Annotated in this window: 92 protein-coding genes and 1 pseudogene; 53 read left to right on the top strand and 40 right to left on the bottom strand. The window is 66.7% G+C overall.

The window, feature by feature from the left end; all coding sequences use genetic code 11:
- The 4 genes from A5791_RS14450 to A5791_RS14435 all read right to left on the bottom strand — a co-directional run.
- The coding region (locus A5791_RS14450) for a DEAD/DEAH box helicase (RefSeq protein WP_231995904.1) at positions 1 to 2,141 on the bottom strand (2,141 nt) is incomplete at its 3' end.
- A 61-nt stretch (positions 2,142 to 2,202) separates the two neighbouring features.
- Positions 2,203 to 2,877 (bottom strand): TetR/AcrR family transcriptional regulator, encoded by a 675-nt coding sequence (locus A5791_RS14445; RefSeq protein ID WP_067237648.1) that lies wholly within the window; start codon positions 2,875 to 2,877, stop codon positions 2,203 to 2,205.
- Positions 2,878 to 2,926: 49 nt separating this feature from the next.
- Positions 2,927 to 4,456 carry an aldehyde dehydrogenase family protein gene (locus tag A5791_RS14440; RefSeq protein WP_067237645.1) on the bottom strand — a complete coding sequence of 510 codons (1,530 nt, stop codon included), beginning with the start codon at positions 4,454 to 4,456 and terminating at the stop codon, positions 2,927 to 2,929.
- A complete protein-coding gene (locus A5791_RS14435) occupies positions 4,453 to 5,679 on the bottom strand; it encodes a VOC family protein (RefSeq protein ID WP_067237640.1) in 1,227 nt (408 codons plus the stop codon). Before A5791_RS14435 ends, A5791_RS14440 begins: the two co-directional genes overlap by 4 nt.
- A gap of 42 nt (positions 5,680 to 5,721) precedes the next feature.
- On the opposite strand from A5791_RS14435, the gene A5791_RS14430 reads away from it, so the two are divergent.
- From A5791_RS14430 to A5791_RS14400, 7 genes are all read left to right on the top strand, one after another.
- Positions 5,722 to 6,174, top strand: coding sequence for an Lrp/AsnC family transcriptional regulator (locus tag A5791_RS14430; protein ID WP_067237636.1), 453 nt, complete (start codon positions 5,722 to 5,724; stop codon positions 6,172 to 6,174).
- Between the two features lie 45 nt (positions 6,175 to 6,219).
- The gene (lat, locus tag A5791_RS14425; protein ID WP_067237633.1) at positions 6,220 to 7,569 is read left to right on the top strand and encodes an L-lysine 6-transaminase; all 1,350 of its coding nucleotides are present in this window, start codon (positions 6,220 to 6,222) and stop codon (positions 7,567 to 7,569) included.
- A 173-nt stretch (positions 7,570 to 7,742) separates the two neighbouring features.
- Positions 7,743 to 8,126 carry a hypothetical protein gene (locus A5791_RS14420; RefSeq protein ID WP_067237762.1) on the top strand — a complete coding sequence of 128 codons (384 nt, stop codon included), beginning with the start codon at positions 7,743 to 7,745 and terminating at the stop codon, positions 8,124 to 8,126.
- A 146-nt stretch (positions 8,127 to 8,272) separates the two neighbouring features.
- Positions 8,273 to 8,653 (top strand): hypothetical protein, encoded by a 381-nt coding sequence (locus A5791_RS14415; protein ID WP_067237629.1) that lies wholly within the window; start codon positions 8,273 to 8,275, stop codon positions 8,651 to 8,653.
- A 199-nt stretch (positions 8,654 to 8,852) separates the two neighbouring features.
- On the top strand, positions 8,853 to 9,170 hold the full coding sequence (usfY, locus tag A5791_RS14410) for a protein UsfY (protein WP_067237626.1): 318 nt from the start codon (positions 8,853 to 8,855) through the stop codon (positions 9,168 to 9,170).
- 459 nt (positions 9,171 to 9,629) lie between these two features.
- Complete coding sequence (locus A5791_RS14405) at positions 9,630 to 10,067, top strand: anti-sigma factor (RefSeq protein ID WP_067237624.1); 438 nt, start codon at positions 9,630 to 9,632, stop codon at positions 10,065 to 10,067.
- A gap of 7 nt (positions 10,068 to 10,074) precedes the next feature.
- Positions 10,075 to 10,863 (top strand): RNA polymerase sigma factor SigF, encoded by a 789-nt coding sequence (locus A5791_RS14400; protein ID WP_067237621.1) that lies wholly within the window; start codon positions 10,075 to 10,077, stop codon positions 10,861 to 10,863.
- Here the strand turns inward: A5791_RS14400 and A5791_RS14395 are convergent.
- The 7 genes from A5791_RS14395 to A5791_RS14365 form a co-directional block, all read right to left on the bottom strand.
- Positions 10,834 to 11,247 (bottom strand): STAS domain-containing protein, encoded by a 414-nt coding sequence (locus A5791_RS14395; protein WP_067237618.1) that lies wholly within the window; start codon positions 11,245 to 11,247, stop codon positions 10,834 to 10,836. The genes A5791_RS14400 and A5791_RS14395 overlap by 30 nt on opposite strands.
- Positions 11,248 to 11,486: 239 nt before the next feature.
- Positions 11,487 to 13,292, bottom strand: coding sequence for an acetyl/propionyl/methylcrotonyl-CoA carboxylase subunit alpha (locus A5791_RS14390; RefSeq protein ID WP_067237614.1), 1,806 nt, complete (start codon positions 13,290 to 13,292; stop codon positions 11,487 to 11,489).
- Positions 13,293 to 13,402: 110 nt separating this feature from the next.
- On the bottom strand, positions 13,403 to 13,831 hold the full coding sequence (locus A5791_RS14385) for a SufE family protein (protein ID WP_067237611.1): 429 nt from the start codon (positions 13,829 to 13,831) through the stop codon (positions 13,403 to 13,405).
- Complete coding sequence (locus tag A5791_RS14380; RefSeq protein WP_067237608.1) at positions 13,828 to 14,733, bottom strand: sulfurtransferase; 906 nt, start codon at positions 14,731 to 14,733, stop codon at positions 13,828 to 13,830. Before A5791_RS14380 ends, A5791_RS14385 begins: the two co-directional genes overlap by 4 nt.
- A gap of 192 nt (positions 14,734 to 14,925) precedes the next feature.
- The gene (locus tag A5791_RS14375) at positions 14,926 to 15,564 is read right to left on the bottom strand and encodes a nucleoside triphosphate pyrophosphatase (RefSeq protein ID WP_067237606.1); all 639 of its coding nucleotides are present in this window, start codon (positions 15,562 to 15,564) and stop codon (positions 14,926 to 14,928) included.
- Positions 15,561 to 15,800, bottom strand: coding sequence for an acyl-CoA carboxylase subunit epsilon (locus A5791_RS14370; RefSeq protein WP_067237759.1), 240 nt, complete (start codon positions 15,798 to 15,800; stop codon positions 15,561 to 15,563). The genes A5791_RS14375 and A5791_RS14370 overlap by 4 nt, the downstream gene beginning before the upstream one ends.
- A 32-nt stretch (positions 15,801 to 15,832) precedes the next feature.
- Complete coding sequence (locus A5791_RS14365; protein ID WP_067237603.1) at positions 15,833 to 17,482, bottom strand: acyl-CoA carboxylase subunit beta; 1,650 nt, start codon at positions 17,480 to 17,482, stop codon at positions 15,833 to 15,835.
- A gap of 49 nt (positions 17,483 to 17,531) precedes the next feature.
- Here A5791_RS14365 and A5791_RS14360 point away from each other — a divergent pair, with 49 nt between their 5' ends.
- Together A5791_RS14360 and A5791_RS14355 are read left to right on the top strand one after the other, a co-directional pair.
- Positions 17,532 to 18,353, top strand: coding sequence for a biotin--[acetyl-CoA-carboxylase] ligase (locus tag A5791_RS14360; protein ID WP_067237600.1), 822 nt, complete (start codon positions 17,532 to 17,534; stop codon positions 18,351 to 18,353).
- A 9-nt stretch (positions 18,354 to 18,362) separates the two neighbouring features.
- The gene (locus A5791_RS14355) at positions 18,363 to 18,878 is read left to right on the top strand and encodes a PH domain-containing protein (protein ID WP_067237598.1); all 516 of its coding nucleotides are present in this window, start codon (positions 18,363 to 18,365) and stop codon (positions 18,876 to 18,878) included.
- On the opposite strand, the gene A5791_RS14350 is transcribed toward A5791_RS14355, so the two are convergent.
- Positions 18,836 to 19,507: a GtrA family protein gene (locus A5791_RS14350; protein WP_067237756.1), complete on the bottom strand. Its 672-nt coding sequence runs from the start codon at positions 19,505 to 19,507 to the stop codon at positions 18,836 to 18,838. The two genes, A5791_RS14355 and A5791_RS14350, sit on opposite strands and share 43 nt — an antisense overlap.
- 98 nt (positions 19,508 to 19,605) lie before the next feature.
- Here A5791_RS14350 and A5791_RS14345 point away from each other — a divergent pair, with 98 nt between their 5' ends.
- From A5791_RS14345 to A5791_RS14310, 8 genes are all read left to right on the top strand, one after another.
- On the top strand, positions 19,606 to 20,823 hold the full coding sequence (locus tag A5791_RS14345) for a 5-(carboxyamino)imidazole ribonucleotide synthase (RefSeq protein ID WP_082966926.1): 1,218 nt from the start codon (positions 19,606 to 19,608) through the stop codon (positions 20,821 to 20,823).
- Positions 20,820 to 21,335 (top strand): 5-(carboxyamino)imidazole ribonucleotide mutase, encoded by a 516-nt coding sequence (gene purE, locus A5791_RS14340; protein ID WP_067237594.1) that lies wholly within the window; start codon positions 20,820 to 20,822, stop codon positions 21,333 to 21,335. Before A5791_RS14345 ends, purE begins: the two co-directional genes overlap by 4 nt.
- A 13-nt stretch (positions 21,336 to 21,348) precedes the next feature.
- Positions 21,349 to 22,518, top strand: coding sequence for an acyl-CoA dehydrogenase (locus A5791_RS14335; protein ID WP_067237591.1), 1,170 nt, complete (start codon positions 21,349 to 21,351; stop codon positions 22,516 to 22,518).
- Positions 22,519 to 22,604: 86 nt separating this feature from the next.
- Entirely contained in the window at positions 22,605 to 22,847 is a 243-nt protein-coding gene (locus A5791_RS14330) for a CopG family transcriptional regulator (RefSeq protein WP_067237588.1), read from the top strand.
- Positions 22,844 to 23,275: a TA system VapC family ribonuclease toxin gene (locus A5791_RS14325; RefSeq protein ID WP_067237585.1), complete on the top strand. Its 432-nt coding sequence runs from the start codon at positions 22,844 to 22,846 to the stop codon at positions 23,273 to 23,275. The genes A5791_RS14330 and A5791_RS14325 overlap by 4 nt, the downstream gene beginning before the upstream one ends.
- Positions 23,276 to 23,519: 244 nt before the next feature.
- Positions 23,520 to 24,734, top strand: coding sequence for a PP2C family protein-serine/threonine phosphatase (locus A5791_RS14320; protein WP_067237749.1), 1,215 nt, complete (start codon positions 23,520 to 23,522; stop codon positions 24,732 to 24,734).
- 68 nt (positions 24,735 to 24,802) lie between these two features.
- Positions 24,803 to 26,368, top strand: a complete 1,566-nt coding sequence (locus A5791_RS14315; protein WP_082966929.1) for an ATP-binding protein — start codon at positions 24,803 to 24,805, stop codon at positions 26,366 to 26,368.
- The gene (locus A5791_RS14310) at positions 26,365 to 26,805 is read left to right on the top strand and encodes a response regulator (protein ID WP_067237578.1); all 441 of its coding nucleotides are present in this window, start codon (positions 26,365 to 26,367) and stop codon (positions 26,803 to 26,805) included. Before A5791_RS14315 ends, A5791_RS14310 begins: the two co-directional genes overlap by 4 nt.
- A gap of 1 nt (position 26,806) precedes the next feature.
- On the opposite strand, the gene A5791_RS14305 is transcribed toward A5791_RS14310, so the two are convergent.
- From A5791_RS14305 to A5791_RS14295, 3 genes are all read right to left on the bottom strand, one after another.
- On the bottom strand, positions 26,807 to 29,086 hold the full coding sequence (locus A5791_RS14305) for a bifunctional SulP family inorganic anion transporter/carbonic anhydrase (RefSeq protein ID WP_067237574.1): 2,280 nt from the start codon (positions 29,084 to 29,086) through the stop codon (positions 26,807 to 26,809).
- 207 nt (positions 29,087 to 29,293) lie between these two features.
- On the bottom strand, positions 29,294 to 30,487 hold the full coding sequence (locus A5791_RS14300) for a CoA transferase (RefSeq protein WP_067237569.1): 1,194 nt from the start codon (positions 30,485 to 30,487) through the stop codon (positions 29,294 to 29,296).
- Positions 30,488 to 30,497: 10 nt separating this feature from the next.
- Positions 30,498 to 31,415, bottom strand: coding sequence for a class I SAM-dependent methyltransferase (locus A5791_RS14295; protein WP_067237746.1), 918 nt, complete (start codon positions 31,413 to 31,415; stop codon positions 30,498 to 30,500).
- A gap of 125 nt (positions 31,416 to 31,540) precedes the next feature.
- Here A5791_RS14295 and A5791_RS14290 point away from each other — a divergent pair, with 125 nt between their 5' ends.
- On the top strand, positions 31,541 to 32,227 hold the full coding sequence (locus A5791_RS14290) for a cation transporter (RefSeq protein WP_369828073.1): 687 nt from the start codon (positions 31,541 to 31,543) through the stop codon (positions 32,225 to 32,227).
- A 92-nt stretch (positions 32,228 to 32,319) separates the two neighbouring features.
- Here the strand turns inward: A5791_RS14290 and ctpC are convergent, their stop codons facing one another.
- The 4 genes from ctpC to A5791_RS14270 form a co-directional block, all read right to left on the bottom strand.
- Positions 32,320 to 34,494 (bottom strand): manganese-exporting P-type ATPase CtpC, encoded by a 2,175-nt coding sequence (gene ctpC / locus A5791_RS14285; RefSeq protein WP_067237562.1) that lies wholly within the window; start codon positions 34,492 to 34,494, stop codon positions 32,320 to 32,322.
- Positions 34,495 to 34,504: 10 nt separating this feature from the next.
- Positions 34,505 to 34,786: a DUF1490 family protein gene (locus A5791_RS14280; RefSeq protein ID WP_067237558.1), complete on the bottom strand. Its 282-nt coding sequence runs from the start codon at positions 34,784 to 34,786 to the stop codon at positions 34,505 to 34,507.
- A gap of 101 nt (positions 34,787 to 34,887) precedes the next feature.
- Complete coding sequence (locus tag A5791_RS14275; RefSeq protein WP_067237554.1) at positions 34,888 to 35,613, bottom strand: TIGR03089 family protein; 726 nt, start codon at positions 35,611 to 35,613, stop codon at positions 34,888 to 34,890.
- Positions 35,601 to 37,064, bottom strand: coding sequence for an LCP family protein (locus A5791_RS14270; RefSeq protein ID WP_369828071.1), 1,464 nt, complete (start codon positions 37,062 to 37,064; stop codon positions 35,601 to 35,603). The genes A5791_RS14275 and A5791_RS14270 overlap by 13 nt, the downstream gene beginning before the upstream one ends.
- Before the next feature lie 87 nt (positions 37,065 to 37,151).
- On the opposite strand from A5791_RS14270, the gene rfbD reads away from it, so the two are divergent.
- The 4 genes from rfbD to A5791_RS14250 all read left to right on the top strand — a co-directional run bounded on the left by rfbD (position 37,152) and on the right by A5791_RS14250 (position 40,984).
- The gene (gene rfbD / locus A5791_RS14265; RefSeq protein WP_067237547.1) at positions 37,152 to 38,057 is read left to right on the top strand and encodes a dTDP-4-dehydrorhamnose reductase; all 906 of its coding nucleotides are present in this window, start codon (positions 37,152 to 37,154) and stop codon (positions 38,055 to 38,057) included.
- Positions 38,050 to 38,934 carry a glycosyltransferase family 2 protein gene (locus A5791_RS14260; protein WP_067237543.1) on the top strand — a complete coding sequence of 295 codons (885 nt, stop codon included), beginning with the start codon at positions 38,050 to 38,052 and terminating at the stop codon, positions 38,932 to 38,934. Before rfbD ends, A5791_RS14260 begins: the two co-directional genes overlap by 8 nt.
- 1 nt (position 38,935) lies before the next feature.
- On the top strand, positions 38,936 to 40,009 hold the full coding sequence (locus A5791_RS14255) for a sugar phosphate nucleotidyltransferase (protein WP_067237540.1): 1,074 nt from the start codon (positions 38,936 to 38,938) through the stop codon (positions 40,007 to 40,009).
- A 213-nt stretch (positions 40,010 to 40,222) separates the two neighbouring features.
- Positions 40,223 to 40,984 carry a hypothetical protein gene (locus tag A5791_RS14250; protein WP_231995903.1) on the top strand — a complete coding sequence of 254 codons (762 nt, stop codon included), beginning with the start codon at positions 40,223 to 40,225 and terminating at the stop codon, positions 40,982 to 40,984.
- Here the strand turns inward: A5791_RS14250 and A5791_RS14245 are convergent.
- The 4 genes from A5791_RS14245 to cofD are packed head-to-tail and all read right to left on the bottom strand — an operon-like array spanning position 40,950 to position 45,496.
- A complete protein-coding gene (locus A5791_RS14245) occupies positions 40,950 to 41,552 on the bottom strand; it encodes an NUDIX hydrolase (protein ID WP_197504690.1) in 603 nt (200 codons plus the stop codon). The genes A5791_RS14250 and A5791_RS14245 overlap by 35 nt on opposite strands.
- The gene (locus A5791_RS14240) at positions 41,549 to 43,126 is read right to left on the bottom strand and encodes a class I SAM-dependent methyltransferase (protein WP_067237533.1); all 1,578 of its coding nucleotides are present in this window, start codon (positions 43,124 to 43,126) and stop codon (positions 41,549 to 41,551) included. Before A5791_RS14240 ends, A5791_RS14245 begins: the two co-directional genes overlap by 4 nt.
- Positions 43,127 to 43,142: 16 nt before the next feature.
- Complete coding sequence (locus A5791_RS14235; protein ID WP_067237529.1) at positions 43,143 to 44,501, bottom strand: coenzyme F420-0:L-glutamate ligase; 1,359 nt, start codon at positions 44,499 to 44,501, stop codon at positions 43,143 to 43,145.
- Positions 44,498 to 45,496: a 2-phospho-L-lactate transferase gene (cofD, locus tag A5791_RS14230; protein WP_067237526.1), complete on the bottom strand. Its 999-nt coding sequence runs from the start codon at positions 45,494 to 45,496 to the stop codon at positions 44,498 to 44,500. Before cofD ends, A5791_RS14235 begins: the two co-directional genes overlap by 4 nt.
- A 397-nt stretch (positions 45,497 to 45,893) precedes the next feature.
- On the opposite strand from cofD, the gene A5791_RS14225 reads away from it, so the two are divergent.
- Positions 45,894 to 46,256, top strand: a complete 363-nt coding sequence (locus tag A5791_RS14225) for a WhiB family transcriptional regulator (protein ID WP_369828070.1) — start codon at positions 45,894 to 45,896, stop codon at positions 46,254 to 46,256.
- Between the two features lie 11 nt (positions 46,257 to 46,267).
- Here the strand turns inward: A5791_RS14225 and A5791_RS14220 are convergent, their stop codons facing one another.
- Positions 46,268 to 46,690: a metallopeptidase family protein gene (locus A5791_RS14220; RefSeq protein WP_067237740.1), complete on the bottom strand. Its 423-nt coding sequence runs from the start codon at positions 46,688 to 46,690 to the stop codon at positions 46,268 to 46,270.
- A 160-nt stretch (positions 46,691 to 46,850) separates the two neighbouring features.
- Here A5791_RS14220 and A5791_RS14215 point away from each other — a divergent pair, with 160 nt between their 5' ends.
- From A5791_RS14215 to manA, 4 genes are all read left to right on the top strand, one after another.
- The gene (locus tag A5791_RS14215) at positions 46,851 to 47,312 is read left to right on the top strand and encodes a DUF3499 domain-containing protein (RefSeq protein ID WP_067237523.1); all 462 of its coding nucleotides are present in this window, start codon (positions 46,851 to 46,853) and stop codon (positions 47,310 to 47,312) included.
- A 194-nt stretch (positions 47,313 to 47,506) separates the two neighbouring features.
- Complete coding sequence (locus tag A5791_RS14210) at positions 47,507 to 48,904, top strand: phosphomannomutase/phosphoglucomutase (protein ID WP_067237519.1); 1,398 nt, start codon at positions 47,507 to 47,509, stop codon at positions 48,902 to 48,904.
- On the top strand, positions 48,901 to 49,983 hold the full coding sequence (locus A5791_RS14205; protein WP_067237516.1) for a TobH protein: 1,083 nt from the start codon (positions 48,901 to 48,903) through the stop codon (positions 49,981 to 49,983). Before A5791_RS14210 ends, A5791_RS14205 begins: the two co-directional genes overlap by 4 nt.
- Before the next feature lie 8 nt (positions 49,984 to 49,991).
- A complete protein-coding gene (gene manA, locus A5791_RS14200) occupies positions 49,992 to 51,218 on the top strand; it encodes a mannose-6-phosphate isomerase, class I (protein ID WP_067237512.1) in 1,227 nt (408 codons plus the stop codon).
- Here the strand turns inward: manA and A5791_RS14195 are convergent.
- A complete protein-coding gene (locus A5791_RS14195; protein ID WP_156661285.1) occupies positions 51,196 to 52,578 on the bottom strand; it encodes an NAD(P)/FAD-dependent oxidoreductase in 1,383 nt (460 codons plus the stop codon). The genes manA and A5791_RS14195 overlap by 23 nt on opposite strands.
- 78 nt (positions 52,579 to 52,656) lie before the next feature.
- Here A5791_RS14195 and A5791_RS14190 point away from each other — a divergent pair, with 78 nt between their 5' ends.
- The 14 genes from A5791_RS14190 to secA all read left to right on the top strand — a co-directional run bounded on the left by A5791_RS14190 (position 52,657) and on the right by secA (position 69,067).
- On the top strand, positions 52,657 to 54,168 hold the full coding sequence (locus A5791_RS14190) for an amino acid permease (protein WP_067237509.1): 1,512 nt from the start codon (positions 52,657 to 52,659) through the stop codon (positions 54,166 to 54,168).
- 332 nt (positions 54,169 to 54,500) lie between these two features.
- Positions 54,501 to 55,781 carry an alkane 1-monooxygenase gene (locus A5791_RS14185; protein WP_067237506.1) on the top strand — a complete coding sequence of 427 codons (1,281 nt, stop codon included), beginning with the start codon at positions 54,501 to 54,503 and terminating at the stop codon, positions 55,779 to 55,781.
- On the top strand, positions 55,781 to 55,942 hold the full coding sequence (locus A5791_RS14180; RefSeq protein ID WP_067237728.1) for a rubredoxin: 162 nt from the start codon (positions 55,781 to 55,783) through the stop codon (positions 55,940 to 55,942). Before A5791_RS14185 ends, A5791_RS14180 begins: the two co-directional genes overlap by 1 nt.
- Before the next feature lie 13 nt (positions 55,943 to 55,955).
- Entirely contained in the window at positions 55,956 to 56,138 is a 183-nt protein-coding gene (locus A5791_RS14175) for a rubredoxin (RefSeq protein WP_067237503.1), read from the top strand.
- A 71-nt stretch (positions 56,139 to 56,209) separates the two neighbouring features.
- Positions 56,210 to 56,815, top strand: a complete 606-nt coding sequence (locus tag A5791_RS14170) for a TetR family transcriptional regulator (protein ID WP_067237733.1) — start codon at positions 56,210 to 56,212, stop codon at positions 56,813 to 56,815.
- 92 nt (positions 56,816 to 56,907) lie between these two features.
- Positions 56,908 to 58,386 (top strand): adenosylhomocysteinase, encoded by a 1,479-nt coding sequence (ahcY, locus tag A5791_RS14165; protein ID WP_067237499.1) that lies wholly within the window; start codon positions 56,908 to 56,910, stop codon positions 58,384 to 58,386.
- Between the two features lie 11 nt (positions 58,387 to 58,397).
- Positions 58,398 to 59,039, top strand: a complete 642-nt coding sequence (locus A5791_RS14160; protein ID WP_067237496.1) for a dTMP kinase — start codon at positions 58,398 to 58,400, stop codon at positions 59,037 to 59,039.
- 103 nt (positions 59,040 to 59,142) lie between these two features.
- A complete protein-coding gene (gene mtrA, locus A5791_RS14155; RefSeq protein WP_067237492.1) occupies positions 59,143 to 59,829 on the top strand; it encodes a two-component system response regulator MtrA in 687 nt (228 codons plus the stop codon).
- Between the two features lie 76 nt (positions 59,830 to 59,905).
- Positions 59,906 to 61,588, top strand: coding sequence for an MtrAB system histidine kinase MtrB (gene mtrB / locus A5791_RS14150; protein WP_067237489.1), 1,683 nt, complete (start codon positions 59,906 to 59,908; stop codon positions 61,586 to 61,588).
- Positions 61,589 to 61,602: 14 nt separating this feature from the next.
- Positions 61,603 to 63,354: an MtrAB system accessory lipoprotein LpqB gene (gene lpqB, locus A5791_RS14145; protein WP_197504693.1), complete on the top strand. Its 1,752-nt coding sequence runs from the start codon at positions 61,603 to 61,605 to the stop codon at positions 63,352 to 63,354.
- 93 nt (positions 63,355 to 63,447) lie between these two features.
- Positions 63,448 to 64,278 carry a hypothetical protein gene (locus A5791_RS14140; RefSeq protein WP_067237482.1) on the top strand — a complete coding sequence of 277 codons (831 nt, stop codon included), beginning with the start codon at positions 63,448 to 63,450 and terminating at the stop codon, positions 64,276 to 64,278.
- Between the two features lie 116 nt (positions 64,279 to 64,394).
- Positions 64,395 to 65,027: a ComF family protein gene (locus A5791_RS14135; RefSeq protein ID WP_067237479.1), complete on the top strand. Its 633-nt coding sequence runs from the start codon at positions 64,395 to 64,397 to the stop codon at positions 65,025 to 65,027.
- A gap of 315 nt (positions 65,028 to 65,342) precedes the next feature.
- A complete protein-coding gene (gene hpf / locus A5791_RS14130; protein WP_082966923.1) occupies positions 65,343 to 66,053 on the top strand; it encodes a ribosome hibernation-promoting factor, HPF/YfiA family in 711 nt (236 codons plus the stop codon).
- 167 nt (positions 66,054 to 66,220) lie between these two features.
- Complete coding sequence (gene secA / locus A5791_RS14125; protein WP_067237472.1) at positions 66,221 to 69,067, top strand: preprotein translocase subunit SecA; 2,847 nt, start codon at positions 66,221 to 66,223, stop codon at positions 69,065 to 69,067.
- Positions 69,068 to 69,798: 731 nt separating this feature from the next.
- On the opposite strand, the gene A5791_RS14120 is transcribed toward secA, so the two are convergent.
- Positions 69,799 to 70,218: an Hsp20/alpha crystallin family protein gene (locus A5791_RS14120; RefSeq protein WP_067237468.1), complete on the bottom strand. Its 420-nt coding sequence runs from the start codon at positions 70,216 to 70,218 to the stop codon at positions 69,799 to 69,801.
- Between the two features lie 173 nt (positions 70,219 to 70,391).
- Between A5791_RS14120 and mddA the strand changes: the two genes are divergently transcribed.
- Complete coding sequence (gene mddA / locus A5791_RS14115; RefSeq protein WP_067237465.1) at positions 70,392 to 71,168, top strand: methanethiol S-methyltransferase; 777 nt, start codon at positions 70,392 to 70,394, stop codon at positions 71,166 to 71,168.
- Here the strand turns inward: mddA and A5791_RS14110 are convergent.
- On the bottom strand, positions 71,165 to 71,629 hold the full coding sequence (locus A5791_RS14110; protein WP_067237461.1) for an SRPBCC family protein: 465 nt from the start codon (positions 71,627 to 71,629) through the stop codon (positions 71,165 to 71,167). The two genes, mddA and A5791_RS14110, sit on opposite strands and share 4 nt — an antisense overlap.
- Before the next feature lie 82 nt (positions 71,630 to 71,711).
- Here A5791_RS14110 and A5791_RS14105 point away from each other — a divergent pair, with 82 nt between their 5' ends.
- Positions 71,712 to 72,194, top strand: coding sequence for a cation:proton antiporter regulatory subunit (locus A5791_RS14105; RefSeq protein WP_067237458.1), 483 nt, complete (start codon positions 71,712 to 71,714; stop codon positions 72,192 to 72,194).
- Positions 72,195 to 72,198: 4 nt separating this feature from the next.
- The gene (locus tag A5791_RS14100) at positions 72,199 to 73,356 is read left to right on the top strand and encodes a cation:proton antiporter (RefSeq protein ID WP_067237454.1); all 1,158 of its coding nucleotides are present in this window, start codon (positions 72,199 to 72,201) and stop codon (positions 73,354 to 73,356) included.
- 166 nt (positions 73,357 to 73,522) lie between these two features.
- Here the strand turns inward: A5791_RS14100 and A5791_RS14095 are convergent, their stop codons facing one another.
- On the bottom strand, positions 73,523 to 74,047 hold the full coding sequence (locus A5791_RS14095) for an Rv3235 family protein (RefSeq protein ID WP_156661273.1): 525 nt from the start codon (positions 74,045 to 74,047) through the stop codon (positions 73,523 to 73,525).
- Positions 74,048 to 74,267: 220 nt separating this feature from the next.
- Between A5791_RS14095 and A5791_RS14090 the strand changes: the two genes are divergently transcribed.
- The 5 genes from A5791_RS14090 (at position 74,268) to A5791_RS14070 (ending at position 79,875) form a co-directional block, all read left to right on the top strand.
- Positions 74,268 to 75,686, top strand: a complete 1,419-nt coding sequence (locus tag A5791_RS14090; RefSeq protein WP_067237448.1) for a wax ester/triacylglycerol synthase family O-acyltransferase — start codon at positions 74,268 to 74,270, stop codon at positions 75,684 to 75,686.
- Positions 75,687 to 75,730: 44 nt separating this feature from the next.
- Positions 75,731 to 76,594, top strand: a complete 864-nt coding sequence (gene ppk2 / locus A5791_RS14085) for a polyphosphate kinase 2 (RefSeq protein ID WP_067237445.1) — start codon at positions 75,731 to 75,733, stop codon at positions 76,592 to 76,594.
- Entirely contained in the window at positions 76,591 to 77,112 is a 522-nt protein-coding gene (locus A5791_RS14080) for a hypothetical protein (protein WP_156661282.1), read from the top strand. The genes ppk2 and A5791_RS14080 overlap by 4 nt, the downstream gene beginning before the upstream one ends.
- Before the next feature lie 253 nt (positions 77,113 to 77,365).
- Complete coding sequence (locus A5791_RS14075) at positions 77,366 to 78,508, top strand: ferredoxin reductase (protein ID WP_067237440.1); 1,143 nt, start codon at positions 77,366 to 77,368, stop codon at positions 78,506 to 78,508.
- Between the two features lie 80 nt (positions 78,509 to 78,588).
- On the top strand, positions 78,589 to 79,875 hold the full coding sequence (locus A5791_RS14070) for a fatty acid desaturase (protein ID WP_067237436.1): 1,287 nt from the start codon (positions 78,589 to 78,591) through the stop codon (positions 79,873 to 79,875).
- Positions 79,876 to 79,955: 80 nt separating this feature from the next.
- On the opposite strand, the gene A5791_RS14065 is transcribed toward A5791_RS14070, so the two are convergent.
- The 6 genes and pseudogenes from A5791_RS14065 to A5791_RS14045 all read right to left on the bottom strand — a co-directional run bounded on the left by A5791_RS14065 (position 79,956) and on the right by A5791_RS14045 (position 84,808).
- Positions 79,956 to 80,732: a VIT family protein gene (locus A5791_RS14065; protein WP_082966922.1), complete on the bottom strand. Its 777-nt coding sequence runs from the start codon at positions 80,730 to 80,732 to the stop codon at positions 79,956 to 79,958.
- 123 nt (positions 80,733 to 80,855) lie between these two features.
- Complete coding sequence (locus tag A5791_RS14060; protein ID WP_082966921.1) at positions 80,856 to 81,377, bottom strand: DUF302 domain-containing protein; 522 nt, start codon at positions 81,375 to 81,377, stop codon at positions 80,856 to 80,858.
- A complete protein-coding gene (locus A5791_RS14055) occupies positions 81,355 to 82,332 on the bottom strand; it encodes a nitrilase-related carbon-nitrogen hydrolase (protein ID WP_067237433.1) in 978 nt (325 codons plus the stop codon). The genes A5791_RS14060 and A5791_RS14055 overlap by 23 nt, the downstream gene beginning before the upstream one ends.
- Positions 82,333 to 82,346: 14 nt before the next feature.
- Positions 82,347 to 82,483: pseudogene (locus A5791_RS27720) on the bottom strand (steroid 3-ketoacyl-CoA thiolase); the annotation flags it as partial.
- A 38-nt stretch (positions 82,484 to 82,521) separates the two neighbouring features.
- Positions 82,522 to 83,610 (bottom strand): NmrA family NAD(P)-binding protein, encoded by a 1,089-nt coding sequence (locus A5791_RS14050; RefSeq protein WP_067237430.1) that lies wholly within the window; start codon positions 83,608 to 83,610, stop codon positions 82,522 to 82,524.
- A 25-nt stretch (positions 83,611 to 83,635) separates the two neighbouring features.
- Entirely contained in the window at positions 83,636 to 84,808 is a 1,173-nt protein-coding gene (locus tag A5791_RS14045; protein ID WP_067237426.1) for an acetyl-CoA C-acyltransferase, read from the bottom strand.
- An 88-nt stretch (positions 84,809 to 84,896) separates the two neighbouring features.
- Between A5791_RS14045 and A5791_RS14040 the strand changes: the two genes are divergently transcribed.
- Entirely contained in the window at positions 84,897 to 85,364 is a 468-nt protein-coding gene (locus tag A5791_RS14040; RefSeq protein ID WP_067237715.1) for a helix-turn-helix domain-containing protein, read from the top strand.
- A 70-nt stretch (positions 85,365 to 85,434) separates the two neighbouring features.
- Here the strand turns inward: A5791_RS14040 and rsgA are convergent, their stop codons facing one another.
- Positions 85,435 to 86,427, bottom strand: coding sequence for a ribosome small subunit-dependent GTPase A (rsgA, locus tag A5791_RS14035; RefSeq protein ID WP_067237423.1), 993 nt, complete (start codon positions 86,425 to 86,427; stop codon positions 85,435 to 85,437).
- Complete coding sequence (aroA, locus tag A5791_RS14030; RefSeq protein ID WP_067237420.1) at positions 86,424 to 87,791, bottom strand: 3-phosphoshikimate 1-carboxyvinyltransferase; 1,368 nt, start codon at positions 87,789 to 87,791, stop codon at positions 86,424 to 86,426. Before aroA ends, rsgA begins: the two co-directional genes overlap by 4 nt.
- A gap of 44 nt (positions 87,792 to 87,835) precedes the next feature.
- Here aroA and A5791_RS14025 point away from each other — a divergent pair, with 44 nt between their 5' ends.
- Both A5791_RS14025 and A5791_RS14020 read left to right on the top strand, forming a co-directional pair.
- Entirely contained in the window at positions 87,836 to 88,600 is a 765-nt protein-coding gene (locus A5791_RS14025) for an SOS response-associated peptidase (RefSeq protein ID WP_067237710.1), read from the top strand.
- A gap of 185 nt (positions 88,601 to 88,785) precedes the next feature.
- The gene (locus A5791_RS14020) at positions 88,786 to 89,652 is read left to right on the top strand and encodes a 3-hydroxyacyl-CoA dehydrogenase family protein (RefSeq protein ID WP_067237416.1); all 867 of its coding nucleotides are present in this window, start codon (positions 88,786 to 88,788) and stop codon (positions 89,650 to 89,652) included.
- A 15-nt stretch (positions 89,653 to 89,667) separates the two neighbouring features.
- On the opposite strand, the gene A5791_RS14015 is transcribed toward A5791_RS14020, so the two are convergent.
- Together A5791_RS14015 and A5791_RS14010 are read right to left on the bottom strand one after the other, a co-directional pair.
- Positions 89,668 to 89,922, bottom strand: a complete 255-nt coding sequence (locus A5791_RS14015) for a hypothetical protein (RefSeq protein WP_067237707.1) — start codon at positions 89,920 to 89,922, stop codon at positions 89,668 to 89,670.
- 152 nt (positions 89,923 to 90,074) lie between these two features.
- On the bottom strand, positions 90,075 to 90,845 hold the full coding sequence (locus A5791_RS14010; RefSeq protein ID WP_067237704.1) for an SDR family NAD(P)-dependent oxidoreductase: 771 nt from the start codon (positions 90,843 to 90,845) through the stop codon (positions 90,075 to 90,077).
- A 237-nt stretch (positions 90,846 to 91,082) separates the two neighbouring features.
- Between A5791_RS14010 and A5791_RS14005 the strand changes: the two genes are divergently transcribed.
- Complete coding sequence (locus tag A5791_RS14005) at positions 91,083 to 91,832, top strand: SDR family NAD(P)-dependent oxidoreductase (RefSeq protein ID WP_067237413.1); 750 nt, start codon at positions 91,083 to 91,085, stop codon at positions 91,830 to 91,832.
- A gap of 262 nt (positions 91,833 to 92,094) precedes the next feature.
- Here the strand turns inward: A5791_RS14005 and A5791_RS14000 are convergent, their stop codons facing one another.
- Both A5791_RS14000 and A5791_RS13995 read right to left on the bottom strand, forming a co-directional pair.
- A complete protein-coding gene (locus tag A5791_RS14000) occupies positions 92,095 to 93,516 on the bottom strand; it encodes an NAD(P)/FAD-dependent oxidoreductase (protein WP_067237410.1) in 1,422 nt (473 codons plus the stop codon).
- Positions 93,513 to 95,315 (bottom strand): DUF3556 domain-containing protein, encoded by a 1,803-nt coding sequence (locus A5791_RS13995; RefSeq protein ID WP_067237407.1) that lies wholly within the window; start codon positions 95,313 to 95,315, stop codon positions 93,513 to 93,515. The genes A5791_RS14000 and A5791_RS13995 overlap by 4 nt, the downstream gene beginning before the upstream one ends.
- Positions 95,316 to 95,403 lie beyond the last annotated feature (88 nt).

Below are 95,403 nucleotides of genomic sequence, written 5' to 3'. Positions count from 1 at the left end.
GTGGGCTTCTCGTCGATGTCGTATCGTTCGCGCAGCCGCCTGCTCACCGCCAGCGCCAGCGGTCCGTGCACCCGCAGCCCGTACGGCGAGTGCAGGATCACCCGCCAGTCACCCAGTTCGTCGCGGAACCGTTCGACCAGCAATGTGGTGTCGGTGGGGATCGCCCCGGTGGCGGTCCGCTGATCGTCCAGCAACACCCAGAGGTTGTCCGTCGCGTAGTCGTCGAAACCCAGACCTGCACAGCGTTTCCCGAATGCCTCGCGGTCCAGGCCGGCCAGCTCGCCGGTGAACGCGCCGAGCGCGGCACCGAGTTCGGCCGGGCGGCCGACGTCGTCGCCGCGCCAGAACGGCAGCCGGGCCGGCTGGCCTGGCGCCGGTATCACCAGCACCCGGTCGTGGGTGATCTCGGTGATCCGCCAGCTGGTGGCGCCCAGCGAGATGACGTCGCCGGGCCGCGACTCGTAGACCATCTCCTCGTCCAGTTCGCCCACCCGGGAAGGCTTTTCCGATTCAACAGAAGAAGCGAGGTACACGGTGAACAGCCCGCGGTCGGGGATGGCGCCGCCGGAGGTGACGGCCAGCCGCTGCGCGCCGGGCCGCGCGGTCAGGGTGCCGGTATCGCGGTCGTAGACCAGCCGTGGTCGCAGCTCGGCGAACTCGGTGGACGGGTATTTGCCGGACAGCAGGTCCAGGGTGGCCTCGAACACGCTGCGCGGCAACGTCGCGAAGGGCGCGCTGCGGCGCACCGTGTCGAACCAGCGGTCGGCGTCCAGGGGCTCCAGCGCGGCCGCCGCCACGGTGTGCTGCGCGAGGATGTCCAGCGGGTTGGCGGGCACTCGCATGGTCTCGATCTGGCCGGTGAGCATCCGCTGCACGCTGACCGCGCAGCCGATCAGGTCGGTGCGGTGCTTGGGGAATAGCACGCCACGCGAGATCTCGCCGACCTGGTGCCCGGCCCGGCCGATGCGCTGCAGCCCGCTGGCCACCGACGGCGGAGCCTCGACCTGGATCACCAGGTCCACCGCGCCCATGTCGATGCCCAGCTCCAGGCTCGACGTCGCAACCACGGCCTTGAGCTGCCCGCGTTTGAGGTCTTCTTCGACGACGGCGCGCTGTTCCTTGCTGACTGATCCGTGGTGGGCCCGAGCCAGCACCGGCGGCGCGCCGAAGGTCTGGCCACTGGCCATCACATACGCCGGCGCCCCGCCGGCAACCTGCGGGTTACCGCCGTCGGACAGTGCGATCCCGGAGCGTTCGGCATGGATCTCGTTGAGCCGCGCGGTCAGTCGCTCCGCCAGCCGCCGTGAATTGGCGAACACGATCGTCGAGTTGTGCGCCTCGATCAGGTCCACCAGCCGGGCCTCGACGTCGGGCCATATGGTGTTGTTCGTCAAGTTGGCCATGTCGGGCACCGGCACCTGCACGGACAGCTCGACGGTCTTGGCCGACGGGGGAGCCACCACGGTCGTCTGGGCGGCCGGGGAACAGCCTGACAAGAACCGCGCGAGCTCTTCGGGGGGACGCACGGTCGCCGAGAGCCCGATCCGCTGCGCCGGCCGGCCGTCGGCCAGGTCGTCGAGCCGCTCGAGCGACAGCGCCAGGTGCGCGCCGCGCTTGCCGGCGGCGATCGCGTGGATCTCGTCGACGATGATCGTCTGCACGCCGGTCAGGGTTTCGCGTGCCGCCGACGTCAGCATCAAAAACAGTGACTCCGGCGTGGTGATCAGCACGTCGGGCGGACGGGTGATGAGTTCGCGCCGGCGTGCTGGCGGTGTGTCGCCTGAACGGACCCCGACGCTGATCTCAGGTGGTTTCAGACCGCGCTGCTCGGCGAGCCGGGTGAGCCCCGCCAGCGGCGTGCGAAGGTTGCGCTCGACGTCGACCGCCAGCGCCTTGAGCGGAGACACGTACAGCACGCGGGTCCCCGGCCGGCGGTCGGATGCAGCAGCCAGGCGGGCGAGGTTGTCCAACGCCCAAAGGAAGGCCGCCAACGTCTTGCCCGACCCAGTCGGCGCGATGACCAGCGTGTTCTTGCCGTCCGCAATGGCTTCCCACGCGCCGGCCTGCGCGGCGGTGGGCGCGGCGAAGGTGCTGGTGAACCAGTCGCGGGTGATCGCGCTGAATCGGTCTAACGAGGTCACCCAGCCATCGTGCCAACGGGCACCGACAAATAACCACCGTGACCGAAGCAGACGAGCCGGATTACTCCTGCGGGACCTGCCGCGCGGTCGCCATCGCATGCGCGAGTTCGGGCGGAATGTCCGGCACCCGGGCGATCGCGTCGAGCAGCGCATGTGCGCAGGCGTCGGCCAGGCGTTCCGCGTTGGTGGTGGGGTCGATGATCCGCTGCCGGCAGATCTCAAAAGTGAATGACAGCCACCCGTTGAGGATCACCCGCAGGTCCCGCTCGACGTCCGGCCCCAGCTTCGCGTCCGGAATGCCACCGACCACCACACCTATGCGCTCCATGATGTGCTCCAGCTGGCGATTCTTGGCTTCGTCGTCGATACCCAGCAAAACCGGATCGGTCCGGCCCAGGCCGACATACGCGGCCCACGCGGCCTGCGGATGCTGCTCGTGGTAGGCCATGTACCCCAAGACCCCGATCCGGATTTCCTCGAACATCGTCAGCCCGGTGGGCGGCAGGTTTTGGGTGGCCTCGTGGAGGCGGTCCGCCTCGTCCTTGACGACCGCGGCGAAGAACGCGCGCTTGTCCGGAAAGTAGTGGTACATCAGGGCCCGGGACACCCCGGCCCGCTCGGCGATCTCGTCGATGCGGACCTCGTCGTAGGGCCGCTTCCCGAAGACCTCGGCCCCCAGAGCAAGCAACTCGGCTCGGCGGTCTTCCGGGGATAACCGCCTCCGAGCTGCTGCCATGGGTCTAGATACTACCCATGGGGACTGTGTGCTCCGCCACTAAAGATGTTCAGCCGAACCGCACTCCCTGCGCCAGCGGCAGTTCGCTCGAGTAGTTGACCGTGTTGGTGGCGCGCCGCATGTAGGCCTTCCACGCGTCCGAACCGGACTCCCGGCCGCCACCTGTCTGCTTCTCGCCACCGAACGCGCCGCCGATCTCGGCGCCCGACGTGCCGATGTTGACGTTGGCGATGCCGCAGTCCGAGCCGTCCAGGAAACGTTCGGCCTCGCGCAGGTCGGTGGTGAAAATCGCCGACGAAAGACCCTGTGGCACCGCGTTGTTGAGCGCGATTGCCTGGTCGAGGTCGTCATAGGTCAGCACGTAGAGGATCGGGGCGAAGGTTTCGGTCGCCACGATGGCGGTCTGGGCCGGCATCCGGACGACGGCGGGTGCGACGTAATACGCGCACGGCGGGTCGATCTGTTGACGTTCTCCACCGATCACCTCACCGCCGTCCGCGCGCGCCTGTTCCAGCGCTCCCACCATGTCGCGGTAGGCGGTCTCGTGGATGAGCGGGCCGACGAGCGTGCCCGGAGCCGACGGGTCTCCGATGGGCAGCTGCCGGAAAGCGCCCGCCACCCCCTTCACCACCGAGTCGGCCACCGAGCGGTGCACGATCAGCCGGCGCAGGCTGGTGCAGCGCTGCCCGGCGGTGCCGGCCGCGGCGAACACGATGCCGCGCACCGCGAGGTCAAGATCGGCTGACGGGGTCACGATCGCCGCGTTGTTGCCGCCCAGCTCCAGCAGCACCCGGCCGAAGCGACCCGCGACGCGCGGACCGACCTGCGCACCCATCCGCACCGAGCCGGTCGCCGACAGCAGCGCGATCCGCGAGTCGTCGACCAGCCGCTCACCCAGTTCACGGTCGCCCAGGACGAGCCCGCTCAGTCCCGACGGCGCACCGACGTCGGCGGCAGCCCGCGCAATCAGCGCCTGGCAGGCCAGCGCGGTCAACGGCGTGAGCTCCGAGGGCTTCCACACCACCGGGTCTCCGCACACCAGTGCCACCGCCGCGTTCCACGCCCAGACAGCGACGGGGAAGTTGAACGCGGTGATCACGCCCGCCACGCCCAGCGGATGCCAGGTTTCCAGGAGCCGGTGCCCGGGGCGCTCCGAGGCAATGGTTCGGCCGTAGAGCTGGCGGGAAAGGCCGACTGCGAAATCGCAGATGTCGATCATTTCCTGGACCTCGCCCAGCGCCTCGGAGGTGATTTTGCCGACCTCGATCGTCACCAGCGCCGCGAGGTCGTCGCGGTGTGCGCTCAGCAGCTCGCCGAGCCGGGCCACGAGTCGGCCGCGCACCGGTGCCGGCGTTGCCCGCCACGCCGAAAACGCCTCGGCAGCATCGGCGATCACTTGGTCGGCCTGCTCGGGCGTGGTCTGCGCGACGGTGAACAGCACCTCACCGGTGATCGGGGTACCGGCGGGCAGGCCGGCGGCACCACCGCTCGGGTCGCTTGGGTCGCCCAATTCGGTGGTGACGCCGATCGCGGCGAACACTTCGAGTACCCGGGCCGGCAACGCGCTGTGCTGGTTCATGCCGAGGCCTCCTCGTAGAGCGTGTAGGGGTCGTGAATGTCGCGGCCGATGGCCCCGGCCAGCCACGGCTGGTCGTAGCTCGAATGGTCCGCGACGTCGTGAGCTATGCCGTCGCGGTCCAGGTTGGAACGGAAGATGCCCGCCGCCGACGCCGGGAGGAAGTCTTCGTAGACGACCGGCGCCGACGGGTCGCCGCCGCGATAGTAGGCCAGTCCTTGGGCGGCCATCTCCGCATCGGTGGCCGGGAAGTGGTCGTCCCATACGCGGGGGGGATCTGGGTGAGCCATCGCGGCGTCGTAACGGGCGCGGCCCTTGGGCGTCAGCGCCACGCCGCGCGACTCGACTTCCCCGAAGCGCACCCGCAGGCTGCCCCGGCGGACGACACCCGTCCCGTCGCGAAACAGGCATGGTTCGGCCAGGGCGCGAAACGACGTCTGGCGCAACAGCACCGCGGGTCCTTGCGTGCGGGGAGGTCCCTGGATGGTATCGATCATGGTGATGCCGCACCGGTTCATCCGCGCGTACAGGTCGTCGATGTCGAGCACTCGCGGCGTCAGGTGGTTGATGTGGGTGGAGCCGACGCCGGCGATGTCGGCGGCCACCGCAGACACCCGCGACAACTCGTGGTACCAGGCTTTGTCGATGGGCTCGCGGGACAGCGCGAACGCCATCACCGCGGCCGCGACGAAATCGCGCGCCTGTTCGGCGTCGCAGCCGCCGTCGGCGGTGATCGCGCGAGCCCGAGCGAGCAACGCCGGGTCGAACAGCCGGCGCCGCGCAAGGAACGACTCCACCCGCCCCCGCAGCCCGGCATCGAAGAATCTGCGGTCCCCGGTCGTGAGCATCGAGGTGAAGACCCGGAACGGATTGCGCGCCAGCTCGGCGGTGTCGACGGGACGAAAAGCGGTGCACACCACCGGAATCGCCGACTCGGCGCAGCGCAGGTCGTAATAGCCCACCGGCAGCATCCCGAACGCGGCGAACAGGTCGGCGACCGCGGTCAGCTCGGCCGGGCTACCGACGCGGATGGCGCCGTGGCGCTCGGCGGTGACTCGCTGCAGCGACCCGAGTCGCTCGGCGTCGGGATGGCGCGTCGCGTAGTCGCGGTTGACCTCTTCGCTGACCCGCACCAGCGTGCCGTAGGCGGGCACTTCGCCGGCGTACATCGACGACAGGCCCGCGGCGAACGCGGCGCGCAGCTGCCAGGCTGGCAGCCTGCTCATGGAGCGCCTCGGGGTGGAAGCGCGCTGCGATACTCTCCGGCCATGGGTGAGACGTTCGACGACATCGACCGGATTCTGATGCGTGAGCTGGTCGCCAACGGACGCGCCACCCTTTCGGAGCTGGCCGCCAGTGCCGGCCTGTCGGTGTCGGCCGTCCAGTCGCGGGTGCGCCGGCTGGAGTCCCGCGGCGTGGTCTCGGGATACTCGGCGCGGATCAACCCGGAGGCCGTCGGGCACCTGCTGTCAGCGTTCGTTGCCATTACTCCTCTCGATCCGTCTCAACCCGATGATGCGCCGGCCCGCCTGCAGCACATCGGGGAAATCGAGTCGTGTCACTCCGTGGCCGGCGAAGAAAGCTACATATTGCTGGTTCGCGTCGAGTCCGCGCGGGTGCTCGAAGACCTGTTGCGACGGATTCGGGCGACCGCGAACGTACAGACTCGGAGCACCATCATTCTGAATACTTTTTACAGCGACAGACAGTACATACCATAAAATCTCCGGTTTATTAGCAGGGTTTCCGGAAAATTCCCAGCTATCATGAGCGGCATGACGAGTGCCCTCAAGATCACTCAAGCGGCGATCGGGCCCGACGAGGTCCGTGAGGTGCTGGCGCGCAGCGTCCTGGTCGACGGCTTCGACATGGTGCTCGACCTGCAGCGGTCCGCCGGTTCCTATCTGGTCGACGCCCGAGATGGGCGGCGGTATCTGGACATGTTCACGTTCGTCGCGTCCTCGGCGCTGGGCATGAACCATCCGGCGCTGGCCGGCGATGACGAATTTCGCGCCGAACTGCTGCAGGCGGCGCTGAACAAGCCCAGCAATTCCGACGTCTGCTCGGTGGCAATGGCCCGGTTCGTCGAAACGTTCGTCCGCGTGCTGGGCGACCCGGAGCTGCCGCATCTGTTCTTCGTCGAAGGTGGGGCACTGGCCGTGGAGAACGCGCTGAAGGTCGCCTACGACTGGAAAAGCAGGCACAACGAGAAGCACGGCATCGACCCCCCGCTCGGCACCCGGGTGCTGCACTTGCGTGGGGCTTTTCACGGCCGCAGCGGGTACACCCTCTCGCTCACCAACACCAAACCGGTCACCGTGGACCGATTCCCCAAGTTCGACTGGCCGCGCATCGACGCGCCTTACATTCAGCCGGGCCTGGATGCCCGCGCCATGGAGGCCCGGGAAGCCGAGTCGCTCCGCCAGGCCCGCGCAGCGTTCGGGGTGTATCCGCACGACATCGCGTGTTTCATCGCCGAACCAATCCAGGGCGAAGGTGGCGACCGCCACTTCCGGCCCGAGTTCTTCGCGAAGATGCGCGAGTTGTGCGACGAACACGACGCGCTGCTGATTGTCGACGAGGTGCAGACCGGCTGCGGGTTGACCGGAAGCGCCTGGGCCTACCAGCAATTGGGCGTCCTGCCTGACGTCGTGGCTTTCGGGAAGAAAACTCAGGTGTGCGGGGTGATGGCGGGCCGCCGGGTCGACGAGATAGCCGACAACGTCTTCGCGGTCGCCTCCCGGCTCAATTCGACGTGGGGCGGCAGCCTGGCGGACATGGTGCGTGCGCGTCGCATCCTCGAGGTGATCGAGGCCGACGGGTTGTTCCAGCGAGCCGCCGAACTGGGCGGCTACCTGCGCGCCCGGCTCGACGAACTGGCCCATGACTTCCCCGGCCTGGTCCTCGACCCGCGCGGGCGCGGCCTGATGTGTGCGTTCAGCCTGCCCGGCACCGCAGAGCGCGACGAATTGATCCGCAAACTTTGGCAGCGTGCGGTGATCGTGCTGCCCACCGGCGCGCGTGGGGTGCGATTCCGTCCAGCACTGACAGTCTGTCGCGCCGACATCGACGCGGCGATCGCCGCCGTGCACAGCGCTCTGACGTCGATGAAGTAGGGATTGAGGACGATTACGTCGGCGGTAATCGGGTATTCAGGGTGAGTCAGTCCCACAACCAGCAGCACGCGATCGGCAATACGATTACCAGCTGATAGCACTGAAACGAATCCGGCATAGCGAACGAAACACCTTAAGACGTCAGAGCCGATCGCTGAAATATGAGGTTCACAATGCAGAGAGCGCGTGAGCGGTCACCCGGTGATCGTTTGGGCCAGGAGGACAGCGAGGTCCACGCCGCTATCCGCTTTGCACTTCTTGCCGCGGGCGCGGGCGTCGGCTTCGTCATTCTGGCCGCATTGTGGGTGAGCACCTGCCCGGGAGTCAGCGTGGACACCGCGGCGTGCGGCCCGCCCGAGCGGACTCTTCTGGGGCTCGGCGGCCCCTTGATCCTGTTCGTGGGCGGCCTCTGGGCCTTCGTGCGCACTTATCGCGTGTGGCGCAGAGAGGGCACGTGGTGGGGATGGCACGGCGCGGGCTGGTTTTTGTTCACGTTGATGGTGTTGACGCTGTCGATGGTCGTTCCGCCCATCGTCGGGCCGGTAATGGCTTTGTGAGTCCGTCTGCCGTCAGCGGAGCATGACCAATTATTGACATCCCAATTTCGGGCAATTCCCTCTTCAGACGGCGCTGGTGAGATAGGCATTTTGCGCAGTTAGCGCGCTTCTTCACAGCCATGCTCCCACGACCTACGCTTATTGCCATGAGGCAAATCTTGCTGCGGACAGTTGTGCTTCTGGGATGCTGGGCGGTCGGACTTCTGGTGGCGGCGTGGGTTGTTCCCCGAGTTTCGTTGTCGGTGTCAGGGTTCATCGTCGCCGTGGTGGTGTTCGCGGTAGCGCAGGGGATCCTGTCGTTTGTGATCTTGAAGTTGCCCCATAGTTATGCGTCGCTGCTCCTCGGCGGCGCCGGTCTGGCATTGACCGTCATCGCACTAGGTGTTGCCTCGGAATTGACCGACGGGCTCACCATTCGAGGAGGCGCATCCTGGGTGGCCACCACGGTTGTGGCGTGGCTCGTGACGACCATTGGGGCAATTTCACTGCCGGACCTGTTCGCCCGCGAGAACGCTGACTCAATCTGACCAAATCACGCACCTCAGGCCGGTGTATTCGCGAGGCCGTTGAATTCGGCCTTTTGAAGGCCCTTGCAGGTCCTTTGCAGCGTCTTTGCAGCATTCCGTGACTTTCTCGGCTCCCGCCGGCCCGCCAAAATCGGCATTTCGCCGGGTCTGCCGAATGGGTAGCATTTCAGTATCTCGTCCGACGAGGGAGGGAGGCGTGATGGGAGACACGCATCACGATCCGACGGATTACTCCCGGACCACGCAACCGCACGCCGGCATCGTCATGAAGGACAACTTTTTCTGGCCCGGGTTGATCCTGCTGGTTGTGGCCGTGTCCGGGATGATCAGCACGGCGGTAGCTGCCAGCTACCGACATTACGAGTGGCTTGCCACGACGATCCTGATTGCCGTCCTCGGATTGATCGCCGGGGCGATCTGGTTCGTCGTGGAGAATCGCCGGGTGAGCCGCATCGAAGAGCAGTGGTACGCCGAGCATGCGGACAATCTGCCGCGACAGCACACGGCCCAAAGTTGAAACGTCAACGTCAAGACCCCAAAGTCAAGACAAAGGGGGAAATCCGCATCTCCGCGGTGGGTTAGAGTAGTCCGCCGGCGGCCCTGCAGCCACACCCGCAGTTTCGCGCCACGGCACCCACGTGAATTCGCGCGGTTACCGGCTGCGTCGAGCGGGTATCAGGTCTAGACCATGATGAGTACCGGCGGTATTGCGATAGCGTGGCTAACCCGTCATGGGGCGCAGAATCATTGAAACCACCGACGAACATCCTTACCGCAACCAAGATCAATATGACCAGCATGATCCCGCGTGCCGCCCAGGCCCCTGCCTGGCCGGTTCGATGGCGCGGTTGTCGCATGCTGGTCCTGTCAGACTCGCCCCGGTCGGGTCGGATATCCGGGGAAAACTATGGCTAACCAGCTTGAAGGCAGGACCCAAGGTGGGACTAGGGTCGACCACATATTGCCGGGAGACTTTATGAGCGATGCGGAATCGCGCAGCAACAAGCGCCAACGCGGTGAGCGCGCTGTGGAACTGCAAGTTGCCGCGCGCCTGGAGAACTTGGCGATGCTGCGCACCCTGGTTGGTGCCATCGGCACCTTCGAGGACCTGGACTTTGATGCCGTTGCGGACCTGCGACTGGCGGTGGACGAGGTGTGCACCCGGTTGATCCGCTCGGCCACCCCGAATGCAATGCTCACCGTCGTCGTCGACCCGCGCGACGACGAACTGGTGGTGGAAGCTTCCGCGGCCTGCGACACCCACGACGTAGTCGCACCCGGTAGCTTCAGTTGGCATGTACTGACCTCGCTGGCCGACGACGTCCAGACCTTCCATGACGGACGTGAGCCCGATGAGTCCGGCAGTGTTTTCGGCATCACGCTGACGGCGCCACGGGCGGCCACTAGCAAGTGAGAGCCAGGTGACAGCGCGAGCTGCCGGCGGTTCTGTGTCGCGCCCTAACGAATACGCCGATGTTCCGGAGATGTTCCGTGAGTTGGCGACACTGACCGAAGACCCGTCGGAATTTCAGCGCCGGCGCGACGAGATCGTGCAGCGGTGCCTGCCGCTGGCCGATCACATCGCCCGGCGGTTCGAGGGCCGGGGCGAACCGCGCGACGACCTGGTTCAGGTCGCCCGGGTCGGATTGGTCAACGCGGTGGTCCGCTTCGACGTAGAGACCGGTTCAGACTTCGTGTCGTTCGCGGTGCCCACGATCATGGGTGAGGTCCGGCGTCACTTCCGCGACAACAGCTGGTCGGTGAAGGTCCCGCGGCGGTTGAAGGAATTGCACCTGCGGCTCGGCACAGCGACTGCCGACCTTTCCCAACGGCTCGGCCGGGCGCCCACCGCAACGGAACTGGCCGACGAACTCGGGATGGACCGCGAGGAGGTCGTCGAGGGCCTGGTGGCCGGCAGCTCCTACAACACCTTGTCCATCGACAGTGCCGGCGGCAGCGACGAGGACGACGCCCGCGCCATCGCCGATACGCTGGGCGACGTCGACAACAGTCTGGACCGGATCGAAGACCAGGAGGCACTTCGCCCGCTGCTCGAGGCGCTACCCGAGCGGGAGCGAATGGTTTTGGTACTCAGGTTTTTCGAATCGATGACGCAAACGCAGATCGCCGAACGGATCGGCATCTCGCAGATGCACGTGTCGCGGCTGCTGGCGAAATCGCTAGCGCGGCTGCGGGACCAGTTGCAGTAGGCCCGATCTGGAGGCCGCGTTCACGTCGCCGCTGACCGCCTCGGCCAGCGAGGTTGCGGTCGGCAGCGTCGCGTCGGGATCGCAGATGCGTAACAAGTGGTTGACCGCCCTGCCGGGTATCAGCGCCCATTGCGCGCCGACGGATGAGCACACCACGTTGATTCGGTGCAGGGCCGAAAAACCGGCAGTACCAATGAAATCCACGCTGCGTAGGTCCAGGACCATTCGCTTGGATCCGCGCAGAGCGCGTTGGACGTAGTCGGTGAGCTGGTTGGCGTTCGCGGCGTCGATTTCACCGTGTGCGGTGACCACGGTGGCGAACTTGTCGCGGCATGTGGTGAATTCCGCGGGGCGGCACTCTTGCCACGATTGGGTCACAGACATTGCTGACTCCGATCAGCTGCTTGTGCTGTGGATCGCGCCGGCGGATCTGATATCGCTAGCAGGCAAGGGGTGCGCCTCCCGAGCGTCAGTGGTCCTGGTGGTGGCGACCGGCTGCGCGCGGCTGTGCCGCGCTCGCGATCACCAATGGCGTGATTCCGGGCGGCTGTGAACTCAACCTTCTCGCACCCTACCCAAGGTGCGCCCGGCCGACAACGACGCAGGCCAGGCGAGTCTGATTGCTACTTGATCTCGGCGAGCACGGTGCCCTGAGTGATGGCCGCGCCGGCCTCGACCGCCAGACCGGTGATGGTGCCGTCCTTGTGCGCGGTGACGGGGTTCTCCATTTTCATCGCCTCGAGCACCACGACCAGGTCGCCGACGGCGACCTCTTGTCCCTCCTCGACCGCGACTTTGACCACCGTGCCCTGCATGGGCGCGGTGACCGCGTCACCGGAAGCCACCGCTCCTGAGTGGCCGCCGCGCTTGCGCGGCTTGGGCTTTTTGCGGATGACACCGGCCGGGTCGGCCGAGCCGTTGCTCAACGCCAGATCGCCGGGCAGCGACACCTCGAGGCGCCGGCCGTCGACCTCGACGACCACCTTCTGCCGCGGGCGGGTTTCCGCTTCATCGTAGAGGGGTTCCGCGCCGGTGAACGGCTCGACGGTGTTGTTCCACTCGGTCTCGATCCACCGAGTGTGCACCGAGAAGCCGTTCTCGTCGCCGATGAACGCCGGGTCGGACACCACGGCGCGGTGGAAGGGGATGACGGTGGCAAGGCCTTCGACCTGGAATTCGTCCAGCGCCCGCCGCGCCCGGGCCAGCGCCTCGGAGCGGTCCGCGCCGTACACGATCAGCTTGGCCAGCATCGAGTCGAACTGGCCACCGATCACCGAGCCGGTTTCGACACCGGAATCCAGCCGCACACCCGGGCCGCTGGGTGGGTGGAATTTGCTCACCGGCCCGGGGGCGGGCAGGAAGTTGCGGCCCGCGTCCTCGCCGTTGATCCGGAATTCGATGGCATGCCCGCGCGGGGTGGGGTCCTCGGTGATGTCGAGCTTTTCGCCGTTGGCGATCTTGAATTGCTGCAGGACCAGGTCGATGCCTGCGGTTTCCTCGGTGACCGGGTGCTCGACCTGAAGCCGGGTGTTGACCTCCAGGAAGGAGATCAGTCCGTCCTGGCCGACCAGGTATTCGACCGTGCCCGCGCCGTAGTAGTGGGCCTCTTTGCAGATCCGCTTCGCCGACTCGTGGATCTCCTTGCGCTGCGCGTCGGTGAGGAACGGCGCCGGCGCCTCTTCGACCAGCTTCTGGAAGCGGCGCTGCAGCGAGCAGTCCCGGGTGCCGGCGACGACGACGTTGCCGTGCTGGTCGGCGATCACCTGCGCCTCGACGTGGCGGGGCTTGTCCAGGTACCGCTCGACGAAGCATTCGCCGCGCCCGAATGCGGACACCGCCTCGCGGACGGCCGATTCGTACAGCTCGGGGATCTCCTCCAGGGTGCGGGCCACCTTCATGCCCTTGCCGCCGCCTCCGAACGCGGCCTTGATTGCGATCGGCACGCCGTACTCCTTGGCGAACGCGACCACCTCGTCAGCGTCCTTGACCGGGTCCGGGGTGCCCGGGACCAGGGGGGCCTGCGCGCGTGCGGCGATGTGGCGGGCGGTGACCTTGTCGCCGAGGTCGCGGATCGACTGCGGGCTGGGCCCGATCCAGATCAGGCCGGCGTCGATGACCGCCTGGGCGAAGTCGGCGTTCTCCGACAGGAAGCCGTAGCCGGGATGGATCGCGTTTGCGCCGGACTTGGCCGCCGCGTCGAGGATCTTGGCGAAGTCCAGGTAGGACTCGGCCGAGGTTTGCCCGCCCAGGGCATAGGCTTCGTCGGCCAGGCTCACGTGTGGAGCCTCGGCGTCGGGTTCGGCATAGACCGCCACGCTGGGCAGGCCGGCGTCCCGCGCCGCCCGGATCACCCGGACCGCGATCTCGCCGCGATTTGCGACCAGAACCTTCGAGATCCCAGGGATCCTCGAGCTGGCATGACTAGCCACTGCGCCTCCTGTTGGCATATCTGCAAACCTTGGATGTCTAAGAGAGTTTCTTACAACTCGTGGGAAGTCTAAGCGCCGCGCCGGATGCCCGGCCAGGCGGTGCCGGGAATTCAGGATTCCGGTGAGGTCTCGCGTAATCGCCGCTTGATCCTGGCAAGCATCGCCGACATCCCGCGCAGCCTAAGCGGGCTGATCAAGGCGGCCAAACCCAGGTCGGTGTAGAAATCTTCGGGCACCGCGAGGATGTCGGCGGCGGGTTGTTCGTCGAGGCCCGCGGCCAGGATGGAGGCGAACCCACGGGTGGTCGGCGCTTCGGCCGGCGCGCTGAAATACAGTCGGACCCGGCTCGGGTCGTCTGCGTCGACATGCAGAAACAGCGGGGATTGGCACTCGGGCACCGGCTCCATCGCCGCCTCTTCCAGGTCGGACGGCAGCGCGGGAAGTTCATTGGCGAATTCCAAGAGCAGCTGCAGCTTGTCCTGGCCCTGGACTTCGGCGAAGTCGGACACCACCTCTGCGAGCGGGGCGGGCAGGGTCATGGTGCCGATAGGGCTCCGGGGACGCGTCCCGGTTCTGCGCCCGCGACGATAGGCACCCGCACGGTGTTGCCCCACTCGGTCCACGAGCCGTCGTAGTTGCGTACTCCCGGCTTACCCAGCAGGTGGGTGAGGACGAACCAGGTGTGGCTGGACCGCTCGCCGATGCGGCAATAGACGACGGTTCTGTCGTCCGGCGTGATGAAGTTGTAAAGCTCTTCCAGCTCTTCGCGGCTGCGGAAGCGGCCGCTCTCGTCCACCGCCTTACCCCACGGGATTGATCTGGCGGTGGGGATGTGGCCGGCGCGCAGCGCGCCTTCCTCGGGGTAGTCGGGCATATGGGTGCGCTTGCCGGTGTATTCCTCCGGTGAGCGCACGTCGATCAGCGGTTGGTTGCCGATGACGGCCAGCACCTCCTCTTTGAACGCGCGGATGGGCGCGTCGTTGCGCTCCACCACGGGATAGCCCGTCGACGTGTTGGTCGGCACGTCCAGCGTGGTGTCGCGGCGCTCGGCCAGCCACAGGTCGCGACCGCCGTTGAGCAGCCGCACGTCGGGATGGCCGAACAGGGTGAAGACCCACAGCGCGTAGGCCGCCCACCAGTTGCTCTTGTCGCCGTAGATGACCACGGTGTCGTCGCGGGATATGCCCTTGCGGTTCATCAGGTCGGCGAACTGCTCGCCATTGATGTAGTCACGGACCCGCGGGTCGTTGAGGTCGGTGTGCCAGTCGACTTTCACCGCGCCCGGAATGTGACCGACGTCGTAGAGCAGCACGTCCTCGTCGGACTCGACGATTACCAGGCCGGATGCACCCAGGTTGGCGGACAGCCAGTCGGTGGTGACCAGTCGTTCGGGGTGGGCGTAGGCCGACAGTGTGGGACTCGGATCTGGGGGTAGCGGCACGCATTCGAGCCTACCGCTGGCGCGCGGGCCGGCAGGTGTCAGTGCTGGCTGTGCATCTGCGGCGTCGGCTGTGCATCTGCGGCGTCGGCTGTGAATCTATGGCGTCGGCTGTGCATCCTGGGCGAAAAATCGCGCGGATCGGCGCCCTGGTTTCACACCGAAAGCCTTGTGTTCACACGCAAAGCCGTGGCTTCACACTGGATTGGCGGCCCAGAGCGCGGCGATCGACAGCCCCATCCCGCGCAGCAGTGACCGAAGCAGCGGCAGGCTCAGGCCGACGACATTCGACGGATCGCCGTCCACGCCGTCGATGAACCATCCGCCCAGTCCGTCGAGAGTGAAGCCGCCGGCGACTCGCAACGGCTCGCCGCTGGTCAGGTAGGCCCGCAGGTCGTCGGCCGACGGCGTACCGAAACGCACTGTGGTGATTGATGTTTCGGTCTCCTGGTGGACGACTCGGTGGTCCACCAGGCGGATGACGCAATGACCGGTGAGAAGCTGGCCGGCGCGCCCTGCCATCGATTGCCACTGCTCGCGCGCGTCGGCCGGCGATTGCGGTTTGCCGCATAGCCGGTCGCCGAAATAGAGCATCGAGTCACAGCCGACGACAACGCAATCCGCGCCGATGGACTCGTCGAGCCTGGCCGCGACCTCTTCGGCCTTCGCGCGGGCGAGCGCGCACACGACCTGATCAGGCGATTCCGGCGACCCCAGATTTGCGGTGACGCGATCCTCGTCGACGCCGGAGACGACGACCAGCGGGTCGATGCCGGCCTGGCGCAGCACCTTGAGCCGGCCCGGCGAGGCCGACCCGAGTACCAGGCGGGTCAATGTCTCATGTGCGTCATCTGCTGAAGGGTGAGCCGCTGGTAGTTGGACATCGCAAAACGGAGCCGGTCGACCGGGAGCCCCCAACGGGTGCGCTCGGGCTGTGTTGGCTCGGCGGAAGCGGCGCCGACGCAGCCCAGGACGGCGATCAGCGCGGCCAGCTCCGCATCGGAAGGGTGGCCCTTTTCGATGTGGATGTGCGGCTCGTGGGCGTGGACCGTCTCATCCCCGTAGCTCAGGGCTTGATGGTTCGTCTCGTTCCCGTCGTGACTCACAGCGGTATGTTCCCGTGCTTCTTGGGGGGCAGGTGGGAGATCTTGCGTTCCAGCAGTCGCAGCGTCGTGCCGATGTAGCCCCGGGTGTGCGACGGCGGGATCACCGCGTCCACGTACCCACGCTCGGCCGCGACGTAGGGATTGACCAGCGTGTCCTCATACTCCTGCTGCAGCTGCAGGCGCAGCGCATCGACATCCTGGCCGGCGTCGGCTGCTTCCTTCAGCTGTTTGCGGTAGACGAAGCCGACGGCGCCGGAGGCGCCCATCACCGCGATCTGCGCGGTCGGCCAGGCGATGTTGACGTCGCAGCCCATGTCCTTGGAGCCCATGACGCAGTACGCGCCGCCGTAGGCCTTGCGGGTGATGACGGTGATCTTGGGGACGGTGGCCTCGCCGTAGGCGAACAGCAGCTTGGCGCCGCGCCGGATGATGCCGTTGTACTCCTGGCCGGTACCCGGCAGGAAGCCCGGGACGTCGACCAGCATGACGATCGGGATGTTGAAGCAGTCGCAGGTCCGCACGAACCGGGCCGCCTTCTCCGACGCGTTGATGTCCAGGCAGCCGGCGAAGTGGGTGGGCTGGTTGGCCACGATCCCGACCGGGCGGCCGTCGATGCGGCCGAACCCGACGACGATGTTCTGGGCGTAGCCCGCCTGGATCTCGAGGAACTCGTCCTCGTCGAGGATGCGGGTGATCACCTCGTGCATGTCGTAGGGCTGGTTGGGCGAGTCCGGGATCAGCGTGTCCAGCTCGATGTCTTCCTCGGTGAGGTTGTCCTCGATCGCCCCCTCGGGCACCGGCTCGGCGTAGCGCGGGGGATCGGTGAAGTTGTTGGGCGGCAGATAGCTCAGCAGGTCGCGCACCCAGTCGAAGGCGTCCTGCTCACCGGATGCGACGTAGTGCAACGTGCCCGACTTGGCCATGTGGGTGTGGGCGCCGCCGAGCTCCTCCATGGTGACGTCCTCGCCGGTGACGGTCTTGATGACGTCGGGTCCGGTAATGAACATCTGGCTGGTCTGGTCGACCATCACGACGAAGTCGGTGAGGGCGGGGGAGTACACGTGGCCGCCGGCCGCGGCGCCCATGATCAGCGAGATCTGCGGGACGACGCCGGAAGCGAGGATGTTGTTGCGGAAGATCCGGCTGTACAGGCCCAGCGAGACCACGCCTTCCTGGATGCGTGCGCCGGCGCCGTCGTTGATGCCGATGAGCGGACGGCCGGTCTTGATCGCCAATTCCTGGACCTTGACGATCTTCTCGCCGTACACCTCGCCGAGGCTGCCGCCGAACACCGTGGCGTCCTGGCTGAAGATGCACACGTCGCGGCCGTCGATGGTGCCGTAGCCGGTGACCACCCCGTCGCCGAGCGGGCGGTTGGCCTCCAGCCCGAAATTGGTGCTGCGATGCTTGGCCAGCGCGTCGAGTTCGACGAACGAGTCCTCGTCCAACAGGGCGTAGATGCGCTCACGGGCGGTCAGCTTGCCCTTGGCGTGTACCTTCTCGACGGCGGCCTCACCGACGGGGTGCAGCGACTCCTCGCGTCGCCTGTGCAGCTCGGCCAACTTGCCCGCGGTGGTGTGGATGTCGATCTTGTGCTCTGCGGCGGGCTCGGCGGTATGAGCCGAGTGGTCGGTAACGCTTGTCATGGGAGTCGATGTTATCGGCAGTCGTCGCGGCCAGTCGTAGGCTGGCCCCGTGAACGAGCGCGACCGGCTCAGGCAGCCGCTCGATGCCGACGCGTTGCGCGCCCGGGTGACCGATGCCGGTTGGCAGCAATTCGACGTCGTCGCGCAGACCGGATCCACCAATGCTGACCTGTTGGCGCGTGCCGCCTCGGGCGCCGACATCGACGGGGCGGTGCTGGTCGCCGAACACCAGACCGCCGGGCGGGGACGGCAGGGCCGGGGCTGGTCGGCTACGCCCCGAGCCCAGATCACCATGTCGGTGGGCGTGGCAGTGGTGGACGTTCCGGTGCGCGCGTGGGGCTGGCTGACGCTGGCCACCGGGGTCGCAGTGCTGGACGCCCTGGACGTGGACGCCCCCCAGCTAGCAGCGACCGGCGTGCAGACGGGCCTGAAGTGGCCCAACGACGTGCTCGCCGGTGGGGGCAAGCTCGCCGGGATCCTGGCCGAAGTGGCGCGACCGTATGTGGTGATCGGGCTGGGGCTCAACGTCACGCAGGGCCCTGAGGAGGTCGACGGCCCCGGGGCGACCTCACTGCTGGACCTGGGTGTGGCGGCACCCGACCGGGGCGCGCTGGTGGTCACGCTGTTGGACAAGCTGGCGGCGCGCATTGCGGCCTGGCGGGCCGCCCACGGTGCCGATCCGCGGTTGGCGGCCGACTACCGGGCCCGCTGCCTCACCCTCGGTAATCGAGTGCGAGCGGAGCTTCCCGGCGGCGGCCAGGTCGTCGGAACCGCACGCGACATAGACGACCAGGGCCGGCTGTGCATTCGAACCGACGACACCCAAACCGACACCGTCGTCTCGGCCGGCGACGTCGTCCACCTGCGTTAACCTTCCCAGGTGGGCTATCCGGAGAATGTCCTGGCCAAAGGCGAACACGTCGTCCTGCACCACCATCCGCACTGGAAGCGGCTGATCGGGCCGGCTCTGGTGCTGATCTTCGGGACAGGGCTGGCCGTGTTCGGGGTTGCTGTCGTCAACTCGACGCAGTGGCCCCAAATCACCAAGAACGTGATCTACGGCGTCGTCGGGGCGATCTGGCTGGTGCTCGTCGGCTGGCTGACGCTGTGGCCGTTCCTGCGCTGGCTGACCACGAATTTCGTCGTGACCAACCGCCGGGTGATGTATCGGCACGGAGTGCTGACCCGAAGCGGGATCGACATCCCGCTGGCACGGATCAACAGTGTGGAGTTCCGGGACAGGATTCTGGAGCGGATGTTTCGTACCGGGACGCTGATTATCGAGTCGGCTTCACAGGATCCGTTGGAGTTTCACGACATTCCGCGCCTGCGCGAGGTACACGCGCTGCTGTATCACGAAGTTTTCGACACCGGGCCGTCCGGCTCGCCGAACTGAGCGAACCGGTTGGCCCTGCGGTTGCGCCAGGCGCGCAGCAGCGTGACGTTGCCATCTTTCAAGCCGACGTCGTAGGCGTCCTCGAAGACCTCGGCAATGCCGCCCGCGGTGAGGGCGGATTCCAGCGCCTTCTCCGGGTTGCGGGCGAACTGGTCGGGGAACACCCAGCGCCGGAACGCCCAGAAGCGGAACGCCATCTGCAGCAGGTTGCCGATGATGTAGGCCGAGACGAAGTCGGCGATGTTCTCCACCGTCAGCGACACCGTCGGCACCCGCAGCTGCAGGATGTAGCTCGAGATCCACAGCGGCGCCATGCTCAGCAGCACCCCGACACCGCTGAACGCGAAGAACAACAGCGCCTCGTGATGGCGCTCGCGGCCACCGCGGTCACGGAAGCTCCACTCCCGGTTCAGGATGTAAGACGCGATGACGGCGACGATTCCGGCAATCACCTTGGCGGTCACCGGCTTGGGCTCGAGAATCGTGAGTTTCAGCGTGTAGAAAATCGCCGAGTCAATGATGAAAGTGGTGCCGCCGACAATGGCGAATTTGATCAGCTCGTGGTGGCGCATCGCAAAAGGTTGAAGCACCTGGGGAAGACGCGCGATCGTGGCATCGGCAAAGGACACAGCACGCCAGTCTACGGAGTAACGCAAAAGGGGCGCAAAATCGTACATAACGATTTGGTCGCGCAGCCGCTAACACGCCGGTCAGGCCCCATGACACCATGATGGCCGTGCCGAGTACACGAACGCCGTTGGTCGCGATGGTGGGCGGCGGCCAACTTGCCCGGATGACTCACCAGGCAGCAATCGCGTTGGGACAGACCTTGCGGGTGCTGGCGCTCAACGCCGATGAACCCGCCGCTCAGGTCAGCCCCGACGTGGTGATCGGCTTGCACACCGACCTTGCGGCGCTGCGTCAGGTTGCCGACGGAGCCGACGTGCTGACCTTCGACCATGAGCTGGTGCCGACCGAGCTGCTGGAGAAGCTGGTCGCCGAGGGCATCGCCGTGGCGCCGTCGCCGCAGGCGCTGGTGCACGCCCAGGACAAGCTGGTGATGCGGCAGCGGCTGGAGGCGCTGGGCGCGCCGGTGCCCCGTTATGCCGAGATCCGAAGCGTCGACGAACTCGATGCCTTCGCGCGGGACATAGCCGGCCCCGTGGTCGTCAAGGCGGTCCGCGGCGGCTACGACGGGCGTGGGGTGCGGATGGCGCGCGACCCGTCGCACGCCCGCGAGATCGCGGCCAGCTTCCTGGCCGACGGGGTGCCGGTGATGGCCGAGGAGCAGGTGAATCTGCGGCGGGAACTGTCGGCGCTGGTGGCGCGCTCCCCGTTCGGCCAGGGCGCGGCCTGGCCGGTCGTCGAGACGGTGCAACGAGATGGCATCTGCGTGCAGGTGATCGCCCCGGCGCCGGACTTGCCCGAGGACTCCGCCGCGGGCGCGCAGCGCCTGGCCCTGCGGTTGGCGGACGAGCTCGGCGTGGCCGGTGTTCTCGCCGTCGAGCTGTTCGAAACCACCAACGGCGCACTGCTGGTCAACGAGCTCGCGATGCGGCCGCACAACTCTGGTCACTGGACCATGGACGGATCGCGTACCAGCCAGTTCGAACAGCATCTGCGCGCCGTGCTCGACTACCCGCTTGGGGACACGGCTGCCATTGCACCGGTGACGGTGATGGCCAATGTGCTGGGCGCGGAGCAGCAGCCGGCGATGACCGTCGACGAGCGGTTGCACCACCTGTTCGCCCGCATGCCCGACGCCCGCGTCCACCTGTACGGCAAGGCCGAACGTCCCGGTCGGAAGGTCGGGCACGTCAATTTTGTGGGCGCGGATCCAGGCAAGCTGCGTGAACGCGCCGAGCTGGCGGCACACTGGTTGTCACACGCCGAGTGGGCCGATGGATGGGACGCGCATCGCGCCGAGGAGGAGCGGCTTAGATGAACCAGCAAGCCCGCGTCGCGGTCATCATGGGCAGCGACAGCGATTGGTCGGTGATGTCCGACGCCGCCGACGCCTTGGCCGAGTTCGGCATCCCCACCGAGGTTCGGGTGGTCTCGGCGCACCGCACCCCAGCGGACATGCTCGACTACGCGCGCAGCGCGGCCGGCCGCGGCATCGAGGTGATCATCGCCGGCGCCGGCGGTGCCGCCCACCTGCCCGGGATGGTTGCCGCCGCGACGCCGTTGCCGGTGATCGGGGTGCCGGTGCCGCTGGCCCGCCTGGACGGCCTGGACTCGTTGCTGTCGATCGTGCAGATGCCCGCCGGAGTTCCGGTGGCCACGGTGTCCATCGGTGGGGCCCGCAACGCCGGTTTGCTGGCGGTGCGGATCCTGGGATCGGCCGACCCGCGGCTGCGCGCCCGGATCGTCGCGTTCCAGGACCAGTTGGCCGAGACCGTACGGGCCAAGGATGCGGCGCTGCAGGAGCTGCACGATAAAGTTACCGGCGAGTAGCGAGGAGGCTGACATGGCTGGATGGGCCGGAAACCCCGACTTTGATGTGTACAAACTGCCCGAGGAGCATGACGAACTGCGGGCCGCGATCCGCGCGCTGGCGGAACGGGAGATCGCTCCCTGCGCCAAAGACGTGGACGAAAAATCCCGGTTCCCCGAAGAGGCGCTGGCGGCGCTGAATGCGTCCGGTTTCAACGCGGTGCACATTCCCGAGCAGTACGGCGGTCAGGGCGCGGATTCGGTGGCGGCCTGCATCGTGATCGAAGAAGTGGCGCGCGTCGACGCGTCCGCCTCGTTGATCCCGGCGGTGAACAAGCTGGGCACCATGGGCCTGATCCTGCAGGGTTCCGAAGAGCTGAAGAAGCAGGTGCTGCCGTCGATCGCCAACGAAGGGGCCATGGCGTCCTACGCGCTGAGCGAGCGCGAGGCCGGCAGCGATGCCGCGTCGATGCGAACCCGGGCCAAGGCCGACGGTGACGACTGGATTCTCAACGGCACCAAGTGCTGGATCACCAACGGCGGCATGTCGACCTGGTACACCGTGATGGCGGTGACCGATCCGGACCGCGGCGCCAACGGCATCTCGGCGTTCATGGTGCACAAGGACGACGAGGGATTCAGCGTCGGGCCGAAGGAAAAGAAACTGGGCATCAAGGGCTCGCCGACCACCGAGCTGTACTTCGAGAACTGCCGCATCCCCGGCGATCGGATCATCGGCGAGCCGGGCACCGGGTTCAAGACCGCGCTGCAGACCCTCGACCACACCCGCCCCACCGTGGGGGCGCAGGCCGTGGGCCTCGCGCAGGGCGCGCTGGACGCGACGGTGGCATATACCAAGGAGCGCAAGCAGTTCGGCAAGTCGATCTCGGAGTTCCAGGGCGTGCAGTTCGAGCTGGCCGACATGGCGATGAAAGTGGAAGCCGCCCGCTTGATGGTGTACACCGCCGCTGCCCGCGCCGAACGCGGCGAGCCCAACCTCGGATTCATCTCGGCGGCGGCGAAGTGCTTCGCCTCCGACACCGCCATGGACGTCACGGAGTCGGCCGTACAGCTGTTCGGCGGCGCCGGCTACACCACCGACTTCCCGGTCGAACGGATGATGCGCGACGCCAAGATCACTCAGATCTACGAGGGCACCAACCAGATTCAGCGGGTGGTGATGTCGCGCGCCTTGCTGCGCTGACGAGCAGCGCCCCGCGGCCGACGCCGCATGTTCGGCCTGTGCTGCTCGGCCGGCGTCCACCCAGTTGATGCATTAACATCAGATGCATGCGCACCACGCTGTCGTTGGACGATGACGTATTGCTCGCGGTGAAGGAACGCGCGCGCCGTGAGAACCGGACCGCGGGCCAGGTACTGTCGGATCTCGCCCGGCAGGCGTTGACGCAACAGCAAAGCGCCGATCCGCGCACAGGGCCAACGAGCTTCTATGGTTTCGAGCCCTTTGAGCATCGGGGCCCGGCGGTGTCCAACGCTTTCGTCGACCGGCTGCGTGACGAAGAAGCGGTGTGACGCGCGCGCTGCTGGACGTCAATGTCCTCGTCGCACTGCTTGACAGCGATCACGTCGACCACCAGCGCGTTCGCCGATGGGTCGGCGCCGAGATCGGTCACGGCTGGGCGTCGTGTGCGATAACTCAGAACGGCTTCGTTCGCCTCATCAGCCAGCCTCGATATCCCAGCCCGGTGCCACCTGCTCAGGCGATCAGGAAGTTGGCAAATGCCGCTGCGACGGAATATCACGAGTACTGGACGTGTTCGGTCAGCCTGCTGGACGACGAGCTCATCGACTATTCACGATTGCACGGACATCGCCAGGTGACCGACGCATATCTACTCGCGCTCGCCACCGCCAACGGCGGCCGGTTCGCGACGCTGGATCAATCGATTCCCATTGACGCGGTTCGGCACGCAAGCACGCGTAACCTGGCGCTGATCTGATGTCGCCGGTATTGCCGCGCTGACGAGGAAAGCCCCGACACATAGGGGAACGAGGACAAAAGCTCGGCTTCACCGCATACCATCCACTGAGGCTTTAGGACCAAGGCCGCGTAATGGCAACCACCAGTCGGGCTGGCGAGACACGTGAACGGCCACAGGTACCGGCCTTTTCGGCATACCCGCCGGCGTCCAACCTGTGTCCGAGAGGGTATGAGGTGAAGCACCCGTGCGCGGCCGGGACTTGATGCAATCGCGAGCTCCAGTTGCCCAGGTGGCCAATTGGCGGTCGCTGTCGTTGCTGCTGGTCGAGGATGACCGAGCCGACGCGGTACTTGTGGAAGAGCTGATCGCCGACACGGTCGCCGATATTCGCGTGGTGTGGGCCGAGTCGATGGCACACGCGGAGCGTGAGCTGGCCGCCGCCCGGCCCGACTGCGTACTCCTGGACCTGCATTTGCCGGATGCCCATGGCATCGAGGCGCTGGAGCGCATCGCCAAGCATGACGCCACCGTCCCCATCGTCGTGCTGACCGGGCTGAACGACGAGTACTTCGGGGCTTCGGCGGTGGCCGCCGGTGCGCAGGACTACCTGGTCAAGGGCCGCGTCGAACCCGATGTGCTGCGGCGTGCGGTGTTCTACGCCATCGAACGCAAACGCGCCGAGCTGATCGCGGCCGATCTGCGCGCAAGCCAACTCCGGGCTCGCGAGAACGCTTTGCTGGAGCGCGGCCTGCTGCCGTCCCCGTTGCTGCACGAGAACTCGGGTGTCGAGATCGTGACCCGGTATCGGCCGAGCCGCGAGGACGCGTTGCTGTGCGGGGACTTCTACGACGTTGTGCAGACACCCGACCAGACGGTCCACGTCGTGATCGGTGACGTCGCCGGCCACGGACCCAACGAGGCCGCGTTGGGCGCGGCACTGCGGATCGCCTGGCGTGCACTCACCCTCGCCGGTGTGCACGGCGCTGCGCTGATGGCACAGCTGGAGCGGGTACTGCATGCCGAGCGGGCAGGCAGAGGAATCTTCGCGACGGTGCTCAACCTGACCATTCCGGGAGGCACCGGCCGCGGCGACGGCCAACCCATCACGGCCATCCGGGCCGGTCATCCGGGGATGTTGCTGCACGGCTCCGGCGGTCCCGGCACGGTCGAATGGATCGTGCCGCCGGGTGGTCCGGCCCTGGGCCTTCGGGCCGACGACTGGCCGCATCACGAGTTGATGTTGCCGGCGAATCACGGGCTGGTGCTGCTCACCGACGGACTCTTCGAGGGCTACTCGGGACGGGGCAACGAACGGCTCGGCGAAGACGGCCTGCTGGCCCTGGCCCGAACGCATGCGGACTTGCCGGGACCGGCGTTCGTCGACGCGCTGATCGACGGGGCACAGGAACTGGCGCAACCGCTGGGCGGGCTCAGCGACGACATAGCCGTGCTGCGCGTGGAGCGGACCGCCGAGTGAGCCTCAAGTTCAACCTGCGGGAGCTGCAGCTCACCGTGCGTGAATGGCAATTCCTGGTGTTGTTCAGCATGGGTGTGCTGGTGCTCGCGGGTGCTGCGGTGGGGACGGTGTTGCTGCATCGCGCCGACGACGTGTCGCACGGGCTGACCGACGGCATCTCGCCGGCGAGGATAGCCGCGGGCCAGCTGCAGTCGGCGTTGCGCGACCAGGAGACCGGCACCCGTGGTTACCTGATCTCTGCCGATCGGCAGTTCCTCGCCCCGTACTACGACGGGCAGCAAGCCGAACAGGTTGCGGCTCAAGCCATTCGGCAGCGACTGGGCGAGCGCGCCGACCTGATCGCCGACCTGGATGCGATCGAGACGACCGCGCGGGAGTGGCGGAAAAACTACGCCGAGCCCGTCATCGCCGCTGTGACGCCGACGGCACCCAATCTGGTGAGCCGCACGGCGGCGGAGCTCGACAAGGCCGAATTCGACCATCTGCGTGCGCTTTTCGAAACCCAGAACGCGCACCTCGCCTGGGCGCAGCAACAGGCCATCGACCAGGCCCGCAAAATCGCCGACTGGCGCGACAGCGTGCTGGGCGCAATGGTACTGCTGTTCTGCCTCACGGCGACCCTGCTGGGGGTGTTGACCCGGCGCGCGGTCACCCTTCCGCTGGCTGACCTGGCTTCGGCCTGCCGACGGATCACCGAGGGCAACTTCGGGGAACGCATCTCGCCGCCGCAGCGACCGAAAGACATCCGGGATATGGCGATCGACGTGGAGAACATGCGACAGCGCATCGTCGAAGCGCTCGAGGTATCACGTTCGGCGACAGCGCAATTGGACGAGCAGACGGCCGAATTGCGGCGTTCGAACGCCGAGCTCGAACAGTTCGCCTATGTGGCGTCGCACGATCTGCAGGAACCGCTGCGAAAGGTCACCTCGTTCTGTCAGCTGCTGGAGAAGCGGTACGGCGACAAGCTCGACGACCGCGCCTCCGAATACATCGGCTACGCGGTCGACGGGGCCAAACGCATGCAGGTACTGATCAACGACCTGCTCAGCTTCTCCCGGGTCGGCCGGCTGGGGACGACGAGCGCCGAGGTGGACCTTGACGACGCGCTGGATGCCGCGCTGGCCAACCTGGCCACCGCGATAGAGGAATCCGACGCCCAGATCGTGCGCCCGGAGCACGGGCTGCCGCAGATCACCGGCGACCCGATGCTGCTGACCATGTTGTGGCAGAACCTGATTGGCAACGCGGTCAAGTTTCGCCGGGAAGATCGTGCACCCCGCGTCGTCATCGACTGCCAACAGCGCACCGACGACATCGTGGTCACCGTCACTGACAACGGTATCGGCATCGCACCAGAGTTCACCGACAAGGTCTTTTTGATTTTCCAGCGCCTGCACGGCCGCGACGTGTACGGCGGAACCGGTTTGGGCCTGGCGCTGTGCAAGAAAATAGTCGAGCACCACGGCGGCACCATCGGGATCGACACGTCGTACACCGACGGGACCCGGTTCGAGTTCAAGGTGCCTACCGCTCAACCTGGTGTCGAGCCTGACGCCGAGCTGTTACTGGCCGGCGCGGACGCACAACACTCCGCCGTCTCGGCGGACCCAGCAGAAGGAGCGCGCGAATGATTCCGGACGGCCGACCAATCGAGATTCTGCTCGTCGAAGACGACCCGGGCGACGAGCTCATCACCCGGGAAGCATTCGAGCACAACAAGCTCAGCAACCGCCTGCACGTCGCGCACGACGGTGAGGAGGGACTGAACTTCCTCTACCGACGCGGCGAATACCAGGACGCGCCGCGACCCGACCTGATCCTGCTCGACTTGAACCTGCCGAAATACGACGGCAGGCAACTGCTCGAGAAGATCAAGTTCGATCCCGACCTGTCCCGCATCCCGGTCGTCGTGCTCACTACCTCCTCGGCCGAGGAGGACATCCTGCGCAGTTACCAACTGCACGCCAACGCCTACGTCACCAAGCCGGTCGACCTCGACCAATTCATCAGCGCGGTGCGGCAAATCGACGAGTTCTTTCTTCAGGTCGTGCGGCTGCCGCAAAGCTGAGCTAGGTCACGGCCGCAGGCTCGACGGGCCGCACGAGTCCCTGCTGATTCACCTCGTAGACACGGGCCGTCGAAATGTCGAAGAACATGCCGTAGACCTTCAAAGTGCCGGCGGCCTTGGCGGGGGCCAAGATCGGGTTGCGGGCCAGCTTTTCCATCTGCACAACCACGTTCACGATGGCCAGCTGGTCGGCCTCGCGCAGGCCGTCGGATTCCGCACCCACGCGTGCCGGATGACCGTCCCGGAACGCGGCGAGGCTGTCACGACCGTGTTCGAGCCACTGGCCGACAGCCGTGTGGTCGCCGGCGTCATGAAGTCCGGAATGCAGGACCTCCATCGCCCGGCACGACGAATGGCCGCACACCACAACGGAAGTCACACCGAACTGGTTGAACGCGATGTCGAGCACGGCATCCACCGATCGGTCGGTCGCATCGGTGGGCACCAGGTTGCCGACGTTGCGGACGATATACAAGTCGCCCGGCCCACTGGCGGTGATCACGTCCGGCAAGACCCGAGAGTCGGCGCAGGTGAGGAACACCGCACTCGGTGTCGTCGCTTCGGTCAGGTCGGCAAGCCGCGGGTACAGCTCTCCGCGACCGTCCCGATGGTAAGCGTCGACGCCGTCGAGAATCGAAAGCCCGGCGTCCCCATGGGCGCCGTGGTCTCCGTTGCGCGAAACGGCCTGCGCCGGCGGGCGCCGGTAATGACGCTTGGGCCGGCTGGTGTGTGCGTGATGCAGTGTCGCCGGCGACGTCTCGACGATGACAACGGCCCCACCCGTCGCCTCGTGCGCCAAACGCCAGTCGGAAATGGCTTCGGAGACCGCCTCGTCGATGTAGTCCGCGTTGAGCGTGAGCCGCACGTGAGACCCGGGCGGCATCGTGGACAGCACCGTGGTCAGGCGGGGCAGCAGCAGGAAGCTGAGCGTGCCGTCGATGTCGATCCGCCAGTTTTTCGACTCGGCGTCCCCGTACGGCCGGGCCTCGATCGGTGCGCGTACCAACCGCGTCAACAGCATGAAGATCGCGACGCCGAGTCCAATCGCCACACCCTCGAGCAGGTTCAGGAATATCACGCATCCGATGGTGATGGTGTAGATGGCGAAATTCCCTGTGCGCCAAGCGAGTTTGATGTGGGCCAGCTTCACCAGCTGGATGCCGATGACGATCAGCAGGCCGGCCAGCGCTGCCTTGGGTATGAGTTCCACCAGATCGGTCAGCAGCGACGCGAACAGCAGGATCCAGATGCCGTGCAGTATCGCCGAGGCCCGGCTGCGAGCGCCGGCGGCTACGTTCGTGGAGCTGCGGACGATGACCCCGGTGATCGGCAGGCCACCCAGCAGCCCCGACACCAGGTTGGCGCTGCCCTGTCCGATCATCTCCCGGTTGAAGTTCGCGCGCGGGCCGTTGTGCAGCTTGTCGACCGCGACCGCCGACAGCAGCGATTCGACGCTGGCGATCAGGGCGACGGTGACGACACCCAGGGCCACGCCGCTGATCTCGTGGATCCACGGCACTCCGCCCGGGGTGGTGGGGGGCAGCTGCGGCAAGCCGATGGCGTGGAAGAAGTTGCCGGAAAGGTTGATTCGGTCCACGCCTTCCAGCCCCGCCGCCTCGGCGACCGCGGTGGCCGCCACGATGGCCACCAGGGCGCCGGGAATGAAGCGGATCTTGGCGGGCAGCTTGGGCCACAACAGCAGGATGGCGATGACGATGCCGCCCACGATCACTTCGTGCAGCTCGTGGTGGAGGATGCCGCCGGGCAGCGCTTCGATGTTCTTCCACGCCGAGCTGCGTGACGAGCCGCCCATCAGGACGTGGACCTGCTGCAAAACGATGGTGACGCCGATGCCGGCCAGCATGGCGTGCACCACGACAGGAGCCACGCCGAGTGCGGCGCGAGCCACCTTGACCACGCCGAACAGGATCTGGATCCCACCGGCGCACATGGTGATGATGCACGTCATCTGCCAGCCGAAGTCGCTGATCAGACCGGCGACTACCACGGTGAGGCCCGCGGCCGGCCCGCTGACCTGCAGCATCGAGCCACCGAGGGAGCCTGCGACGATGCCGCCGACCACCGCCGCGATCAAACCTGCCATCAGCGGCGCCCCGGAGGCGATGGCGATCCCCAGCGAAAGGGGCAGCGCCACAAGGAAGACGACGATCGACGACGGTATGTCGTGCCGCAGGTTTGGCAGGAAGGCGCCGGACCTGAGCGCACCGACGAGCCGGTTGGTATCGGTTTTCCCGGGTTGACTCTGGACGTCGGTCGTCATCGTTTGACTCCTCGAACCGGTCAGTCAGGTGGCCGGCTGCAGTCATGAGCGCTCGCCGTTGAACGTGAATCGGCCAAATTTGCGGGCAGCAAATATGCTGCCCCCTAAAGCATTCTGTAGAAATCCTCGTCGACGACTTTGCAAATGCGGTGAATCCGAAGCGGATTCATCGGCAATTCAAAGAATTCAAATAATGCACATTTGTCGTTAACTTGAGTCCGGCGCGAGAAATGTGTCGTTGTGCTCGCCGAGCGCCGGCGGCGGATCGGTTGCCACGGCGCTGAAGCTGGAGTAGCGAGCCGGCGTGCGGATCACCGTGATCGCTCTGTCCCCGCTGCCGACGTCCAGGGCGAGGTCGTTCTCGGCGAATAGCGGAGTGTCGACGACCTGCTTCCAGGTGTAGGGCAGACAGGCCATGAGTCCGCCTTCGTGGAGCAGCTCGACCCATTCGGCAGCGGTTTTGGCGGCCAGGGCGGACTCGAGTTCTTCGGTCAATTCGGGGTAGTTGAGGGCCCGTGCACGCTGGTCGATGAATCGCTCGTCTTCGAGCAGGTCGGGGCGGCCGATGATCTCGCACAGCTTCGCCCAGTGCTTGGGCACATATGCGGACAGCACGAGGTAGCCGTCGGCGGCCCGGTAGGCGTCGGACGGCTGGGTGGCGAACCCGACCCCCTTGCGCCGCTTGGCTTTCGGCGCCTGGTCGGCGCTGCTGTTCGGGGGCGCGGCGGGACGGTTCAGATGGATGGTCAGCTGGTTGGCCTGCAGCCCCACCGCAACGTCGTACATGGCGACCCGGACGGTGTCGGCCACGCCGTGGCGCTCCCTGTTGAGCAGCGCGGCCAGCACCGCCTGGGCCAGGACATGGCCGCTGGCGTTGTCGACGAGCTGGAACGGGATGATCTGCGGCTTGCCGTCCGGGGTGGGCATCCCCGTGGTCATGCCCGACTCGGCGGCGACCATCAGGTCGACACCCGGCCTGCTGCTGTGCGGGCCGTTGCCGCCGAAGGCCGACAGGCGGGCGTAGATCAGCTTGGGGTTGCGTGACCGCAGGTCGTCGGGTCCCAGGCCCATCTTCTCCATGACCCCGGGACGAAACCCTTCCAGCACCACGTCGGCGGTGTCGGCCAAGTTCAGCACCTGCTGCTTGGACTCTTCGTCGGTCAGGTCCACCGTCACCGACTTCTTGCCCCGGTTGTTGGGCAGGAAGTAGGTGGCCAGCGGCGGGCGCCCGGGCAAAACGGCGGTGATGTGACGGGCCGCCTCGCCGCCGGGCGCCTCGATCTTGATGACTTCGGCGCCGAGGTCGGCCAGCACCTGTCCGGCCAGCGGTCCGGCGACGTTCTGGGTGAAATCCAGTACCCGGAACCCGTCAAGTGGCTTGACCGCCTCGCTGTTCGACATTCCGAGCTCCTCAATTCTTGTGCAATACCGCGGTGCAGTAGTAGTTGCGGGCGAACGGCGCGTCTCCATCGGCCCCGGCGGGGTGCACCGGTAATCCGTTGTCGGCCAACAACTTGTTGAGCGGGGTTCGCGCCGTTTCCCAACCGCGCTGGTCCAGGTAGGTGGCCACATCGTTGCGTTCGCCGGGGAAACCCAGGTTCTCCATTACGACGTCGAGACCCTGCTCGCGCCATCGCTGACCGGCGGCATTCAACGCCGCCAGATTGGGACCGGAATTCATGAAGATTTCGGCCATCAGCCGGCTGCCGTCGGAGCTGAGGGCGGTGACGCTGTCCAGCAACCGGTCCTGGGCATCCGGCGGCAGGAACCCCAGCAGGCCCTCGGCCGCCCACGCGGCGGGACGTTCGGTGTCGAAGCCGGCATCGCGGAGCGCCGACGGCCAGTCGTGCCGCAGGTCGATGGGGACGGCGCGGATGTCGGCGGTCGGTTCGGCGCCGAGACCGGCGATGGTCGCGGCCTTGAACTCGATGACCTGGGGCTGGTCGATCTCGAACACCGTCGTGCCGGCCGGCCATTTCAGCCGGTATCCGCGAGCGTCCAGGCCGGAGGCCAAGATGACCGCCTGGCGTATCCCCACCGCCGCCGCTTCGGCGAAGAACGCGTCGATGTGGCGGGTGCGGGCGGCCAGCAGGTCGGTCATGCGCTGCATGCCCCACGGGGCGGCGGGTTCGTCGACCGCGGCGGAGTCGAGTTCGCCGCCGGCCCACCGGGTGAAGAAGTCGATGCCTACCGCGCGCACCAGCGGCTCGGCGAAGGGGTCGTCGATCAGTCCCGCTCTGGTGGCCCGGGCACGTCCGGCGGCCACCATGGTGGCGGTGGCTCCCACGCTGGTCGCGAGGTCCCAGGTGTCGTTGTCGGTGCGTGCCATCGGCGTCGTCTCTCCGTCCGTCACGTCGTACTGGTTAGACAGATTAACGACACGCCCGCCGCCGCCGCTCGCCAGCTTTACAGCGCCGAGCCCCGCCTTGCCTTTAGCATCGTGAGATGCGGCCGGTGACTACTTCCCCCTCGGTCGGCAATACCGGGGTTGATACCTGCTGCGACGGACCCGCGTTGCAAGTGCCTGACACCCGCGACGCCGGATGGCAGCGCAGCGCGCGATGGGCCCGGCGGCTGGCGTGGGTGAGCCTGGTGGTGATGCTTTCCGAGGGCGCGATCGGGCTGTGGCAGGGCCTGGCGGTCGGGTCGGTCGCGCTGACCGGGTGGGCGCTGGGCAGCGCGCCCGAGGGGCTGGCCAGCGCGATGGTGATCTGGCGCTTCAGCGGCTCACGCACCCACTGCGACAAGTCCGAGCGACGGGCCCAGCGCGGGGTCGCGGTCTCGTTCTGGTTGACCGCGCCATACATCGCCGCCGAGTCGATTCACCACTTGGTCGAGGGCAGGCACGCCGAGACCTCGCTGATCGGTATCGGGCTGACGGCGCTGGCTCTCGTCCTGATGCCGACATTGGGTTGGGTCAAGCACAGACTGGCCGCGCGACTGGGCTCCGGGGCGACCAAGGGCGAAGGTACCCAGAACTACCTGTGTGCTGCCCAGGCCGCCGGGGTGCTGATCGGTCTGGCGATCACCGCCAGCTGGTCCGGTGCTTGGTGGGTGGACCCGGTGATCGGGCTCGCCATCGCCGGGATCGCAATCTGGTCGGGCATCCGGGCCTGGCGCGGCGAGGATTGCGGCTGCTGATCGGACGAAACGGCCTGGCGAGCGTGCGCGTTTGCCCGCGACCCGCCGTCCGACGATGTACATGCACGCACGCTCGGCGGGGGATCGGGTGATCAGTCCAGGCGGTAGCGGATCAGCCGAGAGCTGTTGACCACAACCGCCACCGACGACGCGTTGTGCAGGATCGCGGCGAGTACCGGCGACAGCGCCCCGCCCGCGCCGATGAGCAGTCCCGCGGCGTTGACCGCGATGGACATCCCGTAGTTCTCCCGGATCACGTCGACCGCCCGCGCGCCCAGGTCCCGCACGTCAAGCAGGCGGTGCAAGTCGTCGTTGGCCAGCGCCACGTCGGCGGTCTCGACGGCGACGTCGGTGCCGGCCAGGCCCATGGCGATTCCGATGTCGGCGGCGGCGAGCGCCGGGGCGTCGTTGATGCCGTCGCCGACCATCCCGACGACGTAGCCGTCGTTCTGCAGCTCGCGTACCACCTCGAGCTTGTCCTCCGGCATCACCTCGGCGCGCCATTCGTCGATGCCCAACTCCCGCGCGACCACCTCGGCGATCTCCGGGTGGTCCCCGGTGAGCATGACGATCCGGCGAACGCCATTGGCGCGCAAATCCTTCAGGACATCGGTTGCCTCGGGTCGCACCTCGTCGCGCAGGCTGATCAAGCCCACCAGCTTGCCGTCCACCGCGAGCAGCAGCGGGGTCTCGGCCTGGCGCCGCAGCTTGTCCACCCACTCCGACGCCTTCTTGGACACCCGCACTTTTTCCGAACGCAGCAGGCCCGGGCTGCCCAGCAGCAGGGTCCGGCCGTCGGCCCAGGTCCGCATGCCCAGGCCGACCAGCACCTCGCACTCCTCGTGCGGCGGGATGCTGATGTGGCGTTCCTCGGTCGAGCGGATCACCGCCTCGGCCAGCGGGTGCCGCGAGTGGATCTCCGAGCTGGCGGCGTAGGCCAGCACCTGCTCGGGCTCCCAATCCTTGTGCATGGCAACGATATTGGTGACCACCGGCCGGCCCACGGTCAGCGTTCCGGTCTTGTCGAAGACGATCGCGTCGAATCGGCCCGCCTGTTCCAGATGCGATCCGCCCTTGATCAGGATGCCGCGGCGCGCGCCGTTGCCGATCGCGGCGCTGATCGCCGTCGGAGTGGACAAGCCCACCGCGCAGGGGCAGGCGATGAGCAGCATCGTCATCGCGCGCCGGACGTCGCCGGTGATCAGCATGGTGATTGCCGAGACGATGAACGACGTCGGCACGAACCGCCGGGAGAAGTTCTCGCCGACCGTCTGAATCGGCGCCCGATCATGTTGCGCCTCTTCGACTCTGGTGATGATGCGGCCGATGGTGGTTTGCTTGCCGACGGCGCGGGCGCGCACCACCAGCCGCCCCCGCTCGACGACGGAACCCGCGTGCACGTGTGTTCCGGCCGTCACCGACACCGGCAGGTTCTCCCCGGTGATGGCCGACTGGTTGACGATCGCCTCGCCGTCGAGCACCTCGCCATCGACCGGGATCGCCACGTGGTCGTGCACCACCACCTCGTCGCCGATCTGGACGGTGTCCATCGGCACCTGTATCTCGGTGAGGTCGGCCAGCCGGATCCAGGCGGTGTCCTGGTTGCCGCGCAGCAGCTCGGAGATGGCTCGCCGGGTCCGTCGCAGGGTCAGGTCCTGCAGGTACTCGCCGATGTTGAGCAGCCACAGCACGGTGAGCGCAACGACGTTCTCGCGCAGAATGAGGCTGGCCACGGTGGCTGCCGATACCAGCGCGTCGGTGCCGGCCCTACCTGAGCGCAGTGAGCGCAGGGCGCCGCGCAGGAACGGGTAGCCGGTGAAGACGGTGACCCCGGTGGCGACCAGCCGGCCGCTGGGCCCCAGCAGCGGCGGGCGCGCGAACACGTAGCGGCGCACTCCGAGCAAGGTCAGCGCGGCGCCGCCGATGACCATGCGCAGCACGTCGGCGTTGCGGATCTCCGACGAGTGCGGCGCCCGCGCGGGGATGAGCTCCGCAGCGACGTGCGCGGCGCCGCTGATGGACGCCAGCACCGCCGCGCGGTCGCAACGCGTCGGCGAGTACCAGACGACGACGGACCCGGTGCGCGGGTACGCGTGCACCACGCGGACACCGTTCTCCTTGGCTACCGCCTCTTCGACCGCCACGGCCCGCCGGGAATCGGAGCGCACCCATGCCACCTGGACGCGCATCCGTCCGGCCGCGTCCGAAACCACTTGCAGGGCGGGGTCTTCGGGTGATGCGATCTCTTCGACAACCGCGAGGGCCATGCGGTGGCGATCAGTGCTCGTGCTGATGGACGTCACCGACGGCGGGAGTGGGTGCTTCCTCGCCGATGCGCTCGCGGGCCTCGGCCATCACGTCGGCGATTTTGAGCCGCGCCGATTCGGCGGCCTCCTCAGCCCTACGGGTCCCGCGCAGCCCTAGGGCTGCCGCCGATACCGCCGTCTCGTGCAGCGGCGCCTTGGCCAGCCCCTTGCGCAACAGCTCGTAGGCCGTCACCCCGGCCAACCCGGTGACCACCGTCGACGCCGCCTTGCCCAAGAGCCCGTAGACCGCCATCGCCCTACCTTCCGCTGCTGCCGTATTGTTCTTTCCGACGACGCTAACATCGAAATATTGCGATATCAACATGTATCTGCCGGTGGAACGGCGCCTGGCCGCTACAGGACTCTCGTCACCTTTTCGGTGTCGATCCGGTGTTGCAGCGCCTTCGGGTCGGGATTGGCGACTTGAACCAGGGACCCGCCGACGGACAACACCGCCAGCAACCCGTCGACCACGTCTTCCGCCGTGTTCCACGCTGCGGTGGACAGCACTCGATCGCCCGCCGTCAAACCCCTTGTAGCCGCGGAGTTTTCGCAGTCGGTCACCAGTTCGTCCACCGATCGGCCGGCGAGTGCGGGACCGGGATGGCGCTCGGGGACGATCTGGTCGCCGTGCACCCGCACCGCGGTCGCGTAGTCGGTGACCCCGACGGGCAGGTCGGGCGCCGGGCGGCCGAAGGCGTCCAGCGACAGCACCGCCACCTCACCTCCTGGGCCGCCGCCGACCGCGGCGTCCGCGTCAGCCAGCCGCTCGGCCGTACACAGAGCCAGGTCTGCGGGGCCGTCAAGCACTACCTCGGCGCCGATCCACCAGACCCCGAACAGCACCGCCGCGGTCTGCCAATGCGCCGGCAGCAACACCGCGACCCGGCTCCCCGGACCGGCGGCCAGCTCGTCTCGCAGCAGGTTGCCGGTCTTGGCGGCCCAGTTGGCCAGCGTCACCGCGGACAGCTCGATGCGCTCTCCGCTGGCGTCGTCGTAGTAGGTGATGCGCGGGCCGACCGGGTCGGCCCGCAGCAGCGGGTCCAGGATCACCCCGCTCAGCGTGCTCAGTTGATGCATTCCGGCTTGTCGGAGCCCGCGGTGAGGATCGGCGATGGCGGGGGAGCGGTGCCGTCGGGAGAGCCGCCGCCGGACGTGCGGGGCGGCGTGACAGCGCCGGAAAGTCCCGAGCCGGGGCCGGTGTAGTCGTTGGCCAGTACCACCCGAACCGATCCGGCCGGCACCGACGCATCGGCGACCACCGGTAACCCGCCCAATTCCTTGGCGACCTCCTGGGCGCCCATGTCGTCGGGCTTGGCGGCACGCACCTGGCTGTTCTTCACATGCCCGCCGTCGTTGTTGCCGACGGAGCCGGTGGCGAATCCCTTGGCGCTCAACACGTCCGAGACCGCGGCGGCCAATCCGTTGATGTCGGTGTCGTTGACGACGTTGGCGGTGGTCTTGGCGGGCGTGTAGGCCAGCTGCTCGGTTTTGCCCTGAGATTGCTCGTGCAGCAGGCCGTCGACCCACTGCTGGACTTGGCGCGGGTCGATCCGCACCACGCTTTGCATGCCGTCGTCGCTCCAGCCGGAGCCGTCGAGTACCGGGATGGTGGCGAAGGCGACGTTGCCGCCGGCCAGCTTCTGCAGCTGCTGCATGAAATCCATGATGTCCCAGCCCGACGACAGCACTACCGACCGCTGCACGGCGGCCTCCAGCCGTTTCAGCGTGGCCGGGCTGGACAACGTCTTGCCGGAGATGACCCGGTGTGCCAGCGAGGCCATCACCACCTGCTGACGCACCACCCGGTCCAGGTCGCCGCGCGGGAGCTCGTGGCGCTGGCGGACGAAGCTGAGCGCCTGCGGCCCGTTCAGCTTCTGCCGGCCGGCCGGAAAGTCGGCGCCTGAAAGTGGTTCGTACACAGCCTCTTTGAGGCACACGTCGACGCCGCCGAGCGCATCGGTGATCAACGCGAAACCCAGCAACCCGATCTCGGCGTAGTGGTCGACAGTGACGCCGGTCAGGTCGGCGACCGTCTTGATCAGTGCCTCGCGACCCGCCTCGGTGCCCTGCGCTGCGGCCTCGCCGGCCGACGCTCCGGCTTGGACCAGGCGGGTCCGCTTGATCTCCCTGGTCTGGCCGTAGACGCCGTTGATCTTGGTCTTGCCCAAACCGGGGGCCTGGACGTAGGAGTCCCGAGGAATCGAGATCGCGGTGGCCGACCTGCCGTTGTTCGGTATCCGGATCAGGATGATGGTGTCGGTGTTGGTGGCTTCCTCGTCGCCGGCCCGCAATGTCGCCAATTCCTCGGCGGACAGAGCGTTGCCGTGGGCGTCCGTGCGGCTGTCCAGGCCGACGAGCAAGATGTCGATCGCGCCGTCGTCGCCGCCCTTGCCCAACGAGGGTGCCGACATGTGGAAGATGCCGTCCTGGAACGAATGAACATTGCTCCACGCGACCCCGGTGCCGAGGACGACCGCAACAGTCAGCACAGTGGCAACCACACGAACCACACGTTGCACAGGCATCACAATAGGTTACTTGCGACACACCCGCTTGGCGGGAAGCTAACCCCCGGCGTGCCCGAGGCACGCGTCCGGCATGCCAGACTCGAACACATGTCAGAACGGCTCGTGATCACCGGCGCCAGCGGACAGCTGGGCAGTCGTTTGGCGGCACGGGCTGCTCACCAGGGCCGCGATGTGGTGGCGCTGACGTCGTCGGACTGGGACGTGACCGACGCGGGCGCTGCGCAGCGGTTCGTACAGCGTGGCGACGTGGTGGTCAATTGCGCGGCCTACACGAACGTCGACGCTGCCGAGAGCGATGAAGCCGGCGCCTTCGCGGTGAACGCCGAAGGCCCCGAACTCATCGCGCGGGCCTGCGCACGCGCCGGAGCGCGGCTGATTCACATCTCCACCGACTTTGTGTTCGGCGCGCAGCCGGCGGGGTCCGACCCACACCCGTATGAGCCGAGCGATGACACCGCGCCGCAGGGTGTGTACGCGTGCAGCAAGCTGGCCGGCGAAAAGGCGGTGCTGGCAGCGCTGCCGGATGGGATTGTGGTGCGGACCGCGTGGCTCTACACCGGCGGCAACGGCAAGGACTTCGTCGCCGTGATGCGCCGGCTGGCCGCCGATGAAGGGCCGGTGGACGTGGTCGACGACCAGATCGGCTCGCCGACCTATGTCGCCGACCTGGCCGACGCGGTGCTCGAGGTGGCAGACGGTCGCGCGCGGGGGCCCATCCTGCACGCCGCCAACCAGGGCGCGGTATCCCGATTCGAGCAGACCCGCGCGGTGTTCGAAGAATGCGGCGCCGATCCGCAGCGGGTGCGGCCGGTCAGCACCGCGCAATTTCCGCGGCCGGCGCCCCGCCCGCACTACTCCGCGCTGGGCAGCCGGGAGTCCGCCGAGGCGGGCCTGACGCCGTTAAGACCCTGGCGCAGTGCACTTGTCGCTGCACTGGCAGCAAGTCACAGCCGCGCCTGTGTCGAACGACCGTTACCCTCTACGCGTGACTGACGTGCTGCCGGTCGTGACGGTGACCTACTCGCCGGGACCCCATCTGGAGCGGTTCCTGGCTTCGTTGTCGCTGGCCACCGAGCGTCCGGTGAGCGTGGTGATGGCCGACAACGGGTCCACCGACGGGGCACCGCAGGCCGCGATCGAGCGCTACGACAACGTGCGGCTGTTCGAGACCGGAGGCAACCTCGGGTATGGAACCGCCGCGAATCGCGCCATCGCGCAACTCGACAGCGATGACGAGTGGGTGATCGTGGCCAACCCCGACGTGCAGTGGGGACCGGGCAGCATCGACGCCCTGTTGGACGCCGCGACCCGCTGGCCGGGGGCCGGGGCGCTCGGACCGCTGATCCGTGACCCCGACGGGTCGGTGTACCCGTCGGCGCGCCACCTGCCCAGCCTGATCCGGGGCGGCATGCACGCGCTGCTCGGGCCGGTCTGGCCGGGCAATCCGTGGACGGCGGCCTACCGCCAGGAGCGGCTCGAGCCCAGCGAACGCGTGGTGGGCTGGCTGTCGGGATCGTGCCTGCTGGTGCGCCGGTCCGCCTTCACCGAAATCGGCGGTTTCGACGAGCGCTACTTCATGTATATGGAGGACGTCGACCTCGGCGACCGGCTCGGCAGGGCCGGCTGGCTGAGTGTGTACGTTCCGTCCGCCGAAGTGCTGCATCACAAGGGCCACTCCACCGGCCGCGACCCGGCAAGCCACCTGACCGCGCACCACAAGAGCACCTACATTTTCCTGGCCGATCGGCATCCCGGTTGGTGGCGGGCGCCGTTGCGCTGGGTGCTGCGGGGATCGCTGGCGGTGCGCTCCCGTTTGATGGTGCGCAGTTCGCGTCGCAGACTGCTCAAGCTCGGAGAAGGGCGGGATTGAGTTGACTACCCCGGTCGACGCGGTGGTGCTGGTCGGCGGTAAGGGCACCCGGCTGCGGCCGCTGACGCTATCGGCGCCCAAGCCGATGCTGCCCACCGCCGGGATGCCTTTTCTCACCCATTTGTTGTCGCGGATCGCGGCCGCCGGCATCGAGCACGTGATCCTCAGCACGTCGTATAAGGCCGCGGTGTTCGAGGCCGAGTTCGGCGACGGGTCGAAGCTGGGCCTGGAGATCGACTACGTGACCGAGGAGCAGCCGCTGGGCACCGGTGGCGGCATCGCCAACGTGGCCGACAAGCTGCGGCACGACACCGTGATGGTGTTCAACGGCGACGTGCTCTCCGGCGCCGACTTGGGCGAGCTGCTGGAGTTCCACCGGGCCGAACAGGCCGACGTCACCCTGCACCTGGTGCGAGTGGGCGACCCGCGGGCGTTCGGCTGCGTCCCCACCGCGGACGGCCGCGTCACCGCATTCCTGGAGAAGACCCAGGACCCGCCGACCGATCAGATCAACGCCGGCTGCTACGTCTTCAAGCGCCACATCATCGACCGGATACCGCGGGGCCGAGAGGTGTCGGTGGAACGCGAGGTGTTCCCGATGCTGCTCTCCGACATACACATCACGATCTGCGGTTACGTCGACGCCAGCTATTGGCGCGACATGGGCACACCGGAAGACTTCGTGCGCGGATCGGCGGATCTGGTGCGCGGGATCGCGCCGTCACCGGCCATGGGCGGCCATCGCGGCGAGCAGTGGGTGCACGACGGCGCGGCGGTGGCTCCCGGTGCGGTGCTGATCGGCGGGACCGTCGTCGGGCGGGGCGCCGAGATCGGCCCCGGCGTCCGGCTGGACGGCGCGGTGATCTTCGACGGCGCGAAGGTCGAGGCGGGCAGCGTGATCGAGCGCTCGATCGTCGGCTTCGGTGTGCGCATCGGTCCGCGGGCGCTGATCCGCGACGGCGTGATCGGCGACGGCGCCGACATCGGTGCCCGTTGTGAGCTGCTACGCGGCGCCCGGGTGTGGCCGGGTGTCTCCATCCCCGACGGCGGCATCCGGTATTCGTCCGACGTCTGAGTCGCCTTCGTCTAGCTGTTGCCTTCGTCGAGATCGACGCTAGCGTGGCGTCCACTCGATCTTTTCCGCGCTGGCGTCGATCTCGACGGAGGTGTCGGTACCGCGGATCACGATGTGCCGCATGGCCGAAGTATTCATGGCAGCGATGCCGTCGATTCAGGTGAGCTGACCGAGCATCAGCTCCGACGTTGGTATCGGCCGATATTTCGCGACGTGTACGTGCCCAAGTCGGCTGCACCGTCGCTGAACGATCGCATGCTCGGCGCGTGGCTCTGGTCGCGTCGGCGCGCGGTCGTGGCGGGTGCCGCAGCCTCCGCGCTGCATGGAGCGCAATGGGTGGACGCCGACACGCCCGTCGAACTCGTCGCGAAAAGCGCTCGGCCGCAAGCTGGGCTGGTGGTGCGCAACGAGACCCTCGGGTCCGACGAGGTCACGTGGCGACGGCGCCTTCCTGTCACGACAGTCGCGCGCACCGCCTACGACCTCGGTCGTCATTTGCCGCGCGGCCAGGCATTGGAACGACTCGACGCGCTGATGCGAGCCACGCCGTTTTCCGCAGAAGACGTCGGGGTGTTGGCCAAGCGCTACCGGGGCGCGCGAGGTCTGCGGCAGCTTGAGGAGTTACTGCCGCTGGTGGATGGTGGCGCCGCGTCGCCCCGCGAAACCTGGTTGCGGCTATTGCTCATCGACGCCGGTTTGCCCAAGCCGACCACACAGATACCCGTCGTGGACGGTTGGTATTTGGTGGGTGTGCTCGACATGGGTTGGGAACACTTCCAGGTCGCCGCGGAGTACGACGGCGACCAGCACCGCACCGACCGTCGACGCTATGTCAACGACATCAATCGAAACGCCAAAGTTCAGGACAAGGGCTGGATCACGATCCGAGTGGTCGCCGAACATCGGCCGGATGATGTGGTCAGACGGGTGTATCAAGCGCTCATTCGTCGCGGCTATCGCCCAGATCGACGTTAGCGTGGCGTCCACTCGCAATTCCCCGCGCTGGTGTCGATCTCGTCGCCCGCTGCACCAGGTACCGCAGCGCGTGATCGGTGCCGGACGGCAGGGCGTCGGCCGGCCACCATCGCAAGTCGTCGGACTCGTCGCTGAGCGCGATCTGCGCGCCGGCCGGTGCCTGGGCGACGAACTGCAAATCCAGATGGCGGGTCGGTACGCCGAGTGAGCAGGTGACCGGATGGACATGGATGGCGGCCAGCTCGGGCGCGATGCGCAGACCGGCCACCCCGGATTCCTCGGTGGCCTCGCGCAACGCCGCGGCGACGATGTCGTCGTCGTCCTCCTCGCAATGCCCGCCCAGCTGTACCCAGCGACCCAGGCGCGGATGCAGGGTGAGCAACACCTGAGCGCCGCTGTCGTCGAGCACCAGTGCCGAAGCGGTGATGTGGCCCGGCACGCATTCACGAAGGCAGGCGTCGTCGCGGGCCAGCACGAACGCCAGCACTGCCTGCCGCAACGAGTCCTGGGCCGGGTCGGGCGCCTGCCACCGCGTCAAGGTCGCGATCGTGGACTCCCGGACGCTCACCGCGATCCCCGCCGGGTCCGGCGATCCCGCAGCGCCGCCCACGCCGATCGGCATTGCGCCACGACGTCGCGCGACAAGCCCAAACCGTCGACAAGCACCCGGGCATCCACCAGGTCGAGCGCCTTTTCGGTTTCGTTGGCCTTCAGCAGCAGATCCACGTCCTGGGCCAGTTCGGCGCTGGCATAGTCCGGCGGGGCAATGGGCAGCTGCTCGGCTTCGGCGGGTTCCAGCTCCAAGATGCCACCGCCGTAGCTGCGGCCCATGATCTCGGCGAAGGCGAACGTCGCGCTGTTGTGGAAAACCGTGGCAAGTGCGGCCGGATCGAATTGCCGGCTAATCCTGACGCGGTGGACGGTATCGGTGCAGGTTGCCGCGGTGGCGTTGACGGTCAGGCGGGGTGCCAAGTGGATCTGGCGCAGCAGGAACAGGTCCGGAATCCACAGCGACGGCGTGCTCCACCACGGCTTGCGGATCGAGCACTTGTAACCGCGGTGCACGCCGGCGGCCTCGCCGGCGCGGATGTGTGCGACGAGTGCCGGGTCGGTCGGTTGGTGCGGTGCGTCGAGTAGCCAGGTCCGGTGATTGACGGCGACGTCGCCGATGCGGCAGTCGGCGTCGTACACGAGGCCGCTCAGCTGGGAGCTGCGGGAGACGAGCGGTACGCAATGCTCGGTCAGCCCGAGCGTGCGGGCCTGCGCATCGGTGAAGGTGAAGAAGCTGTTGCGGCCCGTCACGATGCCGACGTCGACCTCGGCCACATCGCCCAGCCGCGCCATGACGCCGGATGACCTGAGCGTCCGCAATAGCTCGATCTCGGCGGGACGCAGGAAATACTTGGTCCACTTCTCCTTTTCGTGCAACAGGGCGGGAGCCCGGGCGACGTCCAGGTCGGCGTGTGCGAGGGCGTCGGCATCGCCCAGGCTGACCGTGCGGATCTGTGCGGGTCCGGGACCGGCGAGCCCGCAGAACAGCACCACTTCCTGCAGGATGCCGTCGAACACCAGCCGTTGGAAGGTCAGCAGCGTGATCTCGGCGAAGCGGCTGACCAGAAAGTCGCGCAGCTGTGCGGCATAGCCGACCTGGAGCAACTCGGCGGGCAGCACCAGGCCCACCCGGCCGCCGTCGCGCACCAGCACCGTGCTGGCGACGACGAACGGGACCCAGGCATTGGTCAGCTTGGTCGGGTTGAGCCCGACGCCGCGCATCAGCTCCAGGGCCGGCTCGCGCTGCTCTGACGGCCAATTGCCGAACCGGATGTAGGGCGGATTGCCCGCGACCCCGTCCCAGCTGCCGACGCCGGCGTCGCGCACCCAGGTGAACAGGTTCGCCGCGTCGACCGGAGCGAAGGCCCGCGACTTCGCGGCCTCGTCCGCCACCAGTTCCACGCCGCGGACTTCGCCGCTCAGCGCGGCCAGCTCACGAAGGACTGCGCCGTCGCCGCAGGACGGCTCGAGGATTCGCGGACCGGCCTGCCGTACCCAGCGGGCCAGGAACCGGGCGACGGGCGCAGGCGTGTAGTAGCCGCCGCGGATCTTGTCAGCGGACGCCGCCGCCTTGCCCGCGAACGTCCGCATGGGATCAAGTATCGCCTTACTTGTGGATCAGCAGGTCCGCTAGCGCATCCAAGGGCACCGGATCTCGCAATCCGGCCGGCTCTTCGGCGTAACCGATCGCGACGGCGCCCAACGGCTCCCAGTCGGCCGCCAGCTGAAGCTCGGCGCGGACGAGGTCGGCCGCGAAGATCGTCGAGCCGATCCAGCAGCTGCCCACTTCACGCACCGCCAACGCCACCAGCAAAGCTTGCACGGCCGCTCCGACCGCGACGGTGAACATGGCGTGTTCGGCGTCGGTGCGGGCGGCATCGGGGTAGGCGTGTGCGCCGTCGGGAACCAGGAACGGGATGACGACCTCGGGCGCGTCGTAGAGGATCTGGCCGCGCGCCACCCGGCGTTCCACCGAGTCGGCGGGCCGGCCGTCGCCGGTGAGGTCGGAACGCCACTTGTTTTTCATCCGGTCCAGCAGCCGGGTCCGGAGGGCCGGGGTGCGCAGCCAGACAAACCGCACCGGTCGGGTGTGGTGGGGGGCCGGCGCGGTGAGGGCCTCCGCGACGGCGGCCTCGATCAGTTCCGGGGGCACCGGCTGGTCGCTGAACCGGCGCACCGACCGGCGCAGCAGCTGCGCCTGCCGCCGGCCCATCTCCAGAGCCTCGGCGGTGCCGAGCCAGAACAGGTCTTCGGGGCCGGGCCGCAGCAGTTGCCGGGCCGTCGAGCCGTCGTCGGTCACCACATGGCCGGGCAGTCCGCGCACCACGGCCACCGGCAACGCGGTCAACTTTCCCTTGACCAGATCGGCGGCCGCGGCGACCTCGTCGGCGACCGCGATCTCGGTGACCACCAATTCGTTGCCGTGCCGGTCGACGGAACCCGAATAGTTGTGCAGCACAGCCAGGCCGGCCGAGCCGACGGCGGCGTCGGTCTGGCCGTTGCGCCACGCGCGGCCCATGGTGTCGGTGATGACCACGCCGACGGTGACGCCGAGCCGCTCGCGCAACTCGGCGCGCAGCCCGGCGGCGCTGGCGTCCGGGTTGACGGGCAACAGCGCGAGTTCGTCGCGGCCGACGTTGGATCCGTCCACGCCGGCGGCGGCCTGCACCAGCCCGAGCCGGTTCTCGGTGATCAGGGTTCGGCCTTTGCGCGCCAGCACGCGCACCGCCTCGTCGTCGACCAACTTGCGGCGCAATTCGTCTCGGCTGTCCGGATCCTCAGGCGCCGGCACCAACCGGCCCTCGCACTTGGACACCACCTTACTGGTGACTACGACGACATCGCCGTCGCGCAGCCAGGGCGCGGCCGCCGCGATGGTGGCCGCCAGGTCGTCGCCGGGTCGGAATTCGGGAAGCCCGGTGACGGGCAGGATCTCGACCGGCGAACCGGTGCCGTGTTCAGTCACGCCACGCCCGCGAGTTCTAGCCCGGCGCTGACCATTTGTGCCGTTGCTTTCGGGTCGCTCATCAGCAGCGGTACCGAGCGCACCGCGACACCCTCGATTTCGGCGTCGGAGTCGGCCGGGTCGTCGTGCACCAGCCAGCAGTCCAATATCCCGGTGGCGGCGCGCGCACCGTAGTGCCGGCCCACCGCCTGTGCGGTGGACTCCACCCCGATCACTTTCAGGCAGGCATCGGCCATGCCGCGCAACGGCTTTCCCCCGATGATCGGCGAGTAGCCGACGACGGGGGCGGTGGTCGCACGCAGCGCTGCGCGGATACCGGGGACGGCCAGGATGGCGCCGATGCTGACCACCGGGTTGGACGGCGCCAGCAACACGATATCGGCATCCGCGATGGCCGTTGTGGCTTCGGTTGCAGCGCTTGCCTTTTCGGCGCCGATGAAAGCGAAGCTGTGGGTGGGCACCTGGGCGCGGTAGCGCACCCACCACTCCTGGAAGTGGATCGCCCGCCGATTGCCGTCGGCCGGATCGGTGATCACCACATGTGTCTCACACCGGTCGTCGCTGGCGGGGATCAGCCGGGCATCGGGCTGCCAGCGGTCGCACAGCGCCGCGGTGATCTGCGACAGCGGATAGCCGGCGTTCAGCATCTGGGTGCGTACCAGGTGGGTCGCCAAGTCCCGGTCCCCGAGCTCGAACCAATCGGGCTGCACACCGTAGCGCGCCAGTTCCTGCTTAGCGTGCCAAGTTTCGTCACGGTGACCCCAGCCGCGCTGCGGGTCGACTCCGCCGCCGAGGGTGTACATGCAGGTGTCCAGGTCCGGGCAGATGCGCAGTCCGTGGATCCAGGCGTCGTCGCCGATGTTGACGACGGCGGTCAGCTCGTGCCCGGTGCTCGGTTCCTCGGTTGACGCGAATTGACCCAAACCGAGCAGCTGCTGCACGCCTAGCAAGAAGCGGGCGCCGCCGACCCCACCGACCAGAACGGTGACCTTCACGTCGTTTGACAGTACTGCCCGGCGAAAATGTCGTCTGGGTCGGCCGAATTCGCCCATCGTGATGCGAACTCTGTAACGGGCTGATATTAGTGGTAATGCAGTGACTGTAGAGACGATTGTGACTGCGGCTGAAGGCAATTGTGAGCAGTCGCACTAGACACGCCGAAGGCCAACCGTGACAGAAACGCAGAAATTTGATCACGAGATGGTATTGAAATGCGCCAAAATGCTTGACCGGGCAGGCCAACCCGTGTCTAATCACATCAGTGTCATTTCCCGGTTGGCCGGCCGGTTCCGGTGTCGCAGACCGAGATTCGATCACTTGTTCGAATTGTCTGTACATCACAACAGCGCCAAACATTCACTCTCCCAAAGCATCTGAGGAGGCGGAGGAAGCATGTCCTACGAGCACCTTCGGGGCGTACTGGCAAGCACACCGCACACCACTGTGGGCTCGCCGCCGGCGGCAATTACTCGGCCGCATTTGACTGTGGTTCCCGAAGCGCCCGCCGCTTTCGAGCCCGAACCCCTGCCGACTACCCCAGATCAATGGCAGGACCGCGCATTATGCGCGCAAACGGATCCGGAAGCCTTCTTCCCCGAAAAGGGTGGATCGACCCGCGAGGCCAAAAAAATCTGCCTGGGTTGCGAGGTGCGCCATGAATGCCTCGAGTACGCCCTGGCGCATGACGAGCGCTTCGGCATTTGGGGCGGTCTGTCCGAGCGGGAGCGCCGCCGCCTCAAGCGCGGCATCGGCTGACGCTGGCTCCTTCAGTCGTCGTCGATCGTCGGGTCGATGACCGAGGGCTCAACGTCCAGATAGATGGCGACTTGAGCCACCAGGATTTCATGTAGCAATTCGGCGAGTTCGACGGTGTCCTTCGCCCGTCGCTCGATCGGCTTGCGGAACAGGACAATTCGCGCCCGGGTCGCGTTGCCGCGGACGTCGACGCCGGCCGGGATCAATCGCGCGAGCGCGATCGGCCCGTCGGCGATGACCTCGGGTGGCCATTGCACGCTCTCGGGGTCCTTCGCGGCGATGCGCGGAATCTCGTCCACCGCGACGTCGAGCTCGGCCACCCGTTCGCGCCAGCGTTGCTCGATGGGTTCATAGGCTTCCAGCACCGCCATGTCGAACCGCTCGGCGCGGGTGCGCCAGCCCGGGACGGTCGGCGGCAGCAGGGGACCGCGCATATCGCGGCCCCGCCGGGAAGTTCGGTGCGCAGCCGAGCGGCCGCCCCGCGGGTAGCTGCGCGAATCGCCCACGCGCCGATGGTAACGGTTGCACATCCCGCCCCGACCGGTTGCGCGTGTCCGGCGCTTCGCGGCGTTTCCGCACGATAGCCTTTCGGTCGTGAACGTACCCCGTCGCTGTTGCCGGCCCGGGTGTCCGCACTATGCCGTGGCGACGTTGACGTTCGTCTACTCGGACTCGACGGCGGTAGTAGGTCCGCTTGCGACCGTGCGGGAGCCGCATTCGTGGGATCTGTGTGTCGGCCACGCCGGCCGCATCACCGCACCGCGCGGGTGGGAGTTGGTTCGGCACGCCGGGCCCCTACCCACTTTGCCCACCCATCCCGACGAGGACGACTTGGTGGCCCTGGCGGATGCGGTCCGCGAAGGTGGTCCATCTGCGGCCGCGTCTGGATTCGGCGGGGCCCGCGCGCCGGTGAACGGCTTTACCGACCCGTTGCAGCATGCGGGTGCCCAGGCGACCCATGCGACCATGCCCAGTGGTGGTGTGTTGGCACCACCCGAGCATCGCTCGGGGCGCCGCCGTGGACACCTACGGGTGTTGCCCGACCCTGCTGACTGACGCCGCAGGTTCCGACCCGCTTCGCCCGGCTACGCCGCGCTCGCGATCGCCACGGGGTCTGATGGTGGCGACCCGCTTCGCCCGGCTACGCCGCGCTCGCGATCGCCACGGGCCTGGTCCGGCCCGTGCTCGGCCCGGGCCGTTAGGCTGGCGGCCAAGAGGCGCAATCAGTCCAAGTTCTCAGGAGCCACCGCATGTCTCGGACCGCCGCGGCTGTCCACCGTGTCATCAAGGCTTACGACGTGCGCGGGCTGGTCGGCGAGGAGATCGACGAGTCGCTGGCCGCCGAGCTGGGCGCGGCATTCGCCAGACTGATGCGTGCCGAAGATGCGCGGCAGGTGGCGATCGGCCACGACATGCGGGATAGCTCTCCGTCCCTGGCGGCCGCCTTTGCGGCCGGGGTAACCGGCCAGGGCCTCGACGTGGTGCGGATCGGGTTGGCGTCGACCGATCAGCTTTACTTCGCCTCCGGTTTGCTGGATTGTCCCGGGGCGATGTTCACCGCCAGCCACAACCCGGCGGCCTACAACGGCATCAAGTTGTGCCGGGCGGGCGCCAAGCCCGTCGGCGCCGACACGGGGCTTGCCGTCATCCGCGACGAGGTCATCGCCGGTGTCCCGGGCTATGACGGACCACCCGGTACCAGCTCCGACCGGGATGTGCTGGCCGACTACGGCGCGTACCTGCGTTCGCTGGTGGACACCTCCGGACTGCGCCCGCTGCGGGTGGCGGTGGACGCCGGCAACGGCATGGCGGGGCACACCGCCCCGGCCGTGCTCGGCGCGATCGACTCGATCACGTTGCTGCCGCTGTACTTCGAGCTGGACGGGTCGTTCCCGAACCACGAAGCCAACCCGCTCGACCCGGCGAACCTGGCAGACCTGCAGGCCTACGTCCGCGACACCGGCGCTGATATCGGGCTGGCCTTCGACGGCGACGCCGACCGCTGCTTCGTGGTCGACGAACGCGGCGAACCGGTGTCGCCGTCGACGGTGACCAGCCTGGTGGCCGCTCGTGAGCTCAACCGCGAGATCGGCGCCACCATCATCCACAACGTGATCACCTCGCGCGCGGTGGCTGAGCTGGTCACCGAGCGTGGCGGCACACCGCTGCGCTCACGGGTCGGCCACTCCTATATAAAGGCGCTCATGGCCGACACCGGCGCGATCTTCGGCGGTGAGCATTCGGCGCACTATTACTTCCGCGATTTCTGGGGTGCGGACTCGGGGATGCTGGCCGCGCTGTACGTGCTGGCCGCCCTCGGTGAACAGGAGCGCCCGTTATCCGAGCTGACCGCCGACTACCAACGCTATGAATCGTCCGGCGAGATCAACTTCACCGTGGCCGACGCGACGCAGTGTGTGGACGCCGTCCTGAAGTCTTTGAGCACCAGGATTCATTCCATCGATCATCTCGACGGGGTGACGGTGGATCTTGGCGACGGCAGCTGGTTCAACCTGCGCAGCTCCAACACCGAGCCGTTGTTGCGGCTTAATGTGGAGGGCCGCACCACCGAGGACGTCGACGCGGTGGTTGCGCACGTCAGGGCTCAAATCGCCGCTCAGTCGGCGCCCGAAGGCGTTCTTCCGTGAACACCGCTGGCACCGTCGATCTCGAAGACACCGAGGGTCTGCTGGCCGCCGACCGGCAAGGGCTGTTGCGTGCTGCATCGTCGGCAGGCGCGCAGGTGCGTGCGGTTGCCGCCGCCCAAGACGAAGGCGCGCTGCAATCGCTCCGTACCGACGACCGGCCGCGAACGGTGATCTGGGTGGCCGGCCGCGGTACCGCCGAGACGGCCGGGGCCATGCTGGCCGCGACGATGGGTGGCACGGCCGCCGAGCCGATAGTCGTCGCCACCGAGGCGCCGCCTTGGATCGGGCCGCTGGACGTGCTGGTCGTCGCGGGCGACGACGCCGGCGACCCCGCCCTCGTCGGCGCCGCCGCGACCGCTGTCCGTCGGGGATCACGGGTGGTGGTGGCGACGCCGTATGAGGGCCCGCTGCGGGACACCACTGCGGGCCGCGTCGCGGAGCTGTCGCCGCGGCTGTGGGTTTCCAACGAGTTCGGCCTGTGCCGCTATCTGGCTGTCGGTCTGGCCACCCTGCAGGCCGTGGACCCGAGACTCAGCGTGGACCTGGCGGTGCTGGCCGATGAGCTGGACGCCGAAGCGCTGCACAACAGCGCGGGTCGCGAGCTGTTCACCAACCCGGCCAAGATGCTCGCCGCACGCATGTCCGGCCGGCGGCTGGCGCTGGCCGGCGACTCGGCCGCCACACTGGCGCTGGCCCGGCACGCTAGTTCGGTGTTGCTGCGAATCGCTGACCAGGTTGCTGCCGCCACCGGGCTGACCGAAGCGATGGCGGCACTGAGCATCGGGGCGGCCGATAGATTTCAGGATCCCGCCGACGCCCTGTTCCACGACGAAGAAATCGACGGGCCGCCGCCTGACCGGCTGCGGGTGCTGGCGCTCACTTTGGCCGCCGAGCGGATGGTGGTCGCCGCCCGGGTCGCCGACCTGCACGACGTCGACCTGGTTGCCGCCGGTGATGTGCCGGGCCTGCCGGACGTAGCCGGCACTTTGCCCACGCCCAGCCGCCCCGAGCAGCAACTGGCTATATTGGCCGTTCGACTGGAGATGGCCGCGGTTTATCTGCGACTGGTGCGGGGATAGATACACAAGTGGAACTGCTACGCGGAGCGTTACGGACATACGCGTGGGGATCGCGCACCGATATCGCGGAATTCACCGGGCGGCCCGTTCCCGCTGCTCATCCCGAGGCCGAGCTGTGGTTCGGCGCGCACCCCGGCGACCCCGCGTGGCTGGAAACCCCGGACGGCGAAGTCTCGCTGCTGCAGGCGCTGGTCGCCGATCCGGAAGGCCAATTGGGCAGCGCGTCCCGGGCCCGGTTCGGCGATGTGCTGCCGTTCCTGGTCAAGGTGCTGGCGGCCGACGAGCCGCTTTCGCTGCAGGCCCATCCCAGCGCCGAGCAGGCGGTCGAGGGTTACCTGCGTGAGGAGCGACTTGGAATTCCGGTGTCAGCGCCTACCCGGAACTACCGCGATACCAGTCACAAGCCGGAGTTGTTGGTAGCGCTGCAGCCGTTCGAGGCGCTGGCCGGATTCCGCCAGGCCTCGCGTACCACCGACCTACTGCGGGCGCTTGCGGTCTCCGACCTCGACCCGTACATCGAATTGCTGAACGACCAGTCCGACGCCGACGGTCTGCGCGCGTTGTTCACCACCTGGATCACCGCACCCCAGCCCGACATCGACGTGCTGGTGCCCGCCGTCCTCGACGGAGCGATTCACTACGTCAGTTCTGGCGCAACGGAATTCGAGGCCGAAGCCAAGACCGTCCTGGAGCTCGGCGAACGCTATCCCGGTGACGCCGGCGTGCTGGCCGCTTTGCTGCTCAACCGCATCGATCTGGCTCCCGGAGAGGCGATCTTCCTGCCGGCCGGCAATCTGCACACGTATCTGCGCGGCTTCGCGCTGGAGGTAATGGCCAACTCCGACAACGTATTACGCGGCGGCCTCACCCCCAAGCACGTCGACGTGCCCGAGCTGTTGCGGGTGCTCGACTTCGCCCCGACCGCCGAGGCCGAACTACGCACGCCGATTCACCGCGACGGTCTGTCGCTGGTCTACGACACCCCGGCCGACGAGTTTGCGGTCTCGTTGCTGGTGCTCGAGGGTGAGCATCTGGGCCACGAGGTAGACGCGGCGTCGCGCCACGAAGGCCCCCAGATCCTTTTGTGCACAGAGGGTTCCGCGACGGTGTACGGGAAATCCGACTCGCTCACCCTGGACCGCGGCATGGCGGCCTGGGTGGCCGCCGACGACGGGCCCATCCGTCTACTCGCGAACGAACCCGCCAAGCTGTTCAGGGCGACGGTCGGGCTGTAACGGCGTTTGCACGGGTTTCCCGTCGTTCGCGAAGCCACAACCGCATGTTGTGCCGCATCGCACGGCCGATGATGCGCGGCGGGGGGATCATGTACAGGCTGTCCAACAACGAGAACCGGCGCAAAAACCATTCGGCGAGAACGGGTTCGGTTTCGGCGGCGCCGAGAAACTGGTCGAACAGGGCACCCGACGGACGCCACCACCACGGGATGGTCTCCGCCTCGGCGTGGTGGAAGGTGATATCGCCGATGGCGTTCATCATCCACACCGGATAGGTCGTCTTGGCGGTGGCACGGTTGATTTCGGCGGCCAGTTGGTCGTCGGGGAATTCAAGTGCCCGTCGCAGATGACCACCCTGTAGCGACGTCATAGTCATGCCCTGGCCGAAGGTGGGGTTGAAGCTGGCCACGGCATCGCCGAACGCGACGATCCCGATCGGGAAGCGCTCCAGCTTGTCGTAGCGGCGCCACTTGCTGGCCGGGAAAGCGTGAAATGCCGGTTCTCCCAAGGGTTCCGCGTGGGCCAGCGCCGCGCTGAAGTGGGACGGCAGCAGGTGGTCGGCCAGCGCAAGCATCTGGGGAAACGTCTTCGGCGGTTTGGCGTTGGCCACCCCGAAGGTGGTCAGCACCCAGGTGCCGTCCTCGTAGCACAGCATTCCCAGCCCCAGCGATTCGTCGTGTGAGGCGCCGGCGACCACCACCTTCTCCCGGATCAGTCCTTCGGGGATGCGGAACTGGTGGGTGGCATAGCTGATGCCGATGTCCACTGTGTCCTCGGGGGGGCGCTGATATCCCCACTGCGTCAACCACACCGGCAGCCGGGTGCCACGTCCCGCCGCGTCGACCACCAAGTCTGCGGCGACGAACTCAGAGTCGCCGTTGCTGTCGGGATCCAGCAGCACGCCTGTCACCCGCCGGCGGGTCCGGTCGAACCGTGGCTCGAGGACGTGGCGCTGGATGACTTCCACGTTCTCGATGTCGAGGACCCGCCGTCGCAGCTGCCATTCCAGGTGGGGACGGCTGGGCACGTAGGCGGTGAACTCCTTGCGCAGGGTGTGGCCCGTCCCCAGGACGTGGCCGGCGGCACCGAGGTAGATGCAGTCTGGCCGGTTCTCCAGCATCGGCACGCCTGCGTCCACCATGTCGGCCAGCAGTCCGGGAAACAGATTCTCGAACTCCATTGCGCCACGGGCCATCAGCATGTGTAGGTGCCGGTCCTGGGGTACCGCGGCGCGGTTCGCCGCTTCGCTCGGCAGATCGTCGCGCTCGAAGACCGTCACCCGGGAGTAGAAGTCCGAGAGCACCCGTGCCGCGCACAACCCAGCGATGCTGCCCCCGATGACGACCGCGTGGTCCCGCACGATTTCCCCTTGATCGCGCACCAACGCGAGGTTACTAGGTACTGTGCCGTCACAACCAGTAATGAAAGGACACCGCAGATGGCCGGTCGATGGCGCACCAAGTCGGTCGAACAGTCAATCGCTGACACCGACGAACCGGGTACGCGGCTACGCAAGGACCTCACCTGGTGGGACCTGGTGGTGTTCGGTGTCGCGGTGGTTATCGGTGCCGGAATCTTCACGGTCACCGCGTCCACCACCGGGGACATCACCGGCCCGGCCATCTGGATATCGTTCGTGATCGCGGCGATCACGTGTGCGCTGGCGGCGCTGTGTTACGCCGAATTCGCCTCGACGCTGCCGGTGGCCGGCAGCGCGTACACCTTCTCCTACGCGACCTTCGGTGAGTTCCTCGCCTGGATCATCGGCTGGAACCTGTTGCTGGAGTTGGCGATCGGCGCGGCAGTGGTGTCCAAAGGCTGGTCGAGCTACTTGGGTACGGTGTTCGGATTCGCCGGCGGCACGGCCAAGGTCGGATCGGTGAGCCTGGACTGGGGTGCGCTGGTCATCGTCGGGATAGTGGCGACGCTGATCGCCCTCGGCACCAAGTTGTCGTCGAGGTTCTCAGCGGTGGTCACCGGCATCAAGGTGGCCGTGGTGCTGTTGGTCATCGTGGTCGGCGCCTTCTACATCAAGGCCGCCAACTACTCACCCTTCATTCCGAAGCCGGAAGCGGGAACGGACGCCCGCGGCATCGACCAGTCGGTGTTGTCGTTGCTGACTGGGGCGCACGGCAGCCACTACGGCTGGTACGGGGTGCTGGCCGGGGCGTCGATCGTGTTCTTCGCGTTCATCGGGTTCGACATCGTGGCCACCATGGCCGAGGAGACCAAGCATCCGCAGCGCGACGTACCGAAGGGGATCCTGGCGTCGCTGGCGATCGTGACGGTGCTCTACGTCGCGGTTTCCGTCGTGTTGTCGGGGATGGTTTCCTACACCCAGCTCAAGACCGTTCCCGGCGGCGCTCATGCGAACCTCTCCACCGCCTTCACGGCCAACGGGGTGCACTGGGCGAGCAAGATCATCGCCGTTGGCGCGCTGGCCGGGTTGACCACGGTGGTGATGGTCCTGATGCTCGGCCAGTGCCGGGTGTTGTTCGCGATGGCCCGCGACGGACTGCTGCCGCGTCCACTGGCCAAGACTGGGACGCATGGCACACCGGTGCGAATTACCGTGCTGGTAGCCGTCGTGGTGGCCCTGACCGCGTCGGTGTTCCCGATCAACAAGCTCGAAGAGATGGTCAACGTCGGGACCCTGTTCGCGTTCGTGCTCGTCTCCGCGGGAGTTGTCGTGCTCCGCAGGACCCGGCCCGACCTGCCTCGCGGCTTCCGGGCGCCGTGGGTTCCGGCGCTCCCGATCGCCTCGATCATCGCGTGTGTCTGGCTGATGGTGAATCTCACCGCGCTCACCTGGGTCCGGTTCGCGGTCTGGCTGGTGGTCGGCACTGCGATCTACCTCGGTTACGGGGTCAGGCATTCGGTGCAGGGCAAGCGGCAGACCGAAGAGGCCGACAAGGAACCCGACCCGGATACGACCACGGCCGCAGCGTAGAGGTTTGCGTTTACGGCTTTGCGCGTGAACTCACGGCTTTGCGCGTGAAGCCAGGGCTTTGCGCGTGAACTGGCGGCTTTGGGCGTGTATCTAGGGCCGGGAAATCGCGATTTTTCCGCCCTGGCTACACACTGAACGCCCTGGATACACACTGAACGCCCTGGATACACACTGAACGCCCTCGGTACCCGCCTAACCCCCTGAGCACCCCAACGATGAGCATCATCGACTGGAAGCTGCTTTACAAAACAATAGTCTATGTCTAGACAGGAGACGCAAACCTCGGTATTGTCAACCCCGAACGTGGTGCGACTCACAAGGAGGTTTGGCATATGACCACACAACTCAGCCCGCAAAAAGCGGAAGCACCTGAAACTCGTGAAGTGCCCGAAACGGAGTGGCGCGACAAGAAGCGCTACCTGTGGTTGATGGGGCTCATCGCTCCGACGGCACTGTTCGTGATGCTGCCGATCATCTGGGGAATGAACCAACTCGGCTGGCACGCCGCCGCCCAGGTGCCGCTGTGGATCGGCCCGATCCTGCTCTACATCCTGCTGCCGATACTCGACGTGTTCTTCGGTCCCGACGGGCAGAACCCGCCCGACGAGGTGATGGAACGGCTGGAGAACGACAAGTACTACCGGTATTGCACCTACCTCTACATCCCGTTCCAGTACGCGAGCGTGGTGCTGGGCGCCTACCTGTTCACCGCATCCAACCTCAGCTTGCTGGGGTTCGAGGGCGGACTGAGCTGGGCCGGAAAGATCGGCCTGGCGCTTTCGGTCGGTGTGCTCGGCGGCGTCGGGATCAACACGGCCCACGAGATGGGACACAAGAAGGACTCGCTGGAGCGCTGGCTGTCCAAGATCACCCTGGCCCAGACCGCCTACGGCCACTTTTACATCGAGCACAACCGTGGCCACCACGTGCGCGTCTCCACCCCGGAAGACCCGGCGTCGTCCCGCTTCGGTGAGACGTTCTGGGAGTTTCTGCCCCGCAGCGTCATCGGTAGCGCGCGCTCATCCGTCCACCTCGAGGCGCAGCGGATTCGCCGGCTTGGCAAGAACCCGTGGAACCCGAAAACCTACCTGTCCAACGACGTGCTGAACGCGTGGGCCATGTCGGTGGTGCTGTTCGGCGCGCTGATCGCGGTCTTCGGCCCGGCGGTGATCCCGTTCGTGGTCATCCAGGCGGTGTTCGGCTTCTCCCTGCTGGAAGCCGTCAACTACCTCGAGCACTACGGCCTGCTGCGGCAGAAGAATGCCAACGGCCGCTACGAGCGCTGCGCACCCGTGCACAGCTGGAACTCCGACCACATCGTCACCAACCTGTTCCTGTACCACCTGCAGCGGCACAGCGATCACCACGCCAACCCCACGCGGCGCTACCAGACGCTGCGCAGCATGGCGGGTTCGCCCAACCTGCCGAGCGGATACGCGTCGATGATCTCGCTGACGTACTTCCCGCCGCTGTGGCGCAAGGTGATGGACCGCCGGGTCCTGTCGCACTACGACGGCGACATCACCAGGGTGAACCTGCAGCCACGGCTGCGCGAGAAGCTGCTGGCCCGCTACGGTGCCTCTGAGACGGCCACCGAGGAGGTTGCAGCATGATGGCCGCCTACAAGTGCCCCGTGTGCGACTACGTCTACGACGAGTCCAACGGCGATGCCCGGGAAGGTTTTCCGGCCGGCACGAGGTGGGAACAGATTCCCGACGAGTGGTGCTGCCCGGACTGCTCGGTCCGCGAGAAGCCAGATTTCGAACCCGTCTGAGAGGAGCAAACCAATGAACGACTACAAGCTGTATCAGTGCGTGCAGTGCGGCTTCGAGTACGACGAGGCGCTGGGCTGGCCGGAAGACGGCATCGCACCCGGCACCCGCTGGGACGACATCCCCGAGGACTGGAGCTGCCCGGACTGCGGAGCGGCCAAGTCGGACTTCGTGATGGTCGAAGTGGCCCGCCCGTGATCAGCGCCGGCACCGAGCCCAAAACCGACGAGCCCAAAACCGATGAGCCCAAAACCGCTAGTGTCGCGGCTGTGAAGCGTATTCCTTACGCCGAGGCGTCGCGGGCGCTGTTGCGGGACTCGGTGCTGGATGCGATGCGGGACCTGCTACTGACCCGGGACTGGTCCGCGATCACGCTGTCGGACGTGGCGCGCGCCGCGGGCATCAGCCGGCAGACCATCTACAACGAGTTCGGCTCCCGGCAGGGCCTGGCGCAGGGCGTAACCCTGCGCCTGGCCGACCGCCTCGTCGACACCGTCAAAGGCGGCCTGGAGGCAAACGTCGGCAACATCTACCAATCGTTCCTGGACGGGTTCCGGGCCTTCTTCGCCGAGACGGCGGCTGACCCGCTGGTGGTCTCGCTGTTGACCGGCGTCGCCAAGCCCGACCTGTTGCAGCTGATCACCACCGACAGCGGGCCCATCATCACCCGCTCGTCGGCCCGGCTGGCCACGGCCTTCACCCAGACCTGGCTGACCACGAGCGACGACGACGCCAACGTGCTGGCCCGCACGATCGTGCGGCTGTGCCTGAGCTACGTGTCCATGCCCCCCGAGTCGGACCACGACGTCGCGGCCGACCTGGCCCGGCTGATGACGCCGTTCGCGGAGCGCCACGGGGTCATCAACGTCCCGTGACCAGGACGCGTGGGTGCCGCGACTAGAGTGGCTGACGCTAACGAACTCCGGCCTCTAGCCCGTAAACGCCCCAAAGAAGGACGAACACCCCTATGACGACGACCGAAAATGCGCTGACCCCCGACGTGCTCAACGGGATCGACTTCAAGATCGCCGATCTGTCGCTGGCGGATTTCGGCCGTAAGGAACTCGATCTCGCCGAGTACGAGATGCCCGGCCTGATGTCGCTTCGCCGGGAATATGCCGAGGTGCAGCCGCTGAAGGGGGCACGTATCTCCGGTTCGTTGCACATGACCGTGCAGACCGCGGTGCTGATCGAAACCCTGACGTCGCTGGGCGCCGAGGTGCGTTGGGCGTCCTGCAACATCTTCTCGACCCAGGATCACGCGGCGGCCGCTGTAGTGGTCGGCCCGCACGGCACCGCCGAAGAACCCAAGGGCGTCCCGGTGTTCGCCTGGAAGGGCGAGACGCTCGAAGAGTACTGGTGGTGCGCGGAACAGATGCTGACCTGGCCGGACCCGGACAAGCCGGCCAACATGATCCTGGACGACGGCGGCGACGCCACCATGATGGTGCTGCGCGGCATGCAGTACGAGACGGCCGGTGTGGTTCCGCCCGCCGAGGAAGACGACTCCGCCGAGTGGAAGGTCTTCCTGAACGTGCTGCGTCAGCGCTTCGAATCCGACAAGACCAAGTGGACCAAGATCGCCGAGTCGGTCAAGGGCGTCACCGAGGAGACCACGACCGGGGTGCTGCGGCTCTACCAGTTCGCCGCGGCCGGGGACCTGGCCTTCCCGGCGATCAACGTCAACGACTCGGTGACCAAGTCCAAGTTCGACAACAAGTACGGCACCCGGCACTCGCTGATCGACGGCATCAACCGCGGCACCGACGCCCTGATCGGCGGCAAGAACGTGTTGATCTGCGGCTACGGCGACGTGGGAAAGGGCTGCGCGGAGGCGGCCAAGGGCCAGGGGGCGCGGGTCAGCGTCACCGAGATCGACCCGATCAACGCACTGCAGGCGATGATGGAGGGCTTCCCGGTGGTGACCGTCGAGGAGGCGATCGGCGACGCCGACATCGTGGTGACCGCGACCGGCAACAAAGACATCATCTCGCTGGAACACATGAGGGCCATGAAGGACCACGCCATCCTGGGCAACATCGGCCACTTCGACAACGAGATCCAGATGGCCGCGCTGGAGCGGTCCGGGGCGACGAAGCTCAACATCAAGCCGCAGGTCGATCTGTGGACCTTCGGTGACACCGGCAAGGCGATCATCGTGCTGTCCGAAGGACGCCTGCTGAACCTGGGCAACGCCACCGGCCACCCGTCCTTCGTGATGAGCAACAGCTTCGCCAACCAGGTGATCGCGCAGATCGAGCTGTGGACCAAGAACGACGAATACGACAATGAGGTCTACCGGCTGCCCAAGCACCTGGACGAGAAGGTGGCCCGCATCCACGTCGAGGCGCTCGGCGGTCACCTCACCAAGCTGACCAAGGATCAGGCCGAATACCTCGGCGTCGACGTCGAGGGTCCCTACAAGCCGGACCACTACCGCTACTGAGCTGACGCGCGGTGCTGATCGCGATCGAGGGCGTCGACGGCGCCGGCAAGCGGACGTTGTCCGACGGGCTGCGCACGGCCTTCGAAGCCGGCGGAAAGTCGGTGGCCACGCTGGCCTTCCCGCGCTACGGCCAGTCGGTTCCGGCCGACATCGCCGCCGAGGCCCTGCACGGCGAGCACGGCGACTTGGCGTCGTCGGTGTATGCGATGGCGATGCTGTTCGCGCTCGACCGCGCCGGCGCCGTCGAGCAGATCGGGCAGCTGCGCCGCGAGCACGACGTCGTGATCCTGGATCGTTACGTCGCCTCCAATGCGGCATACAGCGCGGCCCGCCTGCACCAGGACGCGGCCGGTGCGGCGGCGGCCTGGGTACAGCAGCTCGAATACCAGCGCTTCGGGGTGCCCGTGCCCGACTGCCAGGTGCTGCTCGCGGTGTCCGCCGAACTCGCCGGACAGCGGGCCCGCAGCCGGGCCGAAAGCGATCCCGGCCGGGTCCGCGACAGCTACGAACGTGACGACGGGCTTCAGCAGCGCACCGGCGCGGTGTACGCGGGCCTGGCGGCCGCTGGCTGGGGCGGACCGTGGCTGGTGGTCGACGCGGACGTCGATCCGGGCCGTCTGGCGACCACCTTGACCCGCGGCGGGCTCATCTGAAGCCGTCCGGAACCCGAATTTGGGCGATATTTGCCCTTTCAAGCAAGAAGCGCCCACGAAACGCCCGTGCGGTACCTCAGTTTTGTCCCGATCTGGTGACACCATGGACAGCATGAGGCAAAGGATTCTCGTCGTCGATGACGACGCTTCGCTGGCGGAGATGCTGACCATCGTGCTGCGTGGGGAGGGCTTCGACACCGCGGTCGTGGGCGACGGCACCCAGGCACTGACTGCGGTACGTGAGCTGCGACCGGATTTGGTGCTGCTGGACTTGATGCTGCCCGGCATGAACGGCATCGACGTGTGCCGCGTGCTGCGTGCCGACTCCGGGGTCCCGATCGTGATGCTGACCGCCAAGACCGACACCGTGGACGTGGTGCTGGGCCTGGAGTCGGGCGCCGACGACTACATCATGAAGCCGTTCAAGCCCAAGGAGCTGGTGGCGCGGGTGCGGGCACGGCTGCGGCGCAACGACGACGAGCCGGCCGAGATGCTGTCCATCGCCGACGTCGAGATCGACGTGCCGGCCCACAAGGTGACCCGCAACGGCGAGCAGATCTCGCTGACACCGCTGGAGTTCGACCTGTTGGTCGCGTTGGCGCGCAAACCCCGCCAGGTGTTTACTCGTGATGTGCTGCTCGAACAGGTATGGGGGTACCGGCACCCGGCGGATACCCGCCTGGTGAACGTGCACGTCCAGCGTCTGCGCGCCAAGGTCGAGAAAGACCCGGAGAACCCGACTGTGGTTCTCACCGTTCGAGGAGTGGGATACAAGGCCGGACCTCCGTGACCTGCCCTGCAGACGATGCGTGGCGCTCGGGGCACCCCAGCTTGCGAGGGGACGACTTTGAGGAGGACCGGCGCCGGTGACGTGGGGCTCACGACGGCGCACACGCGGTCGTTGGGGGCGATCGGGTCCCATGGCACGCGGCATGAGTGCGCTGAGCCGGGCCGTGAGCGTCGCTTGGCGGCGATCGCTGCAGCTGCGAGTCGTTTCGCTGACGCTTGGACTGTCGCTGGCCGTGATCTTGGCGCTGGGCTTCGTGCTGACCAGCCAGCTCACCAATCGCGTGCTCGACGTCAAGGTGAAAGCCGCCATCGAGCAGATCGAGCGGGCGCGCACCACGGTCAGCGGGATCGTCAACGGCGAGGAGACCCGCTCGCTGGACAGTAGCCTGCAGCTGGCCCGTAACACTCTGACCTCGAAAACCGACCCGGCCTCTGCCGTCGGTCTGGCCGGCGCGTTCGACGCGGTGCTGATGGTGCCCGGTGACGGTCCGCGCGCGGCGACCACCGCGGGGCCCGTCGAGCAGGTGCCCGGTTCGTTGCGCGGTTTCGTCAAGGCCGGGCAGGCGGCCTACCAGTACGCCACTGTGCATACCGAGGGCTACAGCGGGCCGGCGCTGATCATCGGCACGCCGACGTCGTCGCGGGTGGCCAACCTGGAGCTCTACCTGATCTTTCCGCTCAAAAACGAGCAGGCCACGGTAACGCTGGTGCGCGGGACGATGGCCACCGGCGGCCTGGTGCTGTTGGTGCTGTTCGCCGGCATCGCGATCCTGGTCTCGCGCCAGGTGGTAGTGCCGGTGCGCTCGGCGTCGCGCATCGCCGAGCGGTTCGCCGAAGGGCATCTGTCCGAACGGATGCCGGTGCGAGGTGAGGACGACATGGCGCGGCTGGCGGTGTCGTTCAACGACATGGCCGAGAGCCTGTCCCGGCAGATCGCCCAGCTGGAGGAGTTCGGTAACCTGCAGCGCCGCTTCACCTCCGACGTCAGCCACGAACTGCGTACCCCGCTGACCACCGTGCGGATGGCCGCCGACTTGATCTACGACCACAGCTCCGACCTGGACCCCACGCTGCGGCGCTCCACCGAGCTGATGGTCAACGAGCTGGACCGGTTCGAGACGCTGCTCAACGACCTGCTGGAGATCTCCCGGCACGACGCCGGTGTGGCCGAGTTGTCCGTCGAGGCGGTGGACCTTCGCACCACCGTCAACAGCGCGCTGGGAAATGTCGGCCACCTGGCCGAGGAGGCGGGCATCACGCTGCGCGTAGACCTGCCCACCGAGGAGGTGATCGCAGAGGTCGACGCGCGACGGGTCGAGCGGATCCTGCGCAACCTGATCGCCAACGCCATCGACCATGCCGAGCACCAGCCGGTGGACATCCGGATGGCCGCCGACGAAGACACCGTCGCCGTCACCGTCCGCGACTACGGAGTGGGACTGCGCCCCGGCGAAGAGAAGCTGGTGTTCAGCCGGTTCTGGCGCTCGGACCCGTCCCGGGTGCGGCGATCCGGCGGCACCGGGCTGGGGCTGGCGATCAGCATCGAGGACGCCCGGCTACACCAGGGCCGGCTGGAGGCGTGGGGCGAGCCGGGCGAGGGCGCCTGCTTCCGGCTGACGCTTCCCCTGTTCCGGGGTCACAAAGTCACCACCAGTCCACTTCCGATGAAACCGATTGCCCAACCGCCCGCCCAACCACCGCAAACCCCAGGGCAGCCGCGCCAAGAGCGTCAGCGTGAGCACGCCGAACGGAGCGGGTGATGCGGCGGTTCTTGATGATGCTGCGGCTGGCGTGCGCGGCCGTCCTGCTCGCCGGCTGCGCGGGAGTGCCCAGTTCGTCGGCCCCGCAAGCCATCGGCACCATCGAGCGACCGGCGCCGTCGAATCTGCCCAAGCCCACCCCGGGCATGGATCCAGACGTGCTGCTGCGCGAGTTCCTCAAGGCCACCGCCGACCCCGCCAACCGGCATCTGGCGGCGCGGCAGTTCCTCACCCAGTCGGCGTCCAACGCTTGGGACGACGCTGGTAGCGCACTGCTGATCGACCATGTGGTGTTCGTCGAAACCCGTGCCGCCGAACGTGTTTCGGCGACGATGCGGGCGGACATCCTGGGTTCGCTGTCCGATGTGGGGGTGTTCGAAACCGCCGAGGGCGTGCTGCCCGACCCGGGTCAGATCGAATTGGTCAAGACGTCGGGTGGCTGGCGAATCGACCGTCTGCCCAACGGGGTCTTCCTGGACTGGCAACAGTTCCAGGCGACCTACAAACGCAACACGTTGTACTTCGCCGACCCCACCGGCAAGACCGTGGTTCCCGACCCGCGCTATGTCGCGGTGTCCGATCATGACCAGCTGGCCACCGAGCTCGTCTCCAAACTGCTGGCGGGGCCGCGCCCTGAGATGGCGCACACGGTGCGCAACCTGCTGGCCCCGCCGCTGCGGCTGCGCGGACCGGTGACCCGGGCCGACGGCGGCAAGAACGGCATCGGCAGCGGCTACGGCGGGGCGCGCATCGATCTGGAGAAACTGACCACCACCGATCCGCACAGTAGGCAATTGCTTGCCGCGCAGATCATTTGGACCCTGGCGCGGGCCGACATCCGGGGGCCGTACGTGATCAATGCCGACGGCGCTCCGCTGGACGACAGGTTTGCCGAGGGCTGGAACACGTCCGACGTCGCCGCGACCGACCCGGGCGTGGCCGACGGCGCCGGCGCGGGCTTGCACGCGCTGGTGAACGGATCATTGGTCGGGGTGGACGCACAACGCGTCACTCCGCTGCCCGGAGCCTTCGGACGCATGGGCGACCAGACCGGTGCTGCTCTGTCGCGCAATGGGCGCCAGGTGGCGTCGGTGGTGACGTTGCGACGCGGCGCCCCGGACATGGCCGCATCGCTGTGGATCGGAGACCTCGGCGGCGAGGCGGTCCAGTCCGCCGACGGACACAGCTTGTCGCGCCCCAGCTGGGCGCTGGACGACGCGGTCTGGGTGGTGGTCGACTCCAACAATGTGCTGCGGGCGATCCCGGAGCCGGCGTCGGGACAACCCGCGCGTATCCCGGTCGATTCCGCCGCGGTGGCCAGCCGATTCCCGGGGCCGATCACCGATCTGCAGCTATCCCGGGACGGGACTCGCGCCGCGATGGTGATCGGCGGGCAGGTGATCCTGGCGGGCGTCGAGCAGACGCAGGCCGGCCAGTTCGCGCTGACCTATCCGCGCCGGCTGGGCTTCGGGTTGGGAGCCTCGGTGGTGTCGCTGTACTGGCGAACCGGCGACGACATCGTGGTGACCCGCAACGATGCCACGCACCCGGTGTCGTACGTGAACCTCGACGGGGTGAACTCCGATGCGCCGGCCCGCGGGTTGGCGATTCCGCTGTTCTCGATTGCGGCCAACCCGTCGACGGTCTACGTCGGAGCGCCGCAAGGAGTGCTGCAGTATTCGGCCTCGGTTGCCGAAAGCCAGCAGGGCTGGCTGGAGGTGCCCGGGCTGATGGCGCCGGGCGCGGCCCCGGTATTACCCGGCTGAGCTGGCGTTTCGTATTGGCCGATCGAGTCGTATCGGCGAGGCGACCCTACCGGTTACTCTCGGCAGGAAGGTGGCCTAGAGAAAGCATTGCCGATGTCGCCGAGAGTTCCCCGCCTGCGTTGGGAGGACCCCTTCGGCGCGCTGGAGATGCTGGGCTCGTTGTGGTCCTCAAGCGGGCTGCCGTCGGTCACGGCGAGTGCTGCCCAGGCCGCCGCGATGCCCTACCGGACCTTGTTCCTCACGCTGCAGCAACTGCTCGTCGGCAAGGAAGTGACGGTCCGGATCGGGGACCAGGACGTTGTGCTGACCGTCACCGAGCTGGATTCGGCCCTGGATCCGCAGGGTTTGACGGTCGGCCAGCTCGGTGACGTGCGGCTGGCGGCCCGCGACGTCCGGTGGGACCGCAACCACCTGAAGACCGCCGATGCGGTCTTGCACAACCTGCACATCCGTCCGGGCATGCCGCCGCTGGTGGTGGCCGCCCCGGCGGAGCTGTCGACGGCGGTGTCGTCGCACATTTTCGACGATGTGCTGCGCCGGGCGACGCCGCAGTTGCGCGGAGAGCTGTGCGAGGACGGGAACGCCCGGCTGCGGTGGGCCCGTCGGCCCGGCTGGGGAGGTCTGGACGTCGACGTGGACGTGGTGGGTAAGACCTTGTGGCTGCGCCCGCGCGCGTTGGTCACCGGGCAACGGCGTTGGACGTTGCCGGCCCGGATGCCCGCCTACCGTGTGCCGCTACCCGAGCTGCCGCACGGGTTGCTGGTCACCGGCGTCAGCGTGGGCGTGGATTCCCTGCAGTTGACGGGTCTGCTGCCGGAGTGGCGGATGGAGTTGCCGCTGAAGTACCTCGAAGACCTCATCAGCCGGCTGAGTCAGGGCGCGCTCAGCTTCGCCTGGCCATCGGTATTCAAAAGCTCGGACTAAACGGCCGCTGTTCGCGCCGAACGTGTACCCAGTGCGAAAAATCGGGCGAAAGCTCGCCGTGAGAACACGCTCGCCGACCGGCTGAGCGTGTCAGACCCGGCCAGCACACTTGCGGTGTGCTCGATCTGATCCTGCCGCTGGAATGCGGCGGCTGCGGGGCGCCGTCGACACGTTGGTGCGATGCCTGCGCGGCCGAGCTCGACGTCAAAGCCGACCAGCCGCATGTGCTGAGCCCGCGCATCGACCCGCAGGTGCCGGTGTTCGCGCTCGGCCGCTACGCCGGCGCCCGCCGCCAGGCGGTCCTGGCACTGAAGGAGCACGGCCGCGCCGACCTGGCCAAGCCGCTGGCATGCGCGCTGGCGGTGGGTGTCCACCGGCTGCTGTCGTGGGGCCTGGTCGACACGCCGCTGAGCATCGTGCCCGCGCCGACGCGGCGCTCGGCGGCCCGCCGGCGCGGAGGTGACCCCGTCGCCCGAATGGCGGCGGCTGCGGTCGCGGGGCACCCGGATATCGCCGTCGCAGACGCACTGCGAATGAGGGCGATGGCACGTGACTCGGTCGGCCTTGGCACCTCGGCCCGGGAACGCAATATCGCGGGTCGGGTGCGGCTGCGGGGCCGGCCGCCGCGCACCGAAGTGATGGTCGTCGACGATGTCGTCACGACCGGTGCGACGGCTCGCGAATCCGTCCGGGTGCTGCGTGCAGCCGGGGTCCACGTGAGCGCCGTTCTGACCCTCGCGGCGGCGTGAGGCAGCTGGTGTGCCGAACCGATGAAGATCCCATGAAGACGTGAAGAACTCGCAACAGCTCACCCAAATTGGTGGCACGCCGGGGCTAACACGAGCTAACGTCGAGAACAACGTTCTTGGCTTACCGGAAGACTCATGGTCGAGATTTCCCAGGTTGAAACGCCACCACGGGAAGGGGGTGAGTATTCGACACCTTGCCCCGGCGGGCAGCCTGCGGCGGCAACCGATTAGGAACCGCTCCAACCCCGTCGGCGCGTTCAGAAATGCCGGCACGCAGGGCGCGTGTGACGCGAAAAGAGAAACGAGTTGTCACGTATGTCAAGGCTAACCGTGGATTCCAGTCGGGCCCTGGACCAACTGCCAGCCGACACCGACGAACAGGCCGAACCGGCGGCGCATGCCGAAGTCGTCGTCAAAGGCCGCAACGTCGAGATCCCCGACCATTACCGCATTTACGTCTCGCAGAAACTCGCTCGCCTGGAACGGTTCGACCGGACCATCTACTTGTTCGACGTCGAACTCGATCACGAACGCAACCGACGCCAGCGCAAGTCCTGTCAGCACGTGGAGATCACCGCTCGCGGCCGCGGGCCGGTAGTCCGGGGGGAGGCGTGCGCCGACAGCTTCTATGCCGCATTCGAGGGCGCGGTCGCCAAACTGGAGAACCGCCTGCGCCGCGTCAAGGATCGGCGCAAAGTGCACTACGGGGACAAGACCCCGGTTTCATTGGCCGCGGCCACCGCCGTAGTGCCCGCGACCGCGCAGACCCCCAAGCCACGCAAGAAGAAGGCCGTCGAGCCACCGGAACACGACGGTGAGGAACTCAAAGCCGACACCGATCATGAGCCTGGCCGCATCGTCCGGGTCAAGGAGCACCAGGCCAAGCCGATGTCGGTCGACGATGCGCTCTACGAGATGGAGCTGGTCGGGCACGACTTCTTCTTGTTCTATGACAAGGAGACTGAACGGCCGTCGGTGGTCTACCGTCGGCACGCCTACGATTACGGCCTGATCAGGCTCGCCTGACGGGGTCTTCGGGCGGCGACCCGTTGCGCGCGCACGGCCGCGCTCGCGATCGCCTTGCGGACGGTCAGCACCGGCTCGTCACCTACGATGGAGTCGCCTGTCGAAGAAGACTCCTGCCAAAAGGGGAACATCCCACAGGGAACATCCCGACAAAAGGGGACAACACCGTGCTGTCGAAGTTGCTGCGCCTTGGTGAAGGTCGCATGGTCAAGCGCCTCAAGAAGGTGGCCGACTACGTCAACACGTTGTCGGACGACGTCGAAAAGCTCACCGATGCCGAGCTGAGGGCCAAGACCGACGAGTTCAAGAAGCGTCTGGAAGAGGGCGAGGACCTCGACGATCTGCTGCCCGAAGCGTTCGCCGTCGCTCGGGAGGCCGCCTGGCGGGTGCTCGACCAGCGTCCATTCGACGTGCAGGTGATGGGTGCCGCCGCGCTGCACCTGGGCAACGTCGCCGAAATGAAGACCGGTGAGGGCAAGACCCTGACCTGCGTGTTGCCCGCCTACCTCAACGCCCTGGCCGGCAAGGGCGTACACATCGTCACCGTCAACGACTACCTGGCCAAGCGCGACAGCGAGTGGATGGGCCGGGTGCACCGCTTCCTCGGGCTGCAGGTCGGGGTGATCCTGGCCAACATGAACCCCGACGAGCGCCGGGTGGCCTACAACGCCGACATCACCTACGGCACCAACAACGAGTTCGGCTTCGACTATCTGCGTGACAACATGGCGCACTCGCTCGAGGAGCTGGTGCAGCGCGGTCATACCTACGCGATCGTCGACGAGGTCGACTCCATCCTGATCGACGAGGCCCGTACCCCGCTGATCATCTCGGGTCCCGCCGACGGCGCCTCCAACTGGTACACCGAGTTCGCCCGACTGGCGCCGCTGATGGAAAAGGACCTCCACTACGAAGTCGACCTGCGCAAACGCACTGTCGGGGTGCACGAGAAAGGGGTGGAGTTCGTCGAGGACCAGCTCGGCATCGACAACCTCTACGAGGCCGCCAACTCCCCGCTGGTCAGTTACCTCAACAACGCGCTGAAAGCCAAGGAGCTGTTCAGCCGCGACAAGGACTACATCGTCCGCGACGGCGAGGTGCTGATCGTCGACGAGTTCACCGGTCGCGTGCTGATCGGGCGCCGCTACAACGAAGGCATGCATCAGGCCATCGAGGCCAAGGAGCACGTCGAGATCAAGGCCGAGAACCAGACGCTGGCCACCATCACGCTGCAGAACTACTTCCGGCTCTACGACAAGCTCGCCGGCATGACGGGCACCGCCCAGACCGAGGCCGCCGAGCTGCACGAGATCTACAAGCTCGGCGTGGTCAGCATCCCGACCAACAAGCCGATGATCCGCACCGACCAGTCCGACCTCATCTACAAGACCGAGGAAGCCAAATACATCGCGGTGGTCGACGACGTCGCCGAGCGGTTCGAAAAAGGCCAGCCGGTGCTGATCGGCACGACGAGTGTGGAGCGCTCGGAGTACCTGTCGCGCCAATTCCAGAAGCGGCGCATCCCGCACAACGTGCTCAACGCCAAATATCACGAGCAGGAGGCGGGCATCATCGCCGTCGCGGGCCGCCGCGGCGGCATCACCGTCGCCACCAACATGGCCGGCCGCGGTACCGACATCGTGCTGGGCGGCAACGTCGACTTCCTCACCGACCTGCGGCTGCGCGAGCGGGGACTCGATCCGGTGGAGACCCCGGAGGAGTACGACGCGGCGTGGCACGAGGAGCTGCCCCAGGTCAAGGAAGAGGCCGGCGAAGAGGCCAAGGAAGTGATCGAGGCCGGCGGGCTGTACGTGCTGGGCACCGAGCGGCACGAGTCGCGGCGCATCGACAACCAGCTGCGCGGCCGCTCCGGCCGGCAGGGCGACCCGGGCGAGTCGCGGTTCTACCTGTCGTTGGGCGACGAGCTCATGCGCCGGTTCAACGGGGCCGCCCTCGAAACCCTGCTGACCCGGCTGAACCTGCCCGACGACGTGCCGATCGAAGCCAAGATGGTCACCCGGGCCATCAAGAGCGCGCAGACCCAGGTGGAGCAGCAGAACTTCGAGGTCCGCAAGAACGTCCTCAAATACGACGAGGTGATGAACCAGCAGCGCAAGGTGATCTACGCCGAGCGCCGCCGCATCCTCGAAGGCGAGAACCTCAAAGAGCAGGCACTCGACATGGTCCGCGACGTCGTCACCGCCTACGTCGACGGCGCGACCGCCGAGGGCTACGCCGAAGACTGGGACCTGGCGAAACTCTGGGAGGCACTCAAGACGCTGTATCCGGTCGGGATAGAGCACGAGAGCCTGACGCGTCGTGACGACGACTCCGAGCGGGACGACCTCACCCGCGAGGAGTTGCTGGACGCGCTGCTCGAAGACGCCGAACGCGCTTATGCCGCAAGGGAAGCCGAGCTCGAGGAAATGGCCGGCGAGGGCGCGATGCGGCAACTGGAACGCAACGTGCTGCTCAACGTCATCGACCGCAAATGGCGTGAGCACCTCTACGAGATGGACTACCTCAAGGAGGGCATCGGCCTGCGCGCGATGGCGCAGCGCGATCCGCTGGTGGAGTACCAGCGCGAGGGCTACGACATGTTCATGGCCATGCTCGACGGCATGAAAGAAGAGTCGGTCGGCTTCTTGTTCAACGTCACCGTCGAGACGGTCCCGCCTCCGCAGGTGGGCCCGGTCGAGGAACCGGAAGAGCTCAAGGAATTCGCGACAGCCGCCGCCGCTGGCTCGGCACAGCCCGACGGCAAGAGCGCCGCCCCTGCCGCGGCTCGCGAAGAGGCTCCGAGCACCTTGCGCGCCAAGGGTATTGACAACGAGTCGCCCGCGCTGACCTATACCGGACCCTCGGAGGACGGTTCGGCGGCGGTGCAGCGCAACAACGGCGGCGGCAAGACGCCGGCCGGGGTGCCCGCCGGGGGAAGTCGTCGGGAGCGGCGCGCGGCCGCCCGGCAACAAGGTCGCGGCCCCAAGCCGCCGAAATCGGTGAAGAAGCGTTAGCCCGGCGACGGCGAGCGCCTGTATGGCGCGAGTGAGAACCCGGGCAATCATGGCTAGCCACAGGCGCATTCGCCGTAATTCGATGCCGTGGACACTTGAAATGATCTGAGTGTTCTGGTATCAGAAATATATATCGACAGGTGCAGGTCATCTCGCGAGCTGAGGTGGATGTGATGTTGATTGGTCTTGACTCTCCGGGTGCGGTTGAGCCGGTTTGCCCGGCGGTCATCGAGGCGTCGGCGATCGTGGAGGCCGAATGGATCCGCCTACGGCGCCCGAGCGAACCGGCTCAGCAAGTCACTCGTGAGCTGCTGGCGCGCCGGCGTTTTGGGAGCCGGGCGCGCATCAGCGTGACGACGACGGCCAGGCCGACCGCATGGGCGACTCTTGACGCTGAACTCCCGGTCCGACGCCCGAGCGGCGCGGTGTGGCCGCGGCAGCGTTCACCTCCGAGTCGAAGTGACACGCACAGTGCCAGCACTCGTTCCGTACGTACGAAGGGGGTGGTTTGAGAGAACCAGCAAGAATGAACAACGCGTAGATCCGATGGCTGTCATGCCGTCCACGAATATTGCGACGCATTGTCAGCGCTTGACTGAGACTCATCAGCGCACCGCCACTTGTCGTGGCCATCTACGTGGACCGCATGAATGTCACTACTGAAAACACTGAAAAAGGCGGGCCGCGCCAAAGCTTGGCGCGGCCCGCCCTTGGCCGTATAAGGCGTCGTATCAGGCATTGATGGCCTGCTGTGCGCCGGTCGCAATGGCGACCTTGCGCGGCTTGGCCGCCGCTGCCACGGGGATGGTTATCCGCAACACGCCGTCGGTGTAGTCGGCGCTGACCTGTTCGGTATCCAGGCTCTGGCCCAGGTACAGCCGCCGGGTGAACGCACCGCGCGGGCGTTCGGCGGCCAACCACTCGCGGCCGTCGGTTACTTCCGGGCGCTCGGCGCGCACGGTCAACACGTCGTGATCGACGCTGACATCCAGCGAGTCAGCCTGGACGCCAGGCAGGTCGATCTCGACAACCAGCTTGTCGCCCTCACGCCAGGCGTCTGTCGCCGCAGTACCGTTGGCGGTGCCCCATAGCTGCTGGGTCAGACGGTCGATGTCACGGAGGAATGGGTCAAACGTCAGCATGGTCATCACCTCCTGTGCTAACTCGGAGTAGTTCTGTGTGTTACGTCATAGATAACCTATGTCGAAGCCGATATATTTCCGGTTGACCGCCGTTCGCGTTGAACCTTCGTCCGCGCTAGCCCGTTTGAAACATGGGGCGAAAGCCCCATGGGATAAACGACTGCGCGGAGGACAATCGGGCCATGAAGCGTTTCTTGACAATCGGTTACGGAGCCGTGTGCTACCTGGCTTTCGTGGTTGCTTTCCTGTATGCCGTCGGTTTCGTCGGCGCGATCGTCGTGCCCCGCACTGTCGACCACGGCATCGCCGCCCCGGTAGGCGAAGCGCTGGCGGTCAACGTGCTGTTGCTGGGGTTGTTCGCGGTCCAGCACAGCGTCATGGCGCGGCCAGGGTTCAAGCGCTGGTGGACGCGGATCGTGCCGCAGTCGATCGAGCGCAGCACCTACGTGTTGCTTTCGAGCGCCGTACTGCTGCTGCTGTATTGGCAATGGCACACCCTGCCGTCTGTCATCTGGGATGTGCGGCAGCCCGCCGCCCGCCTGGCTATGTGGGCGCTGTTCTGGCTGGGCTGGGCGACGGTCTTCGCGTCGTCGTTCATGGTCAATCACTTCGACCTGTTCGGTCTTCGGCAGGTGTATCTGGCGTGGCGCGGAAAGCCGTATACCGACATCGGTTTTCGCGTCCAGTTCCTCTACCGGTTGGTACGCCATCCGCTCATGCTCGGGTTCTGCATTGCCTTCTGGGCGACACCCACGATGACGGCGGGGCACCTACTTTTCGCGGTCGCCACCACGGGCTACATTCTGATCGCCGTGCAGCTGGAAGAGCGTGACCTGGTGGCGAACCTGGGCGACCAATACCGTGACTACCGCCGCCAGGTGCCGATGCTGTTGCCGATTCCCCACCGGCACAGCGAGGTTGCCGCCGAAACCGTTGAGCCGGCGGAGGCTTCGGGCTAACCCTCGACCAGTCGCGCGATCCGCTCGAGCGTGGCGCGCATGCCTTCCTCGGTCAGCTTGGCCATTGAACCACTCGTGATCAGCTTCTTCTGCTTGTCTTGGGACACATCCCACGTCTCGCGCACCAGTGTGCCGCCGTCTGCTGGAGTCAGCTCGTAACGCCAGATGCGTCCGCCGACCAGGCCACCCAGCGAGGTTGTCTGCCATGCGATCCGGCGATCCGGCTCGTACTCGATGACTGTGTTGGTGGTCCGGTACGGGATGAACAGCGTCTCCTTACGCCCGCGCATCGCCATGCCGAATTTCGATCCCTTCGTCAGTGGGACCGATTCCTGCATGGCGTGATTCACCGACTCCGAACCGTCGAAGCTCGCGTGTTTGCCCGCGTCGGCCAATAGAGCGAAGATCTTGTCGGGCGATGCGTTGATGACGCGCTCGACGCTGACTGTGTTCCCGTCCATCCGACGATTATCGCCGCGCCGGCAAATATGAGGTTGGCCGGTAGCGCTTCTATCCCGACGGCATTTCGTCAAGGATTGTTCTATGGATGTCAAGGAGGTGCTGCTGCCCGGCGTCGGCCTTCGCTATGAGTTCACCAGCCATCAGGGTGAGCGGATCGGCATCATCGCCCGGCGCGGCGGCGAATTCGACATCGTCCTGTATAGCCGCGATGACCCGGACCAGGCCCGACCGGTATTCCAGCTCACCGACGAGGAGGCCGACACCGTGGCCCAGATCCTGGGCGCACCGCGGATCGCCGAGCGGTTCACCGAATTGACCCGCGAAGTGCCCGGGCTGGAAGCGGGTCAGGTCCACATCCTGCCGGGCAGTCCCTTCGTGGACCGCCCGTTGGGCGACACCCACGCGCGTACCCGCACCGGCTCCTCGATCGTGGCCATCGTGCGCGAGGAGGACGTGCTCGCCTCGCCCGGCCCAGCCGAAATCCTGCGCGCCCGCGATGTACTGATAGTCATTGGCACCGAAAAAGGCATCGCCGGAGTCGAGCAGATCGTCGACAAGGGCTGAAACGGTGCAAGTCTCGGGGGCGCTGCTGTTCCAACTCGGCGCCCTCCTGACCACGCTCGCCGTATTAGGCGGGCTGGCGCGAAGATTCGCGCTTTCGCCGATACCCGTGTATCTGCTGGCGGGTCTTTCGCTCGGAAAGGGCGGCATCCTGCCGGTGGCCGCCGCCGGTGAGTTCGTCACCACCGGCGCGCCCATCGGCATCGTGCTGCTGCTGCTCACCCTGGGTCTGGAGTTCTCTGCCACCGAATTCGCCAGCAGCCTTCGGCACCACCTGCCGTCGGCCGGAGTCGACATCGTCCTCAATGCCACACCCGGCGCGGTCGCCGGCTGGCTGCTGGGGTTGAACGGTGTCGCGATTCTCGCCGTGGCCGGGGTTACCTACATCTCCTCATCGGGCGTCGTCGCGCGTCTGCTCGAGGACCTGCGCCGGCTCGGCAACCGGGAAACGCCGGCGGTGCTGTCGGTGCTGGTGCTCGAGGACTTCGCGATGGCGGCCTACCTTCCCCTGTTCGCGGTTCTGGCATCGGGCGGCAGCTGGCTCGACGCCGTGGGTGGGATGCTGGCCGCGGTGGGCGCTCTGCTCGCCGCGTTCGCCGCGTCGTTCCACTGGGGCCATCACGTCGGCCGGCTGGTGGCGCACCCCGACTCCGAGCAGCTGTTGCTGCGGGTGCTGGGCATCACGCTGATGGTCGCCGCCTTGGCCGAGGTTCTGCACGCGTCGGCGGCGGTCGGGGCGTTCTTGGTCGGCCTCACCCTGACCGGCGAGACGGCCAACCGCGCGCGCAAAGTGCTGGGGCCGCTGCGGGACTTGTTCGCCGCGATCTTCTTCCTGGCGATCGGACTGGCGGTCGATCCCAAAGAGCTGATTCCGATGCTTCCGGTGGCGCTGGCGTTGGCCGTGGTGACGACGGCGACCAAGGTGCTCACCGGGATGTTCGCGGCCCGGCGCGACGACGTGGCGCTGCGCGGGCAGCTGCGGGCCGGCGCCGCGCTGGTGGCCAGGGGTGAGTTCTCCCTGATCATCATCGGCTTGGTCGGCGCGTCGATCCCGGGCGTCGCAGCGCTGGCGACGTCGTATGTCTTCATCATGGCGATCGCCGGTCCGGTGCTGGCCCGTTACACCGGCAATCCGGTGTCCATCAGGGCCGAACCGCCGAACTGACCATCACACGTCTTCAGTGTGAAGTGACGGCGTTGAGTGTGAATTGACGGCTTTGGCTGTGACTCTAGGGCCAAAAATCCGCGTCGATTCCCGCCCAGGCTTCACAACCAAAGCCCAGGATTCACGCGCAAAGCCCAGGTTTCACGCGCGAAGCCCGGGCGCCGCATCAGCCGATGTGCAGCGCGACCACCAGCCACTGGCTTACCTTGGCGGCGCGCACCAGTTCGACCCGGCAGGCGATGGCGTGCAGCCGGTTCCCGCGGCTGTAAGAACCGAAAACCTCGGCAGCCGTCGCCGGATCGGGGTGTCCGGCCGGTTGCAGCCGCAGCCGGCGCAAGACGGCAGCGCCTGCGTGCTCGGTCCGGCCGAGGGACAGCACGGAGTCGACGAGACTTGGCGCCAGCACGGGCCGTAACTGGGCCGGCGGACGACGACGGTCGATGACTTCCAGCACGCGGCGCAGGGCCGCGTCGGCGAAGACGGCCGCCTCGCGCATCGGGGCGGAAAGCACGGCGTCGGGCTGGCTGCCTGGCGCCCGGCGGGGCCCGGTCGAGATGCGACGCCGCAAGATCACATGGGATGATTGCCGGGCGTTCCCAGGCAAGCTCTGGCTCGGCGGTTCGTACTCCACCACCGGCACGACGGCAAAACCGTCGCGGAGGGGTGCGCTGACGTTAGGAATGACGGTCAACGGGCACTCTCCAACTCATCTTTGGACGGGGAGCCTGCTGGAGAGTGGCAGACATGGCATTTTCCCGGGGTTTCCGGCTTTCCGGTTGCCGGCCATCATCGCACAACCGCGGCCGGCGCGTACCCGCGCCGAAATGCGCCCGAGAAGGCGGTTACCGTGGGCGGGAACTCCGAGTAGTCGCGACCGACTGACAAGGATTGACAAGGAGGACAGGGCCGCAATGGTGACCCGGTTGTCCACGACGGACGCGTCTTTCTATCGGCTGGAGAACACGGCCACCCCGATGTACGTCGGATCGCTGGCCATCTTGCGTCGCCCGCGCGCCGGACTGAGCTACGAGAAGCTGCTGGCCACCGTGGAGCAGCGGCTGGCGCAGATACCGCGGTACCGGCAAAAGGTCCGCGAAGTGAAGATCGGGATGGCCAGGCCGGTCTGGATGGACGACCCCGATTTCGACATCACCTATCACATCAGGCGCTCGGCGCTGCCGTCTCCGGGTAGTGAAGAGCAACTGCACGAGCTGATTGCGCGGCTGGCCGCGCGGCCACTCGACAAGTCACGGCCGCTGTGGGAGATGTACCTCGTCGAAGGCCTGACCAAGAACCGCGTCGCCCTCTACACCAAGTCGCACCAGGCGCTGATCAACGGCATGAGTGCGCTGGAGATCGGCCACGTCATCGCCGATCGCACCCGTCGTCCGCCGCCGTTCCCCGAGGACATCTGGGTCCCGGAGCGCGACCCCGGTAACACCCGGCTGCTGCTGGGCGCGATCGGCGACTGGGTAGTCGGTCCGGGGGCGCAGATGCAGGCCGTCGGCTCCGCGATCGCCGGACTGGCGACAAACTCCGGGCAACTGGTCGACGCCGGTCGCCGGGTGTTCGACGTCGCGCGCACTCTGGCGCGCGGTACCGCGCCTAGCAGTCCGCTCAACGCAAAGGTTTCGCGCAACCGCCGGTTCACGGTCGCCCGCGGCAGCCTCGAGGACTACCGGACGGTACGTGCGCGCTACGACTGCGATGTCAACGACGTGGTGCTGGCGGTGATCGCCGGCGCACTCAGCAACTGGCTGATGTCCCGCGGCGAAACCGTGGCATCGACCGCCACGATCAGGGCGATGGCGCCATTGTCGGTGTATGCGGACGACCAGCTTGACTCGACCGGCCCTGGTCAGGCGATCGGCCAGGTGACGCCGTTTCTCGTCGACCTGCCGGTGGGGGAGGGCAATGCGGTGGTGCGGCTCTCGCAGATCGCGCACGCCACCGAATCCAACCCGACGGGCGCCAGTCTGGTCGACGCGCGGACCATCGTCACCCTGTCGGGTTTCGCGCCACCCACCTTGCACGCCATGGGTATTCGCGTGGCCACCACCTTTCCCAGTCTGTCCAAGAAGCCGTTCAACCTGTTGATCACCAATGCCCCCGGCGCTCAGTCGCAGATGTACATCGCCGGCACCAAGCTGCTGGAGACCTATGCGGTGCCGCCGCTGCTGCACAATCAGGCGCTGGCGATCAGTGTCACGTCCTACAACGGCATGCTGTATTTCGGCATCAACGCCGACCGCGATGCGATGGCCGATGTCGACCTGCTGCCGGGCCTGCTGAGCCAAGCGCTGGACGAGCTGCTGGTGGCGTCTCGCTAGTTGTCCGGGGCCAAATTTGCTGTCTGGGGCTACCATTCGTTGATGTGAGCACCGTGACAAGTGACGGCGCGCCGACGAAGTCGAAGAAACGCAAATCGGGTGCGCCGGTCAAACCGAAGATCTCCAATGACGTCTACGAAGCCGAATTGTTAAAGCTGCAAACGGAATTCGTGAAATTGCAGGAGTGGGTGCGGTTTTCCGGCGCACGTATTGTGGTGCTGTTCGAAGGCCGTGACGCTGCGGGCAAGGGCGGCGCCATCAAACGGATCACCGAATACCTCAGTCCGCGCATCGCTCAGATCGCCGCGTTGCCGGTGCCGACCGATCGGGAACGTGGGCAGTGGTACTACCAGCGTTACATCGCCCATCTGCCCGCCCGGGGCGAGATCGTGCTCTTCGACCGCTCCTGGTACAACCGCGCGGGCATCGAGAAGGTGATGGGTTTCTGTACGGCGCAGGAATACGTGCTGTTCCTGCGACAGACGCCGATCTTCGAGCAGATGCTGATCGACGACGGGATTCTATTGCGCAAGTACTGGTTTTCCGTCTCGCCGGACGAGCAGCTGCGCCGGTTCAAGGCGCGGCGCAACGATCCTGTGCGGCAATGGAAACTCAGCCCGATGGACCTGGAGTCGGTGTACCGCTGGGGCGACTATTCGCGCGCCAAGGACGAGATGATGGTGCATACCGACACCCCGGTGAGCCCCTGGTATGTGGTGGAATCCGATATCAAGAAACACGCGCGGCTGAACATGATGCGCCACCTGCTGTCCAGCATCGACTACCAGGACGTGGACCGCCCGCAGGTCAAATTGCCGCGACGGCCGGTGGTCAGTGCCGACTACCAGCGCCCGCCGCGCGAGTTGTCCAAGTACGTCGACGACTACGCCGCTACGTTGATCGGATAATGCAGGTCTATATCCCGGCCACCCTGGCCATGCTGCGGCAACTGGTTGCCGACGGTTCCTTGTCGCCGGTGAACGGCACCGCGTTCGCCGTCACGCCGACTTTGCGTGAGTCCTACGCCGAGGGTGACGACGACGAGCTCGCCGAGGTCGCGTTGCAGGAGGCGGCGCTGGCGTCGCTGCGCCTGCTGGCAGCGGAGTTCAGCGATGAGACTGCCGAATCCCTGCCCAGACGCGCGGTGATCGCCGCCGAAGTCGACATGGGCGAATCCGGGGCCAAGTACCGGCCCGACCTCGACGACGCCGTCGTTCGGCTGGCCGGGCCGGTAGCGATCGAGAAAGTCATCGCCGCCTATGTCGACAACGCCGCCGCCGAGCCGGCCGTCACCGCGGCGATCGCCGTGATCGACGCCGCTGACCTGGGGGATGAGGACGCGGAGCTGGTGGTCGGCGACGCTCAGGACCACGACCTGGCGTGGTACGCCAACCAGGAGTTGCCCTTCCTGCTCGACCTGCTGTGACCGGTGAACCCGGGTCCGTCGAGCCTGCGCTCACGGCGCCGAGCCTGCATAGAGATTGCGATTTGCCCCTGAGACCGCGCCCTGTCCGCAGTCTCGGCCAGTGTTGGATTCAACGGGTGTGACGCAATCAGGGCCGCACGGCCTGGATACGGTGCCGTAGGTTACGGTACCGTAGCTTTTATAGACCGGCCCGCGGCCCGTCCCCGCCCGAGTGGAAGCCCGAAGGTCGCGCCGTGAGCAGGAGCCCTTCCAAATGAGCAAGAAATACGCGCCGATCACCGCCAATGTCGTCGACACCAAACGCGTCGCGGTCGCCGGCGCCGACCGGCACCCGGGCTGGCACGCGCTGCGCAAGCTCGCTGCGCGCATCACGACCCCGTTGTTGCCGGACGACTATCTGCATCTGGCCAATCCGCTGTGGTCGGCCCGCGAATTGCGCGGCCGCATCGTCGAGGTCCGCCGCGAGACCGAAGACTCGGCCACCCTGGTCATCAAACCGGGCTGGGGTTTCAGCTTCGACTATCAGCCCGGCCAGTACATCGGGATCGGGTTGCTGGTCGACGGGCGCTGGCGCTGGCGTTCGTATTCGCTTACCTCGAGCCCGGCCAGCTCTGACTCGGCCCGGACGGTGACGATCACTGTCAAAGCGATGCCCGAGGGTTTCCTGTCCACCCACCTGGTGGCCGGCGTCGAGCCCGGGACCATCGTGCGGCTGGCCGCGCCGCAGGGGAACTTCGTGCTGCCCGACCCGGCGCCGTCGTCGATCCTGTTTCTGACCGCCGGCTCGGGAATCACTCCGGTGATGTCGATGCTGCGAACACTGGTGCGCCACAATCAAATTGGCGACATTGCTCACGTACACTCGGCACCCGCCGCGGCTGATGCGATGTTCGCCGCCGAACTCGCCGCATTACAGGCCGACTACTCCGGCTATCGGTTGCGGGTGCGCGAGACTCGCACCGAGGGCCGTCTCGACCTGTCCCGGCTGGACGTGGAGGTGCCGGACTGGCGAGAGCGCCAGACGTGGGCCTGCGGCCCGGAGGGCATGCTCAACCAGGCCGAGAAGGTCTGGGCGTCGGCCGGCATCAGGGACCGGCTGCACCTGGAGCGCTTCGCGGTGTCCCGGGCCGCACCTGCGGGCGCGGGCGGGACGGTGACATTCGCGCGCAGTGGCAGGAGCGTCGCCGCCGATGCCGCGACGTCGGTGATGGACGCGGGTGAGGGCGCCGGCGTTCAGATGCCGTTCGGTTGCCGGATGGGCATCTGTCAGTCGTGTGTGGTCGACTTGGTCGACGGCCACGTCCGTGACCTGCGCACCGGCCAGGAGCACGAACCGGGCACCCGTATCCAGACCTGCGTGTCCGCCGCGTCGGGCGATTGCGTCGTCGATATTTAGTGCTACCGGCTGGTAACTTACGGAATCGTAGGTTACGATTGCGTAGGTCACCGATTGCATAACCGTAAGGAGGCAAGACGATGGCTATCACAGACGTCGACGTATTCGCGCATCTGACCGACTCCGACATCGAAAACCTGGCCGTTGAGCTCGATGCCATCCGCCAGGACGTTGAAGACTCGCTCGGCGAGAGCGATTCCCGCTACATCCGCCGTACCATCGCCGCGCAGCGCGCACTGGAAGTTGCCGGCCGGCTCCTGTTGGCCGCCAGCTCACGCCGGTCGGCCTGGTGGGCGGGGACGGCGACCCTCGGCGTGGCCAAGATCATCGAGAACATGGAGATCGGCCACAACGTCATGCACGGCCAGTGGGACTGGATGAACGATCCCGAGATCCACTCCACGACGTGGGAGTGGGATATGAGTGGGTCCTCCAAGCATTGGCGATACACCCACAACTTCGTGCACCACAAGTACACCAACATCCTCGGCATGGACGACGACGTCGGCTACGGCATGCTGCGTGTCACCCGCGACCAGCGCTGGAAGCGCTTCAACATCTTCAATCTGATGTGGAACACCTTGCTCGCGCTCCTCTTTGAATGGGGTGTCGGGTTGCAGCACGTGGAGATCGGCAAGATCCTCAAGCGCCGGATGGATAACACGGAGGCGCGGCAGCGCATCGACGAGTTCTTGGCCAAGGCCGGTCGCCAGGTGGTCAAGGACTATGTGGCGTTCCCGGCGCTGACCGCACTCTCACCGGGCGCGACGTACCGGTCCACCTTGACGGCCAACGCGACGGCCAATGTGATCCGCAACGTGTGGGCCAACGCGGTCATCTTCTGCGGTCATTTCCCTGACGGCGCAGAGAAATTCACCAAGACCGATATGATCGGCGAGACCAAGGGCCAGTGGTATCTGCGCCAGATGCTGGGCAGCGCCAACTTCGACGCCGGTCCCGCTCTGCGCTTCATGAGCGGGAACCTGTGCCACCAAATCGAGCACCATCTCTATCCCGATCTGCCGAGCAACCGGCTGGCCGAAATCTCGGTACGGGTACGCGAAGTCTGCGACAAGTACGACTTGCCTTACACGACAGGATCATTCCTGGTGCAGTACGGCAAGACCTGGCGCACTCTGGCCAAGCTTTCGTTGCCGAACAAGTATTTGCGCGACGACGCGGACGACGCTCCGGAGACCCGCAGCGAGCGGATGTTCGCCGAACTGGGGCCGGACTTCGCGGCCACCGACCCGGTGACCGGCCGGCGGCGCGGACTGAAGTCCGCGATCAACGCCGTGCGAAGCTGGCGCCGGGGCAGGCGCGTCGAAGCCGGAAAGCTCACCGACACCGACGATCTGGCCGCCTAGTCTGTCGCCGAACGTGCTCTGACGGCGAGATTTCGGCAGGTTTTTCACCCTCATAACACGTGCGGCGCGAACTGTGCGGACTAGTGCACCATGGTGCCGAAGAGATACCCGATTCCGTAGGTCAGCGCCAAACCAGCTGCGCCACCGATCACAACGCGTAGCACGGCGCGCCAGGCGTGGCCACCGCCGATCCGGGCGCTGAGGGCTCCGGTGAGCGCCAGGGCGGCAAGCACGGCGACGAAGGTTACCGGAACTCGCCACGCTGTCGGAGGCAACAGGATGGCCACGAGTGGCAGTAGTGCCCCGACGATGAACGAGGCGGCCGAGGCCGCCGCGGCCTGCCAAGGATTGGCCAAGTCGTCGGGATTGATGTTGAGTTCGGCGTGAGCGTGCGCAGTCAGCGCGTCGTGTGCGGTCAGCTCTCGGGCTACCTGCGCCGCGGTTTGATGCGACAGACCCCGGCCTTCGTAGATGGCCGTCAGTTCCGCGAGCTCGGCATCGGGTATGTAGCGCAACTCGTTTCGCTCAATGGCCAGCTGGGCTTTTTCGCTGTCCCGCTGGCTCGAGACCGAAACGAATTCACCCAGTGCCATCGAGACCGCGCCACCAACCAGGGCCGCCAGTCCGGCGGTGAAGATAGGGCCACGCAGCGTGGTGGCCCCGGCCACACCGACCACGATGCCGGCCACCGAGACGATGCCGTCGTTGGCGCCGAGCACTGCGGCCCGCAGGCTGTTCAATCGGCCGGAGCTGTGGCTGGTGTGCGGCTCTAAGGCGTGCGTCGATACCCCATCGGCGGCCGCCGCGTCCCCCTGGCCGTGAGGCACCGGATGCTTCGGGTGCTGTTGATCGCCCATGTCGCCCAGCGAAGCGCATATCCGTCGGTCACGCCAGCAAGCGAAGGCTTATCAAAGTCAGCGGCAATAGCGCTTCCGGCATCCCGCTTGCCAAGCACTGGGAAGGCACACCATAGCGGAGGCTCAGGTTGCCACCTTCGCGGCGAGAGCGGCCAACTTGGCGTCGAGTTCCTCTGCGGCGCTTAGCAGTTCCGGATTGTGCTCCGCGTCCTTTTCCAAGACCATCAGCGACGACGGCTTGACATAGGTCAGACTGCTGTGGTCGCTCTCATCGGCCAGCAGCACTTCGACCGGTGCGAACAATCCCGCCGTCACGTCGTGGCGCAGCATGGTAATCGCGATGAGCGGATTGCCCAGGATGACGCGTAAGACCTTGCGATCGATGCCGGCCTTTTGGATCCAGGCGCCATGGTCGAACAGCTTGAATAACATGAATCCGCTCGGCCCGACGTGGGATTCGACCTCCCGCTGATACGACTCCCAGTCGTTTGCCGCGGTAAGGGAGTCTTCGAGCGGGACGGGCAGCTCGCCGATATCGGCAAGCAGCGCGGCGACAAGTTGGTCGTAACTCTTCGTGCTGTCGTAGCGCAACCGCACGCCGTCGAAGCGGAATTCGTGCGGTTCAGATGCGGATATCGTCGGCATGTTCTGGTGCTCCCTCCAGAGGGCGCTCGAAACGCTCGTGCAGATGCGCAGCCGGGGTGCGGTCCACCATCAAGCTGAGCAGTTCGGGCCGGCTGTAGTGGCCGCTGGCGTCCATGAGGATTTTCCTGACGTTGATCAACGAGAGGTCGAGGTCGGCTATCACCTCGCCCTCGCCAGATCGCTTTGGCTCGCCCAGAAACTCGCCGTGCGGCGAGATGATCGCGGTGAAGAACCCCCCAGACACGGGGGCGGTAGGACTATTCGTGTCGGCCGCGATCTGCGCACGCTGATCGGTGTCCAGCCATGCGGTGGCATTCACGACGAACGCGCCCGATTCGAGTGCGTGATTGCGCGCACTGATCTCCGCCTGTTGAGCGAACAACTCACCACCAAATGATCCTGGGAACATGCTGGAGTGGATCTGCTCGCCATCGGCGATCAGTGCATACCGGGCCAACGGGTTGTAGTGCTCCCAGCACGCCAACTGTCCAATACGTCCTACCGCGCTGTCTACGGCACGGAGTCCGCTGCCGTCGCCCTGGCCCCAGATCATCCGTTCGTGGTAGGTGGGTGTGGTTTTGCGCCGGCGCTGGATCAGGGCGCCATCGGCGTCGAACAACAACTGTGTGTTGTACAGCGAGCCGCCGTCGCGTTCGTTGATCCCGACGGACACCACCATGCGGGCAGAACCGGCGGCCGCGCTGATTGCGTCGACCTCCGCCGAAGGGATCGTCACCGCCTGATCGATGAGCCGCAGCTGTTCCGAACGCATCTCGTACGGGCGCTGGATGAAGGCGAAGTACGGGTAGTAGGGGATCACCGTCTCCGGGAACGTCGCAAACTGCACGCCCTGGGAACCCAACTGCTCGATCTTGGTGATCACCTTCTCCACCGTGCCCTCCCGGCTGTACAGCACCGGGCTGAGTTGTACTGCAGCAGCGCGGATTACACTCATCGCGCCGCTCCCTTCTAATCGAGCCGTTCGACGATGGTGGCGTTGGCCCTCCAGCCGCGTTCTACATTGTCTGCAAACCATAGTGCCATCCGCGCTGTTTCACCGCGTGGACAAGTGTCGTCATGATGGCTGGAAGATTGAAACCGATTGCCTACCAGTGTCGTTCAGGCGGGGGACCGATGGTCCGACCTACAACTTCCCTGTCCTCCTATCCTCACCAACCTTGAGAATCGGACGCCAGTTGTCCGGTTGAACCCGCTCCCAAAGACCGCCCTTCCCCAGCTCTCTTCCCACCTGGTCTGCTCTGGTGAACCACTCCTCAGCAGTTTTGATCCGAGTCGGGTGAATCTCGTCGAGCAAGGCGTAATCTCGCTTGACGATTCCGTACTTCCAAAGATTCCAGAACCCCGTGAAGTTGTCGCGGATGCTCATGGTGCTCTTGTCATCTGGGTCAGCGTTGTACCCGGCGGGCATGTCTGCGACAGCACTGAGCGGACCTGTGCGCCAGTACGTCTGCAAATCGGTGTCGACGTATCGGGCCGGATGCCCGGTGACTTTTTCGAACGCCGCGGCAAGATCCGCGTAGGCGATGTGTTCAACGGCGACTTCGAGGTCCATGCCGTTCGCGCGCTCGGGATGGTCGAAGAGCCAGCGGACGTAATATCCGCAATCCTCCAGCGATACGTGCGGAACAGTTCCCTCACCGAGCGGAACTCGCCAGGTCAAGACACCGTCCTCCACGGTAGGCGCCATGGGGGTCCCCGGCGAAATCACCATCTCGATGTACGGACCGGTCGTGAAGACCGCTGCTCCCATCCGATTGCTGTTCTCCTGATTCTGAAACAAGATCCACTCACCCACACGGCCCTTGCCGTCATAGTGGCCGGTGCGGAACTGAGAGTCATAACCTGACTTTTTGAGCCCGTAGTCGAGGTTTCCATACACGAAGAATTTGATTCCTTCTTCGATGGCTATCTCGTAGCTGCGTATCGCCCAGTAGATCTCGGTCTTCTCGCCGGTATTGAACCCGTCGATGTTGATAAATGCGCCGTCGCAACCGCGAAATCCTTCCCGCAGGATGGCTTCATCCGCGAAGGAGCCCTCCAGGACGGAGACGTTGTCGAGCGCGAGCAGTTCCTTGGCGCGTCGAGAGCCGGCGTCGCGGGTGAGGAAGCGAACGGAGTATTTCTGGTCGGTGACCAGGGCACGGATGACGGGGATGCCCTGGGCTCCGGTGCCGCCTACGACAAAGATTTTGGAGGTGGTGTGAGATGACATTTGGTCGCTTTCTGTTCAGCGCGCGTCAGACACGCTCGATGATCGTGGCGTTGGCCATGCCGCCGCCCTCGCACATCGTCTGCAGCCCGTAGCGTCCGCCCCGCTGCTCGAGCGCGTTGACGAGCGTGGTCATGATGCGTGCGCCGCTGGCGCCCAGTGGGTGGCCGATCGCGATAGCTCCACCGTTGACGTTGGTCTTGGCGAGATCCGCGCCAGTGTCCTTCGCCCAGGCCAGCACCACGGGAGCGAATGCCTCGTTGACCTCGAACAGATCGATGTCGGCCAGCGTCAATCCAGCTCGGTGCAGCACCCTTTCGGTGGCGGGGATGACGCCGGTCAGCATGTACAGCGGGTCCGAGCCGACGGCCGTGGTGGTGTGAATACGGGCGAGCGGGCGCAGGCCCAGCTTCTTGGCCACCCCGCTGGTGGTGACCAGGACAGCGGCGCTGCCGTCGGAAAGCGGCGAGGAGTTGCCCGGGGTGATCAGCCAATTGATCTGCGGGAAGCGCTCTTTCACCGCTTCGCTGTAAAAGGCGGGCTGCAGCGCGGCCAGCGTCTCGACCGTCGTGCCGGGCCGGATGATCTCATCGGTGGTGAGTCCGGCGATCGGAAGCAGCTCGTTGTCGAACAGTCCGTCTTTGGTGGCCGCGGCGGCCTTCTCATGGCTGGCCGCGGAGAACTCGTCGAGCTGGCCACGGGAAAGGCCCCACTTTGCGGCGATCAGTTCGGCGCTGATGCCCTGTGGCACCAGGCCGTCGGGGTAGCGCCGGGTCATGTCGTCGCCGAACGGGTTGCTGCCCGGCAGCACCGAGGTCCCCATCGGTACCCGGCTCATCGATTCCACGCCGCCCGCGATCACCAGGTCGTAGGCGCCGGCGATCACACCATGAGCGGCGAAGCTGATGGCCTGCTGGCTGCTGCCGCACTGCCGGTCGACGGTGGTGCCGGGCACCGATTCCGGGAATCCGGCTCCCAGCAGGGCATTACGCGCGATGTTCGCCGCCTGGTCACCGGCCTGGGTAACGGCGCCGGCAATGACGTCGTCGATGTGTGCCGGATCTACACCCGTACGTGCCACGAGTTCGCGCAAACTGTGCGCCAGCAGGTCGGCCGGCAGCACGTCGTGCAGGGCGCCACTGGCCTTGCCCTTGCCGACGGGGGTACGGACAGCGCCGACGATGACGGCGTCACGAGCCATGGCTCCTCCTTGAGCTGAGTATTTACTGCTATACCCAGCTATAGCACCTGGGTATACTTGATGCAACCCAGATGGGAGGGTGATCTCCGTGACAATGCTGCAAGGGCGACTGGCCGACCGCGATGCGTGGTCGGCGGTCGGGGAGTGCGCGATCGAGAAGACCATGACGGTCGTCGGCACCAAATCGGCGATGCTCATCATGCGCGAGGCGTACTACGGCACCACCCGGTTCGACGACTTCGCCCGGCGGGTCGGCATCACCAAGGCCGCCGCCGCCGCGCGGCTGGCCGAACTGGTCGACATCGGGCTGCTGCGGCGCCGACCCTACCAAGAGCCGGGTCAGCGCAGCCGCGAGGAGTATGTGCTCACCGAGGCCGGAATCGAGTTCATGCCGGTGGTGTGGGCGATGTTCCAGTGGGGCCAACGCCACCTGCCGGGCCGTCATCGGTTGCGGCTGACACACCTGGGCTGTGGCGCCGACGCTGACGTCGAAATCCGCTGCGCGGACGGCCATCTGGTGCCACACGAAGAGCTCGGTATGCGGTTGGCCCGTTAGCGCGAGGGTGCGCAAATGCACGCCATTTCGCGGCGTGTCACTGTACAAACACGCACCCTCGGCAGGCGGTTCAGCTCTCCCTGAGCGCGGCCAGCAGCCGCCGCGCCGCGGCGACCCGGCGCTCCGCGGGCCCCGACAGCATGTCCAGCGCGCATTCGGGATCGGCCGGCGGCCCCATGTGTCCGCAGCCCCGCGGGCAGTCCTGTGTCGCTGCGGCCAGATCTGAGAACGCCATCAGCACATCGTCGGGTTCGATGTGGGCCAACCCGAACGAGCGAATGCCCGGGGTGTCGATCACCCAGCCCGCCGGAGCCCCGGGGCCTCCTAAGGGAATAGCGACCGACTGCGTCGAGGTGTGCCGGCCCCGGCCGATGTCGGTAACTTCTCCGACAGCCCGATCCGCTTCGGGCACAAGGCGATTCACCAACGTCGACTTGCCGACGCCGGAGTGGCCGAGCAGCACGGTGATCTTGTCGTCGAGCAGGTCGGCCACCGCGAGCAAGGGATCGTCGACCCCCGCGCTGACCACCGTCAGGTCCAGGTCTACGAAATGTGCCGCAAACGGCTCCGGCGGGGCCAGGTCCGTCTTTGTCAGACACAGGATCGGCGTCAGACCGCCCGCATAGGCGGCGATCAGGGTCCGGTCCACCAGACCGGTGCGCGGCGGCGGGTCAGCCAGCGCCACCACGATCAGCAGCTGGTCGGCATTGGCGACAACCACCCGCTCGGTCGGGTCGGTGTCATCGGCGGTGCGCCGCAACACCGTTCGTCGCGGACCCCGCCGCACGATGCGGGCCAGGGTGTCCGTCCGTCCGGACAGGTCGCCGACCACGTCAACGTCGTCGCCGACGACGATCGGGGTGCGTCCCAGCTCGCGCGCCCGCATGGCCGTCACCCGCCGATCGGGATCCCCGCCCAGCACGCATCCCCAACGGCCCCGGTCGACACTGACCACCATCGCCGATTCGGCGTCGGCGTGTTCCGGGCGGGTTTTGGTGCGGGGCCGCGAGCCTCTGCCGGAACGGACCTTGACGTCAGACTCGTCGTAGTCGCCGGGCCTCAATCGCCGGATCCCGGTTGGATTGTGCGGCTCTCTCCCGCAAGCGGGAGGTGCCCCCACCGCGGGCTGCCATGGCCGTCCGCATCGTCGCCGGACGTGACCATTTCGGCCCACAGTCGCGGAAATTGCGGCAGCGTTTTGGTGGTGGCGGCGATGTCGTCGACTTCGACTCCGGCCACCCGCAGTCCGACGATGGCCCCGGCCATCGCCATCCGGTGATCGGCATAGGCACGCCAGGCACCTGGTCGCAGCGGCGTCGCGGTGATCTCCAGGCCGTCGGTCGTCTCCCGGCAGTCGCCGCCCAGGCGGTTGATTTCGGTGCTCAGTGCGGCGAGCCGGTCGGTTTCATGGCCGCGCAGATGGGCGATGCCGGTCAGCCGGGACACCGATCCGGGCGCGGCCAGTGCCGCGAGCGCGGCCACCGACGGCGTGAGTTCGCCGACGGCGCGCAGGTCGACTTCCAACCCGCTGTAGCCGGCTGAGCCCTGTACCTCGAGATACGAATCAGTTTGGGTGACAACGGCGTTCAGCTTGCGCAGGATGTCGAGGATGTGATCGGCGGGTTGGACGCTGGCCGCCGGCCAGCCGGTGATGCGCACGGTGCCGCCGGTCACCACCGCCGCCGCCAGGAATGCGACAGCGTTGGTCAGATCGGGTTCAACGTCCCAATGCCGGGCTTTGACCACACCCGGGCGAACCTGCCAGCGGTGGTCTGCCGAGTCGTCGACGTCGACGCCGGCCTGCCGCAGCATCGCCACCGTCATCGCGATGTGCGGCGCCGACGGCAACGCCGCGCCGGTGTGCTGCACCGTCAGGCCCTGGGTGAACGACCCACCACACAAAAGCAGGCCGGACACGAATTGCGACGACGCGGACGCGTCGATCATCACCGTCCCGCCGGTGACCTCCCCGCTGCCCTGAACCTGGAACGGCAGTCCCGTCCCGTCGACGGGAACACCGAGACCGCGCAGCGCGTCCAGCAGCGGTGCGATGGGCCGGGCCCTGGCCTGTTCGTCGCCGTCGAAGGTGACCGGGGCGGCGCTCAGCGCGGCCAGCGGCGGGACGAAACGCAAAACCGTGCCGGCCAGGCCGCAGTCCACTCGCGCGTGCGGGCCGGGCTGGATTTCGCCGCTCACCGTGAGCTCGGATCCATCCCCGTCGACCTGCAAGCCCAGCGTCCTCAGCGCCCCGATCATCAGGTCGGTGTCCCGGCTGCGCAGCGCACCGGAGATGGTCGACGTGCCTTGGCCCTGCCCGGCTGCCAGCGCCGCGAGGATTAGCGTCCGGTTGGTCTGGGACTTCGAGCCCGGGACCGTCACCGTCGCGTGCACAGGTGCCGACGTTGACGGGGCCTGCCATGCGCTCACTGGTCCATCATCGCCTGTTCGGCCGGCTCTGCCACCATGGAGACATGTGCGGACGTTTCGCAGTCACCACCGACCCGGCCCTGCTGGCCGAGAAGATCAAGGCGATTGACGAGGCGACGGGAGCCTCGGAACGGGCTTCCGAGCCCAATTACAACGTGGCTCCGACCGCGACCGTCGCAACCGTGGTCAAGCGCCATGGCGAACCCGACGACGAGGCGACGCGTCGCGTGCGGCTCATGCGCTGGGGGTTGATCCCGCCGTGGGCCAAGGCAGGCGCTGACGGAGCACCCGAGGGCAAGGGCCCGCTGCTGATCAATGCGCGCGCGGACAAGGTCACCACCTCGCCGGCGTTTCGTTCGAGTGCAAAATCCAAGCGCTGCCTGGTGCCGATGGACGGCTATTACGAATGGCGCGCCAACCCCGATACCCCCGCCGGTAAGAAGTCGCGCAAGACGCCGTTCTACATGTACCGCAGCGATGGCGAGCCGCTGTTCGCGGCGGGCTTGTGGTCCGTGTGGAAACCGGCCAAGGACGCTCAACCGCTGCTGAGTTGCACCATCATCACCACCGACGCGGTGGGCGAGCTGGCCGAGATCCACGACCGGATGCCGCTGATGCTGTCCGAAGCGGATTGGGATACCTGGCTGGATCCGGACGCCGCGCTGGATCCGGAGTTGCTGGCCCGCCCGCCGGATGTCCGGAACATTGAGCTCCGACAGGTGTCCACGCTGGTCAATAACGTGCGCAACAACGGGCCCGAGTTGCTCGAACCCGCCGAGGCGGAGCCCGAACAGATCACGCTGCTCTAGCGGTGGCGGAAGCACCACCTCCCGCGAGCGCGCGTGTTTGTACATCGACACGCCGCATTTTTGGGTACAACAGCGCACCCTCGAAGCTGGGCGAATCCGAATGTTGTCAGTTGAAAACAACAGATCACCAGTCTTTGTTGCCTCGCTACGGACCTGGACGCAATGCGGCGACTTAGCATGCTCGTGTGACTGGCAAGTACACCTACACCTTCGAAGACATCCGCAACCGCCCCGTCGCGGTGATCGGGGCGGGAACCCTGGGCCGTCGCATTGCGCTCATGCTGGCGAGCCGCGGCGGAACCGTGCGGATCTACGCGCGCCGCGCCGAGCAGCGCGCCGAAGCCACCCAGTACGTGACTGAGAATCTACCTAAACTCTTGCAGGACAGAGGCTTTGGTGAGATGGGTACGGCAATCGGGGTGGCGTCGCTGGAAGAGGCGCTGGACGGCGCCTGGCTTGCGGTCGAATCCGTCCCGGAAAGGCTCGACATCAAGATTCCGCTGTGGGGTGAGATCGACCGGGCCGCGCCGACCGACACCATCTTCGCGACCAACTCGTCGTCGTTCCCGTCGCGGCTGATGGCCGAAAACGTCCGCGACAAAACACGTTTGTGCAACACACACTTCTACATGCCCCCGCAGTTCAACGCCCTCGACCTGATGTCGGACGGCCAGACCGACCGCGGCCTGCTGGACACCCTGTTGACCGTCCTGCCCGAGTTTGGTGTGCACCCCTTCGAAGCGCGCAAGGAGTGCACCGGCTTCATCTTCAATCGGGTCTGGGCGGCCATCAAGCGCGAGTGCATCGCCGTCGTCGCCGAAGGTGTGGCCCGGCCGGAGGATGTCGACGGGATGTTCAAGGTCAATTGGGGGGTGCCCGCCGGGCCATTTCAAATGATGGACATCGTCGGCCTGGATGTGGTGCTCGACATCGAAAACCATTACGCGGAAGAGTTCCCGTACCTGCCCAAGAGCGTGCGGGACTTGTTGCAGGAGTATGTCGATGCGGGCAAGCTCGGCCTCAAGACCGGCGAAGGCTTCTATACGTATTAGGCTCGCCGGGAACGGTCAGCCGTTGCTGAGAACCAAGCGCCAGTGACCTGCGGCCCGCGGATCAGGAACACACCAGAAGTTGTTCCAATTGAACGGCGGCGTCGTGGCCTTCATGCCGGGGCCGGCATCCTGACAAGCCTGGTGCGTCGGATAGCTGCCCTCGGTCTGTAGCGTGTCGGCATTGCTGATGCCCACACCGGTTGCCACCGAACCGGCAACAGCCAGCAAACCCGCGGCGACAAATTTGAGAATCCATCGCTTCATCTTGATCCAATCTTCGTGCGGGGCTCCTGCATGGAGATATGGCGACAATGTTAGTTCGACTCGGACGCGAAAAGAGGGCTTTTCGCGAGACGCTATGCCCGCTGCAGCGAAACGGCCGTTGCGTCCGCGTCCGGCAGACGGCCGAGTTGCCCGGTCGGTCAGCGGAGGATGGTGCCGCCGTCGATATTGATGACCTGGCCGTTGATCCACTCGGCGTCGGTGGAGAGCAGAAAGGCCACCAGAGCCGCTATGTCGGCGGGTTCGCCAACACGCGGTCCGCGGATGCGTTTCAGGGCTGCGGCCTGCAGCTCCGGCCATTGCGGTACCGATCGGATGGCCTCGGTCGCGGTGAACCCGGGCGCGACGGCGTTGCAGCGTATGGCCTCCTTGCCCCATCTCGAGGCGACATGCCTTGTCAGAGCGCCGATTCCGGCTTTGGCGGTGGCGTAGGCCGGGCGCGCGGGCTCACCCTGAAAGGCGGCCGCCGATGACATGTTGACGATCGCGCCCTCACCCCGAGCGAGCATGCACGGGATGGCGTACTTCATTGCGGCCACGTACCCGCGCAGGTTCACCGCCATCACCCGGTCCCAGACTTCGAAGTCGATGTCGACCACGTCGGTGTCGGCACGGATGGTGCTCATGTCGGCGCCGACGTTGAACATCAGGTCGACGCCCTCGTAAGTGGTTGTGGCACAGTGAATCAACTCGCTGACCGACGCGGGGTCCGCCAGGTCGAAGACGGCATGCGTCGCCGTTCCGCCCGCCGAGACGATGTCCGCGGCCGTCTGTCGCGCCGCGTCGGCGGCGACGTCCCCGACGACCACCCGGCAGCCCTCCGCGCCGAGCCGAGCGGCCGTCGCCGCGCCGATGCCGGTGGCGCCGCCGACCACGACCGCAACCTTGTCGGCCAGGCCGCGGTGTCCCACATCTTGCAAACGTGTTGCCATTACCTCTAGAACAATAGGGGCTGCGGTTCTAGACGAAGGACATCGGGATGGTTGGGATTCATCGAGAGCGACCCGAAGCCGCTGACCTCGCGGAGGCGACCGGTACTCCGGTGGCGCGCTTGATGTCACCCGGTGTCTCTAACTGCTGCGCGGTAGCCACCGGTGCCCGGTCCCTGTAACCGCCGGACCAGTGTTGGTTAGGGAGCTGAGGGCGCAATGAACACTGTCAGCTTCGACTTCACCGGCACCAACGTGCTCGTGACTGGCGGGACCAGCGGCATCGGGTACGCGATCGCCAACGACTTCGCCAAAGCGGGCGCTGTCGTCACAGTCACCGGTACCCGCGCGTCGGCCGGGGACTACCCCGAAACCGACTTGAGCGCAATGCTATTCCGGCAATGCCAGATGTCGGATACCGCGGCCATCGACGAGCTGGCGGCATCGCTGGGCGAACTCGACGTTCTGGTCAACAACGCCGGTGGGCCGTACGCGGCGCGCAAGGACGAGTGGGATCCCGACGGCTACGCCGGCTCGGTGGCGGTCAACATGTTCGCTCATATGCGCTTGACCATGGCCTGTCACGAGCGGCTCAAGCACAGCAACGCCGCCGGGGGAGCCAGTGTGGTCTCCATCGCGTCGATGTCGGCGTTTGTGTCTGCGGTCAACGTGCCCGCCTATAGTTCGTCGAAGGCCGGAATGGTGGCCTTCACGAAAAACCTTGCGCGGCGCTGGGTTGACGACGGCATCCGGGTCAACGCCGTGGCGCCCGGGCTGATCGAAACCCGGATGACGCACCCCATGCTAAGCATTCCTGACCTGTTTGAACCGGAAATGCGGCACACCCCGATGGGCCGGATGGGGCTACCCGGCGAGGTCGCACCAGCGGTGCTGTTCCTGTGTACCGACGCCGCTCGCTATATCACCGGCACCACCATCGCCGTCGACGGCGGATACCTGACGGTCTGAGCCAGGGGCGATACGACGTATTACCGCGACAACTGGCGTGCGCCAGCTGATTTGGCGCAGCCTAGGCTGAAAGACCCACGTCGGCGGTGCCTGTGAACCGGAATTCGTAGTCAACGGCTTTCGGAATGGATTCTTGACTTTGGTTGTGAATCCACGGCTTTGGGAGTGAATCGTTGGTGTCGGGTGTGCGACCTGGGCGAAAATTCGCGCCGATTGGCGCCCTACATTCACGCTGAAAGCCGTAAGTTCACACTGAATGCCATCAGCTTCGGGAAGTGAGGTAGCCCAACGCGAGTCGGGCGGCGTTGGCGCCGCACATGCCATGCGCGCCGGGCCCCGGCGGGGTGGCTGCCGAGCAGATATACATACCCGGCACGCCAATAGTGTAGGGCGACAGTGTGATCCGCGGCCCGAACGTCAGCTGGCGAATGTCCTTGGCGCCGGTCATGATGTCTCCGCCGACGTAGTTGAGGTTGTAGGAGGACATCTGCGTCGTGGTCCGGGCAGCCTGGCCTACCACGCGGTCCCGGAAGCCGGGCGCGAACCGCTCGATCTGCGCGGTGATCGCCTCAGTCGCGTCGCCGGTGTAACCGTTGGGGACATGCGCGTAGCTCCACACCGGGTGGACATTGCCCACCGAGCGTTGCGGGTCGGCCAGATACTGCTGCCCAACCAGCACGAACGGCCGCTCGGGCATCCGCCCGGCGTGGATGTCCCGCTCGGTTGCGGCGAGTTCGGCGTAGGTCCCGGCCAGATGCACCGTGCCGGCCCGGTGAGCGTCGGGATTCGTCCACGGCACGCCGCCCTCGACGGCGAAGTCGACCTTGAATGCGCCGGGACCGCGCCGGAACCTGGTGAATGCACGCGCAATTCGGCGGGGCAATCGGTCGCCGAGAATACCGGCGACCGCGCCGGGTGCCAGATCGAACATGGTGACGTCCGCCGGCGGCAATTGCGACAAGGCCTCGACCCGGACGCCGGTCTCGATCTTGCCGCCCAGTTCTCCCAGCAGCGCCACCATTGCGTGGGTGATGGACTGCGAACCGCCTTCGGCCACCGCCCAGCCGTGCCGGTGGCCGGCGGCGATGATCCCCATCCCGATGGCCGTGGTCATCGGGTAGTGCAGCGGCCGGAAGGCATGGGCCGCAACGCCTCCGAACAACGCGCGGCCCTCGTCGGTGCGGAATAGCCGGGCAAACGTCGACGCCGGCAACACGGTGGGTGCGCCGAAGCGCGCCAACGTCAGCGGATGGTGCGGCAGCCGTAGCAGGGGCCGCATGATGTCGTCGCTCAACACATCGAATCGCGCCGCCGGGTACCCGAACGCCAATCGCCACCGCGACCCGTCGCGCCCGAGACCGGCGGCGGTCTCCGACACCGAGCGGTAAAGCACCCCGGCGGACCCGCCGTCGAGCGGGTGCACGCAATCGATCTCCGGCCAGCGCCACGACAACCCGTACCGTCCCAGGTCGAACTCGGCCAGGAACTGCGAGCCGACGGCCATCGGGTGGATGGCCGAGCAGTGGTCGTGCAACAGGCCCGGGATGATCGCTTCGCTGCTGCGTACACCGCCACCGACCTCGTCGGCGGCCTCCAGCACGGTGACTTCCACGCCTTTGGCCGCCAGGAAAATGGCGGCGGCGAGCCCATTAGGCCCGCCGCCCACCACCATTGCTGTGCTCATGCCAGAGCTCCTCGCTCACTCCCGCGCTGCGACGAACCCGTCCCGTCGCGCAGCGACCAACTCACGTGGGTCGGAATGGGGCCGTTGGGCAGCCACGGCTGTTCGGCCACCACGTCGGCCACCTTCCAGGTCCCGCGCTCGACGACCCCCAAAGCGGCGTCGATCAATTTGTAGTGCTGTACGCCGCTGCCCACGGCCTCCGACTCCACCCAGGCGATGACACACTCGCCCGGATCGAATTCGGCTTGCCGCTGCACTGCTTGGATCAAGTCTTCATTGTGCAGGTGGCCGTCGCCGAAGTTGAACCCGATCAGGGAATTGCACAAGAACTCGCCTTCCCGCACGGTCCGGGTGTCGACGTCGGGCAGGTGGCTGACCAGTAGCGAGAACAGGCCGCGGCCCTGACTGTGCATGGTGCGCCAGGCGATGGTCTTCTGCGCGGTGATCTCGGCCCACTGCGGTTCGTAACCGAATGCGATGAACTGGTCGACCTGGTTCCCCGCCGAGCGGGTGACCCGGTCCAGCTTGGCCTCCGCACCCGGCGCGAACGCCCACACCGCCGACGCCCAGTTGCCCGCGTACTGCCGCAGCGACGGCAGGAACGAGACCTTGTCCGGCCGCAGGTTACCCAGAACGGGGAAGAACAGCAGACCCGCGGCGATAACGGCGGCCAGCCAGGGCGGCGTCATGTCCCACGGGGCGTATCCGCCCCGATTCGGGAATCCGAGGAACAAAAACACTGTGGTGTAAGCGAATACGACGTTCCATTCCAGCGGCACGGCCAACGGGAAGGTCGAGATGATGAACAGGTGGAACCCCACCATGAGCAGCGCCCCGGCCAGCGTCAGCCATTTGTTGGTGGAGAAGAACAGGACCAGCGGGGCGACGATCTCGACGAAGGTGCCGTTGACGTGCGCCATGAAATCCGCCACCCGCGACGGCCGCATGTCGCGCGGGAAATCCCGGTAGTGCGCCCGCTTGAGCCATTTGAACGGGATGAAGGGGCTGTTGCTGACCATCGGCGGAATCACGCTGGAAAAGTGCTTGCCGAACTTCGAGAATCCGGCCCCGACCCACACCACCACGATCAGCATCTTCAGCGCGACGATCATGTTGGTGAAAGGCAGCACGGCGAAGAACACCAGCGCCGGAAAGTACTGCTCGCCGCGGGCGGCCAGAAAGATGGTCTTGTCGCGCAGGCCCACCAGAACCAGCAGCGCGATCGGGGCCACCAGCAGCGCCGGGTTGACCAGCCCGGATATGTTGTCCGGCACCATCTTTGACAGCGAGTCGCTGTGCACGCCCGGCAGGACCAGGGCAACGCCCAGGCTGGTCAGCAGCGCCAGGTAGAGCCCGATGTCGAACCGGGTGCGCCGGTCACCGTCGGTGAGCGGCACCCACTTCCACGGCCGCAGCCGGATGGTGCCCGGTCGGGCCCAGAAGTAGATGCCACCGGTCATCGGCTTGATCTTGCCGGCCAGCGGACCCCAGGATCCGGCGACGCCGATGGCCTCGAGCAACACGGTCCACAGGATGACTTTCTGGTAGACGATGGGCTGGTTCCACCATTCGGTGACATGCCAGAAGGCCGGCAGGCCCGATGTCGCCGTGGCCACCGTGATGCCGCCGATCGCGAAGAACACGACCAGCTTCACGATGTAGATCAGGTGGACGATGCGCGGTGAGCCGAAGCCGTTTTCGGCCCAATCGGCGGCGAGGATGCGCATTCGCTCCATCAGCGGCTTGCGCAAGAACTCATCCGGATCGACCGCGGGGAGATGAGGTTGTGTGAGTGCCATGGTGGTGGCTCCTTGGTTGCGACGACAGAGTGCCGCTAACGGTAGGAATCCCCGGACGCGCGAGACAGTCGCTGACCGACAAACCTGA

Origin of the sequence: Mycobacterium sp. 852002-51163_SCH5372311 (assembly GCF_001667115.1) — a bacterium.
Lineage (GTDB): Bacteria > Actinomycetota > Actinomycetes > Mycobacteriales > Mycobacteriaceae > Mycobacterium.
This window is presented reverse-complemented; position numbering and strand designations above follow the sequence as displayed.

Bases quoted from the DNA above. Each gene is read 5' to 3' on its own strand.
- A5791_RS14445 (WP_067237648.1), bottom strand. From the start codon at position 2,877: ATGGCAGCAGCTCGGAGGCGGTTATCCCCGGAAGACCGCCGAGCCGAG.
- A5791_RS14440 (WP_067237645.1), bottom strand. From the start codon at position 4,456: ATGAACCAGCACAGCGCGTTGCCGGCCCGGGTACTCGAAGTGTTCGCC.
- A5791_RS14435 (WP_067237640.1), bottom strand. From the start codon at position 5,679: ATGAGCAGGCTGCCAGCCTGGCAGCTGCGCGCCGCGTTCGCCGCGGGC.
- A5791_RS14430 (WP_067237636.1), top strand. From the start codon at position 5,722: ATGGGTGAGACGTTCGACGACATCGACCGGATTCTGATGCGTGAGCTG.
- lat (WP_067237633.1), top strand. From the start codon at position 6,220: ATGAGCGGCATGACGAGTGCCCTCAAGATCACTCAAGCGGCGATCGGG.
- A5791_RS14420 (WP_067237762.1), top strand. From the start codon at position 7,743: ATGCAGAGAGCGCGTGAGCGGTCACCCGGTGATCGTTTGGGCCAGGAG.
- A5791_RS14415 (WP_067237629.1), top strand. From the start codon at position 8,273: ATGAGGCAAATCTTGCTGCGGACAGTTGTGCTTCTGGGATGCTGGGCG.
- usfY (WP_067237626.1), top strand. From the start codon at position 8,853: ATGGGAGACACGCATCACGATCCGACGGATTACTCCCGGACCACGCAA.
- A5791_RS14405 (WP_067237624.1), top strand. From the start codon at position 9,630: ATGAGCGATGCGGAATCGCGCAGCAACAAGCGCCAACGCGGTGAGCGC.
- A5791_RS14395 (WP_067237618.1), bottom strand. From the start codon at position 11,247: ATGTCTGTGACCCAATCGTGGCAAGAGTGCCGCCCCGCGGAATTCACC.
- A5791_RS14385 (WP_067237611.1), bottom strand. From the start codon at position 13,831: ATGACCCTGCCCGCCCCGCTCGCAGAGGTGGTGTCCGACTTCGCCGAA.
- A5791_RS14365 (WP_067237603.1), bottom strand. From the start codon at position 17,482: ATGACAAGCGTTACCGACCACTCGGCTCATACCGCCGAGCCCGCCGCA.
- A5791_RS14345 (WP_082966926.1), top strand. From the start codon at position 19,606: ATGATGGCCGTGCCGAGTACACGAACGCCGTTGGTCGCGATGGTGGGC.
- purE (WP_067237594.1), top strand. From the start codon at position 20,820: ATGAACCAGCAAGCCCGCGTCGCGGTCATCATGGGCAGCGACAGCGAT.
- A5791_RS14335 (WP_067237591.1), top strand. From the start codon at position 21,349: ATGGCTGGATGGGCCGGAAACCCCGACTTTGATGTGTACAAACTGCCC.
- A5791_RS14330 (WP_067237588.1), top strand. From the start codon at position 22,605: ATGCGCACCACGCTGTCGTTGGACGATGACGTATTGCTCGCGGTGAAG.
- A5791_RS14320 (WP_067237749.1), top strand. From the start codon at position 23,520: ATGCAATCGCGAGCTCCAGTTGCCCAGGTGGCCAATTGGCGGTCGCTG.
- A5791_RS14315 (WP_082966929.1), top strand. From the start codon at position 24,803: ATGGGTGTGCTGGTGCTCGCGGGTGCTGCGGTGGGGACGGTGTTGCTG.
- A5791_RS14310 (WP_067237578.1), top strand. From the start codon at position 26,365: ATGATTCCGGACGGCCGACCAATCGAGATTCTGCTCGTCGAAGACGAC.
- A5791_RS14305 (WP_067237574.1), bottom strand. From the start codon at position 29,086: ATGACGACCGACGTCCAGAGTCAACCCGGGAAAACCGATACCAACCGG.
- A5791_RS14300 (WP_067237569.1), bottom strand. From the start codon at position 30,487: ATGTCGAACAGCGAGGCGGTCAAGCCACTTGACGGGTTCCGGGTACTG.
- A5791_RS14295 (WP_067237746.1), bottom strand. From the start codon at position 31,415: ATGGCACGCACCGACAACGACACCTGGGACCTCGCGACCAGCGTGGGA.
- ctpC (WP_067237562.1), bottom strand. From the start codon at position 34,494: ATGGCCCTCGCGGTTGTCGAAGAGATCGCATCACCCGAAGACCCCGCC.
- A5791_RS14280 (WP_067237558.1), bottom strand. From the start codon at position 34,786: ATGGCGGTCTACGGGCTCTTGGGCAAGGCGGCGTCGACGGTGGTCACC.
- A5791_RS14275 (WP_067237554.1), bottom strand. From the start codon at position 35,613: ATGCATCAACTGAGCACGCTGAGCGGGGTGATCCTGGACCCGCTGCTG.
- rfbD (WP_067237547.1), top strand. From the start codon at position 37,152: ATGTCAGAACGGCTCGTGATCACCGGCGCCAGCGGACAGCTGGGCAGT.
- A5791_RS14240 (WP_067237533.1), bottom strand. From the start codon at position 43,126: ATGCGGACGTTCGCGGGCAAGGCGGCGGCGTCCGCTGACAAGATCCGC.
- A5791_RS14225 (WP_369828070.1), top strand. From the start codon at position 45,894: ATGTCCTACGAGCACCTTCGGGGCGTACTGGCAAGCACACCGCACACC.
- A5791_RS14220 (WP_067237740.1), bottom strand. From the start codon at position 46,690: ATGCGCGGTCCCCTGCTGCCGCCGACCGTCCCGGGCTGGCGCACCCGC.
- A5791_RS14210 (WP_067237519.1), top strand. From the start codon at position 47,507: ATGTCTCGGACCGCCGCGGCTGTCCACCGTGTCATCAAGGCTTACGAC.
- A5791_RS14190 (WP_067237509.1), top strand. From the start codon at position 52,657: ATGGCCGGTCGATGGCGCACCAAGTCGGTCGAACAGTCAATCGCTGAC.
- A5791_RS14185 (WP_067237506.1), top strand. From the start codon at position 54,501: ATGACCACACAACTCAGCCCGCAAAAAGCGGAAGCACCTGAAACTCGT.
- A5791_RS14180 (WP_067237728.1), top strand. From the start codon at position 55,781: ATGGCCGCCTACAAGTGCCCCGTGTGCGACTACGTCTACGACGAGTCC.
- A5791_RS14175 (WP_067237503.1), top strand. From the start codon at position 55,956: ATGAACGACTACAAGCTGTATCAGTGCGTGCAGTGCGGCTTCGAGTAC.
- ahcY (WP_067237499.1), top strand. From the start codon at position 56,908: ATGACGACGACCGAAAATGCGCTGACCCCCGACGTGCTCAACGGGATC.
- mtrA (WP_067237492.1), top strand. From the start codon at position 59,143: ATGGACAGCATGAGGCAAAGGATTCTCGTCGTCGATGACGACGCTTCG.
- lpqB (WP_197504693.1), top strand. From the start codon at position 61,603: ATGATGCTGCGGCTGGCGTGCGCGGCCGTCCTGCTCGCCGGCTGCGCG.
- A5791_RS14140 (WP_067237482.1), top strand. From the start codon at position 63,448: ATGTCGCCGAGAGTTCCCCGCCTGCGTTGGGAGGACCCCTTCGGCGCG.
- hpf (WP_082966923.1), top strand. From the start codon at position 65,343: ATGTCAAGGCTAACCGTGGATTCCAGTCGGGCCCTGGACCAACTGCCA.
- mddA (WP_067237465.1), top strand. From the start codon at position 70,392: ATGAAGCGTTTCTTGACAATCGGTTACGGAGCCGTGTGCTACCTGGCT.
- A5791_RS14110 (WP_067237461.1), bottom strand. From the start codon at position 71,629: ATGGACGGGAACACAGTCAGCGTCGAGCGCGTCATCAACGCATCGCCC.
- A5791_RS14105 (WP_067237458.1), top strand. From the start codon at position 71,712: ATGGATGTCAAGGAGGTGCTGCTGCCCGGCGTCGGCCTTCGCTATGAG.
- A5791_RS14090 (WP_067237448.1), top strand. From the start codon at position 74,268: ATGGTGACCCGGTTGTCCACGACGGACGCGTCTTTCTATCGGCTGGAG.
- A5791_RS14075 (WP_067237440.1), top strand. From the start codon at position 77,366: ATGAGCAAGAAATACGCGCCGATCACCGCCAATGTCGTCGACACCAAA.
- A5791_RS14070 (WP_067237436.1), top strand. From the start codon at position 78,589: ATGGCTATCACAGACGTCGACGTATTCGCGCATCTGACCGACTCCGAC.
- A5791_RS14065 (WP_082966922.1), bottom strand. From the start codon at position 80,732: ATGGGCGATCAACAGCACCCGAAGCATCCGGTGCCTCACGGCCAGGGG.
- A5791_RS14060 (WP_082966921.1), bottom strand. From the start codon at position 81,377: ATGCCGACGATATCCGCATCTGAACCGCACGAATTCCGCTTCGACGGC.
- A5791_RS14055 (WP_067237433.1), bottom strand. From the start codon at position 82,332: ATGAGTGTAATCCGCGCTGCTGCAGTACAACTCAGCCCGGTGCTGTAC.
- A5791_RS14050 (WP_067237430.1), bottom strand. From the start codon at position 83,610: ATGTCATCTCACACCACCTCCAAAATCTTTGTCGTAGGCGGCACCGGA.
- A5791_RS14045 (WP_067237426.1), bottom strand. From the start codon at position 84,808: ATGGCTCGTGACGCCGTCATCGTCGGCGCTGTCCGTACCCCCGTCGGC.
- A5791_RS14025 (WP_067237710.1), top strand. From the start codon at position 87,836: ATGTGCGGACGTTTCGCAGTCACCACCGACCCGGCCCTGCTGGCCGAG.
- A5791_RS14005 (WP_067237413.1), top strand. From the start codon at position 91,083: ATGAACACTGTCAGCTTCGACTTCACCGGCACCAACGTGCTCGTGACT.
- A5791_RS14000 (WP_067237410.1), bottom strand. From the start codon at position 93,516: ATGAGCACAGCAATGGTGGTGGGCGGCGGGCCTAATGGGCTCGCCGCC.
- A5791_RS13995 (WP_067237407.1), bottom strand. From the start codon at position 95,315: ATGGCACTCACACAACCTCATCTCCCCGCGGTCGATCCGGATGAGTTC.